Here is a 103,840-nt window from a genome sequence, read left to right as displayed (position 1 = left end):
CTCAGGAGAACCCCGCTGACGCGGCGGCGTGTTTGCCGTTGTTCCGTGTCAGTGGTGGCGCATTATAGGGAGTTATTCCGGCCTGACAAGAGGAAATTTAAAATAATTTTCCGACCGCGCATTTTTTATTCTTTATGCTTATTTCAGCGTCGGTTTGTCGGTTAAATGGGCGATTTCTCGGGCGAAATTCGCCACCTGCTCCCAATCGGTATAGACAACTTCTTTGCGCGTATCCGTTTCACCGCCTGACATCTTCATAATCAGTTTGATCATAAAGCGGTCGTACCAGCGATAACGTGGGTAACGCAGCGCCCCGGCAATGACCGCGCAGCGATCGGGACGCCATTGTGAACTCATCAGGAACTTCCGCGCGTAGCTGTTGGTCTGTGGAGTACGCTTCTCAGGTTTACGCGCCACCAGGTTTACGGAGTAAAAGGCGCTCGGCATCGAATTCAGTCGCGTCGCATGCTTTTTGACAAATTCCTGGAACGCAGAGTGGTAGTGACCATAGCGAATAGAAGCACCAATGACCACACGGTCGTAGTTTTCCCACTGTGGTTCTTCAATGCGGTGCACATTGGCGACATCCGCCTGGATCCCCAGTTCTTTCAGTTCCGAAGCCAGGTAGGAGGCAATCTCGCGCGTTTGTCCGTCCCTTGTTGAGAAAAGAATTAATGTTTTCACGTATTACTCCATCATTCACGCCAGAAAGTCGGGGTAAAGAGCACCAGCAATGTAAAGACCTCGAGACGACCAAACAGCATGTTGGCAATCAGGATCCATTTAGCCACCGGGTTCATACTGGTAAAGTTATCAGCAACCACACCAAGCCCTGGCCCCAGGTTATTCAATGTCGCAACAACCGAGGCAAAGGCAGAAAAGTCATCCACGCCCGTGGCGATAATCGCCAGCATACTGACAATAAACACCAATGCATAGGCGGAGAAAAATCCCCACACGGCTTCGAGGATACGTTCCGGCAGTGCGCGATTCCCCAGCTTAATGCTATAGACGGCGTTCGGATGCACCAGTCGTTTCAGCTCACGGTTCCCCTGCTTAAACAGCAGCAGGATGCGGATCACTTTCAGGCCACCGCCCGTTGACCCGGCACAACCGCCGATAAAAGCTGAACATAAGAGCAGTACCGGCAAAAAGAGCGGCCAGCGGGCAATGCTGTCAGTTGTAAACCCGGCGGTTGTCGCCATCGACACCACCTGGAAAAACGCCTGGTTAATTGTCATCAGCGCCGAACTGTAGACATTATGAAACCACAGTACGAGTGTACAAATAACCACCAGTGAAAACTGTACGCCGATAAACATGCGAAATTCCGGATCGCGCCAATAAACCTTCAGACTACGCCCACTTAACAGTGAAAAGTGCAGACCGTAGTTACAGCCAGAGATCAGCAGGAAGATAGCAATGATAGTGTTAATAGTCGGGCTGTCGAAATAACCGATACTGGCATCATGTGTCGAGAAGCCGCCAATAGCGATAGTCGCAAAGCTATGGCCGATGGCATCAAAGGCATCCATTCCAGCAAACCACAACGCCAGCGCACAGGCGACGGTCAGCAAGACATAAATCAACCACAGGGTTTTCGCCGTTTCCGCAATTCGCGGGCGCATTTTGTTATCTTTCAGCGGGCCGGGCATTTCTGCGCGATAGAGCTGCATCCCACCCACGCCGAGGATAGGCAGTATCGCAACCGCCAACACGATGATCCCCATCCCGCCAAACCATTGCAGCATCTGGCGATAAAAGAGGATGGCATGAGGGAGCGAATCCAGCCCCACCAGCGTAGTGGCTCCCGTGGTGGTCAGGCCAGAGAAAGATTCAAAAAACGCATCGGTAATCGTGAGGTTCGGGCTTTCCGAGAAGATAAAAGGGAGCGCACCGACACTACCCAGCACGGTCCAGAACAGCACCACTATCAGAAACCCCTCACGGGATTTCAGTTCGCCCTTCTCTTTGCGGTTCGGCCACCACAGCATAGAGCCAATGGCGAGGGCGACAAAAAAGGTCTGGGTAAAAGCGCGGCCCGCTCCATCCCGGTAGATGAGTGCTACCAGCCCAGGGATAATCATGGTCCCTGAAAATAAGATGACCAGTAGTCCAACGATTCGGGTAATGGCGCGAAAATGCATCTCTGCCGCTTCCTTAGTTCTGCAAAACGAAGTGGGGATTATTCTTCAATCGCTAACAATTGCAATGAACCACGGCTAAAATCCGCCAGCTTTGCGGAAAATTCAGCCACTTTCGCCGCCGGAAGCGCCACCCGCAGCAGAACGAATGCCTGATAATCACTGTTGATAATTTTGCCGTCACACTGCCCCAGCAACGCTTCAATGCCGGTTAACTGACTATATTCACATTGCAAAGTATATTCGGTTAATGGCGTCTTGCGTTGGGTCGTTAGCTGGCGCAGCGCCTGATTCACGCCGCCGCCATACGCTTTCACTAACCCACTGGTGCCAAGCAATATGCCGCCGTAGTAGCGCACCACCACGGCGGTAATTTCCCCGACGCCGCTGCCCATCAGTTGGGCGAGCATCGGTTTACCTGCCGTTCCCGCCGGTTCCCCGTCGTCAGAGAAACCCAACTGTTGTGAATCATCCGGCGCACCCGCCACCCACGCCACGCAATGGTGGCGGGCATCGGGGTGTTCTGCCCGCACCGATTCAACAAACGCTTTCGCCGCCTCAACGCCATCGGTATGCGCCAACATCGTTATAAAGCGGCTCTTTTTGATCTCTTCAACAACCGTGACCGGTGCCGCAGGAATTATCCAGCTTTCCATCACGCCAGTTTCAGATCCCGGGTCATGTTTTCCACGTTGTTTTCGTGGATCACCACGTTGTCTTCGATACGAATGCCGCCGAACGGTTTCAGTGCTTCAATTTTCTGCCAGTTGAAGTGTTTGCTGAACTGCCCTTCACGCCACGGCGCCAGCAGCGATTCGATGAAGTAGATACCCGGTTCGATGGTTAACACCATGCCTGGCTGGAGAATACGGGTGCAGCGCAGGTACGGATATTTTGCCGGTGCCGCGAGGTGCGTACCGCTATCATCTTGCATAAAGCCAGCTACGTCATGCACCTGCAGGCCCAGCGGATGACCGATACCGTGCGGCATAAACGGTCCGGTGAGATCGTTTTCGACCATCGCTTCTTCACTCATATCGGTGATGATTTGATGTTTACGCAGCAATTTGGCGATGCGCTGATGGAACTGGATGTGGTAATCCACATAGCTGACGCCAGCTTTCATGGTGGCGATCAGCGCAAGTTGTTCATCATTTACGTCTTTCACCAGCTGTGCGTAGTCGTTGTCGCTTTTTGCCGACCAGGTACGGGTCAGGTCAGCCGCATAGCCGTTATATTCGGCCCCGGCATCCAGCAGGAAGCTGCGCATCTCTTCCGGTGCCTGGTGGTCCAATTTGGTGTAATGCAGCACCGCAGCGTGTTCGTTAAGCGCCACAATGTTGCTGTAAGGTACGTCGGTATCACGATGACCGGTCGCGGTCAGATAGGCAATATTGATATCAAACTCGCTCATGCCAGAACGGAACGCTTCTTCTGCCGCGCGATGACCGTTGACCGCCATTTTCTGCGCTTCACGCATACAGGCCAGTTCGTACTCGGTTTTGAAGGAGCGGTAGTAATGCAGGTAGTCGATCACCCCTTTCGGATTGATGTTGCTGGCCTCAATACCCAGTTGCAGCGCACGTTCCGGCACCGGACCGATATAACCGATATTGCCGCGCGCAGCAGGCAGCAGGCTACCAATGCCATCGGCTTTCGGCAGCGCGATCACTTCCACATCTTCAGTCCAGAAGGAGTTCGGCAGCGGTTCGACGTTGTGCCAGTAATCAACCGGCAGATAAAACCACAGTTTCGGCTTGTTCACGCCATCCACCAGCAGCCAGCAGTTTGGCACCTGAGTTACCGGCACCCACGCTTTGAATTGCGGGTTCACTTTAAACGGATAGGGATGATCGTCGAGAAAAACGTTGAATTGTTCGCCGGAGTGAATAAGTAACGCATCCAGCTTGAAGCGCGCCAGCGCATCGCGAGTCCGTTCCTGTAAGGTAGCTATATGATTTTTATAGAGCGAGGCCAGTGATTCCATTTTTTACCCTTCTGTTTTTTTGACCTTAAGTCTCCGCATCTTAGCACATCGTTCATCCAGAGCGTGATTTCTGCCGAGCGTGATCAGATCGGCATTTCTTTAATCTTTTATTTGCATATTTTTAACACAAAATACACACTTCGATGCATCTGGTACGACCAGATCACCTTGCGGATTCAGGAGACTGACATGCTTTACAAAGGCGACACCCTGTACCTTGACTGGCTGGAAGATGGCATTGCCGAACTGGTATTTGATGCCCCAGGTTCAGTTAATAAACTCGACACTGCCACCGTCGCCAGCCTCGGCGAGGCCATCGGCGTGCTGGAACAGCAATCAGATCTAAAAGGGCTGCTGCTGCGTTCGAACAAAGCAGCCTTTATCGTCGGTGCTGATATCACCGAATTTTTGTCCCTGTTCCTCGTTCCTGAAGAACAGTTAAGTCAGTGGCTGCACTTTGCCAATAGCGTGTTTAATCGCCTGGAAGATCTGCCGGTGCCGACCATTGCTGCCGTCAACGGCTATGCGCTGGGCGGTGGCTGCGAATGCGTGCTGGCGACCGATTATCGTCTGGCGACGCCGGATCTGCGCATCGGTCTGCCGGAAACCAAACTGGGCATCATGCCGGGCTTTGGCGGTTCTGTACGTATGCCACGTATGCTGGGCGCTGACAGTGCGCTGGAAATCATTGCCGCCGGTAAAGATGTCGGCGCGGATCAGGCGCTGAAAATCGGTCTGGTGGATGGTGTAGTCAAAGCAGAAAAACTGATTGAAGGGGCGATGGCGATTTTACGCCAGGCCATTAACGGCGACCTCGACTGGAAAGCGAAACGTCAGCCGAAGCTGGAACCGCTAAAACTGAGCGAGATTGAAGCCACCATGAGCTTCACCATCGCTAAAGGGATGGTCGCACAAACGGCGGGGAAACATTATCCGGCCCCCATCACCGCAGTAAAAACCATTGAAGCTGCGGCCCGTTTTGGTCGTGAAGAAGCCCTAAACCTGGAAAACAAAAGTTTTGTCCCGCTGGCGCATACCAACGAAGCTCGCGCACTGGTCGGCATTTTCCTTAACGATCAATATGTAAAAGGCAAAGCGAAGAAACTCACCAAAGACGTTGAAACCCCGAAACAGGCCGCTGTGCTGGGCGCAGGCATTATGGGTGGCGGCATCGCTTACCAGTCTGCGTGGAAAGGCGTACCGGTTGTCATGAAAGATATCAACGACAAGTCGTTAACCCTCGGCATGACCGAAGCCGCGAAACTGCTGAACAAGCAGCTTGAGCGCGGCAAGATCGATGGTCTGAAACTGGCTGGCGTGATCTCCACAATTCACCCAACGCTCGACTACGCCGGGTTTGACCGCGTGGATGTTGTGGTAGAAGCGGTTGTTGAAAACCCGAAAGTGAAAAAAGCCGTACTGGCAGAAACCGAACAAAAAGTACGCCCGGATACCGTACTGGCGTCTAACACTTCAACCATTCCTATCAGCGAACTGGCCAACGCGCTGGAACGTCCGGAAAACTTCTGCGGGATGCACTTCTTTAACCCGGTCCACCGAATGCCGTTAGTAGAAATTATTCGCGGCGAGAAAAGCTCCGACGAAACCATCGCGAAAGTCGTCGCCTGGGCGAGCAAGATGGGCAAAACGCCGATTGTGGTTAACGACTGCCCCGGCTTCTTCGTCAACCGTGTACTGTTCCCCTATTTCGCCGGTTTCAGCCAGTTGCTGCGCGACGGCGCGGATTTCCGCAAGATCGACAAAGTGATGGAAAAACAGTTTGGCTGGCCGATGGGGCCGGCATATCTGCTGGACGTTGTGGGGATTGATACCGCGCATCACGCTCAGGCGGTGATGGCAGCAGGCTTCCCGCAGCGGATGCAGAAAGATTACCGCGATGCCATCGATGCGCTGTTTGATGCCAACCGTTTTGGTCAGAAGAACGGCCTCGGTTTCTGGCGTTATAAAGAAGACAGTAAAGGCAAGCCGAAGAAAGAAGAAGATGCCGTCGTTGACGACCTGCTGGCAGAAGTGAGCCAGCCGAAGCGCGATTTCAGCGAAGAAGAGATTATCGCCCGCATGATGATCCCGATGGTCAACGAAGTGGTGCGCTGTCTGGAAGAAGGCATTATCGCCACTCCAGCAGAAGCGGATATGGCGCTGGTCTACGGACTGGGGTTCCCTCCGTTCCACGGCGGCGCGTTCCGCTGGCTGGACACCCTCGGTAGCGCAAAATACCTCGATATGGCACAACAATATCAGCACCTCGGCCCGCTGTATGAAGTGCCGGAAGGTCTGCGTAATAAAGCGCGTCATAACGAACCGTACTATCCCCCGGTTGAGCCAGCCCGTCCGGTTGGCGACCTGAAAACGGCTTAAGGAGTCACAATGGAACAGGTTGTCATTGTCGATGCAATTCGCACCCCGATGGGCCGTTCGAAGGGCGGTGCTTTTCGTCACGTGCGTGCGGAAGATCTCTCCGCTCATTTAATGCGTAGCCTGCTGGCGCGTAACCCGGCGCTGGAAGCGGCGGCCCTCGACGATATTTACTGGGGCTGTGTACAGCAGACGCTGGAGCAAGGTTTTAATATCGCCCGTAACGCGGCGCTGTTGGCAGAAGTACCACACTCTGTCCCGGCGGTGACCGTCAATCGCCTGTGTGGTTCATCCATGCAAGCATTACATGACGCAGCGCGAATGATCATGACCGGCGATGCGCAGGCATGTCTGGTTGGCGGCGTGGAGCATATGGGCCATGTGCCGATGAGTCACGGCGTCGATTTTCACCCCGGCCTGAGCCGCAATGTCGCCAAAGCGGCGGGCATGATGGGCTTAACGGCAGAAATGCTGGCGCGTATGCACGGTATCAGCCGTGAAATGCAGGATGCCTTTGCCGCGCGGTCACACGCCCGCGCCTGGGCCGCCACGCAGTCGGGTGCATTTAAAAATGAAATTATCCCGACCGGTGGTCACGATGCCGACGGCGTCCTGAAGCAGTTTAATTACGACGAAGTGATTCGCCCGGAAACCACCGTGGAAGCCCTCGCCACGCTGCGCCCGGCGTTTGATCCCGTCAGCGGTACGGTGACGGCAGGTACATCTTCTGCGCTTTCCGATGGCGCAGCTGCCATGCTGGTGATGAGTGAAAGCCGCGCCCGAGAATTAGGTCTTAAGCCGCGCGCCCGCGTGCGTTCGATGGCGGTCGTTGGTTGTGACCCATCGATTATGGGTTACGGCCCGGTTCCGGCCTCGAAGCTGGCGCTGAAAAAAGCGGGGCTTTCTGCCAGCGATATCGGCGTATTCGAGATGAACGAAGCCTTTGCCGCGCAGATCCTGCCATGTATTAAAGATCTCGGGCTAATGGAGCAGATTGACGAGAAGATCAACCTCAACGGTGGCGCGATCGCGCTGGGTCATCCGCTGGGTTGTTCCGGTGCGCGTATCAGCACCACGCTGCTGAATCTGATGGAGCGCAAAGATGCCCAGTTTGGTCTGGCGACGATGTGTATCGGTCTGGGTCAGGGTATTGCGACGGTGTTTGAGCGGATTTAACCACTTGCCGGATGCGGCGTGAACGCCTTATCCGGTCTACCGATCCTGCACCAATATAGGCCTGATAAGACGCGCCAGCGTCGCATCAGGCATCGTGCACCGATTGCCGGATGCGACATAGATCTAAATGCCACTGTATAAAGTTTTAGTTGCCGTTCTTCCCGCCTGTCAGGGGCGGGTTTTTTATATCTCAGATAAATGCAAACGCATCGCCAAACAGGCGATCTTCCCGCGCATTACGCTCGCTGCAAAACAGGTCACGGGCAATTTTCGCCATCTCAAAACGTCCGGCAATATAGATATCATGCTCTGCCAGCGTACCATGATCCTGCAATACCGCCGTTAACACGGTGCCAGTACGCCCACGCCAGCCCGCTTCCGGTTGTTCAACCACCGGCACCACTTGCAGACCAGGATGCTTCAACGAAAGCGCCTCAAGCTCGGAGAGATCATAAAGATGCTGCTCTTCACGCCCGCCCCAGTAAATGGTGATATCACGGTTTGGGTTACGCGCCAGCGCCGTCAGCAAAATCGAGCGCGCATAAGAGAACCCGGTGCCACCCGCAATCAAAATCATCGGACGTTCTTCATCATCGCGCAGCCATGCCTCACCGTGCGGAATATCGACCACGATTTGATGATCTTTAAGAATGCGGTCCATGACTGCTTTCGCGTAAAGGTTGATTTCAGAAGCGCCAATATGCAGCTCGATGAACCCTTTTTCATCTGGCGTCGAAGCCATTGAGAACGGACGTTTGTCACGCTCATCCATCACTACCATCAAATACTGACCAGCACGAAAAGAAAAGGCCGCGTCTGGTACGATTCGGACACGGTATACGGTATCCGTGATAGCTTCTACCGAGGTCACTTTACAGCTTAAGGTTGTCATGCGCTTTCTCTGTCGGATCGATAAATAGGGCAAAACAAACGCGCATCAGGCGCTTTTACCGTTGTTAAAAATAGCCAGTTCATCCCAGATGGCGTCAATATGCGCGACAACATCCGGATCTTTTTTGATGGGACGTCCCCATTCACGCTGGGTTTCCCCTGGCCATTTATTCGTGGCATCCAGCCCCATTTTTGAACCCAGCCCGGACACAGGCGAGGCAAAATCCAGATAATCAATAGGCGTATTTTCGACCAACACCGTGTCCCGCGCCGGGTCCATACGGGTGGTAATCGCCCAAATCACATCGTTCCAGTCGCGTGCGTTGACGTCATCATCGCAAACGATCACAAATTTAGTGTACATAAACTGGCGTAAGAACGACCAGACGCCCATCATGACGCGCTTCGCGTGTCCGGCGTACTGTTTTTTGATCGTCACTACCGCCAGGCGATAAGAGCAGCCTTCCGGCGGCAGGTAAAAATCGACAATTTCCGGGAACTGTTTTTGCAGAATCGGCACAAACACTTCGTTCAGTGCGACACCCAGCACCGCAGGTTCATCCGGCGGACGCCCGGTATAGGTGGAATGATAAATCGCATCTTCACGCTGGGTAATATGCGTCACGGTAAATACCGGGAAACTATCGACTTCGTTATAGTAACCGGTGTGGTCGCCATACGGCCCTTCCGGCGCAGTTTCGCCTTGTTCGATATACCCTTCCAGCACAATCTCCGCACTGGCGGGCACTTCGAGATCATTGGAAATACACTTTACTACTTCGGTTTTGGTGCCGCGTAGCAATCCGGCAAACGCATACTCTGAAAGCGTATCCGGAACGGGGGTGACTGCACCGAGAATCGTGGCGGGATCGGCACCCAGCGCCACAGAAACCGGGAAACGTTCGCCCGGATGCGCCACACACCACTCCTGATAATCCAGCGCGCCGCCGCGATGCGACAGCCAGCGCATAATCAGTTTGTTTTTACCAATCAGCTGCTGGCGATAAATGCCCAGATTCTGCCGCTCTTTATGCGGGCCGCGCGTCACGGTCAGCCCCCAGGTAATCAGCGGCGCGGCATCTTCCGGCCAGCAGGTCATAATGGGAATGCGATTGAGATCGACGTCATCGCCAGAGACGATTTTTTGTTGGCAAGGCGCACCACGCAGCCGCTTTGTCGGCATGTTCAATACTTGCTTAAACTGCGGCAGTTTATCAAACAGGTCGCGGAAACCTTTTGGCGGCTCCGGCTCTTTCAGAAACGCCAATAATTTACCAACTTCACGCAGCGCCGAAACATCTTCCTGCCCCATGCCCATCGCCACGCGCTTTGGCGTACCGAACAGGTTGCACAGCACCGGCATTGAGTAGCCTTTAGGGTTTTCGAACAACAGCGCAGGCCCACCGGCACGCAAAGTGCGGTCAGCAATTTCAGTGATTTCCAGATGCGGATCCACCGGGAGCGTGATACGTTTTAGCTCACCCTGCTGTTCAAGCAGCGTCAAGAAGTCGCGTAAATCGTTATATTTCATGGCGTCCATTGTAGCCTCTTAATCTGCGCCCATTATACGGCGTTCATCTTTGCGATGCTGTAAATTTGTTAAATTAGCGTGAACTCTGACGGTATAACGCAAACCGGGGAATATAATTAACTTAGCGTAAAGCTTTTGCTATCCTTGCGCCCCGATTAAACGGATAAGAGTCATTATGCAATCCTGGTATTTACTGTACTGCAAGCGCGGGCAACTTCAACGTGCCCAGGAACACCTCGAAAGACAGGCTGTGAATTGCCTGGCACCGATGATCTCCCTGGAAAAAATCGTGCGTGGCAAACGTACTGCAGTCAGTGAGCCATTGTTCCCCAACTACTTGTTTGTGGAGTTCGATCCGGAAGTGATTCATACCACGACTATCAACGCGACCCGCGGTGTCAGCCACTTCGTGCGCTTTGGCGCGTCGCCAGCGATAGTCCCATCGGCGGTGATTCATCAGCTATCGGTATATAAACCGAAAGACATTGTCGATCCGGCAACCCCTTATCCGGGTGATAAGGTGATTATTACCGAAGGCGCGTTCGAAGGTTTTCAGGCCATTTTCACCGAACCCGACGGCGAGGCTCGCTCCATGCTGTTACTTAATCTTATCAATAAAGAGATTAAGCACAGTGTGAAGAACACCGAGTTCCGCAAACTCTAAAACGCAATCCCAAACAGTGTTTTAACATTGGCATCCGTGGTGGCAGCCAGCCATGCGGCATCTTCTCCACGCCAGTGCGCAATACGTTGCAAAATATGGGGCAGATGGGCTGGCTCGTTGCGCCGGGATGATGGTTTCGGCGTGAGATCGCGCGGGAGCAGATACGGCGCATCAGTTTCGATCAGCAATTTCTCCGCCGGAATCAACGGCAACAATTTCCGCAGCTCCAGCCCGCGTCGTTCATCGCAAACCCAACCGGTAATGCCGATATAAATTCCACGCGCCACGCACGCCTGCATCTCTTCGCGTGTGCCGGTAAAGCAATGAAGAACCGCACCAGGCAGTTTATCCAGCCACGGCTCCAGCAATGTCATAAACCGCTCGTGGGCATCGCGACAGTGCATAAATACCGGCATGTTTAATTCTGCGGCAATGCGTAGCTGGGCAACAAAAGCGCGTTCCTGCTCTTCCGGCGTCGAAAAGTTGCGGTTAAAGTCGAGACCACATTCACCAATCGCCACCACTTCTGGCTGCGCGGCCAGCTCAATAATCGCTTCTTCAGTCGCAGCTTGCCACTGGCTGCTGTCGTGAGGATGTACGCCCGCCGTTGACCAACAGGACGAATACTGACGCGCCAGCTTTTGCGCATGCTGGCTTTCACGCAGGTTAGTGCCGGTGATGAGTAGCCCATTAACTCCCGCGTCAAAAGCGCGCGCTACAACATCATCACGGTCTTTCGCAAATTGCGAACTGGTCAAATTAACGCCGATATCAAACATCCTGTACTCCATATGACAACCGCCCTGACGGGCGGTTGAATTTATTCTTCAGTTTTTTCGCTTTCTGCTTCAGCGTCGTTTTCCTCTTCCCGGTTTCGACCCTTACCAACGTAAAAGCGAGAGAAGAAGACACCGATTTCAAACAGGCAGTACATCGGGATCGCCAGCAGCGTTTGCGAGAAGACATCCGGCGGCGTCAGCAACATCCCGACAACGAATGCACCAACCAGCACATACGGGCGTTTTTTGCGTAAGTCTTCTGGCGAGGTAATCCCCATCCAGCACAGCAGCACAATTGCCACAGGCACTTCAAAGGAGACACCAAACGCCATAAACAACGCCATAACGAAGCTTAAATAGCTGGCGATGTCGGTGGATACCTGTACCCCTTCCGGCGCGGTATTGGCAAGGAAGCCAAATGCCAGCGGAAAGACCACAAAGTAGGCGAACGCCATGCCGATATAAAAAAGCAGAGAGCTGGAAACCAGCAGCGGCACCACCAGGCGACGTTCATGCTTATACAGCGCTGGGGCGATAAACGCCCACACCTGATAGAGAATCACCGGCGCTGACAGAATCAGCGACACCATAAAGGTCAGCTTGATCGGCGTAAAGAACGGCGAGGCCACGTCGGTGGCGATCATCGTTGAACCTTGCGGCAACTGCTTGATCAATGGCGCGGATACCAGGTGATAGATGTCATTGGCGAAATAGACCAGACACAGGAATATCACGATCACCGCGATAATGCAGTTCAGCAGACGCTTACGCAGCTCAATCAGATGCGTGATAAGCGGTTGAGTATCTTCTACAGACATGTTTACGGTTTATCACTCGACGAAGGGGAAGGTGCAGCGGTTTTCGGTTCAGCGTCCGCAGCAGGTTTTACCACCGGCTCTGGCGTGGTTTCTGGCTTCTGTTCCGGCGAACTGGCCTGCGTTTGTGCAGCGGCAGGCGTTACGCCTTCATGCGCAGCTTCATTGTCTTTCACCACCGGGTTATGGATGGTGTGCGCTTCATCGCTCGCCTTTTCAGGATCGTTTGCAACGTAGGAACGCTTCATCGACTCCGCGGCCTGGCGTAATTCATCCATCGACGCTTTCAGTTCGGGTGTCAGGTTAGTGAGGCTCGCCTTTTCAACCTTTTTCAGACTGTCCTGAAACTCCTGGAGTTTTAACTCCTGGGTCAGTTCGTTCTGCACCGTTGTCGCCAGTGAACGCAACGCGCGAATCCAGCCCGCGACCGTTTTTACCGCCACAGGCAGTCGTTGCGGCCCCAGAACGACGAGGCCGATGATGAATACCAATAGCAGTTCGCTAAAACCGATATCAAACACGGATTACACCTGCTCTTTATCGTGGCGCTTCGCGTCTTCTGTTTTAGCCTGTTCCTGATTCGTATCCGCCTGCTTATCGGCGATAGTTTTCGCAGTAAAATCAGCATCCTGACTGGTTTTATCCTGCTTTGGTTCATCATCGCTCATTGCTTTTTTAAAGCCTTTGATCGACGCACCAAGATCGGAACCGATGGAGCCGAGCTTTTTGGTGCCAAAAAGCAGTACAACGATGACGGCAATAATCAATAACTGCCAAATACTGATACCACCCATACATGTTCCTCTGTGGTAGATGATGATTAAACAAGGCCGCATTATACGTTACACAGCCCGCCTTGAGCGATGAAAAAATCAGCGTGTTTTGCGCCAACCGACAAACCAGGCGATCAGACCACCTGCCATTAACCAGACGGGCATCAGCCCCCATTCAGGTCGGCTGACCAACAAGAATGTGCCACTTAATACTAACGTAGCGCCAATTCCGAGAAAATAACGCGATTGTCCCTGACGTACATGATTTGACTGAAGCTCGCGGGCAATCTTATCAACACTGTGCTGTAAATACTTGCCCTGGCGCAAACTGTCGTAAACCAGTTCAGGCAGTTCTGGCATTTTTTCGACCCAGAACGGCGCTTTTTCTTTAAATGCTCTCACCAGCGCAGGAATACCGACCTGATCTTTAATCCACGACTCCAGGAAAGGCTTCGCCGTTTTCCATAAATCGAGTTGCGGATAAAGCTGGCGTCCTACCCCTTCGACGTAGAGCAGGGTTTTCTGGAGTAACACCAGTTGCGGCTGCACTTCCATATTGAAGCGACGCGCCGTATTAAACAGATTTAACAGTACATGTCCAAACGAAATTTCGGCCAGCGGTTTCTCAAAGATAGGTTCACAGACCGTACGAATGGCAAATTCGAACTCTTCAACGTTGGTATCTGGTGGCACCCAGCCAGAATCGACGTGTAGCTCTACCACTTTGCGATAGTCGCGATTAAAGAAGGCGATAAAGTTTTCTGCCAGATAGCGTTTATCTTCTTTGTTTAGCGAGCCAACAATCCCGCAATCAATGCCGATATATTTCGGGTTTTCCGGGTGTTCATAGCTTACGAAGATGTTGCCAGGGTGCATATCGGCATGGAAAAAGCTGTCGCGAAAGACCTGAGTGAAGAACACCTGCACGCCGCGTTCCGCCAGCAATTTCATGTTTGTGCCGTTTTTCTCCAGCGTCGCAACATCAGACACCGGAATGCCGTAAATACGCTCCATTACCATCATCCCTTCACTACAATAGTCAGGGTAAACTTCCGGGATGTAGAGCATCGGGCTGTCTTCAAAATTGCGTCGAAGCTGAATGGCGTTGGCAGATTCCCGCAGCAAATTCAGTTCATCAATCAAGGTCTTTTCGTACTCGCGCACCACTTCGGTTGGGCGCAGACGGCGACCATCCGGCAGCAAACGCGGCACCCAGCGAGCCAGCCGGTAGATAAGTTTCAGATCCGCTTTAATAACCGGCAAAATATCCGGGCGGATGACTTTAATCACCACCTCTTTACCATTCGATTTCAATCGCGCGGTATGAACCTGGGCGATAGAAGCAGAAGCCAGCGGCTTGATTTCAAAATCGTCAAACCACGCTTCTACCGGCAAGCCGCCCATTGCAGCTTCAATCTGCTGCTTCGCCAGCTTGCCATCAAACGGAGCGACTTTGTCCTGCAATAACGCCAGCTGATCGGCAATATGCGGCGGAAAAAGATCGCGGCGGGTTGATAACATCTGCCCGAACTTGATCCATACCGGTCCCAGTTCTTGCAGGGCCAGTCGTAGTCGCTCACCTAAAGGTTTGTCTTTATGCCGATTTGGCATCCAGAATAATGAGTATCGCCATAGCCGTAGCGGCAGGGTGATACGCATTTTGGGGATCAGTTCATCAAGTCCGTAGCTTAAAAAAGTGCGAATGATGAAATATAGGCGCCGTACTTCACCTGGCGTCATTTAGCCTCCAGTTTTTCCAGCCGTTTGGTCAGGGCATCAACAGCACGCTCGACGGCAGCCGTCTCTTCCGCAAACCAGGCCACTTCAAGCGGACCGGGTGCCATACGCCACTCTTCAGTAATGGCTTCCGCCACATAACGTTGCTGGCGCTTAATGCCGTGATGCAGGAACTTTGCGCCTCCGCGCAGGGCTTTGCTGATACCTTCAGCGGCGATATCACCGGTATAAGGGGCCAGCAGTTCCGCAGGGTCGAACTCTGCCAGATCTGCCAGCGCAACGAAGTTTTGCACCACCTGAATATCGCCCTGCACTTCCAGCTCACCACTGCGAATCAGTGCGGCAAGCTGCTGGCGATCGCGAAGTTTCGGCAACACACTGGCGTAGGCGATAACGGTGCAGTCAGCATCGCCTGCCCATTCGCCCAGTACATCAACCTGGCGTTCGCTGAACACCAGAATCAATGACGTCGAAAAGCCTTTTACCTCCACGCGCAGCACTTTGCCCAACAGACGCGAGCGGGCCGTTTTCAGCGCGGGTGAGCGATACAGGAAGGTGTTGAGCAGACTTTCAATTCCTGCCGTCACTAAAGGTTTAAAAGGCATTTCCGGTCTCCTGTCAGAACTTATAACCACGATGCAACGCCACAACCCCTGCCGTCAGATTGTAGTAGTCGACACTTTCGAATCCGGCATCCTGCATCATGGCTTTCAGGGTATCCTGATCGGGATGCATACGGATGGATTCTGCCAGATAACGGTAGCTGTCGGCGTCGTTCGCGACCAGTGAGCCAATACGCGGCAGCACATGGAAGGAGTATGCATCATAGGCTTTGCTCAGCGGCTCGATAATTGGCTTCGAGAACTCAAGCACCAGCAGGCGGCCGCCGGGTTTCAGCACGCGATACATTGAACGCAGTGCTTTATCTTTGTCGGTGACGTTACGCAGACCAAACGAAATGGTGATGCAATCAAAGGTGTTATCCGGGAACGGCAGCGCCTCAGCGTTCGCTTGAACATACTCAACGTTGCCAATCACACCGATATTACGCAGCTTCTCGCGTCCCATTTTGAGCATGGATTCATTGATATCAGCAAGGACCACTTTGCCAGTTTCTCCGACCAGGCGGGAGAATTTCGCTGTCAGGTCGCCGGTGCCACCAGCCAGATCCAGCACGGTCTGCCCACGGCGTACGCCGCTGCAATCAATCGTGAATCGCTTCCACAAACGATGAATACCGAATGACATCAAATCATTCATGACATCGTATTTTGATGCCACGGAATGGAAAACGTGAGCGACCATATCCGCTTTTTGTTCCTTCGCGACGGTCTGAAAACCAAAGTGCGTCGTTTCTTGTGACTTATCCACCATCTCAATGCCTGCTCATCAAAAAATTGTTCCAGAAGTGTAACAGATTGGGCGTCGATGCCCTAGATTTCTACCCGGCTTAACTACCCCCAATGGGCTAGCGCGACTGCTGATTATATTCATCATCGCGTTGATAAGCTTCATCATTCGGCTGCTCCGGAACCGACCGCAGTCGATACTCTTCATCCTGGCTCACCGCTTGTTCAGCCAAATCCGGATTAATCTCGCGTTTAATTTCTACCCCTAAACCGCGAAACGCTTCTGCCTGCGCCAGCACATTTCCGCGACCTGAAGAGAGTTTTTTCATTGCCTGGCGGTAGTTATCCTGCGCTTTGTCGAGACTTTGACCAATCGCTGACATGTCATCGACGAACAAACGCATCTTGTCGTACAGCTTGCTGGCACGATCGGCGATTTGCTGGGCGTTGCGGCTTTGATGCTCATAACGCCACAGGTTGGCGATAGTGCGCAGCGCCACCAGCAGCGTAGTCGGGCTAACCAGCATGATATTGTTTTTCAACGCTTCGGTGATCAGCTCCGGCTGGCGGTCAAGCGCCAGTAAAAAAGCGGGTTCAACGGGAATAAACATCAGAACGTAATCCAGGGTTCGCAGCCCCGGCAGCTGTTGATAATCTTTGCGTCCCAGCAAACGGATATGGTTACGCACCGACGCGATATGTTCCTGTAGCGCGCTTTCGCGGGTGTAGTCATCTTCGGCGTTGAAATAGCGTTCATAGGCGACCAGCGTCATTTTGGCGTCGATCACCACATCTTTTCCCTGCGGCAACCGCACGATGACATCCGGCTGCATCCGCGAGCGGGCGTCATTTTCGATGCTGACCTGGGTTTCATATTCATACCCTTCACGCAGACCGGAAGCCTCCAGCACCCGCGTCAATACTACCTCGCCCCAGTTGCCCTGGGTTTTATTGTCGCCTTTCAGCGCACGCGTCAGGTTGATCGCTTCCTGGGCCATCTGGGCGTTGAGTTGCTGGAGGTTGCGGATTTCGTGAGTCAGGGTATGACGTTCTTGGGCTTCTTTACCAAAGCTGTCCTGGACCTGACGGCGGAAACCGTCCAGTTGTTCACGTAGCGGCGACAACAGGCTGTTCAGGCTCTGACGGTTTTGCTCATCAACCCGGCGATTGCTGTGCTCAAAAATACGGTTGGCGAGGTTTTCAAACTGCTCACTGAGGCGCTGCTCGCTGTTAATCATCTGGCGAATTTTATCGTCAGCATGTTGCTGTGCAGCTTCCATCCGCGTGGTTACTTCACGCAGATCGGCCTCCAGAGAGGTGTTAATACTTTGCAGGCTGCGCACTTCGTTATTGAGTAACTCGCACTCAGCGCGCCAGTGCTCGCTTTGAGTAATTTGTTGTTTTGCCGCGCTTAACTCCGCGACCATCTCTTCACGTTCAGCTAATTGCTCGGCTTTTTGCTGCGCATGTTGATAACTGGCAAACAGCCAGCCAATTGCCACACCCACCAATGCAATAACTGCGTAAACCATGATTGAGAAATCCACAACGCCTCCTGACGCAACAACTTACCCGCACAAAATAGAATTGTGCTGTACAAACGTCCAGTTTGAAAGAAGTTTCCTGCGAGGCGCTACGCAAAACGATCGTTAATTTTCATTATTTTATCCCACAATATGAGATGGAGTTTATATTGTGGGATATATCACCTTTTCCCCACGTCATTATGTGGAACACTTCAGCAATATCATCAGGAGAAACGTATGGCAGAAACCTCTTCAACCACCGCAGGCGCACAAACGTTATTACGTGGACTGGCGGTTCTTAATGCTGTTTATAACGGCTGCCATGACCTAAAAAGTATCGGCGAGTTCACCGGCACGACCCGGAGCACAACCCATCGTTTAGTCACCGTTCTGGTGGAACAACGCTACCTGCGCCATGTCCCAACGCAGGGCTACCAACTGGGTGCCAAACTGATCGAATTCGGTGCCAGAGCACTGGAAAGCACCTCGCTGTACGAAATTGCCCAGCCCGTTTTGCAACGCCTTGCCCGTTACACCCTGGACACCGTGCATCTGGGGATCGTTGAAGGCGACGAAGTGCTGTATCTGGAGAAGATCAACAGTCAGCGCGGGCTGGAAATGCGCTCACGCCCAGGCCATCGCATGCCACTGGCAATCACCGGCATCGGCAAAGCATTGATACTCAACCGAACAGAAGAAGAGTGGCGCACGCTGTTTAAGACCTGTGGTGATGAAACAAAACTGGGCGCATTTATTCAGAACATGCGTCGTTATGCCGCCAGTGGTTTTGCTTTTGATCTGGAAGAGAACGAGCCGACTATCCGTTGCGTTGCAGCGCCGGTTTACAACGCCCGGGATGAAATTGTGGCGGCTATTTCTGTCGCCAGTACCACCACGTATATGTCGCTGGCGCGTCTGGAAGAACTGGCACCTTACGTCAAATCCTGTGCAGAAGAGATATCCGCTGAACTGGGCTGGGGTAAGCACGTCCGCAAAGATAAATAAACCATGATTAAAGGAAACGACTAATGCCGGGAGCACCCTCATTTATTGCCCTGGACTGGGGAACGTCATCGCTTCGGGCATGGCGTTTTGGCGAATCACCAAATCCACAAGAAAAACGTGAATTCCCCTGGGGGATCATGAAATTACCCTCCCAGGCAGCAACACGTGAGGACGCTTTCCACGATACGTTTTTACGTGTCTGCGGCGACTGGCTGGCACAAACCCCATGCCCGGTACTGGCTTGCGGCATGCTCGGCAGTGCGCAAGGGTGGCAACCAGCAGCTTATTTACCTTGCCCGGTCACTCTCGAGGGTCTGGCGAAGCAGTTGACGCCAGTTATCCACCAGCAGCAGACAATGCTGCACATCATTCCTGGCGTGATTAAAGAAGGTGAAATGCCCGAAGTGATGCGTGGCGAAGAGACACAAATCTTCGGTGCTATCTCGATGGAACCGGCCCTGCAAAACGCGATCCATCAGGGTATGCCAGTGCTGATAGGCTTACCCGGCACACATGCGAAATGGGCAGTAGTTGAAAACAACACCATTACCGATTTCCGAACCTTTATGACGGGCGAGTTATTTGATGTTTTATCCCGCCATTCGATTCTCGGTGCCACCATGCATCCTGGAGATGAACCGCACTGGGATGCCTTCACCCACGGGCTGACAGCAGCACAAGAGCATCATCAGACCGGATTATTATCGACGCTGTTTTCGACCCGTTCGCGCCTGCTGACCAGTAATCTTACGTCGTCCTCGCAGGGGGATTACCTTTCCGGATTACTGATAGGCCATGAATTATGCGGTCTGGCATCCAGTTTGCTACGTGATTTACCCGCCACAACACCGATCGCCTTAATCGGTAGCGCAAATCTGAACAGCCGCTATTCACAAGCATTCAGCCACGTTTTTCCCGACAGACAGATACACGCCATTCCTAATGCCACTGAACAGGGATTATGGCGAATCGCCCACGCTGCCGGGTTACTGTCCACCAACGCCAGGGAATGTACCCATGCCATTTAAGACGCTTTTGCAAAAAACCGGGTTAGTCGCCATTTTACGCGGCGTGAAACCGGATGAGATTGTCGCCATCGGTGAAAAACTGTACGCCGCCGGATTCCGCCTGATTGAGATTCCTATGAACTCGCCGGAGGCGTTGCAAAGTATCAGTTTACTGCGCGACGCCCTGCCTAAGGATTGCCTGGTCGGAGCCGGAACTGTGCTTTCGGTAGAGCAGGTGGTTGCGGTTAAAGAGGCTGGGGGCCAGATTATCGTGATGCCGCATTGCGATACTGCGGTGATCCGTCGCGCCCGTGCGCTGGGTATGTATTGTGCGCCTGGCGTCGCCACGCCCACCGAAGCCTTTGCTGCCATTGAACATGGTGCTAATGCCATCAAGCTGTTCCCGGCTGAACAAATTACGCCAGAAGTTACCAAAGCCTGGCGTGCGGTTATTCCACAATCCGTTCCGATGTTACCGGTTGGCGGTATCACACCGGAAACCATGGCGCGTTATCTGAGCCACGGCGCAAACGGCTTTGGCCTCGGTTCTGCGCTATATCACCCCGGCATGACGCCAGAGCAAGTCTATGAAAATGCAGTACTGTTTATGAACGCATGGAACAATTTAAATAGCAACTAACTGATAAATAAGGATATAAAAGCAATGATAAAACATCTTACCTTACCGAAAAAAATGGCTGCAATGGTACTTCTTGCAGGCGCTGCCCTCAGCATTGCGCCTGTACAGGCAGCCTCCTACCCAACCAAACAGATCGAGTTAGTCGTTCCCTACGCTGCCGGAGGCGGTACGGATCTGGTTGCCCGTGCCTTTGCTGATGCCGCCAAAAACCATTTACCCGTCAGCATCGGGGTTATCAATAAACCTGGCGGAGGCGGTGCTATCGGCCTGAGTGAAATCGCCGCTGCCCGCCCTGGCGGTTACAAAATTGGTTTAGGCACGGTTGAACTGACCACCCTTCCCAGCCTCGGAATGGTGCGTTTTAAAACCAGCGATTTTAAACCCATTGCCCGTCTAAACGCGGATCCGGCTGCTATCACCGTCCGTTCTGATGCGCCGTGGAATAGCTATGAAGAATTTATGACTTACGCCAAAGCGAATCCCGGAAAAGTACGCATTGGTAACTCAGGCACCGGAGCTATCTGGCATCTGGCGGCAGCTGCACTGGAAGACAAAACGGGTGCGAAGTTTTCTCATGTCCCGTATGACGGCGCAGCCCCTGCCATTACAGGCCTGTTAGGCGGGCATATTGAAGCGGTTTCCGTAAGCCCAGGAGAAGTTATCAACCATGTGAAAGGCGGCAAGCTGAAGACACTGGTAGTGATGGCGGATGAGCGAATGAAAACCATGCCTGACGTCCCGACGTTAAAAGAGAAAGGCGTTGATCTCTCCATCGGCACCTGGCGCGGCCTGATTGTGTCGCAAAAAACGCCGCAGGATGTGGTGGATGTTCTGGCAAAGGCAGCAAAAGAGACGGCTGAAGAGCCTGCATTCCAGGATGCACTGCAAAAGTTGAATCTCAACTATGCATGGCTTGACGCTGCCAGCTTCCAGACCCAAATCAGCGAACAGGAAAAGTACTTTGACGAGTTGCTGACTCGCCTGGGCCTGAAAAAATAAACCTGAGGTACGGTTGATGAACACAAAACAGTCTGTTGCTCAACTCGCCGTACCGCACCGCAAGCGCCTTTCATCAACGATGGTGGTGGCGCTGTTACTTTGTGTGGTTGCTGGCGCGGTGATGATTAATGCCGCTGATTTTCCAGCAACTGCCATTGAAACGGATCCCGGTGCAAGTGCCTTCCCTACCTTCTATGCCTGTGCCCTGATTGTGCTCGCTGTCTTGCTGGTGATACGCGATCTTTTGCAGGCAAAACCAGCCTCTTGCGCCAACGCACAGGAAAAACCGGCATTCAGGAAAACGGCAACAGGAATTGCGGCAACCGCGTTTTATATTGTGACGATGAGCTACTGCGGTTATCTCATTACTACTCCTGTTTTCCTCATCGTCATTATGACGTTGATGGGCTACAGGCGATGGGTACTCACACCGGGTATTGCGCTGCTGTTAACGGCAATCCTCTGGTTGCTGTTTGTCGAAGCGTTACAGGTGCCATTGCCTGTCGGCACATTTTTCGAATAACAGGGGCCAGCAATGTTTGAAAGTGAACTTTTAACTCAGGGTTTTTCGACATTACTCAATAATCCTCAGGCGCTGCTGTTTGCCACTTTTGGGGTGATGCTGGGTATTGTGATTGGCGCTTTGCCTGGTCTGACAGCGACCATGGGTGTGGCGATTTTGCTGCCTTTCACCTACGGCATGGAGCCTGTTTCTGGCTTGTTGATGATTTGCGGCGTCTTTTTTGGTGGCGTCTACGGTGGTTCTATCACCGCAATTTTGCTCAAAATTCCCGGAACGCCTGCCGCCGCAGCCACCGCTATTGATGGTTATGAGCTGACGAAACAGGGAAAAGCAGGGCTGGCATTGAGTGCCGCCACGTTCTCTTCCTTTAGTGGCGGAACGCTCAGCATTATCGTGCTGATGTTTCTCTCTCCGGTACTTGCCAGTTGGGCGCTGAAATTTAGTGCCTCGGAGTCCTTCGCCCTGGCAACCTTCGGACTGAGCATTATTGCCAGTATTTCCGGTGAGTCACTGATTAAAGGGCTGATTGCCGGGGTTGGCGGATTGCTGATCGCAACGATAGGCCTTGATCCAATGGGCGGTTTTCCACGGTTTACAGGTGGATTTGTGGAGCTGATGAATGTGCCATTTATCCCGGTGATGATTGGTTTATTTGCTGCTTCAGAAGCATTCCGCTCTATGGAGCAAAACCAGCAAATTCGTCAGGGGGCGAAGGTGGCTATCGGCAGTCTGTTACTGCCCTGGCAAACACTACGCCGCATTGCATTAACCATTTTGCGCTCATCAGGATTAGGGGTTTTTATCGGCATGATCCCCGGTGCGGGGGCGGATATTGCAGCTTTTGTTGCCTATAACGAAACTCGTCGTTTCAGTAAGACACCAGAAAACTTTGGTAAGGGTGAAATTAAAGCTGTGGCCTCCTGTGAGGCAGGCGCGAATGGCTGCACCGGTGGCGCATTGTTACCTATGCTGACGCTGGGGATCCCTGGCGATGCGGTAACCGCCATCATGCTGGGCGCGTTAACGTTACAGGGAATGCAACCAGGCCCGCTGATGTTTACCGACCACGGCGATATGGTTTATACACTGTTTGTCGGCATGATCTTCTGTTACTTCATGCTACTAGTTCTTGGACTGCTCTCTTTGAAAGTCATCGGTAATGTGGTGAAAATTCCCGGCAATATTCTCACACCGATGATCCTCGCACTTTGTGTGGTCGGGACTTATGCGTTGAACAATAGCCTGTTTGATGTTGGCATTATGCTGATTGCAGGCGTGGTGGGCTATTTCATGCAGAAAGGAGGATATCCGGCATCACCCGTAGTGCTGGCATTGATTATGGGGCCAATGGCGGAAAGTAATTTTCGCCGTGCGCTGTCGCTTTCTGGTGGGTCACTCGACTTTCTGTATACCCGACCGATAACTCTGGCATTGCTGACTCTGGCAGCCTTTACGCTACTGACGCCAATAATCCGCAAAATAATGCGTTTACGGCGTCAATAACTGATATCGCTCCCCGAAGTTGGGGAGCGTTTTTTATTTCAGCAGACGACGCGCCGCTTCCACCACGATTTTCACCGCATGGCTTTCGGTTTGTTTCATCGTCTCAGCATTCGGGATCTCTTGCTGGGTGCGGTTAACGATAACCCCCGCTACCATACCGGCACGCAGGCCCTGACTTGCACACATGGTCAGCAGGGTTGCAGATTCCATTTCATAGTTCATTACGCCCATCGCCTGCCACTCTTCCATAGAACCTTTAAAGTGACGAACTACGCGACCAGAGTAAGTATCGTAACGTTCCTGACCCGGGTAGAAGGTATCAGAAGAAGCCGTCACACCAACGTGAGTGGTGGCACCAATTGACTTCGCCGCTTCAACCAGCGCAGTCGTACATTCGAAATCAGCGACAGCCGGGAATTCCAGCGGTGCGAAGTGCAGGCTCGCACCATCCAGACGAACAGACGCCGTGGTAACCAGGACATCGCCAACATTAATATGCGGCTGAATAGCGCCTGTTGTGCCGATACGCAGGAAGGTGCGAATGCCCAGCTGTGCCAGCTCTTCAACAGCAATAGAGGTAGACGGGCCGCCGATACCGGTAGAGCAGACGATAACAGGTTTACCATCCAGCTCTGCACGCCAGGTGGTGAATTCGCGATGAGATGCCAGCTTAACCGGCTTATCCATCAGCGCGGCGATCTTTTCCACACGATCCGGGTCGCCAGGGACGATGGCAAGCGTAGCCCCTTGTAAATCGTTTTTAGTGAGGCCGAGATGAAAAACATCAGACTTGGACATATACAACTCCTCTGTGAATCGGTTTAGTCAGAAGAAGCAAAAAGACACTTTACCGAAGGGTTTAACATTTTTTCGTGATACTCATCACCATGACGAAAATGCGTTGCATAAATTTACCCGCCAAAAGTGATGCAAATCACATAAATCACTCTTCATTCTGCAGGACTGCATAAAAGATGAGCCGATTCAGGCAATGTGATTTGTTGCATGCTGACTATAGTTAACATTGCGCAACATTTTTATAAGGGTACGGAGAATACCATGGCAACAACACAACAATCTGGATTTGCACCTGCTGCATCGCCTCTCGCTTCGACCATCGTTCAGACTCCGGACGACGCGATTGTGGCGGGCTTCACCTCTATCCCTTCACAAGGGGATAACATGCCTGCTTACCATGCCAGACCAAGGCAAAGCGATGGCCCACTGCCAGTGGTCATTGTAGTGCAGGAAATTTTTGGCGTGCATGAACATATCCGCGATATTTGTCGCCGTCTGGCGCTGGAGGGGTATCTGGCTATCGCACCTGAACTTTACTTCCGCGAAGGCGATCCGAATGATTTTGCCGATATCCCTACGCTGCTTAGCGGTCTGGTAGCAAAAGTGCCTGACTCGCAGGTGCTGGCCGATCTCGATCATGTCGCCAGTTGGGCTTCCCGCAACGGCGGCGATGTTCATCGTTTAATGATCACCGGATTCTGCTGGGGTGGACGTATCACCTGGCTGTATGCCGCGCATAATCCACAACTGAAAGCAGCGGTGGCATGGTACGGCAAATTAACCGGCGATAAGACGCTGAATTCACCGAAACAACCTGTTGATATCGCAACCGATCTTAACGCGCCGGTTCTCGGCTTATATGGTGGTCAGGATAACAGCATTCCGCAAGAGAGTGTGGAAACGATGCGCCAGGCGCTGCGGGCAGCAAACGCGAAAGCAGAGATTATCGTGTACCCGGATGCAGGGCATGCGTTCAACGCCGATTATCGTCCGAGCTATCATGCCGAGTCTGCGAAAGACGGCTGGCAGCGAATGTTGGAATGGTTTACACAGTATGGTGTTAAAAAGTAACGCCATAGTCGCTAAATCTGATGATTAAGCTCACACAATTTCAACGATTTTTTTAATCTCAAAACCATACAGCATCAAAAAATTTGTTGCTGTATGCCACTCTTTGACTCCCTTCACATTCGTCATCACACCACCTGCTGAATGCAAAAATTTCGTTGCTGTGCGGCAAACTTTTTTCCTGTTTTGTGCCGCTTTTCTCCTGAATACTCGTTCTCAGAACAACTGGATCGTTTAAACATCAGACAGGAGATTTACCATGACGCAATCCATTTTTCAGGCTCAACCCTTTGAATTACCTTTTGATCCGCGCACAACTGCACTGGTCATGATCGACATGCAGCGTGACTTTGTCGAAGCAGGGGGCTTCGGTGAGGCACTGGGCAATGATGTTTCACTGGTACGCACGGCTATCGCACCATGTACAGAGGTGCTGGCAGCCGCACGTCAAAAAGGAATTATGGTTATTCATACTCGTGAAGGCCATCGTGCAGACTTAAGCGACTGCCCGCCAGCCAAACTGACGCGCGGCGGAAAAACCTTTATTGGTGAACCAGGACCGATGGGACGCATTCTGGTCAGAGGTGAAGCAGGTCATGACATCATTCCTGAACTGTACCCGGTGGCAGGCGAACCGGTGATTGATAAGCCTGGCAAAGGCGCGTTTTATCAAACCGACTTACATCTGATTTTGCAAAACCACGGTATCAAGACGCTGATAGTTTGTGGTGTTACAACCGAAGTTTGCGTAACCACCACCGTGCGCGAAGCAAATGATCGTGGCTATGAATGCATTATCCCGGAAGATTGTGTCGGCTCCTATTTCCCGGAATTCCAGAAATACGCCCTCGAGATGATCAAAGCACAAGGTGCCATTTTCGGTTGGGTTACTGATTCCAAAGCCATTATTGCAGGCCTGGAAGGCTAACACCGATGGTACAGGTTACGCTTTGCGCATCGTCGTTGGGATATCTTTTCCCGCAGAATGAAACGCAAGATTTACGTCTACATAGCGCTTTTAAACATGCGGTAAATCTGTATTCAGACGCGGGAACATTCATCACTCTGTTGTGTGCGCAAACGTATCTGAATCTCCCTGATGCAGCCAGAGTCTGGCTACCTGAATGTTGGGACTGGCGAAGAGAGATTGCCCATTCAGATCCCATTCAGTTAACCCCAGGCTTACTGCGGACACCTCGATTTTGTGTGGCGCTCGAAAACGCAACGCTCTGGCAGTCGCCATTTGTGGGGGGAATGCTGACACTTGAGGCATTCCCTTTGGTTTTCCAGCACTACCCAACGATGGCATCGCAACGGCTTTTATTTTGTCTGGAACATAACGTTCAAAGCACATTGCACCTGCCGGATAGTCTCACGCACCAGGGATTAGCGATTATGGAGCATCCAGATGCGCTGGAACGCCAGGTGCCACAACTGATCGGCTTTGGTAAAGGCTTAACGCCCGATGGAGATGACTATTTGTTGGGCTATCTGGCAGCACTCTGGTTATGGCAACTCCCTGCACCACTTGCCGATCATCAATACCGGTTGCAGCAGGTAATTGATCAACATGCGCACAACACCACGGATATCAGTCGTCATTATCTGGAGCGTGCGCTTCAGGGACATTTTTCAGAACCGATTTGCCAGTTACTCGCACAACTGGTTGGGAGTGCATCGGCAATGACAATCGCATCCTGTGCAGAACAGGTCATGCAATTTGGCGCAACGTCAGGAGTAGATTGCCTTGCAGGAATGCTGCATGGCTTTCGAACCCTGAACACCATAAATTGATTTCAACCTTTTCTCCCGTAGCCCGTTTATGGGGCTACACGGGGATGCTTTGCCCGAATTTTGCTATCGGGCGGAATGAAACAGGCGTAACAGCATGAAAGTTAAATATAAAGTTTTCAGTAATCTTTATCAGGACTCAGTTTCTCTGATGCAGATTTCCGCGCAAATCAGCAAGTTGCCCGGTATTCAACAGGCCTCGGTCGTCATGGGAACACCCAATAATCTCGAGCAATTGAGCGATGCGGGTCTGGGTAACGAAATCAACGCCAGTCCCAATGATTTAGTGATTGCAGTCATGGGTGAAGAAGATATTTGCAATGAAGCACTGGTACTGGCCCAGCAACGTCTGACCAGCAAACCCGATGATGAAACGGATAGTGGCATTAAAACACCGGAAAAGGTCAGCCTGGAAATGGCACTGGAAGCCGAGCCCGAAGCCAACCTGGCACTCATTTCTGTACCGGGAGACTACGCCGCCGCCGAAGCAATTAAAGCGTTAAACCTCGGAATGAACGTGATGATGTTCAGCGATAACGTCAGTATCGTGCAGGAAAAATCCATCAAAACGCTTGCCCGAGAACGTCAGCGCATCGTAATGGGACCTGACTGTGGAACCGCCATTGTTAACGGCATTCCGTTAGGCTTCGCTAATGTGGTGAAACGCGGAGCAATTGGTGTTATTGGCGCGTCAGGCACCGGGCTACAGGAAGTGACTTGCCGAATCGACCAGCTCGGAGCGGGTATTTCTCAGGCGTTGGGAACAGGCGGACATGATCTCAGTGAAGAGATTGGTGGAATATCGATGCTCTTCGCTTTAGATGCGCTGGCGCAAGACGATGAAACTCGCGTGATTGTGCTTATTTCAAAACCGCCTTCACCGATCGTTGCCCGGACTATTCTGGAGCGTGCCGAGGCTTGTGGAAAACCCGTGGTGGTGAATTTCCTCGGTGCGAATCCGCATGATCTGGCACGTCCCAATATCACCGCGGCCACCACACTTGCCAGCGCCGCAAATATCGCCGTGGCGTTACTGAATGATCAACCACTTCCGACTATCGAGACCGAAATTTCCTGCGACGATCTCACAATGTTACAAAACGCCTGCCAGCGCCTGCCAGCCCATCGCCAGGCGATACGCGGTGTTTTCGCCGGAGGAACCTTCTGCTACGAAGCGCAACTTATCTGCCAACAAAAGGGATTCAGCGCAGCCTCCAATACGCCAGTTGCGGGTAATCGTGCTCTGGCAAATATCTGGCAAAGCGAAGATCACACGTTGATCGATATGGGCGACGATGATTTCACCCGTGGCAAACCGCATCCAATGATCGACCCGACTCTGCGCAATCAACGTCTGCTCAACGAACTCAACGACTCACACACTGCCGTCGTGTTATTCGACCTGGTACTTGGTTATGGCGCTTCCACGACGCCTGCCAGCGAATTACTGGACCAACTTTCACACATCGACATGAATAACGCACCGTTGCTGATTGCGCACGTTTGCGGAACGGAAGCTGATCCGCAAATACGCAGTCAGCAGATAAGCGCACTACAAAATGCAGGGGTCATCATCGCCAGCAGCAATGCACAGGCGGCGTTATGGGCCAGCACCGTTGCACAGACTCAGTTGCAGAAAAAGGGGCTAAACGCATGAATACCTTATTTAATCAGCCTTTGAAGGTTGTGAACGCGGGACTACACAGTTTTGCTGACAATATTCAACATGCCGGGGGAAGCGCAATTGCACTCAACTGGCAGCCACCAGCACAAGGCGATATTGACGCTGGATTGGATCTGGCATCGTTGCTACGTCATCCCCTGGTAGAAAATGCCAACCAAATCGCCATGACACGTTATCTCGAAGCACAGCCCGTGCTGGTGGATGTCATGCTCGCTAAAGAGGCCATTCCAGCAATGGCTGAACAAAAACGTATTTTGCACTCTGGCCCGCCGATTGCCTGGGAAGAGATGTGTGGTCCGGTAAAAGGGGCGATTATTGGTGCCATGCTGTACGAAGGTTGGGCCACCAGCCAGCAAGACGCTGAAAACCAAATAAACGCAGGCGAAATCGACCTTGCCCCTTGTCATCATTATCACGCGGTTGGCCCAATGGCAGGCATCATCAGCCCGTCGATGCCGTTATGGGTGGTAGAAAACAAAACCAACGGCCACCGTACTTTTAGCAATTTCAATGAAGGTCTGGGTAAGGTTCTCCGTTTTGGCGCCAATAACGATGAAGTTCTCAATCGTCTGGCCTGGATGCGCGATGAACTGGCGCCGGCAATGAAAGCAGCAATCGCACAACACGGCGAGCTGGAACTCAAGCCATTAATGGCGCAGGCGCTGCATATGGGGGATGAAGTTCATAACCGCAATGCTGCCGCTACCGGTTTGCTGATTAAGCGCCTGCTCCCGGCATTGCTGGCCTGCTCTCTTCCACAGGAACATATCCAGCGCGTCGTGGCATTTATCACCGGTAACGATCACTTCTTCCTCAATCTTTCGATGGCCGCCTGTAAAGCAATGATGGATGCCGCCGCCAATGTACCGTTCAGTTCAATGGTTACGGTGATGGCGCGTAACGGGGTGAATTTTGGTATTCGGCTTTCCGGTACTGGCGATCGCTGGTTCCAGGCTCCTGCCAATGCCGTTGAAGGTCTGTTCTTCCCCGGATTTGGCGTCGACGATGCCGCTGCTGACCTGGGTGATAGCGCAATTACTGAAACCGCAGGTGTGGGTGGCTTCGCGATGGCGTCGTCTCCGGCGATCGTCAAATTTGTGGGAGGCACCCCTGCCGATGCCACCAATAACAGCCGTCGGATGCAAGCCGTCACCCTCGGCGGTAACCCCGCATTTACACTTCCAGCCCTCAATTTTGCCCCCACCGCAGCAGGGATTGATGCGCGTAAAGTGACCGATCGCGGCATTTTACCGGTCATCAATACGGGTATCGCCCACAAACAAGCGGGGGTCGGGCAAATTGGTGCCGGGATCACCACTGCGCCGATGGCCTGTTTTGTCGCCGCTGTACGTGCACTGGCGGAGATCGTCGCAAAGGAGAACCATCATGGTTAAGCCACTGGCTGTCGTCGCGGTTGGCGGCAATGCGCTCATTCAGGACGAGCAACGCAATAGTATTCCCGATCAATATGTTGCAGTGATGGAAAGCGTGCAGCATATCGTTGATATGGTTGAAGCCGGATGGGACCTGGTGCTAACCCACGGTAATGGCCCGCAGGTGGGCTTTATTCTGCGCCGCTCTGAACTCGCCAGTAACGAAGTTTCTCCGGTTCCACTTGATTACGCCGTGGGTGATACACAAGGTGCAATTGGCTACATGTTCCAGAAAGCACTGCATAACGAATTGGCTCGCCGTGGCATAAACAAACCGGTAATTGCCCTGGTGACACAAACGCGAGTCAGCCCACATGACGATGCTTTCGCCAGCCCCAGTAAACCAATTGGCGCGTTTCTCGATGAAGCAACGGCCCAACAACGCCAACAACAACTCGGCTGGACGCTGATGGAGGACGCCGGGCGTGGTTGGCGGCGTACAGTTCCCTCTCCTGCCCCACTGGAAGTTATTGAGCACGACACCATCGCTCACCTGGTGCGCCAGGGATATCTGGTTATTGCCTGCGGCGGCGGCGGTATTCCGGTGGTGCGAGACGGACAACAACTGAAAGGTGTAGAAGCCGTGATCGATAAAGATCTGGCCTCCGCGCTGCTCGCCAGTCAGTTAGGCGCAGATCTGCTGGTGATCCCCACCGGTGTAGAAAAAGTGGCGATTAACTTTGGTACACCACAACAACAGTGGCTCGACGCTATCAGCGTTGCCGAAGCGCAAACGCTGTTGCGGGAAGGTCAGTTTGGTGTCGGCAGTATGCAACCCAAAGTGGAAGCCATTGTTGATTTCATCAATGCCAGCCAGCAACAAGGCAAACAGGCCAGCGGCCTGATTACTTCACCGCAAACCATAAAAGCAGCCCTGGCGCATCAGAGCGGTACATGGATAACCCTTTAATTCTCTGGAGAACACAATGACTACAACGCTTTTAGCCGTTAACGGAACGCTGATGCGCGGCCTGGAACTCAACCCAAATATGCAAAAAGCGGGCGGTATTTTTGTCCGTGAAGACCGAACTGACGCCCATTACCGGTTGTGGAGTATTAATGATCGCCATCCGGGAATGATTCGCGTGAATGAAGGAGGAACACACGTCGACGTAGAAATTTGGCAATTACCGCTGGCCAGTTTTGCCGCTCTGTTAATGAGCGAACCCGCTGGGCTGGCAATTGGCAAAATCAAACTTGCCGATGGTAGCGAAGTGCTGGGCGTACTGGCAGAAAACTGGCTGACCGAAGGCCAACGGGAAATTACAGAACTGGGTAGCTGGCGCAAATACACCGGGCATTTTCATACTGTGTAACGCGCATTTATAAAGGGAACATACTATGCGTAAAAAAGAAGAGAATCTGAATACGGCATCAGGATTGCGTATTGCCATGATTTTGCTGGGTATTGCCGTCACACCTGTGCTGTTGTCATCCTCAAGCCTCGGCAATCAACTTTCCAGCGGCAGTTTAATTAGCGTCGTATTGTTAGGCGGCGTCATTCTGACCTTACTTTCAGCCATCACCATTAGCGTGGGAGAAAAAGCCCGCCTACCAACGTATGGCATTGTGAAATATTCGTTTGGCGAAAAAGGGGCCATCGCCATTAACATTTTGATGGCGATAAGTCTGTTCGGCTGGATTGCCGTTACCGCCAATATGTTTGGTCATTCGGTACATGACTTACTGGCTCAACATGGACTGGAAGTTCCACTGGCACTGTTAGTGGCGGCTGGCTGTGTCATTTTTGTCGCCTCTACGGCATTTGGCTTTGCCGTTCTGGGAAAAATTGCCCAGGTTGCCGTGCCGGTTATCGCGCTGGTGCTGTGTTACATCCTCTATGTGGCAACCCATACCGAAGTGGCAGTACCAGCGGCGATTGTGGAGATGAATACAGGTGTCGCCGTTTCCACCGTTGTTGGCACCATTATTGTGCTGGTTGCCACACTGCCTGATTTCGGTAGTTTTGTGCATAACCGCAAACATGCGCTGATTGCCGCAGGCGTGACGTTTCTGGTTGCCTACCCTCTGCTCTACTGGGCGGGTGCAACGCCGAGCGCCATTAGTGGTCAGGGATCTTTACTGGGTGCGATGGCGGTATTCGGTGCGGTTCTGCCTGCGGCGCTGTTGTTGATTTTCGCCTGCGTCACCGGTAACGCGGGCAATATGTTCCAGGGCACGCTGGTGGTTTCCACACTGCTTACCCGCTTTCCCAAATGGCAGATTACCGTGGCGCTGGGTATCCTTTCCGCCATCGTAGGCAGTATGGATATTATGGCGTGGTTTATTCCGTTTCTGCTGTTCCTGGGTATCGCCACGCCACCCGTTGCCGGAATTTATATCGCTGACTTTTTCTTTTATCGCCGTAATGGCTATCAAGAGTCAGTGTTAGCCCAGGAGTCACAGATTAAAGTGCTGACATTCGCAGCATGGATCATAGGCGCAGCGGTTGGCTTTATGACCGTAAAAGGCTTATTCACCCTGACGACGATCCCTTCGGTAGACTCGATTCTGGTGGCATGTATCGCTTATGCGATTCTCAGTCGGGCAAGTCAACACCGCTAATTCCTGGGTATACTCAGGCAATGATTACGGCTGAATCTGGAGAGATTCAGCCACTTTACCACTGACCAGGAAGCCTTATGTTCATCTCAGACGAAACGCTTCGTGTTATTCATCTGGTCGCCAGACACCAGAGCATTACCACCGCAGCCGAGCAGTTAAATAAAGTCCCTTCCGCCATCAGTTACACCATCAAGAAAGCGGAAGAGAGCCTGGGCGTTGAACTGTTCATTCGTAAGGGACGCTATATTGAATTATCGCCAGCGGGAAGTTACTTCATCGAACATAGCAAAACTATTCTTGGCGACCTGGAAGCATTAAAGCGCAACACAGTGCTGATTCACGATGGTATTGAGCGTGAACTGACAATTGCGGTAAACAATATTATTCCTGGTGATTTGCTGGTGGCATTTATTCGAGATTTTGAACGGCAATTCACATCAACAACACTGACGGTAGATCTTGAGGTATACAACGGCTGCTGGGATGCGCTGTACAGTAAGCGTGCCGATCTGGTCTACGGTGCTCCTCATGCAGTGCCAAGCAGTGAAGGCATCATTAGCGAACCGGTCGGACAAATGGAATGGGATTTTGTCGTCAGCCCACTCCACCCACTGGCAGCGAAGCGGCATCCATTAGAAAACAGTGAATTGCGTCATTATCCAGCGGTTTGTATCCGCGATACCTCCGTTAACTTCCCCCCGATGCAAGCCTGGTTGTTGGAAGGACAAAAACCCATTTTTGTTCCTGACTTCGCTACGGCAATCGCCTTAATAGAACAAAACGTCGGTATTGGTTATATTCCACATCATCTGGCATTGCCGTTATTGAACAGCGGTAAATTGCTTAAAAAGCCAATGCGCGAACATAAACACGCCACCAAGTTATTTCTTGCCGCTCGTTCCGATGGTATGGGCAAAGCCTGTCAGTGGTGCATAGAATATTTAAGAAATCCGCAATTAATTTTCTGTTCCTGAAGATCCACATCATACCTGGCATACATAGCAAAATGGCTTCCGGTGTTGGAAGCCATTATTGTGCTGCAATTTACAATGACTCGTTAATACTCATCATCCCCGACGCAAATTCTGCGCCGCCTGCACCATGTTCGCCAGTGCCGCGCGGGTTTCTGGCCAGCCGCGCGTTTTCAGGCCACAGTCCGGGTTGACCCACAGACGCTCTGCCGGAATGCGTTTTGCCGCTTTCTTCAGCAAGGCTTCAATCCATTCCACGCTCGGTACGTTTGGCGAGTGAATGTCATAGACGCCAGGACCGATTTCATTTGGATAATCAAACTCTTCGAACGACTCCAGCAACTCCATGTCGGAACGCGAGGTTTCGATGGTGATGACGTCTGCGTCCAGCGCCGCAATCGAATCCATGATGTCGTTGAACTCGCAGTAACACATGTGAGTGTGGATTTGTGTGTCATCTTTCGCCACAGCGGCGTTGATACGGAAAGCCTCCACGCCCCACTGGAGATAGGCATCCCAGTCGCTGCGACGCAGTGGTAAACCTTCGCGCAATGCCGGTTCGTCAATCTGAATGATGCCAATTCCAGCGGCTTCCAGGTCCGCGACTTCATCACGCAGCGCCAGCGCAATTTGTTTGGCGATGGTTTCACGGCTGACATCTTCACGCGGGAACGACCAGCAGAGAATAGTCACCGGGCCGGTCAACATCCCTTTCACCGGTTTATCAGTCAGGGATTGCGCATATTTTGCCCACTCCACGGTAATCGGTGCCGGGCGGCTAACGTCACCAATAACAATCGGTGGCTTCACGCAGCGGGAACCGTAGCTCTGTACCCAACCGTTTTGCGTAAAGACAAAGCCATCCAGATGCTCGCCAAAGTATTCCACCATGTCATTACGCTCGGCCTCGCCATGTACCAGCACATCCAGTCCCAAACGTTCCTGCTCAACAATGGCCTGCTTGATATGTTCCGCAATGCCTGTGCGGTAGTTGTTGGCGTCGAGATTACCCTTTTTGAAATCCAGACGCAGGGTACGAATCTCCGTGGTTTGCGGGAAAGAACCAATCGTGGTGGTCGGCCATGCTGGGAGTTTAAAACGCGCACGCTGGGCTTCAGCACGCACTTCATAGACATTCGCACGCTGACTGTCCTGAGCGGTGATCGCCGCCAGACGCTTTTCTACTGCCGGATTATGTACACGAGTAGAGTGACGACGCGCCTGAATCGGAGCGCTCCACGCTGCCAGAGCTGCCGTATCACCACTGTTCAACGCATCGCGCAGCAATGCCAGTTCATGACATTTTTGCAGGGCGAAGGCAAACCAGCTTTTCACTTCTGCATCAAGACGTGTTTCCACACTCAGGTCAATGGGACTGTGCAGCAGTGAGCAGGAAGATGCCACCCACAAATCACGTTTGCCGACAATGTCCTTAATTTGCGCATATTTCTCGGTAAGATCGGCGCGCCAGACGTTACGACCATTGATAAGACCCGCAGACAGCAGCCAGTCAGAAGGCAGACGCTTGTGCAGTTCAGCAACGTCATCTTTACCATGTACAAGATCGACATGCAGACCCTGAACAGGCAGCGCAGTAATCGTGTCGAGATTTGGTGTTACGCCTTCAAAATAGGTGGTCAGCAGCAGTTTCACCTGTCCCTGGAGCGCGTCGTAAGCGGGTTTGTATGCGTCCAGCCACGCCTGCGGCAGTTCCAGTACCAGCGCGGGTTCATCAATCTGTACCCACTCGATGCCGCGTTTCGCCAGTTCTGCCAGCACTTGCTGATAAACCGGCAGAATGTCGTTCAGCAGGCTCAGGCGATCAAACTGTTCACCTTTCACTTTACCCAGCCACAGGTAGGTAACTGGCCCCAGCAGCACAGGTTTCACCTTGTGGCCCAGCGCCAGCGCCTCGTCCACTTCCTCCAGCAGCTGCGTCCAGGTCAGTTTGAACTGTTGGCCTTTAACGAACTCCGGCACCATGTAGTGATAGTTGGTGTTAAACCATTTGGTCATTTCCGCTGCCGCCGCAGGTTCGCCAGTCGGTGCACGTCCACGACCAATACGGAACAGGGTGTCGATATCTACCGAACCATCGTTGTTCTGGTGACGCGCCGGAACATTACCCAGCAGCAGACTGGTGGTCAGTACATGATCGTACCAGGCAAAATCGCCCACCGGCAGCAGGTCGATACCCGCTTGCTTTTGTTGCTCCCAGTGACGAGCACGTAATTCACGCCCTACCGCCAGCAGTTCTTCACGCGTGGAGTTCCCCGCCCAATAACTCTCTTGCGCTTTTTTCAGCTCGCGACGCAGGCCAACGCGAGGGAAACCGAGGGTGTGATTAAGAATTGTCATTATATGCCCCTTATGGAATTTTTAGTATTTAGCCGTCCAGATGTTTACACATCCATAATTGGCGGTTACTGTATATTCCTCAAGCGCAAATTATTCATGCCGAAGTGAAGGACTTTCATGATCGAAGTAAAACACCTGAAAACGCTACAAGCGTTGCGGAACTGCGGCTCACTCGCAGCCGCTGCGGCGACGTTGCATCAAACGCAATCCGCCCTGTCTCACCAGTTTAGCGATCTGGAACAACGCCTTGGCTTCCGGCTATTTGTGCGTAAAAGCCAGCCGCTTCGCTTTACACCGCAGGGAGAAATCCTGTTGCAACTGGCAAATCAGGTGCTGCCGCAAATTAGCCAGGCACTGCAAGCCTGCAATGAACCGCAGCAGACGCGCCTGCGCATTGCCATAGAGTGCCATAGCTGTATTCAGTGGCTGACGCCCGCATTAGAAAATTTCCATAAGAACTGGCCGCAGGTGGAGATGGATTTTAAATCGGGCGTAACGTTTGATCCGCAGCCTGCGTTGCAACAGGGCGAGCTGGATCTGGTGATGACGTCCGATATTCTGCCGCGCAGTGGCCTGCATTATTCGCCGATGTTCGACTATGAAGTGCGTCTGGTGTTAGCACCTGACCATCCACTGGCGGCAAAAACGCGAATTACACCGGAAGATCTCGCCAGCGAGACGCTGTTGATTTATCCGGTGCAGCGTAGCCGACTGGATGTCTGGCGGCATTTTCTTCAGCCAGCAGGCGTCAGCCCGTCACTGAAAAGCGTCGATAACACCTTATTGTTGATTCAGATGGTTGCCGCACGGATGGGTATTGCCGCACTACCGCATTGGGTAGTGGAGAGTTTTGAACGCCAGGGTCTGGTGGTCACCAAAACCCTGGGCGAAGGCTTGTGGAGCCGACTGTACGCCGCCGTGCGCGATGGCGAGCAGCGTCAGCCGATTACAGAAGCGTTTATTCGTTCAGCGCGCAATCACGCCTGCGATCATCTGCCGTTTGTGAAGAGCGCGGAGCGACCCACTTACGATGCACCCACAGTGAGGCCAGGATCACCAGCGCGCCTGTAATAAACGTTGGCCAGTGCGGCTGTTGGTGCCAGATAGCCAGGTTTACCAGCAGCCCTGCCGGAACGTGCATATTATTCATAATGCCCAGCGTTCCGGCGTCCACCTGCGTCGCGCCGTAGTTCCACATAAAGTAGCCAATCCCGGAAGCCACCACGCCAAGAAACACCAGAATGCCCCATTGCAACGTGGTTTGCGGCATTTTCTGCGCATTTCCTAGCAAGAACCATGCAATCACTGCCACCAGGAACGCGCCAAGATAGAACCACGCAAAGGCGTTATGCTGCGGCATCGGGCGAGTTTCCATCAGACGTTTGTAACCCACCATGCCGATGGCAAAAGTGATATTGGAGAGTTGCACCAGCAATAAGCCAGTCCAGAAATGGTCGGTGACCTGATCATAGCGAATAATCCCGGCACCAATCACCGCCAGCAAGGCGCTAAAAGCATAGCCCCAGCGCAGACGGCGCTTACTCATGATGTCATAAATCAGCGTGATGTAGAGCGGCGTCAGTACGGTGAACAGCAACAGTTCGGAGACCGTCAGGTAGAGATAGGCGCGGAAACTCAGCATATACATCACACCGAGCTGCATCGCGCCCACCAGCATATACAGGCCGACCGTTTTCAGGCTATTGCCACGGGTACGCAGAAACGGCAGAAAAACGAGTGCCGCCAGGCCAACGCGCACCAGCACCGCAAAATAGCTATCGACGTGCCCCGCAAGGTACTCGCCATAAAAGCTAAAGGAGAAGGCCCACAGAATCGTGGTGATGATAAGTAGCGCCACAATGGAAAACTCTTTGATTAACGAGTATCCATTGTAGCGAAGTATCAGGTTGACAACTGACCAAATAAAGAACGATTACGATAAATAGAGCTTACGCAGATAATGCGGCACTGCGTCCTCGGCGTTAGTACCAATCACTTCCAGTTCCGGATGCAGATCTTTCAGACGCTGGTGCGCACTGCCCATAATGCAGCCTTTCCCCGCCATCGACAGCATTTCGGCGTCGTTCATGCCATCGCCAAAGGCAATACAATCTTGCAGGCTGTAGCCCAGTTTCTTCGCCACCGCTTCCAGCGCATGGCCTTTCGACACGCCGCCCGCCATCACTTCCAGACAGGTTAAGGTAGAGAAACTAACGTTGACGCGATCGCCCCAGCGAGCATTAATCGCCTGCTCCAGCGGCAGCAGTTGTTCATGGGAATCGCAGGTGAAGAACACTTTGCTGACGCCTTCCGGCTCCAGTAATCCCGGCTCATACAGCGCATATTTGAATACCGCTTCTTTAAAAAAGCGCATCTCTTCCGGGCGATGACGATTCATAAACCATTCGTCGTCGCGATAAACGTTAGTAATGATGTCCGGATTGTCGTTGACTACGCCAAACAGATCGCTGGCAATATCGCGATCCAGGTTATGAGCAAAAATCAGATTGCCATCCAGATCGTGAACGCGCGCGCCATTGGAGGTAATCATGTAAGACTTAATCTCCAGATTATCGCGAATTTGCCCCACATCAACGTGGTGACGACCGGTCGCAAATACAAAGTTGATGCCGCGCGCGGTGAGCAGCTTCAGAGTTTCTTTGGCGTAAGGGGATAACGTATGGTCGGGAGAAAGTAACGTGCCATCTAAATCAGACGCAACAACCTGGTACATAAGAAATTTAAACCTCTGTAGAGCGGTTTCCGCTGGGTGAGTTATGCCTGTTGAAAAAATCAACGATAGCGTGGAGCGCGACTGAGCGCATTGCGTCCTTTTCAAAAAGGATCTCATGGTACGCACCTTTAATTACCAACGGCCGTCCTCCTTCGACAGGATGGCCCGCAGCGGTGCGTAGTTCACAAAAACGGTCGTGCATGCGGTTATCCACCACGCGTTCCTCTTCAGCTTGTAAGAGAAGCGTTGGCGTGGCGTCATCACCCGCACCGGCTAACACCTGTTCGCCAGCCAGAATACTTTCGCGTACCCAATGGTAGGTCGGCCCACCGACGCGAATCGTTGGGTCATCAGCATAAAAGCGTAAGTTACGTCGATATCGCTGTCTGCTGTGGGTCAGTACGTTGATAGCAAACGGCAACGCGCGCCAGCGCCCGGTGCCTATTGCATAGCCATCACGGAAACGTGGATGCGCTTCGGCCCAGTTGAGGATCTGCCGTGCCATAAATGACGGCATACGAATCACGATCCCAAACATTGGCGCAGTTAGCGCAATGGCGTCACATACACTTGGATGGCGTTGCAGAAATAATGTGGAGATCGCACCGCCCATTGAATGTGCCAGTATATAGCGTTTACGCCACGGACCGGGCTGAACCTCCTGCTGCCAGAATGCCGCCAGATCATCAACATAATCATTAAAGCGATTAACATGCCCGAGATGCGGATCGGCTAACAGGCGACCGGAACGTCCCTGCCCGCGATGGTCGATGATTAAGACATCAAACCCCAAATGGAACAGGTCATAGGCCAGTTCCGCATATTTTACGTAGCTCTCAATACGCCCCGGGCAGATGACTACCACCCGGTCATGGTGCTGTGCGCGAAAACGGACAAAGCGCACCGGAATGTCATCCACACCAGTAAATTCTGCTTCATCACGCTGACGCCAGAAATCAGTCAGCGGTCCCATGGTAAAAGCAGCAAACGCGTTTTCTCTTGTTTCCCAGTCTTTTTGCTGCTGAAACATCGGGTAATCTGCCTCTTAAACCACGTAAAATCGTTTTTTTAAGCGTGCCTGACACAACGCTGCGACAGTAGCGTATTGTGGCACAAAAATAGACACACCGGGAGTTCATCATGACCTTAGAATGGTGGTTTGCCTACCTGCTGACATCGATCATTTTAAGCCTGTCGCCAGGCTCTGGCGCAATCAACACCATGACCACCTCGCTCAACCACGGTTATCGCGGCGCGGTGGCGTCTATTGCTGGGCTTCAGACCGGACTGGCGATTCATATTGTGCTGGTTGGCGTGGGGTTGGGGACGCTATTTTCCCGCTCAGTGATTGCGTTTGAAGTGTTGAAGTGGGCAGGCGCAGCTTACTTGATTTGGCTGGGAATACAGCAATGGCGCGCCGCTGGTGCAATTGACCTTAAATCGCCAGCCTCTACTCAATCGCGCCGACATTTGTTCCAGCGCGCAGTTTTTGTGAATCTTACCAATCCCAAAAGTATTGTGTTTCTGGCGGCGCTATTTCCGCAATTCATCATGCCGCAGCAGCCACAACTGATGCAGTATATCGTGCTCGGCGTCACCACTATTGTGGTCGATATTATTGTGATGATCGGTTACGCCACCCTTGCTCAACGGATTGCTCTATGGATTAAAGGACCAAAGCAGATGAAGGCGCTGAATAAGATTTTCGGCTCGTTGTTTATGCTGGTGGGAGCGCTGTTAGCATCGGCGAGGCATGCGTGAAAAATAATGTCGGATGCGGCGTAAACGCCTTATCCGACTTACTCTGATGACGCGTCTGGCATCAACGCGAAATAATCAAATGAATGCCAAATCCGGCAAATAACGCCCCGGCAAAACCATCAATCCACTTCGCCAGACGTTGATAACCACGGCGCATTTGCGGCAGGGCAAACAGGCTGGCAACGACGGTAAACCACGCCAGTGTTTCGATAATAATCAACGCGAAAATGCCCCAGCGCTCAGTGGTGCCGACGTTATCGCCGACAAACAGCGAGAATACCGAACCAAAGTAGATAATCGCTTTCGGATTGGCGAGATTGGTCAGTAAGCCTTTCAGGAAACTGCGCCCGCTTTTTGCCAGCTCAACCTGTGGTGCAGGCGCAGAAACCGCCTCTTTTTTCAGTGCACCGCGTAGCATCTGGTAACCCATCCAGCAGAGATACAGGCCACCGCCCACCATAATCAGCGTATGCAGCCAGGCCATTTTTTCGATAATCAAATGTAGGCCAAGCAACGCAATCCCAGCCCAAACCATTACGCCGCAGGTAATGCCCAGCACGCCCATCATCGCTTCTTTACGGGAACGACTGACAGCGGTCTGAGAGACAAAAAAGAAATCGGGACCGGGGCTCATAAGCGCCACAATGTGCACCATGGCGACGGTGAGGAATAACATCAACATACATTAGACTCGCGGGGGAAACGTTTACGGAGTCTTCATCCTGGCACTTTTTTATGCTGCTGACTACTCTTCGTCGTCACCATCGACATGCGCGCGGATAAGCGCCATAAACGGTTTACCAAAGCGTTCCAGCTTGCGCATCCCAACGCCGTTAACGCTGAGCATTTCGCTGGCGGTGATCGGCATCTGTTCAGCCATCTCAATCAAGGTTGCGTCGTTAAACACCACGTACGGCGGGACATTGCTTTCATCGGCAATCGATTTACGCAGTTTGCGTAATTTGGCGAACAGTTTGCGATCATAGTTGCCGCCGAAGGATTTCTGCATCGCTTTCGGTTTGAGCGCCACGATACGCGGCACGGCAAGTTGCAAAGAGGATTCGCCGCGCAGCACCGGACGCGCAGCCTCTGTCAGTTGTAGGGCAGAATGCTGGGCAATATTTTGCGTCACCAGGCCGAGGTGAATCAGCTGGCGGATCACGCTCACCCAATGTTCATGGCTTTTATCACGGCCCATGCCATAGACTTTCAGTTTGTCATGACCATAGTCGCGGATACGCTGATTATTAGCACCGCGAATAACTTCCACCACATAGCCCATCCCAAACCGCTGATTCACACGACCAATGGTGGAAAGGGCAATCTGAGCATCGGTTGAACCATCGTATTGTTTCGGCGGATCGAGGCAGATATCGCAGTTCCCGCACGGCTCCTGCCGCCCTTCGCCAAAGTAGTTCAGCAGCACCAGACGACGGCAAGTTTGCGCTTCGGCAAACGCGCCCATCGCATTGAGTTTATGGCGCTCGATATCCTGCAATTGCCCCTGCGGCTTCTCTTCCAGACAACGGCGTAGCCACGCCATATCGGCCGGATCGTAAAACAGCATCGCTTCCGCGGGCAGGCCATCACGCCCGGCGCGACCGGTTTCCTGATAATAGGATTCGATATTGCGCGGAATATCAAAGTGGACCACGAAGCGGACGTTAGGCTTGTTGATGCCCATGCCAAACGCCACGGTCGCCACCACAATTTGCAGGTCATCGCGCTGAAATTTTTCCTGCACGTCGGCGCGGACATTATTTTCCAGCCCGGCATGATAGGCCGCCGCGCTAATACCCTTGCTTTGCAGGCGCGCAGCGGTGTCTTCTACTTTCGCCCGGCTGTTGCAGTAGATAATGCCGGACTTACCGCGCTGTTCCTGCACGTAGCGCATCAACTGATCGAGCGGTTTGAACTTCTCCATCAGCATGTAGCGAATATTCGGACGATCAAAACTGCTGATTTGAATCAGCGGATCGTTCAGCCCCAGCAGGCGCACGATATCCTGGCGCGTGGTGTCATCGGCTGTGGCAGTCAGCGCCATAAACGGCAGCGTCGGAAAACGCTGACGCAGCTGACCGAGGGCAGCGTATTCCGGGCGGAAATCGTGACCCCATTGGGAGATACAGTGCGCTTCATCAACGGCTAATAACACCGGATTCCAGTGCGCCAGATGCTCAAGAAAGTTATCCAGCATCAGGCGTTCCGGCGCGATATAAAGCAGGCGGATTTGCCCGGTGCGACAGCCTGTCATCACTTCAAGTTGCTGCTCGCGGGTTTGCGTCGAGTTAAGGCACACCGCCGCCACGCCGTTGGCTTGCAGTTGATCCACCTGATCTTTCATCAACGAAATCAGCGGTGAAACAACCACGGTAAGGCCGTTTAGCAATAAGGCAGGGATTTGATAGCAAAGGGATTTTCCGCCACCAGTGGGCATGACAACGAGGCAATCGCGGCCGGAAAGCACAGTGTCGATAATTTCTTCCTGGCCGGGGCGAAACTGTTGGTAGCCAAAGGTTTCTTGTAAAACCTGTTTAGCCCCGGACTCCAGATTCAACACTTCCGCCTGCGCCACATTCACCCCGATTGCCTGAAATAAAAACAGGCGCTATTTTCAGCGCCTGCGCGAGAAACTGCAATGCTTTTAGTCTCTGAGAGGGTAATCCTGGATGCTGGATTCCAGATTTGCCAACCATTCATCAAAACAGGTCGTTTAGCATAACTCCCACACCAACGCGGGTCTGGTTGAAGTTATAGTCGATGAGCGATTCGCCATAGCCGCTGTAAACCTGAGTATAAAGGCGCACATGTTTGGTGATCGGGTAACTTAAGCCTAACTCCGCGCCGCCGTAGCCCGTGTTCCAGTTGTACTGTCCTTTCGCACTCAACACCGCATCACCGAGGTGATAGCCGATTTTAAGCTGGTAGTAACCCATATATTTGGTGATATCCGGGTTATCGTCAGTATTACCCACCACATACCACGGCTTCACCTCTACCAGCCAGTTACCGTTTTCTGCCATCAGGCGTGTATAAAGGCGGTTCCAGCTGCGGGAGGTCGGGTCTGAACGCCCGTTAGAGTCGTGGTTATAACCCATCTCCACATCGCGCAGCGTCCAACCTGCAAAACGGTAATCGGTGGCAAAACCGAGGAACAATTGCGGTTCGTAGTTGGTTTCACGAAACGGTGAAGACTCTTCGCTATTGGACAGTTGCCACCAGGATTTTTGCGTGTAAGACGCACCCAATACCGAGTTCGGGCCTAAAATCCCACGCCACAGCGGAAATGCCAGGCTCAACTGAAACTTTACTTCATCCTTACGCGCATTTTCCGCCCAGTCGTAACTGGCAATCGCTTCTTTATTCAGATCGCTGGTTTGGGTGTAGATGATGTAGTTGGTGTCATAAGGATAAAGGGTGAACGGATTGTCATGCTCCTGCAGCATATTGGCGATAATACTGCCACGCACCGCTGGCGCGTCATGCACCTCTTTCACCGTTGCCTCTTGTGCATATACTGCCATAGGCAACATAAACACCGGCAACAACCAGCCCTGCAGAGTCCGCATCGCTCGTGTTCTCCGTAACGAATTATTGATAAGGTGAATATTTTTCTGCGGGCTATTTTACATACTTAACTCCATAGCCGTTAGTTATCCCTTCCTAAAGTAGAAATCAACAATAAAGAAGCATAAAATCAACATTTCATTAACTAATGAAGTGTAAGGATGATATGTCTGCCGTACTGACCGCTGAACAAGCCCTGAAATTAGTGGGTGAGATGTTTGTTTATCACATGCCGTTTAACCGCGCATTGGGGATGGAACTGGAGCGTTACGAAAAAGAGTTCGCACAGCTGGCCTTTAAAAATCAGCCAATGATGGTGGGTAACTGGGCGCAAAGCATTTTGCACGGCGGGGTCATTGCGTCGGCGCTGGATGTCGCCGCCGGTCTGGTGTGCGTGGGAAGTACCTTAACCCGCCACGAAACCATCAGTGAAGATGAACTACGCCAGCGGCTATCGCGGATGGGGACCATTGATCTTCGCGTCGATTATCTGCGCCCAGGCAGAGGCGAGCGTTTTACTGCTACCAGTAGCCTGTTACGTGCAGGCAATAAAGTCGCCGTCGCCCGCGTTGAATTACACAATGAAGAACAGCTTTATATTGCCAGTGCCACCGCCACCTATATGGTAGGTTGAAGACATAAAAGCAGGTAAACTGCTGTTACCAATTAAAAATGAGTATTCCCGATGGATGCAAAACAAACGCGGCAGGGCGTATTACTCGCTCTTGCCGCTTATTTTATTTGGGGTATTGCGCCAGCGTACTTCAAGCTGATTTACTACGTGCCCGCCGATGAGATCCTGACGCATCGCGTGATCTGGTCGTTTTTCTTTATGGTGGTGCTGATGAGCATTTGCCGCCAGTGGTCCTATTTAAAAACGCTGATTCAGACGCCACAGAAAATTTTTATGCTGGCAGTCTCTGCCGTGCTGATTGGTGGCAACTGGCTACTGTTTATCTGGGCGGTGAACAATCACCATATGCTGGAAGCGAGCCTTGGTTACTTTATTAACCCACTGGTGAACATTGTGCTGGGGATGATTTTCCTCGGCGAGCGATTCCGCCGGATGCAATGGCTGGCGGTGATTCTGGCGATATGTGGCGTGTTGGTTCAGTTGTGGACTTTTGGTTCACTGCCGATTATCGCGCTGGGGCTGGCGTTTAGTTTTGCCTTCTACGGCCTGGTACGCAAGAAGATTGCTGTTGAAGCGCAAACCGGCATGTTAATCGAAACTATGTGGTTGCTGCCCGTGGCGGCGATTTACCTGTTTGCTATTGCCGACAGCTCAACCAGCCATATGGGGCAAAACCCGATGTCGCTGAATTTACTGCTGATCGCCGCCGGTATTGTCACTACCGTACCGCTGTTGTGTTTTACTGCGGCTGCGACACGCCTGCGTCTCTCAACGTTAGGCTTTTTTCAGTACATTGGCCCGACGCTGATGTTCCTGCTGGCTGTGACGTTTTATGGTGAAAAACCGGGTGCCGATAAGATGGTAACCTTCGCCTTTATTTGGGTGGCGCTGGCAATTTTTGTGATGGATGCGATTTATACGCAGCGTAGAACGTCCAAATAAAAAATAAATATATTCTGAAAAAATATGCCGACTCTTGCATGAGAGTGGGCATATTGCCATGCTGACAGGAGACTCACATAAGGAAAGGCAGAATTTCCAGACGTCGTTGTATATTTTCATTTGCTTTAATAAATTTCATTTTTGGTAAATTCAGCATTATGTTATTAGCGATGAGCAAGACCAATCATTAACCAAGTTCTCTTCAGAATGTAATGAAAAATGTGAAGTGCATTTCTTTTTTAAAATTTTTTACCCTATTATTTCTTATCAAATTAACATTGCCCTTAATTATAAGAAAGGAGAATATAAATGAACAACATATTAGGCTCATCAATTAATATGCCCTGTACACTTTTCGAAACTATTACTTTATTCGATGATTTTTCTGCTGATGATATGCAGTATGGGGATATGGAAGAACAAGATTTTCTCTCACTCGGCTTAAGCGACATCTCTGCAAAAGTTGATCCTTACCGCCTCATTAAATACCATTTTCCTGGGCCGAATTCTACTTATGGTGCTTTTAGTGTTCCAACTTCTGGAACAAAAATATCACAAAGTGAATGTATTGATATTTTATTTGCAGAAATGAAAGATCTGGCAAAAATGTTTTCCTTTTTTGGACAATACAAAACACTCATCCAGGATCTGATTGATCATTTTAGATATGGAAATGGCAACAGTTTCCATAGCCAGGAATTGAACTTATCTTTTCATGAACGAATAAACAAATATGATTATAATAGCCCAATACGTGTAATCAAAGAATGTATCGAAAATGATATTTCTTCAACACCTACGATAGGATACCGGCCTCTTCTCCTACAAAAGATTAAGACCGAATTACTTTCATCAAGACTAAATAAATTCAATGATTTTAAAGATAATTTTAATGGCATGGGAATCAGCATTCATGATATCTCAGCTCAAAAAATATCTCTTTTAAATTTTCAAAAATATCCTATGGGCTGGAGCGCTACCATTCATTTCATAGCACAAGACCACTTTGGTTTGGATGTGACTGATATAAAAAACAAGATTTACAACAAGTATAGATTTTTTCGCATATGGTTCTTTTTACAACGGCATAAAGACTTTGCTTTCAAACCTTTTTTCACCAATTTTAACACTATCGAAAGAATCGAAAATTATCTATGAAAAGAAAACTCCAGAAAATTATATTATATTTATTTCTTCTATGCTGCATCTATAATTTATGGACATTGCGTCCTGTACAGATTTTGTATACATACTCTGATGCTGGCAATTCAGTCTTTCTGGTCGTTGATCATCTGCCATGGACTGACAGCGATAAAATAAATTGGTATCTGAAGCATCAGAATGAAATTAAAAATCAACACCCCCTACCAGAAGGTAGTTGGCATACCTGGTATGTTATTGATATCGGTAATGGCTTCACTGACTATAAAAAATATATCGAAGGGCCGTATGAAGATCTCTACTGTTTCCCGACGATTAAGAGCAATGATAATTGCATCGTAAAAAACTATTTAATGGTTATTAATGAATATCCTTACCGTAATACTCATTTTTTTATTGCTGATAACAATGAGTATCAACTAACCCAGGAAAATAAGATAGAGCGAGTGTTCAACCCGCATGACTTTGAAAAAGACAATTTTCAGCAATAAGCCGGATAAAGAACAATCTTTACCCGGCATTTATATTACAACCAGTTCTTCCGCTTAAAGTACAGATACGGTGCCAGGCCCGCGAGGATCATAAAGATAATCGCGCCAGGGTAGCCGAAGCTCCACTTCAGTTCCGGCATAAACTCAAAGTTCATCCCGTAGCTGGAAGCGACCAGCGTCGGTGGCAGGAACACCACGGATACCACCGAGAAGATTTTGATGATGCGGTTCTGCTCGATATTGATAAAGCCCATCGCCGCCTGCATCAGGAAGTTCACCTTCTGGAACAGGGATTCGTTATGCGGCAGCAGGGATTCGATATCTCGCAGGATTTCACGCGCCTGCTCCAGTTGCCCACCCGGTAAGCGTGCTTTACGTACCAGGAAGTTGAGCGCGCGCTGGGTATCCATCAGACACAGGCGAACTTTCCAGCCGATATCTTCCAGTTCCGCCAGCGTGGAGAGCGCCTCGTCGTACTCATCGCCCTGATGCCCTTCCATAATTACCCGGCTCAACTGCTCCAGGTCACTGTAGATATTTTCAATTTCATCCGCCAACTGTTCGATTTTGGTTTCGAACAGATCCAGCAACAGCTCGTAGGCGTTACCGTCCACCATCGACTGGCTACGGGCACGCATACGATACAGACGAAAAGCGGGCAGTTCACGCTCACGCAGAGTAAACAGACGACCATCACGAATGGTAAATGCCACAGTGGAGTTACCGGCGTGATCTTCCGCATCTTCAAAGAAGAAGAAGGAGTGAATATGCAGGCCGTCATCGTCTTCAAAGAAACGTGCCGATGCTTCGATGTCTTCCAGTTCCGGGCGGGTTGCCAGGCTCTGGCCAAGTTCAGATTGTACGCGCAGTCGCTCGTCGTCGTCCGGTTCGACAAGATCAATCCATACTGCATTTACAAGGGGTTGTGACTCTTCGACTTCCAGCCGGGTCAGTCGGTTATTTTCCAGTTGAAATGCGCTCAGCATGACCGGGACTCCCAATGCTTAAAATATCGGACAGTTCGGTGGGCACACAGAAACAAATTGGGTTTCAGACCATTAAACAGCCTGACTCAGCGCGACGGGAAAAATTGAGGTCGCTGACAACCGCTAAGGCTATCAGCAAAAAGGGATAGCCTTAGGAGTTGATCCTGGATGACAGGATAGTGAGCCAGTATCTACTGGGTGTGTCCAAGGCGAATGTCCTCTTAGAGTGATCGTGCGCGCATGTTACGCCAGCAAAATTTTGCCGTCAACACGCAACAGAACACCACAGAACAATAGTTGAACTTCGCGCTTTTTGGTACTCGTCAAGGTCGCTAACAGGATAAAAAAATCCCACATCCAGGACCTATAATGGCGCATCGGCTACTCATTGGTAAAGGAATGATCACCTTGAATCTCAAACGGATTTTTCTCACCTTCACCTTACTTCCCTTGTTTGCTGTTGCCGCTGATGATTGCGCACTCTCAGATCCGACGCTGACCGTACAGGCGTATACCGTTAATCCTCAAACAGAGCGGGTGAAAATGTACTGGCAAAAAGCCAATGGCGAAGCGTGGGGAACGTTACATGCTCTGCTGGCGGATATGAATAGTCAGGGTCAGGTGCAGATGGCGATGAACGGCGGCATCTATGATGAAAGCTATGCGCCGCTCGGTTTGTACATCGAAAACGGTCAGCAGAAGGTGGCGTTAAATCTCGCTTCAGGTGAAGGGAATTTCTTTATTCGTCCTGGCGGCGTGTTTTATGTCGCGGGAGATAAAGTCGGCATCGTTCGTCTGGATGCCTTTAAAACCAGTAAAGAGATTCAGTTTGCAGTGCAGTCAGGGCCAATGTTATTAGAAAACGGCGTAATTAATCCACGCATTCACCCGAATGTTGCCTCGCGTAAAATTCGTAACGGTGTAGGGATTAATAAACAAGGGAACGCCGTGTTTTTGTTGAGCCAGCAGGCGACAAATTTTTATGATTTTGCCTGCTATGCCAAAGCGAAACTGAACGTTGAGCAGCTGCTTTATCTTGATGGCACAATTTCACATATGTATATGAAAGGCTGGGCAATCCCGTGGCAACACTATCCTTTTGTTACCATGATTTCCGTCGAGTGGAAAGGTTAAGCATTGTACACTCGAGGAGGCCAGACAAACTGGGACTGGCTACACAGCTGGAAAATCATCAGATAAATGAAGGGAAACAAAAATGAAAAAAACGCTCGCAACGTTATTTTTATTAACGTGTCTGGGATCATCATCCGCCTATGCGGATAACGCTTTGATTTTACAAACTGATTTTAGCCTGAAAGATGGTGCCGTCTCGGCGATGAAAGGGGTCGCATTCGGCGTTGACCATAATCTTAAAATCTTTGATTTAACACACGAAATTCCACCGTATAACATCTGGGAAGGCGCTTATCGCCTGTATCAGACTGCCAGTTACTGGCCGCAAGGTTCGGTGTTTGTTAGCGTGGTCGATCCGGGCGTAGGCACTGACCGTAAATCGGTAGTGCTGAAAACCAAAAACGGTCAATACTTCGTTTCACCAGATAACGGTACGCTCACTTTGGTGGCACAAACTCTGGGTATTGATAGCGTCCGAGAAATCGACGAAAAAGCTAACCGCCTGAAAGGTTCTGAAAAGTCATATACCTTCCACGGTCGTGACGTGTATGCCTACACCGGTGCGCGTCTGGCTTCCGGGGCGATTACGTTCGAACAGGTGGGGCCAGAGCTTCCTGCAAAAGTTGTCGAACTTTCTTATCAGAAAGCAAAAGCAACAAAAGGTGAAGTGAAGGGCAATATCCCGATTCTCGATATTCAGTACGGCAACGTCTGGAGCAATATCAGCGACGAGTTGCTGAATCAGGCAGGAATCAAACTCAACGACACGTTGTGTGTGACCATTTCCGAAGGTTCCCAGCAAAAATACGCAGGGAAAATGCCATATGTCGCAAGCTTCGGCGATGTGCCGGAAGGCCAGCCGATGGTGTATCTGAACAGCTTATTGAATGTTTCCGTGGCGCTGAATATGGATAATTTTGCGCAGAAACATCAGGTTGCGTCTGGTGCTGACTGGAATATTGATGTGAAGAAGTGCGCTAAGTAAGGTGCTGATGCCGAATGCGGTGTGGCGCACCGCATCCTGCAACGGAGTTGTAAATTACACCGTCTCCAGTCGGGCATAAGCCGCCACCAGCCATTTAATACCCTGGCCCTGGAATGCCACCTGCAAACGGCTATGCTCGCCGCTGCCTTCCATATTGACGATGGTGCCTTCACCAAACTTAGCGTGGCGTACGCGCTGGCCGAGCTTGTAGCCGCTGTCGTTCTCGACCATCGGCGTACCCATCCGTTGATGGCTGACCGGGCGGCTTACCGTAGCGCGCAGGCGCACCTCTTCCACACACTCTTCCGGCAACTCACCGATAAAGCGCGACGGGCGATGGTAAACCTCTTTGCCATACAGACGGCGAGTTTCCGCGTAGGTCAGCGTCAGTTTCTGCATCGCGCGGGTTACGCCAACGTAGGCCAGACGGCGTTCTTCTTCCAGACGTCCGCCTTCATCCAGCGACATCTGGCTTGGGAACATGCCCTCTTCCATACCAACGATAAACACCTGCGGGAACTCCAGGCCTTTCGCCGAGTGTAGCGTCATCAACTGCACCGCGTCCTGCCAGGTATCCGCCTGCCCCTCGCCCGCTTCCAGCGCCGCATGGGAGAGGAATGCCTGCAGCGGCATTAAATCTTCGTCTTCTTCGTTGTAGCTGAACTGGCGCGTTGCCGTCACCAGTTCCTCCAGGTTTTCGATACGCGTCTGACCTTTTTCGCCCTTCTCCTGCTCGTACATGGTGCGCAAGCCGGAGTCTTTAATTACCCGGTCAGTCTGTACATGCAGCGGCATATCGGCAGTTTCCTGCGCTAAGGCGTCGATCAGCTCCATAAACCGCTGTAAGGCACTGGCAGCACGTCCGGCGAGGGCTTTTTCCTGCAACAGTTCACGACATGCCTGCCAGAGTGTTAACTGGCGATCACGCGATGTCTGACGTACCACGTCCAGCGTCCGGTCACCAATACCCCGCGTTGGTGTATTCACCACGCGCTCAAAGGCCGCGTCGTCATTACGGTTGGCAATCAGGCGCAGATACGAGAGCGCATCTTTGATTTCCTGGCGTTCGAAGAATCGCATCCCGCCGTAAATACGGTACGGCATACTTGCCTGTAACAGTGCTTCTTCCAGCACACGCGACTGGGCGTTGCTGCGGTAGAGAATGGCGCACTCGGCAAGCGCCCCGCCGTTGTCCTGCCAGGTTTTGATACGGTTAACCACAAAACGCGCTTCATCGAGTTCGTTAAAAGCGCAATAGAGGGAAATAGGCTCACCATCCGCGCCATCGGTCCACAGTTTTTTACCCAAACGCCCGTTGTTGTTTTCAATCAGGGCGTTCGCGGCGCTCAGAATATTGCTGGTAGAGCGGTAGTTCTGCTCCAGACGGATAGTTTCAGCACCGGGGAAATCATTGAGGAAACGCTGAATATTCTCCACCTGCGCTCCGCGCCAGCCGTAGATTGACTGATCGTCATCGCCAACGATCATCACTTTGCCGGTATCGCCCGCCAGCAGGCGGATCCACGCATACTGAATGTTGTTGGTATCCTGGAATTCGTCCACCAGGATATTGGTAAACCGTTCGCGATAGTGCTGAAGGATATGCGGCTTGTTAAGCCACAACTCGTGAGCACGTAGCAGCAGCTCGGCGAAGTCCACCAGCCCCGCGCGGTCACACGCTTCCTGATACGCCTGATACACCTTCTGCCAGGTCTGCTCCACCGGATTACCGTAGCTTTGAATATGATGTGGACGCAGGCCTTCATCTTTCTGGCTGTTGATGTACCACATTGCCTGGCGCGGCGGCCACTGCTTCTCGTCGAGGTTCATCGCCTTGATTAGGCGTTTGAGCAGGCGTAGCTGGTCCTCGCTGTCGAGGATCTGAAAATCCTGCGGCAGATTGGCGTCCATATGGTGCGCACGCAGCAGACGGTGCGCCAGCCCGTGGAAGGTGCCGACCCACATGCCGCCCTGGCTGGTGCCCATCAGCTGCCCGATACGATGACGCATCTCCGCCGCCGCTTTGTTGGTAAACGTTACCGCCATAATCGAGTATGGCGAGCAGTTTTCCACGCTCATCAGCCAGGCGATACGATGCACCAGTACGCGCGTCTTACCACTGCCCGCGCCCGCCAGCACCAGAAGGTTGCTGCGTGGCGCGGCCACCGCTTCGCGCTGTTTGTCATTAAGGCTGTCGAGCAGGTAAGAAACGTCCATTGGCACCGCCGCGTAAAAATAGGTTGGGCGGAGAAGCGCAACGCCCTCCGCCAAAAAGCTGGGTATATATACAGATTTGCTGATTATATCAGCGAGGTCAGAGATGCCAACCGGGAAATTTCCAGATGCGGGAGTAAACGGCTGTCCCAGGTTTGCATCAGATCGCCATTTTCCGGTCTGATCCAACAGGCCTGCATTCCGCTGCGAATTGCCCCACCCACGTCAGTGGTGAGATCGTCCCCGACATGTAAGATCTCGCCGATCGGCACGTTGAGTTTTTCCGCCGCCAGGAAGTACATATCGCTGAACGGTTTTGAGCGCCCGTGCGGGCCAGCGCGCAACACAAACTCAAAATAATCCCCTAAACCAAACAGCTCCGGCTGGGCGTTACCGTTGGTGATCGCCACCAGCGGCCATTTCTTCGCCAGCTGTTTTAAGGTGTCGTGGGTTTGCTGCGGGACATCGATTCGGCTGCGCCATTTGGCAAAGTTGATCATTGCTGCGTGTGCGCCTGCACTGGCTTCTTCGGCACTCAGCCCGGCGTCGAGCATGGCTTGTTCAATCGAACGAAAACGCCAGCGCGTCACGTCGTGATAAATCTCGGGTTCCGCTTCCCGTACCGCCTGGCGCAGGCGTTGCAGATCTTCATTCTGGAAGCTGCGCAGCGCCGGATGATAATTTTGCACAAAGGTAAGCGCCTCTCGCTCGGTGCGCAAAATCACCGGACGGTTATCGTAAAGGGTATCATCCAGGTCAAAGGTGAGCGCCGAGATGCGCCCCAAAGGCCGGTAAAAACGCATTATTTCCCCCGTTTGGCGCGTGGATGCGCCGCATCGTACACCGAGGCAAGGTGTTGAAAATCAAGATGAGTATAGATTTGCGTGGTGGAGAGGTTGGCATGACCCAGCAGCTCCTGCACACCACGAAGATCGCCGCTCGACTCCAGCATATGCGTAGCGAACGAGTGACGTAATTTATGCGGGTGAACGTGATTATTCAGCCCCTGTTTTATTCCCCATTCGGCAAAGCGTTTTTGCACATTACGCGCGGAGATACGCTTGCCCAGTTTCGACAGGAAAAGCGCGTCGTCTTCGCTGCCAAACAGGTCGCGCAAATCAAGCCAGTGCTCAATCCACGCCACGGCGTTACGACCAATCGGCAGGCGGCGCTCTTTGCTGCCTTTCCCCATCACCCACACTTCGCCGGACTCCAGGTCGAGGTGTTTGATATCGAGCCCCACCAGTTCGGAAAGACGCAGCCCCGCGCCGTACATCACTTCCAGCATTGCCCGATCGCGCACGGCGAGGGGATCGTTGATATCAATATCCAGCAGCCGATTCATATCATCGACGTCGATGTTTTTCGGCAGATGACGCGGCGCTTTCGGTGCCGACACACCTTTCGCCGGGTTGGCTTTGAGTTCGTTCTGGCTGACCAGCCAGTCAAAAAAGCTACGTAGCGCAGAAAGCCGTAACGCCAGACTTGCAGCTCCCAGCCCTTTACGGCGGCTGCGTACAGCGAAATTGCGCACCATCGTCACATCACATTGCTGCCAGCTTTGCAGGCCGTTTTCACTGGCAAAATTGATGATCGCCTCAAGCTGACGCTGATAGTTAAGTAGGGTTATCGGGCTAAGCTGACGCTCCACGCTCAGATAACGTAGGTAGCGTTCTACATCGGTGTGTAAATCGGTCATACGCGTTCAATCCAACGCTCCAGAAGCTCCGGCAACATCAGCGCAATTTCATGAAGTAACTGCGTTCCCTGCCCTTGTTGATAGTGACTGGCATCGCGACTGGTAAACAGCACGACACCCAAATCAGCATCGCTTCCCAGCATCGACATCGCCACCGATCCCACCGCTTTCGCTTCCGGTAGCACCACCAGAAGCTCCGGTCCGTTAAGTGGCCCCAGATAGTGCTGTTCCTGCCCCAGACGCTGAATACGCAGCGGTTCGAAAGACTGACGGCTTAATGCCAGATGAGTGTGGTTCGACGGCGCACCTAAACGCCAGCGATCCGGGAACAGGCGTAGGCTCGCACCCGCCAGGCCGAGATCGCGCGCCCAGCGGTGAAAGCGCATCAGCATATCATCGAGACTGCTGGCGGCGGTGAGACTGCGCTGCAGGTAGAGTAGACGATAAAACAGGCCTTCGTTGGCAATAGCCTGTTCCATCAACAACGCCATGTTCTCTTCCAGAACATGAATGTGATTACGTGCGCGGGCCATGTGCCATTCGACCAACGAAACGGTGCCGCGTACCGGATGCGGCACACGTATCGCTTCAACTGCGCGCGCATTGCGGATAAAAAACTCAGGATTTTTAATCAGATAATCGACAACCGCCCGGTCATCAAGCTCCGTGAGTGTTTCCTGCAGTTCTTCCCCTGGTTGCTTCATAGATGAATAAATCCGTCGTAGACATGTACCGCCGGGCCAGTCATATATAACGGGTGACCCGGACCTTTCCAGGCGATATCAAGACGACCGCCGGGGAGTTCCACGCGTACTTCTTCGGCCAGCAAACCTTGCTGAATCCCTACCGCCACCGCCGCACATGCGCCGCTGCCGCAGGCCTGGGTTTCTCCTGCCCCACGCTCATAAACGCGTAAACGAATATGCTCGCGCTTAACCACTTGCATAAAACCGATATTGGCGCGCTCCGGGAAACGTTCGTGGCTTTCCAGAACAGGACCAAGCGTTTCTACCGCCGCGGTATCGACATCATCGACCTGAATCACGCAATGCGGATTTCCCATCGACACCACGCCGCATAAGATTGTCTGCTCGGCGGCGCGCATAATATAGGTCTTTTCCGCTTTGTTAGCGCGAAACGGCACGGCAGAAGGTTCGAAGTTGGGTTCGCCCATATTTACGCGGACCAGATCATCATCGGTGACGGTAAGAACCATCCGCCCGTTGGCGGTGCTGACGCGGATATCGCGCTTATTGGTCAGCCCTTTCAGACGCACAAAACGGGCAAAGCAGCGTGCTCCGTTGCCGCACTGCGCCACTTCACTGCCATCAGCATTGAAAATGCGATAGTGAAAATCCAGTTCAGGATCATACGGCGGCTCAACCACCAGCAGTTGGTCAAACCCTACCCCCAGGTGCCGATCAGCCAGGCGACGAATCAGCTCCGGTGAAAAAAAGACATTCTGCGTTACCGCGTCGACGACCATAAAATCGTTGCCAAGGCCATGCATTTTCGAGAACTGCATCATTTACTCCAATCACGCGGGTACAGAAACTGACTTTTAGTAATTCACCTGGGATGGACCATCGCCAGTGGCGCGGTCGTTTTTATCCGGCACCGTGGATTGCGTTTGCGTCTCTACCGGTTTGGTCGGTGGCGGTGCGTTTTTATCTGCAGGCGGGAAATAGAGCGGACCTTTCAGACCGCAGCCCGTCAGGCTGAAGAGAGTAAGTAATACAGTGAGTGCCTTAAACACGTTTTTCATTATGGATTGCCTGTAAAGTTCATCGCTTTCTGCTTTCTATCATCGCAGGAGAAGACGTAAAAGCAAGCGTTTAGCGACTCTTTATGAAGTCTGAAAAGTGAGGAAATGCTGCGAGTATAACGCTTACACGTGGCGATTTATGTTTTGCTGGCAGTTTCGTGATCGGCACCTCGCGCCAGGATGGCTTTATGCACTATCGCAACGTGGTTTGTTTGTTGTCTTGTTCGTTGTTCTTATCGTCGGCATGGGGATGTCGGCTTTCCGCGCCTGAACATAATATTTACCAGAAACAGGGAAAAGGCGTGGTGTACCTGCGTCCTTATGAAAAGACCAATCTTTCGCTATATAGAGATATTATTATTCCGTTGACGGATGAATCATGCCGTAACGCAGCCGCAGACGGGCAAACTTTGAAGCCCTGACCCCATACCGCTATACTGCCGCCATCACTTAAAAACAGGATACAACAATGAACGACAGTGAATTTCATCGCCTGGCTGATCAACTGTGGCTGACCATTGAAGAGCGTCTGGACGACTGGGATGGCGATAGCGATATCGACTGCGAAATCAACGGCGGCGTGCTGACCATTACCTTTGAAAACGGGAGCAAAATCATTATCAACCGCCAGGAACCGCTGCACCAGGTATGGCTGGCAACCAAACAGGGCGGCTACCATTTTGATATGAAAGGCGATGAGTGGATTTGCGATCGTAGCGGCGAAACCTTCTGGGATTTGCTGGAACAGGCGGCAACGCAGCAAGCGGGTGAAACAGTCAGTTTCCGCTAAGATTGCATGCCGGATAAGCCTCGCTTTCCGGCACGCTCATCACGAAAAATACTGCTGTAATAGCGGCGTGTCGTGATCCTGATTGGCAGGCGGCATGTTGCCAATCGATTTGGTGCGGAACGGAATCACCTGTTCACGACCATCAACCTTCACAATCTGATAGAACTGCGGCAGGTTGAAGTTGATGAAGCTTGAGCCGTAGGTAAAACGGTCGTGCGATGACGAGTAGAAGCGACTGACGTCACGCACCAGCTCCTCTTTGCTGCCTTCGCAGTGGTGATACACCTCAACCCGGTTGCTTTCGTCGAGAATGTAGATATTAAAGCCATTCTCGTCTTGCGTTTCTTCGAAGAAGAACTGGATGATCCCTTCGCTGGCAAAGCCGTCCACCACCGCCGGTAATTTGACGTGATTGGTTTCAACCTGCACTGACAGGCCGTGCAGTTTGTTATGCGAAATAGCGCCATAAAACTCGATGGCATTTTCTAGTTTCTGTACCGATACATTCAGGCGTTCGAAGAATAAGCCCCAGGTTTGACCAGAAACGCGCAGCGCCTTGAAACGTCCGGTTTCCTGGCGGGTGCTGGAAAGACGCAGTTCAATGCACTCAGAAACCAGTTGCTGCACGCGAGTACGGATTAATCCGCGCAGATGCTGGCTATAACAGAAGACTTCCACGCTATCTGGCGGTGCGGCGTCCTGATGCATTTTACCGAGAATGGTTTTCAGGGCTTCGATCATCGACTGCTCGCCGTTGAAGTGCAACGTACGCACTTCGTTCCACGAGTTGCGGTACAGCAGGTCCACGCTACCTACCAGGCAATTTTGATTCTCGCCAAAGCTGAAGACGTCCAGCTTACGGAAATCAAAATGCACCACCTGATTGCGGAACGCAGCTGTCGGGTCATATTCCAGGTTAACGATAATCGCCAGATGGCGAATCTCACATGGGCTGTAGAGCGCTTTTGGCGTCGGTGCAGGCAGGCGCAGCGGGAAATGGTGCGACACGTCGGCGACCATCTCCTGCAACTTAGGCAAATCGACAATGCCGTTGCCTTTAATATACAAGCGGGTGCGCGAGGTCAGCAGGCCGTTAAACCATGCCCACGCCACCAGTTTATTCAGGTAACGGTTATATTCCAGCGGCTGATGGCTGATGATCGACTCAATATTTGGCGCGCGGTTATACAGATACCAACCTGAACGGTTAGCCCGGCCCGGCGGCACATAAATAAAGGTCAGATTCGGTTCCGAGAGATCGGGCGAAATCTGCGGGTTTACCAGCGTCACTTTACCTGGCAATGCTTCAAACGCGGCGTACAGCTTACGTGTCAGCACGCCGATATCCTGCGGGCTGGCGGAGACGCTAAGGTTATTGCGGCGCGCAAAGCGGATCAGATTACGGTAGCTCTGCATCATCGCGTCGAGCAGCTCGTTGTGCGCCTCACGCACCTGATCAATCTTCCAGTTGGCGCGGTTATCGAGCATTGCCAGACGCGCATCGTCCCATTCCCACTCTTTCACTAACTGGGTTAGCACTTCACGACGCCAGCCTACGCAAGCGCGTTCGCGGCTGAGTTTTTCGCACACTTTTAAATAGAAGCAGCGGCGTACTAAATCCAGACGGGTGAAATCTTCAATCGCCGTCAGGTATTCCGTAACACGCTCCAGCATCATGCAGTATGGATCGAGGCCAAACGACACAATCTCGCCGTCGTGCAAACGCTGTTTGATATCTTTCGCCAGCAGGCGTGGGTTGGGATATTCCCAGGAATAGGCTTCCAATAGCAGTGTTTTCAGCACCGCTTTGTATGGGGAATCGATACTCTTGTAGAGCTGCCAAAGGCTGGCACCAAAGTACTCTTCAGCAGAAAGCGAGCTTAAGCCACCAAGATCCAGCCATTCATTAGGAGTAAGCACGCCCTGCGCGTAAAGCGTCATCACATAGTCGTCGTAATGCTCTTCTTCGTCGCACGGCACCATATTCCACAGAATACGCTTACCGGCGAGACGCACGGCGGTACGATAAAATTCGTCAAGCAGCAGTATATGCTGGGTGGAGCCACAATCTTCGCCCCCCAGGCTGCCGCTTTCATTATGACGGAAGCGATTTTCATCAATCAGGAAGAAGCTGACTTCCACACCCAGCGAGGCGGCCCAGCTTTCCAGCAGACTACATTTACGTTGTAGTAACTGGCGCTCTTCGCTATCGAGCCAGGATTGATGACAGACCCAGATATCCAGGTCAGAGGAACAACTTTGCCCTACGGACGAGGTGCTGCCCATGGTGTATACACCAGTAATTGGAAGCTCACCTTTCGGCGGATCCTGTACTGACATTCCACGATACAGTTCAAGCTCGTTCAGGTAGTGGCGTTGAGTTTCATCAGGCGTGTAAAGGCAAATGCCTTTGGGAACGTTACCATCAAGGTAACCCGGCATTAGCGGATGGTGATAGTGCAACAATGTCGGCAGTAGACTGTAGACCTGTTGGAATGCAGGCCCCATAGCAGCAAGCGCGCGATCCACACGCAATTGATTTATGGCATCCAGTCTCTGTTTCAGAGTCTCAATATAGAGGTACAAGACGTATCGCCTGATTTGCTACCCGTCATGACTGTGATTCCGCCAACATCAACGGTAACACGCGGCATTCGGGATATTTCGTATGTCAAAGGTAACCGTTACCACTTTTCGCGCCTGGTTTTTTTAGTTTCACGACGAAAAAATGGTCTAAAACGTGATCAATTTAACACCTTGCTGATTGACCGTAAAGAAAGATGCGCTACATACAAGTGTAGCACCGTTTATTCTCTGTAAATTCCTTATTACGACGGCGTGAAACGCCTGTCAGGATCCACTGCCAGACCTCATTTTACGGTTTGCGCAGGCGTCTACGTTTCACCACAACACTGACATCGCTCTGGCAAGGATGTTAGGATGGACCACGGATGATAATGACGGTAACAAGCATGTTAGACAATGTTTTAAGAATTGCCACACGCCAAAGCCCACTTGCACTCTGGCAGGCACACTATGTCAAAGACAAGTTGATGGCGAGCCATCCGGGCCTGGTCGTTGAACTGGTACCGATGGTGACGCGCGGCGATGTGATTCTTGATACGCCGCTGGCGAAAGTAGGCGGAAAAGGCTTATTTGTTAAAGAGCTGGAAGTCGCGCTCCTGGAGAATCGCGCCGATATCGCCGTACATTCAATGAAAGATGTGCCGGTTGAATTCCCGCAAGGTCTGGGGCTGGTCACCATTTGCGAGCGTGAAGATCCTCGCGATGCCTTTGTGTCCAATAACTATGAAAGTCTGGATGCGTTACCGGCAGGCAGTATCGTCGGGACGTCCAGTTTACGTCGCCAGTGCCAACTGGCTGAACGCCGCCCGGATCTGATTATCCGCTCCCTGCGCGGCAACGTCGGCACTCGCCTGAGTAAACTGGATAACGGCGAATACGATGCCATCATTCTTGCCGTAGCCGGACTAAAACGTTTAGGTCTGGAGTCCCGCATTCGCGCCGCATTGCCACCCGAGATTTCTCTTCCGGCGGTAGGACAAGGTGCGGTGGGTATTGAATGCCGCCTTGATGATTCTCGCACTCGCGAGCTGCTTGCCGCGCTGAATCACCACGAAACTGCACTGCGCGTTACCGCAGAACGCGCCATGAATACCCGTCTCGAAGGCGGATGTCAGGTGCCAATTGGTAGCTACGCCGAGCTTATTGATGGCGAAATCTGGCTGCGTGCGCTGGTCGGCGCGCCGGACGGTTCGCAGATTATTCGCGGTGAACGCCGCGGTGCGCCGCAAGATGCCGAACAAATGGGGATTTCGCTGGCAGAAGAGCTACTGAATAACGGCGCGCGCGAGATCCTCGCTGAAGTCTATAACGGAGACGCCCCGGCATGAGTATCCTGGTCACCCGCCCGTCTCCCGCTGGAGAAGAGTTAGTGAGCCGTCTGCGCACACTGGGGCAGGTGGCCTGGCATTTTCCGCTGATTGAGTTTTCTCCGGGTCGACAATTACCGCAACTTGCTGATCAACTGGCAGCGCTGGGGGAGAGCGATCTGTTGTTTGCCCTCTCGCAACACGCGGTTGCTTTTGCCCAATCACAGCTACATCAGCAAGATCGTAAATGGCCCCGATTACCTGATTATTTCGCCATTGGACGCACCACCGCACTGGCATTACATACCGTAAGCGGACAGAAGATTCTCTACCCGCAGGATCGGGAAATCAGCGAAGTCTTGCTACAATTACCTGAATTACAAAATATTGCGGGCAAACGTGCGCTGATATTACGTGGCAATGGCGGTCGTGAGCTAATTGGGGATTCCCTGACGGCGCGCGGTGCTGAGGTCACTTTTTGTGAATGTTATCAACGATGCGCAATCCATTACGATGGTGCAGAAGAAGCGATGCGCTGGCAATCCCGCGAGGTGACGACGGTCGTTGTTACCAGCGGTGAAATGTTGCAGCAACTCTGGTCGCTGATCCCACAATGGTATCGTGAGCACTGGTTACTACGCTGTCGACTATTGGTCGTCAGTGAGCGTTTGGCGAAACTCGCCCGGGAACTGGGCTGGCAAGACATTAAGGTCGCCGATAACGCTGACAACGATGCGCTTTTACGGGCATTACAATAACTCTCATAACAGGAAGCCATAATGACGGAACAAGAAAAAACCTCCGCCGTGGTTGAAGAGACCAGGGAGGCCGTGGACACCACGTCACAACCTGTCGCAACAGAAAAAAAGAGTAAGAACAATACCGCATTGATTCTCAGCGCGGTGGCTATCGCTATTGCTCTGGCGGCGGGCGTCGGTTTGTATGGCTGGGGTAAACAACAGGCCGTCAATCAGACTGCCACCAGCGATGCCCTGGCTAACCAACTTACTGCACTGCAAAAAGCCCAGGAGAGCCAAAAAGCCGAGCTGGAAGGCATTATCAAGCAACAAGCTGTACAGCTTGAGCAGGCGAATCGTCAGCAAGAAACGCTGGCAAAACAGCTGGATGAAGTCCAACAAAAGGTCGCCACCATTTCCGGCAGCGATGCTAAAACCTGGCTGCTGGCTCAGGCTGATTTCCTGGTGAAACTCGCCGGACGGAAGCTGTGGAGCGATCAGGACGTCACGACCGCTGCAGCGTTGCTGAAAAGTGCAGACGCCAGCCTGGCGGATATGAATGACCCGAGTCTGATTACCGTTCGCCGGGCAATTACCGATGATATCGCCAGCCTTTCTGCGGTATCGCAGGTGGATTATGACGGCATTATCCTTAAGCTTAATCAGCTTTCAAATCAGGTAGATAACCTGCGTCTTGCTGATAATGATAGCGATGGTTCGCCGATGGATTCCGACGGTGAAGAGCTTTCCAGTTCCATCAGCGAATGGCGTATCAATCTGCAAAAAAGCTGGCAGAACTTTATGGACAACTTCATTACGATTCGCCGTCGTGATGACACCGCCGTACCGCTGTTAGCGCCAAATCAGGATATCTATCTGCGCGAAAATATTCGCTCTCGCCTGCTGGTCGCAGCACAAGCTGTACCGCGTCACCAGGAAGAGACTTATCGCCAGGCGCTGGAGAACGTCTCCACCTGGGTACGTGCTTACTACGATACTGATGATGCCACCACCAAAGCGTTCCTCGACGAGGTGGACCAGTTAAGCCAGCAAAATATCTCGATGGATCTTCCGGAAACCCTGCAAAGCCAGGCGATGCTGGAAAAATTGATGCAGACCCGCGTGCGTAACCTGCTGGCACAACCGGCAGCAGGGACAACGGAAGCTAAACCTGCACCTGCACCTGCACCTGCACCTGCACCTGCACCGCAAGCTGATACTCCGGCAGCCGCGCCGCAAGGAGAATAACCATGCTAAAAGTGTTATTGCTCTTTGTTTTGCTGATTGCGGGGATCGTGGTTGGCCCGATGATTGCCGGTCATCAGGGGTACGTATTGATTCAGACCGACAACTACAATATCGAAACCAGCGTCACTGGCCTCGCGATTATTTTGATTCTGGCGATGGTAGTGCTGTTTGCCATTGAGTGGCTACTGCGGCGGATCTTCCGCACAGGCGCGCACACCCGTGGGTGGTTTGTCGGACGTAAGCGTCGCCGTGCCCGTAAGCAGACCGAACAGGCGCTGCTGAAACTAGCGGAAGGCGATTATCAGCAAGTTGAAAAGCTGATGGCGAAAAATGCCGATCACGCTGAACAACCGGTGGTGAACTATCTGCTGGCTGCCGAAGCCGCGCAACAACGCGGTGATGAAGCACGCGCCAACCAACATCTGGAACGCGCAGCGGAGCTGGCCGGCAACGACACAATTCCGGTAGAAATCACCCGTGTACGTCTGCAACTGGCCCGTAATGAAAACCATGCTGCACGCCACGGCGTGGATAAGCTGCTGGAAGTTACGCCACGCCATCCGGAAGTATTACGTCTGGCGGAACAGGCGTATATCCGCACTGGTGCATGGAGTTCGCTGCTGGATATCATCCCATCAATGGCGAAAGCCCACGTTGGCGATGAAGAACATCGTGCAATGCTGGAACAACAGGCATGGATTGGCCTGATGGATCAGGCGCGTGCCGATAACGGTAGCGAAGGTTTGCGTAACTGGTGGAAAAACCAAAGCCGGAAAACGCGTCATCAGGTGGCGTTACAGGTGGCAATGGCGGAACACCTTATTGAGTGTGATGACCATGACACCGCCCAGCAAATTATCATCGACGGCCTGAAACGCCAGTATGACGATCGCCTGCTGCTGCCGATCCCGCGTCTGAAAACCAATAACCCGGAACAGCTGGAAAAAGTGCTGCGCCAACAGATCAAAAACGTGGGCGATCGCCCGTTGTTGTGGAGCACACTGGGTCAGTCGCTGATGAAGCACGGCGAATGGCAGGAAGCATCGCTCGCCTTCCGCGCGGCGCTGAAACAACGTCCGGACGCCTACGATTACGCATGGCTTGCCGACGCGCTGGACAGACTGCACAAACCGGAAGAAGCCGCAGCGATGCGTCGCGATGGCTTGATGCTGACCTTACAGAATAACCCGTCACAGTAGTTCTTTCTCACCCGGAGGCAAGCACCTCCGGGACCTTTCTGATACATAAAAAAACGCCTGCTCTTATTACGGAGCAGGCGTTAAAACAGGTCTGTATGACAACAAGTGGGTGCTTCACTCAACGTTGTGTCCATGGTGTCTGATGAGGCATAAGCGACATCTGTCAGTGGACGATAAGCACCGTAAACGGCTCTGCGTCATTCCGGAGTTTATGAGGCACTAAGGCGAACATAAGAGATGGAATGAGCATCTACTCGTTTATTATGCCACAGAGAACCGGGAAATAACATCCCTTAACACTTGTTATGAGATAATTCTGTAATCCTCTTTGCTTCCTGAGTGAATATTTCTCCTGCGCACGATTCTACACATATATATAATGAATAATAAAATTCATTCAATTAATAACATATATATTAATTGCCGTTAAAACTAAAAACAGCATCAATAATCAACGCGATATAACATCACCGCCTTACATATCACCTGCGCCAGAGGTAGGATTGAAAACGCTCTCCTGATTTTCCAATTCATTTTCTGGATAAATAAATAATTTATTTTTATCACTATTATTTATGCAATCATCCTGTCAGGGAGAGGGATCTCAATTATCAATGCTTAATTACGTCAACATTTTGACGACATGAAACCGGAGCATTTTGCATGGAATTTTCGTTTTCACCCAAACTTCTTGTTGTAGCTGTCGCCGCCGCTCTTCCACTCATGGCCAACGCAGCAGATACCCCGTCAACCGCCACCGCACGCAAAGGCTTTGCCGGATACGATCACCCAAACCAGTATCTGGTTAAACCGGCGACCACTATTGCCGACAACATGATGCCGGTGATGCAGCATCCTGCACAAGACAAAGAAACCCAGCAGAAGCTGGCAGAACTTGAGAAAAAAACCGGTAAGAAACCGAACGTGGTTGTTTTCTTGCTGGATGATGTGGGCTGGATGGATGTTGGCTTTAACGGCGGCGGCGTGGCGGTGGGTAACCCTACACCAGATATCGACGCCGTTGCCAGCCAGGGGCTGATTTTAACTTCGGCGTATTCTCAACCGAGTTCTTCCCCAACCCGCGCCACGATTCTTACCGGACAATACTCCATCCACCACGGCATTCTGATGCCGCCAATGTACGGGCAACCGGGCGGTCTGCAAGGGTTAACCACTCTGCCGCAGTTGCTGCACGATCAGGGCTACGTCACTCAGGCCATCGGGAAATGGCATATGGGGGAAAACAAAGAGTCGCAGCCGCAGAACGTTGGCTTTGATGATTTCCGCGGCTTTAACTCGGTATCCGATATGTATACCGAATGGCGTGATGTTCACGTCAACCCGGAAGTCGCCCTGAGCCCGGATCGTTCTGAATACATCCAAAAACTGCCGTTCAGCAAAGATGACGTTCATGCCGTGCGCGGCGGTGAACAGGAAGCCATTGCCGACATTACGCCGAAATATATGGAAGACCTGGATCAACGCTGGATGGAATATGGCGTTAAGTTCCTCGACAAGATGGCGAAGAGCGATAAGCCTTTCTTCCTCTACTACGGCACTCGCGGCTGTCACTTCGATAACTACCCAAATGCGAAATATGCGGGTAGCTCTCCGGCGCGCACCTCTTACGGCGACTGCATGGTGGAGATGAACGATATCTTCGCCAATCTGTATAAAGCACTGGAGAAAAACGGTCAGCTTGATAACACGCTGATTGTGTTCACCTCTGATAACGGTCCGGAAGCCGAAGTTCCGCCGCACGGTCGCACGCCGTTCCGCGGTGCGAAAGGTTCTACATGGGAAGGCGGCGTTCGTGTGCCAACCTTCGTTTACTGGAAAGGCATGATCCAACCGCGTAAATCTGACGGCATTGTCGATCTGGCGGATCTCTTCCCTACGGCGCTGGATCTGGCGGGGCATCCTGGGGCGAAGGTAGCGAATTTAGTACCGAAAACCACCTTTATCGATGGTGTGGACCAGACATCTTTCTTCCTGGGAACAAATGGTCAGTCTAACCGTAAGGCCGAGCACTACTTCCTCAACGGTAAACTTTCTGCTGTGCGTATGGATGAGTTCAAGTATCACGTCCTGATCCAGCAACCGTACGCGTATACCCAGAGCGGGTATCAGGGTGGATTCACCGGCACAGTAATGCAAACGGCGGGATCGTCGGTGTTTAACCTGTACACCGATCCGCAGGAAAGCGACTCCATCGGCGTGCGCCATATTCCGATGGGTGTACCGCTACAGACCGAAATGCACGCGTATATGGAGATCCTGAAAAAATATCCACCACGCGCGCAGATTAAATCTGACTAAGCCGGCGCTATCGCTGAGATCTGCCTTTGCCGGATGCGATGCTGACGCATCTTATCCAGCCTACAGAACGCTGCAATTTATTGAATTTGCAAGGATTGTAGGCCGGATAAGGCGTTCACGCCGCATCCGGCAATCAACCGCAGGCGGCCGCCGATTTCTACTTATTCACCACCATCAAATGCGCCTGCATAATGTCGCTGGCCGGACGACCGTGCGCCAGCAAATCAGCCATTGCTTTAAGATATGGCGGTAGATGGCGGAAATAACGCTGATACCCGGCACACAAATAATTCAGCCCCGGTTTGCCGCTGGCATCGAGCATAAAGCGGTGTTTCGGGCAGCCTCCCCAACATGCTTTTAACACGTTACAACTGCGACACTGCGCTGGTAACTGCTTAAATTTATCTTCACCAAACACCTGCTGTTGCGGGGAATCTACCATTTCTGCAATTGTCTGCTGAAGCATATTCCCCAGTCGATATTGCGAATAAACATAGTGATCGCAGGCGTAAACGTCGCCGTTGTGTTCAACAATCACCGAGCGCCCACAGGTTGGCTGATGATGGCAAACCGCTCCTGGCGCACCGACAAAATTGGCAAACGCCCATTCGATATTCATCACGAAAATCTTGCCGACGTCGCGTTTGATCCAGTGGTCGAATATCGCCACCAAAAATTCACCGAACTCATCGGGGCGTACCGACCATTCCGTCAGTTCGCCCTGAATATCGCCGGGAGCATGTAGCTTAAGTCCAGCATGAACAGCCGTTTCATCAGCCAGGCGTTCGACCACAGGAATAAACTGGATAAACTCAACGCCTGCATCACACAGAAAATCATAGACTTGCAAAGGTTGTAACGCACTGGTGCGATTTACGCAGACCAGCACGTTATAGTTGACATGATGTTTTTGCAGGAGCGTCAGGGCACGCATCACCAGCTTATGCGTTGGTCTGCCGCCTTTGGTCACGCGATATTGATTGTGGATCTCAGCCGGACCATCCAGCGATAACCCAACAAGAAAATGATTTTCTGCCAGAAATGCACACCATTCGTCATCAAGCAGAACGCCGTTAGTCTGGAAGCTGTTACTTATCTTCCTGCCAGCACCATATTTCGCCTGTAGCGCCACGGCACGGCGGTAAAAATCCAGCCCGAGTAACGTTGGTTCGCCACCCTGCCAGGTAAAAGCCACTTCGTTTTGGGTTTCGCTGGCAGCGATATAGTGACGGACATACGCTTCCAGCGTGTCATCGTCCATATGCGTGACTGGCTTTTCGCGGTAAAGGGATTGTTTTTCGAGATAAAAACAGTAGTCACAGTTCAGATTACAATCGGAACCGCTCGGTTTCGCCATCACATGAAAAGCACGCGTTGGAACCTGTTGCAGCATGGTCGCTCCTTGCCTGAAGTCATCCTTCAATAAGTTAAGGGCGAAATCATACCGTGGCGCAATGCGTTATTACGGGCGTTTATTGCGAAGGGAAAGTGACGAAATGCACAGAAAACAAAAAACCCCGCCGAAGCGGGGTTCAAAATTGGTCGGCGAGAGAGGATTCGAACCTCCGACCCACTGGTCCCAAACCAGTTGCGCTACCAAGCTGCGCTACTCGCCGAAATACTGCTTTTTGAATTTTTAGTTCAATTCTTTAAAGTCGTGGTGCGAGGGGGGGGACTTGAACCCCCACGTCCGTAAGGACACTAACACCTGAAGCTAGCGCGTCTACCAATTCCGCCACCTTCGCATTGTCACAACTTCTAATAATGGGGTGGCTAATGGGATTCGAACCCACGACAACTGGAATCACAATCCAGGGCTCTACCAACTGAGCTATAGCCACCACTACAAATCTTGTTACGCGGTATTACTACCACCGCAGCTCAAGCGCCGGGACTAAATGGCGCGCCCGACAGGATTCGAACCTGAGACCTCTGCCTCCGGAGGGCAGCGCTCTATCCAGCTGAGCTACGGGCGCTTAGCGCCGTTGCGGGGGTGGATAATACGGACTTCCCACCCCTCTGTCTAGTCCCTTTTTAAATAAATTGCGCGTTTGGTTACGGTTTGTGCGTTTTGCTGCTTATTCCTCCAGTTTATGCGCTTTACCGTGGCGATTAAGCCCAAAAATTTTATAAATCGCCGTCACCGCCAGCATAAAGATGATGCCGACAAACAGCGACATACGCGTATCTTCATTAAAGTACATGCCGATCAAAACGCAAATCAGGAATGCCATTGTTACGTAGTTGGCCCACGGGAACAGGATTGAGCGGAACGGATGGCTGGCAATCGCCGCTTTATGCGCACGACGAAAACGCAGCTGGCTTATCAATATCACAAACCATGGCACCATCCCCGGAAGCACGCTGGCACTGTAGACGTAGACAAACACACGCTGCGGATTGGGAATGATGTAGTTCAGGCATGAGCCAATTAACAGGATAGCAATAGATACTGCCACACCCGCAACCGGTACGCCGTGACGGGAAACTTTCGCCATTGCCGCCGGTAACTGACGGTTTTTCGCCAGTGCGTAGAGCATACGTCCGCAACTGTACATGCCGCTGTTACAGCCAGAGAGCGCAGCCGTCAGCACCACAAAGTTGATAATACCCGCCGCTGCGGTAATGCCGATTTTGGCGAAAGTCAGTACGAACGGGCTGCCGTTGCTGCCTATTTCATTCCACGGGAAGATGGTGACGATAACGAAAATCGCGCCTACGTAGAAAATCAGGATTCGCCACAGCACCTTGCCTACGGCACTGCGCAGCGTCACCTGCGGATTCTTCGCTTCACCGGCAGTAATGCCAATCAGCTCCACGCCCTGGTAGGACGCCACCACAATACACAGCGCGGTCAGGAACCCTTTCCAGCCCCCCGCAAAGAAACCGCCATGCTCTGTGAGATTGCTAAAACCAATCGACTGCCCGCCATTGCCAAAGCCAAAGAAAATCACGCCCAGGCCAATGACAATCATCACGATAATCGTGGTGACTTTGATCATCGCAAACCAGAACTCGATTTCGCCGTACAACCGCACCGCCGCCAGATTCGCCAATGCTACCAGCGCCACCGCGATCAATGCCGGTATCCATTGCGCCATCTCCGGGAACCAGAACTGGACATAAACGCCAATGGCGGTGATTTCTGAGATCCCCACCGCCATCCACATAAACCAGTAAGACCAGGCGGTGAGATAGCCAAAAAACGGGCTCATATAACGATGCGCATAAACGGCGAACGAACCGGTAACAGGTTCGAGGAACAACATTTCGCCCATTGAACGCATGATGAAAAAGACGAATAGCCCGGCGATGATATAGGCCAACAATACGGATGGCCCGGCCCATTTCAGGGTACTGGCGGCCCCCATAAACAGGCCGACGCCAATGGTGCCCCCCAGGGCGATGAGTTCGATATGTCGAGCCTCCAGCCCACGCTGTAGCTCTGGTTTGTTATCTGCCATAAATCCTCGTGTTGTGTTTGCATGCTTTCCGGTGTTACCGGTTATCGTTATGGGTACATCGAGTGTTGCGAATGTTTTCGTAATTCAGGAGAAATGGCAAATAAAGCATTAAAAATTTGAATGCTTTGTGTAATAAAAAAGCAGGAAGGCGACGAAGTGACCACTCCGTCGCTTTACAAAGAGAGGAAAATCAGAGGTTGCCGGTGTAGTGCCAGCGTAAATAACGCAGCAAACGAAGCTGACGCTTAATGCGGCTCGGCTGCGAAAGCAGGCGGTAGAGCCACTCCAGCCCCAGCGTTTGCCAGATTTTCGGTGCGCGTTTTACGTGACCGGTGAAAACATCGTAAGTCCCGCCAACGCCCATATACAGCGCATCCGGATGCACCAGACGGCAGTCGCGCATGAAGATCTCCTGCTTTGGCGATCCCATCGCAACGGTGACGATTTGCGCTCCGCTGGCATGAATGCGTTCAAACAGCGCCTGACGCTGCTCGGGTTTAAAATAACCATCCTGACTGCCAACGATATTCACATTCCACTGGTTGCGCAGTTTAGCTTCAGTTTGCGCCAGCACTTCAGGTTTACCGCCCACAAGAAATACCGGCGTCCCTTCTTTGCCTGCGCGCGCCATCAGCTCTTCCCAGAGATCGGCCCCGGCAACGCGGGAAACCTGCGCCTGCGGGTACTTTTTACGTACTGAACGTACAACGCTGATGCCATCCGCATATTTAAATTCGGCAGCGTTAATTAACTCCCTGACCTCAGCATTATCTTCAATGGTCAGCATTTTTTCAGCATTAATGGCAACCAGCGTTCCCTGCTTAAGCTGCCCGTCAGCGAACAGATAATCGAGGGCGTGCTGCATATCACGCCAACCGATCAACTGTAAGCCACGCAGCGTATAGGTCGGTGCCGTGGTGTTGTTATTCATTGTTATCCTTCAACCTGCGTCCGGAGCGATGATTTTGTTCGTTTATGAATGAGTCCGGCGCTTTCAAAAAGCCAGTACAACAGTTTTGCGATCATCAGACATGCGCCGAAGACCACGATAAAAAAGACCACGCGTGAGACAAACGAATCCAGCCCTTCACGCGCCAGCACGATCATATTGAAGATCGCCCCGAAGCAGAAACTGTGCAATATCGCAGCCTTATAGCGATTAGTCTCGCGGTTGCCCAGCTCATACAGCCAGTCGAACCATTTGATGATCAGTCCAACAACAATCGCCCCGAGCGGGATGAACAACGCGCCGCCCATCACCACCAGTGAGCCTATAAGCGTAGGCGAGATCGCCAGTCCGGAGTGGTTATTCAGCACTTCCCAGGTAAAGTAGTTGGCGGAGTTCAGTACCATACTCGGGCGACCCGGCCACAGCCAGGAAGGGATAAAGACATAGAAATCGCGGACAATGGGAGCCAGGCCCTGGAAGTCGATGTTGTCGTAGTTCTGCAGCAGCAATGCCAGATTCTCCCACGGCGAAAAGGTATCGCGGGTGAGATAGAGAAACGTATAGAACGCTTCATCACCGCTCACATTCATTCCATAGCGTTTTAGCGCCAGCCAGAACATGCCCACAATCCCCAGCACGCCCGCCGCCGCCAGCATCCACAACGAAATCCAGCCGCGAATAATGCCAATAAACAGGAAGATAGCGAATGCGATGATGATATTGGCGCGAGTGCCGCCGACAATCATATAAGTCAGCAAGCCAAAAGCGACCGTGCTGACGAGGAAAAACAGCCACGCTTTGCTGTCCTGGCGCAGAAAGTAGACCACCAGCATCGCCGGGATGAAAAAGTAAAAGAAGCGTTTTAATGCCACGCCGGAGACTTCGCTGGAAAAGATCTGACTGTAAGAATTAAGCCGGAACAGCAAAAAGCCGTTGTGCATGAAGAAGATGCCGACGCTCACCAGCGCGATGCCCATCAGGATCACCCACGTGAGATTGGTCTCCACGCGGTTCATGGTAAACAGCGGACGGCGCGGTGCATCAGCAACGCGTTTGCGTAGACGGGTTTTGTAGGTGACATAGTAAACCGCGTAGAAGCAGCCTGCAGAAAGCAACGCCTGCAACAAGATTTCTGGCGGCGCGACACCAACATCAAAGCGAAATACCAGCACGCTGGTCAGCGGAAAGCCGAAGAAAAAGGTGAGCAAAAACAGCAATGAAAAGAAGACATTGAAGTTAAAGCGCACACGGCGAAACTCAAACCAGGTCAGCGTGGCAATAAACAGCGTGCAGAGCAGCCAGACAACAAAAAGGCCACTGAATTGCAGCAGACTCATGCGACCTCCCCGGTGGCAATCGCCAACGCCCGCTGCCAGCCTTGTAGATAGTTAGGGCTAAAGAAGGCAATGGTGTTTTTATCCACCGACGCCAGCTGGCGCTGCGCTTCACGCACAATATCCTCGTTGAGATCGTCGGTAGTAAACAGCACCGGCAAATGTTGTTCCGTCATATCCTGCCAGAACGGATTTTCCCGGTTAAGCACACAAGGAATGCCCGCCTGAATCAGTAAGCACAGCGTACCAATGCCCTGCTGGCGGGCAAAAATAAAGTAACCAAGATCGCACTGACGAAGTAGCGTCAGATAGGCGTCAAATTCCAGTTTTTCGCTCAGAACTTGCAGATTTTCTTCGCTGAATAACTCCAGCCCCGCCTGACGAACTTCCTCGATGTACGCTTCGTTATTAGGCGGATATCCCATCGGCACCACCACTTTTACCGTATCGCCAAATTGCTGATGAACGGCGCGCAAGGCAGCAATATGCTCATTGCTGCGGTCGCCGGAGTTGCCCACCAGAATGGTCATTTTTCCTTCACGTTGCCGATCGTTCGCCATCGTATTGAGAGAAGGATCCATCCGCGTCGGGAAGTACAGCAGTTCGCCCCGCACCTTTGGGTGCGTTTTGGCAAAAAAGCTCAAATCACCGCGGGTGGCAAATACACAGCCGACTCGCTTTTGCGCCAGGCGACGTAGTGGGTAAAAAAGCTTATATCTCAAGCCACTGGAAAGCTCGTACAGGTCTGCCCCCCAGATATGCCAGTAAAACTGGCTGGGCTTAATACCACCACTCAGCAGAGCCAGCCACAGTGTGGGATTGAACTGACCGTGGAAAAAAAAACGCTGCTGACGGTTAGCTTTTGCTTTCGCGATGACCGCTTCCGCCAGCGATTTTTTCCCAGGGAAAAATTGCACAGAAAGCGTCGGACAGCTATCACTTAAACCGTCGTCCTTGCCAACAACCATAAACTCGCGCGCGTGCTCGCTCGTCGCGGCCAGCGCGTCATTGAAAAACCGCAAAACGGTTCGGTTATGGTGAGGGATATCCGATCCCAGTACGTGAATCAGTACAGTCATGCCCGCCTACGCCAGAGTAAAAACACGCCACAACAAAGAGAAAAATAGACGATATAGGTTGCCATATAGGCCTGCGCCGCGCCCAGTGCACCATGCGCAGGGATTAGCCAGTGGGAAAATACCATCAATAAAGTGAACTGGCTGACTTCCGCCAGAATATAAAACCGCAGTGACGCTTTGGCGATCACCAGATAACCAAAGACATAAGCGCCCACTTTTAACACATCACCTACCAACTGCCAGGCAAAGAGATCGCGCATAGCGGTAAATTTATTCGACAACAGCAGCCAGATAGCAAAATCACGCAGCAACCAGACGGAAAAACTCGCCGCCGCCACTGCCGGTAAGACGAATTTCAGCGATTTAACCACTTCCCGGGTGATATCGCGCTTTTCCGTTAGCCGCGACAACGTGGGCAGCAAATATACGCTGAACGATGCCGTAATAAATTGCAGGTAGGCATCGGAAATACTGCTCACCCCTTGCCAGATCCCCACTTCATCCCAGCTATACTGCGCCGCCAGCAGTTTACGCATCATGATGTAAGCAACAGGCAAGGTTACCGACGTAATCAACGCCATGAGCGTAAATTTGCTCAACTGCCCTGCCAGGCCGTTATCCCAGCTGGGTTTCAGATAGCTTAACGGGATTGCACCACGCTTAATTAGCATGATGACGGCAGGAATCACCACCAGCGCGGGAATCAACGCCAGCCCCAGCAACGCCCCTTCATAACCGCCCAAACGGTAACTGACGTAGTACGCAAGAACGCCAATCAGGCTGCCGACAATCAGGGATAACGCATTACCTGCGGCATCGCGAAAGCCTTTCATCAACGCCAGTAACAGGTTGCCCCAGGCGATCCCCATTTGCACCAACGCCACTAAACGCACCAGCCCCTGATAGTCGGTATTACCGAACAATCCCTGGCTGATTGGCGCAGCTGCCAGCACAAAAACCAGCGCCATTAGCATAGAGAAGCCAAGTACCATCGCTGATGAAGTGCCGACCACGCGGCGCAATTGTTGGGGATTATCATGGTACTGGGCAACGTATTTGGTTACGCCGTTAAAGATGCCTGCCCCGGCAAGCACGCCGAGCACGGTAATCAACTGGCGGAAATTTGCCGCCAGCCCAAGCCCCGCCGGACCAAATGACACTGCCAGCAACTTACCGACCAGTAACCCGGCACCAATCTTGACCAGTGTACTGGCCGCCGTCCACAAGGACGCTTTTGCCAACGACATATCAGGAGAAGTAGTTCAACAAGGTCGCAATTACCGTACGCTGATTGACGGGCGACAGGTTGTAGAACAACGGCAGGCGCAGCAGGCGCTCGCTCTCTTTGGTGGTGTAGCGATCTTCACCGTGGAACTCACCAAAGCGCTCCCCCGCAGGGCAACCGTGCAGCGGAATGTAATGGAACACCGCCATGATTTCCGCTTCTTTCAGAAAGTTAATCAACGCGCTCCGGTCATCAATATCCCGCAGTTTAATGTAGAACATATGCGCGTTCTGCACGCAGCCATCGGGAATCGACGGCAGCTCGATACGCCCGGCTTTCGCCAGAGGCGCTAACGCATCGTAGTAGTTTTGCCACAGCGCCAGACGCTGCTGATTGATACGTTCAGCGGCTTCCAGTTGCGCCCAAAGGTACGCTGCTTGCAGATCGGACATCAAATAGCTGGAGCCAATATCGCGCCAGGTATATTTATCGACCTGACCACGGAAGAACTGGCTGCGGTTTGTGCCTTTTTCACGGATGATCTCGGCTCGTTCGATCAACGCTTTATCGTTAATCAGCGTCGCGCCGCCTTCACCGCCCGCCGTGTAGTTTTTGGTTTCATGGAAGCTAAAGCAGCCAATATGACCAATGGTTCCCAGTGCACGCCCTTTGTAAGTGGACATCACGCCCTGAGCGGCATCTTCCACCACAAATAGATTATGCTTCTTCGCCAACGCCATAATAGTGTCCATTTCGCAGGCCACACCCGCGTAATGAACCGGCACGATAACGCGCGTTTTGTCGGTGATCGCCGCTTCAATCAGCGTTTCGTCGATGTTCATGGTGTCCGGGCGAACATCCACAAAAACGATTTTTGCGCCACGCAGCACAAAGGCATTGGCGGTGGAGACAAAGGTGTAGCTCGGCATGATCACTTCATCGCCAGGCTGGATATCGAGCAGCAGCGCCGCCATCTCCAGCGAAGCGGTGCAGGATGGCGTCAGTAACACTTTGGCGCTGCCAAAACGTTGCTCCAGCCACTGCTGGCAGCGACGGGTAAAACCACCATCGCCGCACAGTTTGCCGCTACCCATTGCCGACTGCATATAGTCGAGTTCGGTTCCCACCACCGGCGGTGCGTTAAATGGAATCATGTGATCACCTGTATAACCAGTACGTGGTGCTTTCTACATTCGCACCACTTTGTATGTATCGTTTAAGCGCGGCGGTGTTGCCCATCTGGGTCGCCACCCGCAAAGTTGTTTTACCGCGAGCATACGCCCAGTTTAGCGCCGTTTGCATTAGCTCAGCACCTGCACCGCGTCCAGCCAGCAGGCCAATTCGCGCATCTGTCGCATTGAGTTCCCGTAAAGAGACATAACCGCGAATATCGCCGGACGCCGCACGTAAAATCAGACATTGATGATCAAAGGTGCCGCGCACGGCATTTTCAATCCACTGTGCATAAAAGCGACCGCTGGCGTCAGGCGCATACCACGGCGCACGAAAACGGCTTTGCGCAAATGCGGCGCTGGCTAACTGACGTAATGCGGGAATATCGGTCTCTTGTGCCACTACTGCACCGCTATCACTGACATTGTTCACGGGTAGTGCCAAATCAACTTCACCTTCTACCAGGGAGAATCCCAGCTGTTGCAGGGCATCCAGTTCACCCGTATTTGATGCCGCAATTTTGGCCTGCACCCGTGACCACGGCGCTAACGCGTCTGGCGTCAGGAGCGGTGCTTCAGACGTAATGCGCACGATGGCGCTGTTAACACCAAAGAAGGCGTTTTCCCAGGTTAGTGGCTCAATACTGGCGCGGACGGGCACGAAGTAACTCCAGCAGATATTGGCCGTAGCCAGTTTTCGCTAATGAACTGGCAGCACGCTTCACACCCTCGTCATCGAGCCAGCCGTTACGCCAGGCAATCTCTTCCAGGCAGGCAATCTTAAAGCCCTGGCGTTTTTCCACCGTCTGTACAAAGGTGCTGGCTTCAATCAGGCTGTCGTGAGTGCCAGTGTCCAGCCAGGCAAATCCGCGCCCAAGCAGTTCAACGGTCAGGTTGCCCGCCTCGAGGTACATCTGGTTGATGGAGGTAATCTCCAGCTCACCCCGCTCCGACGGCTTCACCTGCTTTGCGTACTCCACGACTTTACTGTCGTAGAAATAAAGCCCGGTCACCGCCCAGTTTGATTTCGGCTGTTTTGGTTTTTCTTCCAGCGAGATAGCGCGGAAATTGTCGTCAAACTCCACGACGCCAAAGCGTTCCGGGTCCATCACCTGATAGCCAAATACCGTCGCCCCTTCCGTGCGCGCCGCAACATGACGCAGCTTCGGACTGAAGCCCTGTCCGAAGAAAATGTTATCGCCCAGCACCAGACAAGAAGGTTCACCGTTGAGGAAAGTTTCACCGATGATAAAGGCCTGCGCCAGACCGTCCGGGCTGGGCTGTTCGGCATATTCCAGCTGGATACCGAACTCACTACCATCGCCCAGCAGGCGCTGGAAATAACCTTTATCTTCCGGCGTAGTGATGATGAGAATTTCGCGGATACCGGCCAACATCAGCACCGACAGCGGATAGTAAATCATTGGCTTATCGTAAATCGGCAACAGTTGCTTCGATACGCCGCGCGTAATCGGATGCAATCGGGTGCCGGAACCGCCCGCCAGGATAATACCTTTCATGTTTGCCTCCGCTGAAAATTAGCCTTTCAGACCTAAACGCTCGCCCTGATAGCTGCCGTCCTGCACCTGCTTCCACCAGCTTTCATTAGCCAGATACCACTGCACCGTTTTACGCATTCCACTTTCAAAGGTTTCCTGCGGCAGCCAGCCAAGTTCACGGGCAATTTTCGAAGCATCAATGGCATAACGCAGATCATGCCCCGGACGGTCAGCGACAAAGGTGATCAGGTCACGATAGTGCGCCACGCCGTGCGGCTTGTTCGGAGCCAGTTCTTCCAGCAGCTCGCAAATGGTTTCCACAACATCGAGATTCTTACGCTCGTTGTGACCACCAATATTATAGGTTTCACCGACTTTCCCGGTGGTCGCCACGCAATACAGCGCGCGGGCGTGATCTTCAACATACAGCCAGTCACGGATTTGCTGCCCGTTGCCATATACCGGCAGCGGTTTACCCGCCAGCGCGTTGAGGATCATCAGCGGGATCAGTTTTTCCGGAAAGTGGTAAGGGCCGTAGTTATTCGAGCAGTTGGTGATAAGCGTCGGCAGACCATAGGTCCGCAGCCAGGCGCGTACCAGATGGTCACTGCTGGCTTTTGAAGCGGAATAAGGGCTGCTCGGCGCATACGGCGTGGTTTCGGTGAAGAAATCATCCGTCGAGTGCAGGTCACCATATACTTCGTCGGTGGAGATATGATGAAAACGGAACGCTGATTTTTTATCTTCCGTCAGCGCATTCCAGTAAGTCCGCGCCGCTTCAAGCAATGTATAAGTCCCGACAATGTTGGTTTCAATAAACGCTGCCGGGCCGTCAATAGAACGGTCAACATGGCTTTCGGCTGCCAGATGCATGACACAGTCTGGCTGATGCTCAGTGAATACGCGCGCCAGTTCTGCCCGATCGCAGATATCAACTTTCTCAAAGGCAAAGCGCTCGCTTTGCGCGACCGGTGCCAGCGACATCAGATTTCCGGCGTAGGTCAGCTTATCGACCACTACCACCGCGTCGCTCGTTTCGTTGATGATATAACGCACCAGCGCCGAGCCAATAAACCCGGCACCACCTGTTATCAGAATCTTTCTCATCAGCGCCAAACTCCTTTGGCATCGACGACATACTGCTGATGGACATTGTCGCCATTGATAACTTTGAACTGACTATGATCGACCAGCATCACCAGCACGTCTGCCGTTGCCAGCGCCTCGTCAAGCTGCGCCAGAGTACAAAGCCCGGTCAGTTTTTTCGGCAACTGGTGGATGTTAGGCTCAACAACCAGCGTTTCGCCGCTATGCCACTGGGCGAGCAGTTCAGCGATTTCCATCGCCGGGCTTTCGCGCAGGTCATCAATATTCGGTTTAAACGCCAGACCAAAGCAGGCGATTTTCAGTTCACTGGCGCGTTTATCGGTAGCAGCAAGGCAGTCGGCAACCGCCGCTTTCACCTGATCGATAACCCAGAACGGTTTGTGATCGTTCACTTCGCGCGCGGTACGGATAAGCCGCGCCTGCTGCGGGTTCTGTGCCACGATAAACCACGGATCAACAGCAATGCAGTGACCGCCCACGCCAGGACCAGGCTGAAGAATATTAACGCGAGGGTGACGATTCGCCAGGCGAATCAGTTCCCAGACGTTAATTCCCTGATCGGCACAAATCAGCGACAGTTCGTTAGCAAAAGCGATATTCACATCGCGGAAGCTGTTTTCGGTGAGCTTACACATTTCCGCCGTCCGCGAGTTAGTGACGACACACTCACCTTCGAGGAAAATTTTGTACAGTTCGCTGGCGCGGGCCGAACAAACCGGCGTCATACCACCAATCACGCGATCGTTTTTAATCAGCTCGACCATAACCTGGCCCGGTAACACGCGTTCCGGACAGTAAGCAATGTTGACGTCCGCCAACTCGCCCACCTGCTGTGGGAAAGTGAGATCTGGACGCATCTCTGCTAACCATTCTGCCATCTTCTCGGTTGACCCCACCGGCGAGGTGGATTCAAGGATCACCAGCGCGCCTTTTTTCAGCACTGGCGCAATGGAGCGAGCAGCCGATTCAACGTAGGTCATATCTGGCTCATGATCGCCTTTAAACGGCGTGGGTACAGCAATCAGCCAGGCATCCGCTTCAACTGGCGTCGTGCTCGCTCGTAAAAAACCGCCTTCTACGGCAGTTTTTACTACGCTCGCCAAATCAGGTTCGACGATATGGATTTCGCCACGATTGATGGTATCAACCGCGTGTTGGTTGATATCGACACCAATCACCTGTTTTTGCCTTGAGGCAAACGCAGCTGCTGTAGGCAGCCCGATGTAACCCAGTCCGATAACAGAAATGGTCGCAAAACTCATAGTGATATCCGATTATTTTTTAACGCTTCCAGAATGCGAGAGCATGCCTGACCATCACCATACGGGTTATGGGCGCGGCTCATAGCTTGATATTCGTTTTCGTCTTTTAAAAGACGCGTCACTTCCTCGACAATTCGCTGCTTATCCGTGCCGACCAGACGCACCGTCCCCGCTGTCACCGCTTCCGGACGCTCAGTGGTATCGCGCATCACCAGCACCGGTTTCCCCAGCGAAGGCGCTTCTTCCTGAATGCCGCCTGAGTCGGTCAAAATCAGCCAGGCGTGGTTCATCAGCCAGACAAACGGTAAATACTCCTGGGGATCGATCAGAATGACATTTTTCACATGCCCCAGAATGCGATTGACCGGCTCTCTGACGTTCGGGTTGAGATGCACCGGATAGACAATCTGGATGTCCTGGTGCGTGGTGGCGATGTCTGCCAGCGCCTGGCAGATTTCTTCAAAGCCACGACCGAAGCTCTCACGCCTGTGACCGGTCACCAGAATCATCTTTTTATCGGGGTCGATAAACGGGTAATTTGCCGCCAGTTCTGAACGCAGCGTGTCGCTGCTCATCACCTGGTCACGCACCCATAACAGTGCATCGATGACAGTATTACCGGTAATGAAGATTCGGCTGTCAGCAACGTTTTCACGCAGCAAGTTTTGCCGGGAAGTTTCGGTTGGAGAGAAGTGATACATCGCCAGATGCCCGGTCAATGTACGGTTAGCCTCTTCCGGCCACGGCGAATAGAGATCGCCCGTGCGCAGACCTGCCTCAACGTGACCAACTGGAATACGCTGATAAAACGCCGCCAGGCTGGTTGCCAGCGTCGTCGTAGTATCGCCGTGAACCAGCACGACATCTGGTTTGAACTCGGCAAGAATTGGTTTTAGCCCTTCCAGAATCCGACAGGTTATCTCTGTCAGGCCCTGTCCTGGCTGCATTATGTTGAGATCGTAGTCAGGTACAATGGAAAAGAGTTTCAGCACCTGATCGAGCATCTCCCGATGCTGCGCAGTGACGCAAACTTTAGCCTCAAAAAAAGGATCTTTTGCCAACGCATGCACCAACGGAGCCATCTTGATGGCTTCCGGGCGCGTACCAAATACAGTCAGTACTTTCACATCGATTCTCTTCGAATAAGCGGCGAGCGCCTTTGCGCTCACCACAGCAGTGTTGCTATTTCGAGCAACGGCGGGTTAATGCGACACCAGCCCCGATCAGTCCCCCGACAATGCCCCACATAATCATCAGGAAGGCACGACGTGGGCTATCGCGTTTTACCGGTTCTTCCGGCGTACGCAAATAGCGATAGGTCTGAAAACGCGGATCCAGGGTTGGACCAACATTCAGGGTGTTTAACATGGCCCGATTCTGATCATAGTCGAGATCAAAGGCCGGACCGACGGCCTGTAAATTTTCCAGTCGAGCCTGGAGCATTGGACGCCCAAGCAGGAACATTTCTGAATCAGGTAGTTCCTCGGCAGGCACATCTGTCGCACTGCGCGAAATATTATGCTGCTCAGCAATTTTCAGCGCCTGTTCAATACTGTTCATCCGGCGATCGTAGATAGCTTTCGCCACCTCTTCCTGACGCTTCACCTGAGCTTTCATCTGGATGGTGCGTGCCGCCCATGCGCCTTTCAGCTCATCATTCAGATGGCTGGCTGCACGCTGGCTGGCAAAAGCAACATACTGACGTAACAGGTTATTAGCGTCAGGCGCAGTTTCGGCAATCAGCTTCACGCTGTCATTGACCGCGCGGGTGAAGTCACCGGGAATAAACACGATGTTGTTGATCATTTCATCCAGCAACGCCGCATCGGCTTTGCTATTGCCCACCATCCGCTGTTTGTAATAGTCGGTTTGCAGCCAGAACTCTCTGCGGGTATCCCACGAGGCCAGTTGCATAACAAACTCTTTATAGGCTTCGTCCATGACCGATGGTTGGTCGGCAGAAGCCATGTTTGAACGGACATCGAGGTTACGCAAAAATTGCTGCTGCGAGTAATATCCCCCCAGCATATTCACCGTTGGACGATCGGTAATCGCCGTTGCGCTCCACTCCTGTCGAGCAAAAAAAGTATACGCCAGCGCGATTAACGCAAACGCCAGCCCCATGCCAATAATCCACAGCTTCCCAGCCCACAAGGTACGAAACAACCCACGAATATCCAGTTCATTTTCAGCGTCTTCGGCCGGTTTCCCAGGCATTGGTTGTGTCATCACATCCTCATTTATTTGGTTAAATTGGGGCTGCCACCACGATTTCTACGCAGTCTGCGTTTTACGCGCTTAATAAAGCGAGCAACTTTCCAGGCACGCTTGATGCAATATCCATAGAGGAAGAATGCTAGCAAAAAGAGCACCAGCATGACCCACTCCGGGACAAAATGAGAATATTCTGCCAGCACGCCAATGGAAGCGAGCAGTGCTGCGGCAAGGGTAATCAGCACAAACGCCTGGCGGGAAGTAAACCCGGCACGCATGATCAAATGGTGAATATGCTGACGGTCAGGAGAGAATGGGCTCATGCCTTTACGCAGGCGACGGTACATAATCGCCACCATATCCATTAGTGGAATGGCGATTATCCATAATGCAGTAACCGGGCTTATTGGGTGCGTTTTTCCCTGAGTCGTTTCGAGCAGGATCCAGATAACGGTAAAACCAATCAGCGTACTGCCCGCATCCCCCATAAAGACTTTGTAGCGGCGACCCAGGATACCAAGGTTAAGCATGATGTATGGCAGGATAGCGGCGATCATCGCAAAGCACCAGATTGCGAGACTGGTTTGCCCGTCGAACCACAAAATCATACCGATTGCTGCAAACGAGACGCAGGACAACCCGCCCAGCAAGCCATCAATGCCATCAACCATGTTGAACGCATTAATGGCCGCCCAGACGGCAAATAGCGTCAGGAAGTAACCAAACGGTCCGAGCACCATCTCCCAGGAGCCAAAGATATAACCCAGGCTACTGAGATAAAGTTTGCCGAACACCATCATAACAATGCCAACAGCGGCCTGTATGGTGGCACGGATTTTTACGCTGATATCAAAACGGTCATCCAGCGCGCCAATGAAAACAAGCACACCAGCACAAGCGAGATAGAGAGATGCATGCGGAATATAGTAATCGACAATTCCGAACGTGAAGCAAATCCCTGCGTAAACCGAAATCCCCCCAACGAGAGGTATCAATCCCTGGTGACGTTTGCGGAAGTTTGGTTTATCCACTAAACCGACTTTTTTTGCCACCTTACGGGCAAAAAACAGAAACAGTGTCGTGAATAAAAAAATACTGATGAGATCAGTACTCACTGTCAGTAAATTCACAATGCATGCTCTCAGAGAAAATTATTAGCAGAAGTATAACCACGAAGACCTTTATTCAGAAGGGAAAGTCCGTTCCGAACCCACCAGCCCTGTGCAAAAATTAACCATTTGATATGCAAATTGCATAACACACCAGCAAATTCCAGGAATTTTCCTAGCATCGCCAGCGCGGCATTAAGATTACAGATATAAAAGCAAAACGCCACGTAAACACGTGGCGTTTTTGGCATAAAACAAATTTATGAGCGTTTCATCATTTCGAAGAAATCGTCATTGGTCTTGGTCATTGCCAGTTTATTAATGAGGAATTCCATTGCATCGATTTCGCCCATCGGGTGAATGATTTTGCGCAGGATCCACATTTTCTGCAGTTCTTCCTGAGTCGTGAGCAGCTCTTCTTTACGGGTACCGGAACGGTTGTAGTCGATAGCCGGGAAGACGCGTTTTTCAGCGATCTTACGAGAGAGGTGCAGTTCCATGTTGCCTGTACCTTTAAACTCTTCGTAGATAACTTCGTCCATCTTGGAACCGGTATCGATAAGCGCGGTAGCGATGATGGTCAGGCTGCCGCCCTCTTCCACGTTACGCGCCGCACCAAAGAAGCGTTTCGGACGATGCAGAGCATTGGCATCCACACCACCGGTCAACACTTTACCTGACGCCGGAACAACGGTGTTGTAAGCGCGCGCCAGACGAGTGATGGAGTCGAGCAGAATGATAACGTCTTTCTTGTGCTCAACCAGGCGTTTGGCCTTCTCGATCACCATTTCCGCAACCTGAACGTGGCGAGATGCGGGTTCGTCAAAGGTAGAAGCAACAACTTCACCTTTAACCAGACGCTGCATCTCGGTGACTTCTTCCGGACGTTCGTCGATCAGCAGAACCATCAGTACGCAATCCGGGTGGTTGTAAGCAATGCTCTGAGCAATGTTCTGCAGCAGCATGGTTTTACCGGCTTTCGGCGGTGCCACAATCAGACCACGCTGACCACGACCGATAGGTGATGCCAGATCCAGTACGCGAGCGGTTAAATCTTCCGTAGAACCGTTACCACGTTCCATACGCAGACGAGAGTTTGCGTGCAGCGGGGTTAAGTTCTCAAAGAGGATTTTGTTGCGGGCGTTTTCAGGTTTGTCGAAGTTAACTTCGTTAACTTTCAGCAGCGCAAAATAGCGTTCACCTTCTTTCGGCGGGCGAATCTTACCAGAGATGGTATCACCAGTGCGGAGGTTGAAACGGCGGATTTGGCTAGGGGAAACGTAGATGTCATCAGGACCGGCGAGGTAGGAGCTGTCTGCGGAACGGAGGAAACCAAATCCATCCTGCAATATCTCCAGTACGCCATCACCAAAGATATCTTCGCCACTCTTTGCGTGCTGCTTCAGGATGGCAAAAATAATGTCCTGCTTACGCATACGAGCCAGGTTTTCCAGCCCCATATTTTCGCCGAGAGTGATCAGCTCAGAAACCGGCGTATTCTTTAATTCGGTAAGATTCATAGTGGTGTGAGTTCTTAAACTTGGGGTAAATCTCGAACTTAATGTTGTGAATGGTATGGCAGGATCATCCATGCCTGTTTACGGTCATCGACTCATGTCTTTTCGCTGTCTGGTCACAGGAGAGTACGCAGAACTGAAACGACAAGACGGATTGAGTGACGAGCCAGAAATCTGTTCACTTCGCATTTAAGATAAAACGGGAAGCGTTGGAAATTACAAGATTCAAACTTAATAAGGTATGTTTAATACGAAGTCAACACTAAGTTAGCATGACTCACGCCGGGCGTCCAGTTTTTAGCGACGGGGCACCCGAACATGAAATTCCCTTACGCCAGGTTAGCGTCGAGGAACTCTTTCAACTGACCTTTAGACAGTGCGCCCACTTTGGTTGCCGCCACTTCACCGTTTTTGAACAGCAGCAGAGTCGGGATACCACGGATGCCATATTTCGGCGCAGTGCCAGGGTTTTGATCGATGTTCAGTTTTGCAACGGTCAGTTTGCCCTGATATTCGTCAGCGATTTCATCCAGAATCGGGGCGATCATTTTGCACGGACCGCACCACTCTGCCCAGAAATCAACGAGGATCGCCCCGTCCGCTTTGAGTACATCCGTGTCAAAACTGTCGTCAGTCAGGTGAATAATTTTATCGCTCATATATAACTCCACAGGAATAAGCCTGGCGTGTTGGTTTCGTTGTTGGTGTAACATTAACCAACTAAAGGTTGACTTTATTTCACCGGATACGCTTTCGTAAAGCAATAGTAAGCTGATATTCTACCACACTATGAGCAAAACACATTTAACAGAACAGAAGTTTTCCGACTTCGCCCTGCATCCGAAGGTTGTAGAAGCCCTTGAAAAAAAAGGGTTTCATAACTGTACGCCCATTCAGGCACTGGCCCTTCCGCTGACGCTGGCGGGTCGTGACGTAGCCGGGCAGGCGCAAACCGGTACCGGGAAAACGATGGCGTTTCTTACGTCAACGTTTCATTATCTTCTCTCTCATCCTGCGATAGCCGATCGCAAGGTGAATCAACCGCGTGCCTTAATTATGGCACCGACGCGTGAACTTGCCGTGCAGATCCACGCCGACGCGGAGCCACTTGCGCAAGCTACCGGCCTGAAGCTGGGTCTGGCTTACGGTGGTGATGGCTACGACAAACAGCTGAAAGTGCTGGAAAGCGGCGTTGACATTCTGATTGGCACCACGGGGCGTTTAATTGACTACGCCAAGCAGAACCACATTAACCTCGGTGCCATTCAGGTAGTGGTACTGGACGAAGCCGATCGTATGTACGATCTGGGCTTTATTAAAGATATCCGCTGGCTGTTCCGCCGTATGCCGCCTGCAAACCAGCGCCTCAACATGCTGTTCTCCGCCACGCTTTCGTACCGGGTACGTGAACTAGCGTTCGAGCAGATGAACAATGCCGAATATATTGAAGTGGAACCGGAACAGAAAACGGGCCACCGTATTAAAGAAGAGCTTTTCTACCCTTCTAACGAAGAAAAAATGCGTTTGCTGCAAACGCTGATCGAAGAAGAGTGGCCAGACAGAGCGATTATTTTCGCCAACACCAAACACCGTTGTGAAGAGATCTGGGGCCACCTGGCGGCAGATGGTCATCGTGTCGGTTTGTTGACAGGCGATGTCGCGCAGAAAAAACGTCTGCGTATTCTTGATGAATTTACCCGTGGGGATCTGGATATTCTGGTTGCCACCGACGTTGCCGCGCGTGGTTTGCATATTCCGGCAGTGACGCACGTCTTTAACTACGATTTACCCGATGACTGTGAAGATTACGTTCACCGTATTGGTCGTACAGGTCGCGCAGGCGCAAGCGGTCACTCTATCAGCCTGGCCTGTGAAGAGTATGCATTGAATTTGCCTGCTATTGAGACCTATATTGGTCACTCAATTCCGGTAAGTAAATACAATCCGGACGCATTGATGACCGATCTGCCAAAACCGCTGCGCCTCACGCGCCCGCGCACAGGCAATGGTCCGCGTCGTACTGGCGCTCCGCGTAATCGTCGTCGTTCAGGTTAAATAAAAAATGTCATACTCCAAATCATTCAAGCTGTATCAAGATGGCAAGAGAATGAATCCCGATGAGTTTACTGTAGTAAGTGATTCAGGTGAAAGAATGCAGCCAACACAGAGACAGATTGAAGGATGAAGAGTATGGGTTCCACCTCGTCGCTGTATGCAGCCATTGATCTCGGTTCGAATAGTTTTCATATGCTGGTTGTGCGCGAGGTGGCTGGAAGCATCCAGACGCTGACGCGAATTAAACGCAAAGTGCGTCTGGCTGCTGGCCTGAATAGCGAAAATGCCCTGTCTAATGAAGCAATGGAGCGCGGTTGGCAATGTCTGCGCCTGTTTGCTGAACGTCTGCAAGATATCCCTCCCTCGCAAATTCGCGTTGTCGCTACGGCGACATTACGACTAGCCGTCAATGCGGGTGATTTTATCGCCAAAGCACAGGAAATCCTCGGTTGTCCGGTACAGGTGATCAGCGGTGAAGAGGAAGCACGTCTGATTTATCAGGGCGTTGCTCACACAACTGGCGGTGCCGATCAGCGCCTGGTGGTGGATATAGGCGGTGCCAGTACGGAACTGGTAACCGGCACGGGTGCACAAACCACCTCGTTGTTCAGCCTGTCGATGGGCTGCGTCACCTGGCTGGAACGCTATTTTGCCGATCGTAATCTGGGGCAGGAAAATTTTGATGCTGCAGAAAAAGCGGCACGCGAAGTGTTACGTCCGGTTGCCGATGAATTACGGTATCACGGCTGGAAAGTGTGCGTTGGCGCTTCCGGCACCGTGCAGGCGTTACAGGAAATCATGATGGCACAGGGGATGGATGAACGCATTACCCTGGAAAAGTTGCAGCAACTGAAACAACGCGCCATTCATTGCGGTCGGCTGGAAGAGCTAGAGATTGACGGGCTGACGCTGGAACGTGCGTTAGTGTTCCCGAGTGGTCTGGCGATCCTGATAGCCATTTTTACCGAACTGAATATTCAGTGTATGACCCTGGCGGGCGGTGCGCTGCGTGAAGGCCTGGTCTACGGTATGTTACATCTTACCGTCGAGCAGGATATTCGCAGCCGTACGCTGCGTAATATTCAGCGCCGCTTTATGATCGATATTGATCAGGCACAGCGCGTAGCCAAAGTTGCGGCTAACTTCTTCGATCAGGTGGAAAATGAATGGCATCTTGAAGCAATAAGCCGCGATTTGCTCATCAGCGCCTGCCAGCTTCATGAAATCGGCCTGAGCGTTGACTTCAAACAAGCGCCGCAACACGCTGCTTATCTGGTACGTAATCTGGATCTTCCCGGTTTTACCCCCGCACAGAAAAAACTGCTGGCGACGCTACTGCTCAACCAGACTAATCCGGTCGATCTCTCATCGCTGCATCAGCAAAATGCCGTACCACCGCGCGTCGCAGAACAACTCTGCCGTTTACTCCGCCTGGCTATCATTTTTGCCAGCCGTCGCCGTGACGATCTCGTGCCAGAGATGACATTACAGGCTAACCATGAACTGTTGACCTTGACGCTTCCGCAAGGTTGGCTAACCCAACATCCGCTGGGTAAAGAGATTATTGATCAGGAAAGCCAGTGGCAGAGCTATGTCCACTGGCCGCTGGAAGTGCATTAATGAGTAAGTGCCGGATGCGATGCTGACACATCTTTTCCGGCCTTGATTATTTCCCTCGTTTTGCCGCCATCATCGCTTTCAGATTCGCCAGATGGCTTTGCCCTTTCTGCATCCGTTCTTCGGCGCTGACCACTTTGCGCTCCTGTTCCCAAATCAGATCATCCTGCGGCAGCTCCAGCAAAAAGCGGCTCGGCTCCGGGCGCACCAGTTCGCCGTACTGACGGCGTTCTTTACACAGCGTAAAGGTCAATTCCTTCTGGGCGCGGGTAATGCCGACATAGGCCAGCCGCCGCTCCTCATCGATATTATCTTCATCGATGCTGCTCTGGTGCGGCAAAAACCCTTCTTCCATACCGACCATGTAGACATAAGGAAACTCCAGCCCTTTCGACGCGTGGAGAGTCATCAGTTGCACCTGATCCAGCTCTTCTTCACTCTCACCACGCTCCATCATGTCGCGCAAAGTAAAGCGCGTCACCACCTGGGTTAACGTCATCGGCTCATCCAGTTCACTGCCTTCGAGCATCTCCGTCATCCAGCTAAACAGTTGGTTGACGTTCTTCATGCGCATTTCGGCGGCTTTCGGGCTGGGCGATGTTTCGTACAGCCAGGATTCATAATCCATGCCGTGAATCAGATCACGCACCGCGGCAATCGGCTCTCGCTCCGCCAGGCGCTGGATTTCTGCCAACCAGTGAGTGAAGCGGGTCAATGCTTCATAACCACGTCCGCTAAGCGTCTGACTCAGGCCCATATCAAAGCTGGCGGTAAACATGCTTTTATTGCGCGTCATCGCCCACTCACCCAGCTTTTTCAGCGTAGCCGGGCCAATCTCTCGCTTCGGCGTGTTAACGATACGCAGGAATGCGCTGTCATCGTCCGGGTTAGTCAGCACGCGCAGATAAGCCAGCAAATCCTTGATTTCAGGGCGAGAGAAAAACGACGTACCACCAGAAATTTTGTACGGGATGCGGTTTTGCATCAGGAATTTTTCAAACACCCGCGACTGATGGTTGCCGCGATAAAGAATGGCGTAATCTTTGTACTGCGTTTTATTGACGAAGTGATGCGCGATCAGCTCGCCGGTGACTCTCTCGGCTTCATGTTCTTCGTTATTCGCGCTTAAAACTTTTAGCTCCGCGCCATAGCCCAGTTCGGAGAACAGACGCTTTTCAAAGACGTGCGGGTTATTGGCGATCAGGATGTTCGCCGCTTTCAGAATACGTCCGGAAGAGCGGTAGTTCTGCTCAAGCTTAATCACCTTCAGTGCCGGGAAATCCTGACTCAACAGCACCAGGTTTTGCGGACGTGCACCGCGCCAGGAGTAGATCGACTGATCGTCATCGCCAACTACGGTAAAGCGCGCGCGGCTGCCCACCAGCAGTTTCACCAGTTCATACTGGCTGGTGTTGGTGTCCTGATACTCATCCACCAGCAGGTAGCGAATTTTGTTCTGCCAGCGCTCGCGGACTTCTTCATTGCGTTGCAGCAGTAACGTCGGCAATAAAATCAGATCATCGAAGTCGAGAACGTTACAGGCTTTCAGGTGTGCATCATACAGCCCATAACAATGGGCAAAAATACGGTCCCGCTCGCCAATCGCACTGGCTGCCGCCTGGGACGGTGTTTTGAGATCGTTCTTCCAGTTAGAGATGGTCGAAATCAGCTGTTGCAGGAGGACTTTGTCATCTTCAATCAGCCCCTCGGTCAGCTCTTTAAGCAACGCCAGCTGATCGGTGTCATCAAACAGCGAAAAGTTCGCTTTCATCCCCAACGCCGCATACTCACGCTTGATGATATCCAGCCCCAGCGTGTGGAAGGTGGAAATCATCAGCCCGCGCGCCTCTTTGCGCCCCAGCGTCTGCCCGACACGCTCTTTCATCTCGCGCGCCGCCTTATTGGTAAAGGTCACCGCCGCGATATGTCGCGCCTGATAACCGCAACCGCGGATCAGATGGGCGATTTTATTGGTGATGACACGAGTTTTACCGGAACCCGCGCCTGCCAGCACCAGGCAGGGGCCGGTAACGAATTCGACAGCTTGTTGTTGGCCGGGGTTTAGACGCATAGGTATATTGCTCAATCTTCGAACGGGGGGGAGGATTGTAGCAGAATCGCATTTGAATGTGACCGAGTGAAAACCGCTAACCGGATGGCTGCGGATGTTTAAATCAGAGAGGGAAGGCCGAAACCGGAGTTCATCATGAATCCATTAGACTTAGAAAATATCGGGTCGTAACGTTGTGTTATTACTTTTTCAGAGTTTACTAAGGAGAGGTTTACTCGTGGCGATTAATTTCAGCCCCAAGGTTGGTGAAATACTGGAATGCAACTTTGGTAACTATCCTGTTAGCCAGAATGGACAGTTCAGCACGACGTATTACGATGGCCGCATTCCACCTGAGATGATAAAAAATAGGTTGGTTGTCGTGCTCAACGGAAAAATTAATGGCAACGCATGTATCGTCGTTCCATTATCAACCACTCGCGACCATGACAAGTTAAATCGTGGAATGCATGTTGAAATAGCCAGTAATGTTATCAATGACCTGCAATTCTTTGATCAGCAGATACGTTGGGCTAAAGCCGACCTGGTACAACAAGTCAGTCGAAATCGATTAAACAGAGCAAGGACTTATCGGGGGTATCTTAATCAATGTTTGCCACATGAGTTGGTTGCAGACATACAGAGGGCAGTCATCAAGTCAATCAATGCCATATCGCTCATAAATTGACAATAAAATCACCATCCCCGATAATGACTCTGTAGCCCATAGAGGCCCTAAGTTTTCTCCCCTTGAGGGACCTGCGAAGCCCGGATTTTCCGGGCTTTTGCCATATATGTCCCCCCCTCCCTGACTGACAATTTTTAATTCAAGGCACGATCATGGCAAAAACAGCAGCAGCACTGCATATCCTTGTAAAAGAAGAGAAACTGGCTCTGGAACTTCTCGAGCAGATTAAGAACGGTGCCGATTTCGGCAAGCTGGCGAAGAAACACTCCATTTGCCCGTCAGGTAAACGCGGTGGTGATTTAGGTGAATTCCGCCAGGGCCAGATGGTTCCGGCGTTCGATAAAGTGGTTTTCTCTTGTCCGGTACTGGAGCCAACCGGTCCGCTGCATACCCAGTTCGGGTATCACATCATTAAGGTGCTTTACCGTAACTAACAGCAAGGCCTTCTCCGGGAGAAGGCCTTGAACTCTGAATCGCACTTAACCTGCAACAGCAATACGTTTCATATCCGTCATATAGCCGCGCAGTTTCTTACCTACCTGCTCAATCGCATGGCTGCGAATCGCTTCGTTCACATCACGCAACTGCGCGTTATCTACCGCACCTTCCGGAATAGCTTTACCCAAGTCGCCCGGTTGCAGCTCTGCCATAAACGGTTTCAGCAGCGGCACACAAGCGTAAGAGAACAGATAGTTACCGTACTCGGCGGTATCAGAGATAACCACGTTCATTTCGTACAGACGCTTACGAGCGATAGTGTTGGCAATCAGCGGCAGTTCGTGCAGTGATTCATAGTAAGCAGACTCTTCGATGATGCCGGAATCAACCATGGTTTCAAACGCCAACTCAACGCCTGCTTTTACCATCGCGATCATCAGTACGCCTTTATCGAAGTACTCCTGCTCGCCGATTTTGCCTTCATACTGCGGCGCGGTTTCGAACGCGGTTTTGCCGGTCTCTTCACGCCAGGTCAGCAGTTTCTTATCGTCGTTGGCCCAGTCTGCCATCATGCCGGAAGAGAATTCGCCGGAGATGATGTCATCCATGTGTTTCTGGAACAGCGGCGCCATGATCTCTTTCAGCTGTTCAGACAGCGCGTAAGCACGCAGTTTCGCCGGGTTAGAGAGACGGTCCATCATCAGCGTGATGCCGCCCTGTTTCAGCGCTTCGGTGATGGTTTCCCAGCCGAACTGAATCAGTTTTTCTGCGTATGCCGGATCGGTGCCTTCTTCCACCAGTTTGTCGAAGCACAGCAGAGAGCCAGCCTGCAACATACCGCACAGGATGGTTTGCTCGCCCATCAGGTCAGATTTCACTTCCGCAACGAAAGAGGATTCCAGCACGCCCGCACGATGACCACCGGTTGCCGCCGCCCACGCTTTAGCGATCGCCATGCCTTCGCCTTTCGGATCGTTTTCCGGGTGAACGGCAATCAGCGTCGGTACGCCGAATCCACGTTTGTACTCTTCACGCACTTCGGTGCCAGGGCATTTCGGCGCAACCATTACTACGGTGATGTCTTTACGGATCTGCTCGCCTACTTCCACGATGTTGAAACCATGCGAGTAACCCAGCGCCGCGCCGTCCTTCATCAGTGGCTGTACGGTGCGCACTACATCAGAGTGCTGCTTGTCCGGCGTCAGGTTAACCACCAGATCCGCCTGTGGGATCAGTTCTTCGTAAGTACCCACTTTAAAACCATTTTCGGTTGCTTTACGCCAGGATGCGCGCTTTTCGGCAATCGCTTCTTTACGCAGAGCGTAGGAGATATCGAGACCAGAATCACGCATGTTCAGGCCCTGGTTCAGACCCTGTGCGCCACAGCCGACGATGACTACTTTTTTACCCTGAAGGTAGCTCGCGCCATCGGCGAATTCATCGCGCCCCATAAAGCGACATTTGCCCAGCTGTGCCAGCTGCTGGCGCAGATTCAGTGTATTGAAGTAGTTAGCCATGGTGATTCCTCGTGATGTTGTGCTTCTTATTGTTCGGTTCGCGTTTGCGAGATTGAATTCACTATATGACAGGAAATTTATTGCGGAAATTGATATATTCACAACGTCACATTGCAATTTTTGCAACGTCAACATTGAGGGCTGCGCCATTGGATTTACGCGATCTGAAAACCTTCCTGCATCTGGCGGAAAGCCGCCATTTTGGGCGCAGCGCGCGGGCAATGCACGTTAGCCCGTCTACGCTTTCGCGACAAATACAGCGCCTGGAAGAAGATCTCGGTCAGCCGCTGTTTGTGCGTGATAACCGCACGGTAACGCTGACGGAAGCGGGCGAAGAACTGCGCGTTTTCGCCCAGCAAACGCTGTTGCAATATCAGCAATTGCGCCACACCATCGACCAGCAAGGGCCGTCGCTCTCTGGTGAATTACATATCTTCTGCTCGGTGACCGCTGCCTACAGCCATCTTCCACCGATTCTCGACCGCTTCCGCGCGGAACATCCGTCAGTGGAGATCAAACTCACTACCGGTGATGCAGCCGATGCGATGGAAAAGGTGGTCACTGGCGAAGCGGATCTGGCGATTGCCGGGAAACCGGAAACCTTGCCGGGCGCAGTGGCGTTTTCGATGCTGGAGAATCTGGCGGTGGTGCTGATTGCTCCCGCGCTGCCCTGCCCGGTGCGTAATCAGGTCTCTGTCGAAAAGCCCGACTGGTCTACAGTGCCGTTTATCATGGCCGATCAGGGACCGGTACGCCGCCGCATTGAACTGTGGTTTCGGCGTAACAAAATCAGCAACCCAATGATTTACGCCACGGTTGGCGGGCATGAAGCGATGGTATCGATGGTGGCGCTCGGCTGTGGCGTGGCGCTGTTGCCGGAAGTGGTGCTGGATAACAGCCCGGAACCGGTGCGTAACCGCGTGATGATTTTAGAGCGCAGTGATGAAAAAACGCCGTTTGAGCTGGGCGTGTGCGTACAAAAAAAGCGGCTTCATGAGCCGCTGATTGAGGCGTTCTGGAAGATTTTGCCGAACCACTAACCCGCCAAAAAGAACCTGAACGCCGGGTTATTGGTTTCGTCGTGGCAATCGTAACCCAGTTCATTCAGCCGGGTTTCAAAATCCGGTTCATGATCGCCAAGCTCGAACGCCGCCAGTACGCGCCCATAGTCGGTACCGTGGCTGCGATAATGGAACAAAGAAATGTTCCAGTGCGTACCCAGCGTGTTGAGGAAGCGCAGCAGCGCGCCCGGTGATTCCGGGAATTCGAAACTGTAGAGGCGTTCCTGCAACGGATGCGATGGACGCCCGCCAACCATATAGCGCACATGCAGCTTCGCCATTTCGTCGTCGGAGAGATCAACCACGCTGTAGCCACCGTCGTTGAGCATCTGCAAAATTTCTTTGCGCTCTTCGAGGCCACGGCTTAAGCGCACGCCGACAAAGATGCAGGCGTTTTTGGCATCGGCAAAACGGTAGTTGAACTCGGTGACCGAACGCCCGCCAAGCAGTTGGCAGAATTTGAGGAAGCTGCCTTTTTCTTCCGGAATGGTCACCGCCAGTAACGCTTCACGCTGTTCGCCCAGTTCGCAGCGTTCCGAGACGTAGCGCAGACCGTGAAAGTTCACGTTAGCACCGGAAAGAATATGCGCCAGCCGCTCACCGCGAATGTTGTGCTGGGCGATATATTTTTTCATTCCCGCCAGTGCCAGCGCGCCAGAGGGTTCCGCCACCGCGCGCACATCTTCGAACAGATCTTTCATCGCCGCACAGATGGCATCGCTATCGACGGTGATGATGTCGTCGAGATACTCCTGGCATAAACGGAAGGTTTCGTCGCCGATGCGTTTCACCGCAACACCTTCGGCAAACAGCCCCACGCGTGGCAGATCAACCGGATGACCTGCATTCAGCGCCGCTTTCAGGCAGGCGGAATCTTCCGCTTCCACGGCGATCACTTTGATTTGCGGCATCAGTTGTTTGATCAGTACCGCGACGCCCGCCGCCAGACCGCCGCCGCCGACCGGTACAAATACGCGGTCGAGATGGGCGTCCTGCTGGAGCAGTTCCAGCGCCAGCGTGCCTTGCCCGGCGATCACCATCGGATGGTCGAACGGCGGCACCCAGGTGAAGCCCTGCTGCTGTGACAGTTCGATTGCTTTCGCTTTCGCTTCGTCAAAGTTCGCGCCATGAAGCAGCACTTCGCCGCCAAAGCCGCGCACCGCATCAACTTTGATATCGGCGGTGGCGGTTGGCATGACGATCAGCGCCTTCACGCCTAACCGTGCGGAAGAAAACGCGACGCCCTGCGCGTGGTTACCCGCAGAAGCGGTGATCACGCCGTGCGCTTTTTGTTCTTCCGTCAGGCCCGCCATCATGGCGTATGCGCCGCGCAGCTTAAAGCTGTGTACTGGCTGGCGATCTTCGCGCTTCACCAGAATCACGTTATCAAGACGCGACGACAGTTTTTCCATTTTCTGTAGCGGCGTGACCTGCGCCGCTTCGTAGACCGGCGCGCGCAGCACCGCTCTTAAATATTCGGCACCTTCAGGGGCACCGGACAGGGGTTGTGAGTCTGCCATCATTAACCCCCCAGTTTCGATTTATCGCGCACCGCACCTTTGTCGGCGCTGGTTGCCAGGCTGGCGTAGGCACGCAGCGCAAAGGAAACCTGGCGTTCACGGTTTTTCGGCGTCCAGGCTTTGTCGCCACGAGCTTCCTGCGCTTCACGACGCGCCGCCAGTTCGGCATCGCTTACCTGTAACTGAATACCACGGTTCGGAATGTCGATGGCGATCAGGTCGCCGTCTTCAATCAGGCCAATGCTGCCGCCGCTTGCCGCTTCCGGTGAGACGTGGCCGATAGAAAGGCCAGAGGTGCCGCCGGAGAAGCGTCCGTCGGTGATCAGCGCGCAGGCTTTACCGAGACCCATTGATTTCAGGAAGCTGGTTGGGTAGAGCATTTCCTGCATCCCCGGACCGCCTTTCGGGCCTTCATAGCGGATCACCACTACATCGCCAGCGACAACTTTGCCGCCGAGAATCGCTTCTACCGCGTCATCCTGGCTTTCGTACACTTTCGCCGGGCCGGTGAATTTGAGGATGCTGTCATCGACGCCCGCGGTTTTAACGATGCAGCCGTTTTCTGCGAAATTACCGTACAGCACCGCCAGACCACCTTCTTTGCTGTAGGCGTGTTCCAGCGAGCGGATACAGCCATTGGCGCGATCGTCATCGAGAGAATCCCAACGGCAATCCTGCGAGAATGCCTGTGTAGTACGAATGCCCGCAGGGCCAGCGCGGAACATATTTTTTACCGAGTCATCCTGGGTCAGCATAACGTCGTATTGTTCCAGCGTTTGTGGCAACGTCAGGCCAAGCACGTTTTTCACATCACGGTTCAGTAACCCCGCGCGATCCAGTTCGCCGAGAATACCGATAACACCACCAGCACGATGAACATCTTCCATATGGTATTTCTGGGTGCTCGGCGCAACTTTGCATAACTGCGGGACTTTACGCGAAAGTTTGTCGATATCACTCATGGTGAAGTCGATTTCCGCTTCCTGCGCCGCCGCCAGCAGGTGAAGTACAGTGTTAGTCGATCCACCCATCGCGATATCCAGCGTCATGGCGTTTTCAAACGCCGCCTTACTGGCGATATTACGCGGCAGTGCACTTTCGTCATTTTGCTCGTAGTAACGTTTGGTCAATTCAACAATGCGTTTACCGGCATTGAGGAACAGCTGCTTACGGTCGGCGTGAGTTGCCAGCAGCGAGCCGTTGCCCGGCTGCGACAGGCCCAGCGCTTCGGTCAGGCAGTTCATTGAGTTAGCGGTAAACATCCCGGAGCAGGAACCGCAGGTTGGGCATGCGGAACGTTCAACCTGATCGCTTTGGGAGTCAGAAACTTTCGGGTCTGCCCCCTGGATCATCGCATCAACCAGATCGAGCTTGATGATCTGATCGGACAGTTTGGTTTTCCCGGCCTCCATCGGGCCGCCGGAAACAAAGATCACCGGAATATTCAGGCGCAGGGAAGCCATCAGCATCCCCGGGGTGATTTTGTCGCAGTTAGAGATGCAGACCATGGCGTCGGCGCAGTGAGCATTGACCATATACTCAACGGAATCAGCGATCAGTTCGCGAGATGGCAGCGAATAAAGCATCCCCCCGTGGCCCATGGCAATCCCATCATCCACCGCAATGGTGTTGAACTCTTTGGCAACGCCGCCAGCCGCTTCAATTTGTTCGGCGACCAGTTTACCGAGATCGCGCAGATGGACGTGACCCGGTACAAATTGGGTGAACGAGTTCACAACCGCGATAATCGGCTTACCGAAATCGGCGTCGGTCATTCCGGTGGCGCGCCACAGCGCACGAGCACCCGCCATATTACGACCATGAGTGGTGGTGGCGGAACGGTACTTAGGCATACTTTATTTACTCCCAGTGTCTGTCTCGTAAATGGGACGGTGCGTGCCGTCCCATTTTTTGTATTTATTGATTAACTTGATCTAACCAGCCCCATTTATCTTCGGTTTCGCCAGTGAAGAGGCCGAAGAAGGCTTGCTGAATGCGTTTGGTAACCGGGCCACAACGGCCTTCGCCAACCTGAATACCGTCTACGCTGCGCACTGGCGTGATTTCTGCCGCCGTACCGGACATAAACACTTCATCCGCCAGGTACAGGGATTCGCGCGACAGCACCTGCTCACGCACTTCAATTCCCAGCTCTTTTGCCAGTTTGATGATGGCATCACGGGTAATACCCGGCAGCGCGGATGAGGTGAACGGTGGGGTGAACAGCACGCCGTCTTTCACTTCAAACAGGTTTTCGCCTGCGCCTTCAGAGATGTAACCATTCACATCCAACGCGATACCTTCCTGATAACCGTGGCGGCGCGCTTCGCTACCCACCAGCAGGGAAGAGAGGTAGTTACCACCGGCTTTTGCCGCCGTCGGGATGGTGTTTGGTGCTGCGCGGTTCCAGGAGGAAACCATCGCATCGATCCCCTGCTCCAGTGCTTCTGCGCCCAGATACGCCCCCCACGGGAAAGCGGCGATAATCACATCGGTTGAGTATCCCGCTGGCGGGTTTACGCCCATGCCAACATCACCGACGAAAATCAGCGGACGGATATAGGCGCTGGTGAGATTGTTTTTGCGGATCACGTCGCGACAAGCTTCCATCAGCTCATCAATGCTCTGTGAAACCGGGAAGCGATAGATTTTGGCGGAGTCATGCAGACGCTGCATATGCTCACGATGGCGGAATACAACCGGTCCTTTGTGCGAGTCGTAGCAACGGATGCCTTCAAAAACCGAGGTGCCATAGTGCAGCGCGTGCGACATCACATGCACCTTCGCGTCTTCCCAGCGAACCATCTCCCCATTGAACCAAATGTAATCAGCTTTCTTCGTGGTCATTTTTATATTCCTTTTGCGCTCAGGCGCGGATTTGTTGTGATGTGGTTGTGCTCTGGCAGATGGCAACGTGTGCGACGTCCACCAGTTTATTTAACTGACTAAACAGTAAGTCGACCGACCGTGGGCTGGCAACGGTCAATTCGATATTTATATTTTGTGCATCGCTGGCGGCGGCCATATTCATTGAGCAGACGTGGAAACCACGATGACGCACCACGCGTAAAACACGTTCTAAGGTTTCCGGATTGAAGCGAGCCGATACATTGACCTGATGTTGCATCATGATAATTTCTCCAACATTTCTGAATTACTGGCACCTGGCGGCACCAGCGGCCAGACGTTCTCAAGTTCGTCGATTGAGACATGAAGCAGGTATGGCCCATCACTGTTCAGCATGGTGTCGAGTGCCGCTTCAACCTGGTCTTTACGGGTGATGTGTTGGCCAGGGATGCCGAAGGCGCTGGCTAACATGAGGAAATCGGGATTATCGGTAAGGGTGGTTTCGCTATATCGTTCCTGGAAAAACAGTTGCTGCCATTGTCGAACCATCCCTAACCGTTGGTTATCGAGTAAGACGATTTTCAACGGTAACTGCTTGCGTTTTACGGTGCCCAGCTCTTGCACATTCATCATGAAAGAGCCGTCACCGGAGATACAGACGACGGTATCGTTCGGTCGCGCGACTTGTGCGCCAACCGCCGCCGGTAAACCAAAACCCATGGTGCCTAAGCCGCTGGAGGTGATGAAATTTTCCGGGCGAGTGTGGACGATGTGCTGGGCAGACCACATCTGGTGCTGCCCCACATCTGTGGTCACGATGCAATCCGCAGGTTTACGATCCGACAGTTGTTTTAATAACAACGGCGCGTAGATAGCGTCACCAGGATGGTCGTAACGCCAGGCATGTTCATCACGCAGTTGTGCGCAGTGTTGCTGCCAGTCATCGATATTTAACGGCTGCTGTAATGCTGGTAACAGAGCATTTAAATCACCCTGTAATGCCGCATGTGCCTGACGCAGCTTGTTCATTTCTGCCGGATCGATATCCATATGGATAACGCTGGCGTGTGGTGCGAAGGTGTTCAGTTTGCCGGTCACCCGGTCATCAAAACGTGCGCCCACGGCTATCAGTAGATCGCACTCCTGAACCGCGAAGTTCGCCGCTTTGGTGCCGTGCATTCCCAGCATGCCCAGATAGTACGGATAATCTGCTTCAACTGCGCCCAGCCCTTTCAGCGTGCAGGTGGCAGGCATTTTTGTGGTAGCGAGAAATTCACGCAAAGCCGGAACTGCCTGCGCCATGCCAACGCCACCGCCAACGTACAGCATCGGTTTTTGCGCTTTTGCCAGCATCTGGCGCGCTTGCTCGACTTCGGCATGGGGGAAAGTCACTTCGTTTTCAACGGTGGTGAACCACGGTTCCAGATCGCCGCTGGCTAACTGGATATCTTTTGGAATATCGACCAAAACCGGACCAGGACGACCAGAGCTGGCGACGTCAAACGCTTCGGCCATGATACGCGGTAACTCTTCCAGTGATTGCACCAGGAAACTGTGCTTGGTGCAGGCTAACGACAACCCCAGAATATCCACCTCCTGAAATGCGTCAGTGCCGATAAACGGTGCGGATACCTGACCGGTGATAGCAACAACGGGGATGGAATCTAACAGTGCGTCCGCAAGCCCGGTTATCAGGTTGGTTGCGCCCGGACCAGACGTGGCGATACATACGCCAGTTTTGCCAGTAGCACGGGCATAACCGATAGCCGCCATTGCCGCACCCTGTTCATGTCGGCACAGCAAGTGCTCCATGCCGCCGTCATACAATGCATCGTAAACCGGCATAATTGCGCCACCCGGATAACCGAAAACGGTATTCACACCCTGTGCCCGCAACGCATGTACCACCCACTGTGCGCCATTCATAGTTAGTTCCCCGTCCTGAATCTTGAGAAACAGAATTTTGTGCTGTTATTCATTGTCTGCTCCTCGGTTATGTTTTTAAGGTCAAAAAAAACCCCCGGACCTTTCGGTGCGGGGGTCTTAGTTCGTTAAGGCTTGATCTCTAAGCCTTTCCTCGTCCAAGTGCAGCCCCGCACGGTGGGATAATAATCACCACCACGCTAATCACGACCAGGCTAATCACTCGTAGAAGGGCTGTCATTTTGTCTTTTCTTGAATCTTGTTCGAAGGAATGCCTAAAGAGTTACCATAGATTTTGCGAATAGCACAAGATATTTTTTGGCCGATTTTTATGATGTCTTTAATAATTTCAAGAGAAATTGTTGTTTTTTAAAAAGAAAATAGTGAGTGAAAAAAATTCAATTTCAGTATGAATGTTGTTCCCTTCCTCGTAGTTCATCCTTTGCCCGCTGCATTTTTGCGAGCATCATTCCACCGCCAGAACAACTCAACTTCACTTGCACAAATAAACAGGAATCAGCCACTAAAATTCACGAATTAGCGGGCTACAGCAGCGATATCTTATGCACATAATGGTGACTCAAGGAGGGCTTATGTCACTGTCAATTGTTCATACCCGCGCAGCCCTGGGAGTAAATGCGCCCCCAATCACTGTTGAGGTACATATCAGTAAAGGTCTACCCGGCTTAACGATGGTGGGCTTACCAGAAACAACGGTAAAAGAAGCCCGCGATCGCGTGCGCAGCGCCATTATCAATAGCGGATATGAATATCCGGCGAAAAAAATCACCATCAACCTTGCTCCAGCCGATCTGCCAAAAGAAGGGGGACGATATGATTTACCTATCGCCATTGCGTTGCTGGCAGCCTCAGAACAGCTTACAGCCAATAAGTTAGATGAATATGAATTAGTCGGAGAACTGGCGCTTACAGGCGCTCTGCGTGGCGTTCCCGGCGCAATCTCCAGTGCAACTGAAGCCATTAAGTCGGGCAGAAAAATTATCGTCACGAAAGATAACGAGGATGAAGTGGGGCTAATTAACGGTGAAGGATGCCTGATAGCCGATCATCTGCAGGCTGTCTGTGCGTTTCTGGAGGGTAAGCACGCTCTCGAACGCCCGAAACCAACTGATGCAGTATCCCGGGCGCTACAACATGATCTCAGTGATGTTGTCGGTCAGGAGCAAGGAAAGCGAGGACTGGAAATTACCGCCGCTGGCGGGCACAACCTTTTACTGATTGGACCGCCGGGAACAGGTAAAACAATGCTCGCCAGCCGTATTAATGGCCTTTTGCCAGATTTAAGCAATGAAGAGGCACTGGAGAGCGCTGCGATATTAAGTCTGGTAAATGCTGAATCAGTACAAAAACAATGGCGGCAGCGCCCGTTCCGCTCACCTCATCACAGTGCGTCGTTAACTGCGATGGTGGGCGGTGGTGCAATTCCAGGGCCAGGTGAAATTTCGCTGGCGCATAACGGCGTGCTTTTTCTTGATGAGCTACCTGAATTTGAACGGCGTACACTGGATGCCTTGCGAGAGCCGATTGAATCCGGGCAGATCCATCTTTCACGCACACGAGCAAAAATAACCTATCCAGCCCGTTTCCAGCTTGTCGCGGCGATGAATCCCAGCCCTACCGGACATTATCAGGGAAACCATAACCGCTGCACACCAGAACAGACATTACGTTATCTCAACCGGCTCTCGGGGCCCTTTCTCGACCGCTTCGATCTCTCACTAGAGATCCCATTACCGCCCCCCGGCATTTTGAGTAAAACGGTAGTGCAGGGAGAAAACAGCACCACCGTTAAACAACGTGTAATGGCCGCCAGAGAGCGCCAATTTAAGCGGCAGAATAAACTGAACGCCTGGCTGGATAATCCGGAAATACGCCAATTCTGCAAGCTTGAGAGCGAAGATGCGCAGTGGCTGGAAGAAACGCTGATCCATCTGGGGTTATCGATTCGTGCCTGGCAGCGGTTATTGAAAGTTGCACGAACCATTGCTGATATTGATCAGTCTGACATTATCACACGTCAGCATTTGCAGGAGGCAGTTAGCTATCGTGCGATTGACCGTTTGCTCATCCATCTGCAAAAACTACTGACATAAAAAAAGGGCATTTCGCCCTTTTTATTAATCGTCAGAATCGGTGTAGTCTTCAGCACCTTCAACCTGCGGTTTACCGCCGGAAAGGGTGTGAAAACGTTTTGGACGCTTGATACGCGTCATATACTTGGACCACACGCGTTCTGCTTCTGTCACTGGCTCACGTTCGCCACGGCATACTGCTACGAAGAGTTTCTCTTCCTCGGTAACCGGCTCGCGTTTGCCAAGATCCAACTCATTGAAGGCATAACCATGACGCTCAAGCAGTTGTGCCTCTTTGATGGTGAAGTCACCATGACGAGAGAATCCACGTGGATAATGTTTATTGTCGAAATATCGATTAGTCGTCGTAAAGCTTTCCGCCATCCTGCACGCTCCTAATTCTTTGACCGAGCTAGTTATGGCGCGGAGTATTAGTTACGCTTGACAGAGTGTAAAACAAAACATTTAAATCATAACGACAAATAATTTTGCGGAGAGCACTGTGGATACGGAATTGTTAAAAACTTTCCTGGAAGTTAGCCGAACGCGTCACTTTGGTCGAGCGGCTGAATCGCTCTATCTGACCCAATCAGCCGTGAGCTTTCGAATCAGACAACTGGAAAATCAACTGGGTGTGAATCTTTTCACCCGCCACAGAAACAATATCCGTTTAACCGCTGCCGGTGAAAAACTACTGCCTTATGCAGAAACGCTCATGAGCACCTGGCAGGCCGCCCGTAAGGAGGTGGCGCATACCTCACGACATAACGAGTTTTCTATCGGTGCCAGCGCCTCATTGTGGGAATGTATGCTTAATCAGTGGCTGGGACGCTTGTATCAAAATCAAGATGCCCATACAGGCTTACAGTTCGAAGCGCGAATTGCCCAACGACAGTCTCTGGTAAAACAGCTGCATGAACGCCAGCTTGATCTTCTTATTACCACTGAAGCGCCCAAAATGGACGAATTTAGTAGTCAGTTGCTGGGGTATTTCACTTTAGCGCTTTATACCAGTGCCCCTTCTAAACTAAAGGGAGATCTTAACTATCTGCGACTGGAGTGGGGGCCAGATTTTCAACAGCATGAGGCAGGTTTGATCGGTGCTGACGAAGTTCCCATTCTGACAACCAGTTCTGCTGAACTGGCACAGCAACAGATTGCGATGCTTAATGGTTGCACCTGGCTACCCGTCAGTTGGGCGCGTAAAAAGGGCGGCCTGCATACCGTTGTCGATAGCACAACACTTTCACGGCCGCTTTATGCCATATGGCTGCAAAATAGCGATAAAAATGCGTTGATTCGCGATCTATTGAAAATTAACGTGCTGGATGAAGTGTATTAATCTGAATGGCTGGCAAGGATGCTGGTAGAAGGATTTACTTCGGAGAGGTTATTTCAGATAAAAAAAATCCTTAGCTTTCGCTAAGGATGATTTCTGGCAGGGGCGGAGAGACTCGAACTCCCAACACCCGGTTTTGGAGACCGGTGCTCTACCAATTGAACTACGCCCCTAATTAGGGTGGCGGAACGGACGGGACTCGAACCCGCGACCCCCTGCGTGACAGGCAGGTATTCTAACCGACTGAACTACCGCTCCACCGAATTCTTTTACAACCACCGGTTTTATGACCGGCTTACTGCTTAATTTGATGCCTGGCAGTTCCCTACTCTCGCATGGGGAGACCCCACACTACCATCGGCGCTACGGCGTTTCACTTCTGAGTTCGGCATGGGGTCAGGTGGGACCA

Annotated in this window: 97 protein-coding genes, 6 tRNA genes, 1 rRNA gene and 1 pseudogene; 40 read left to right on the top strand and 65 right to left on the bottom strand. The window is 52.2% G+C overall.

Annotated features, from left to right (window positions below):
• Nucleotides 1-138: 138 nt before the first annotated feature.
• From hemG to pepQ, 4 genes are read right to left on the bottom strand one after another with little or no spacing between them, the layout of a single operon-like run.
• A complete protein-coding gene (gene hemG, locus ACJHWR_RS19670) occupies nt 139-684 on the bottom strand; it encodes a menaquinone-dependent protoporphyrinogen IX dehydrogenase (RefSeq protein ID WP_000853963.1) in 546 nt (181 codons plus the stop codon).
• A gap of 11 nt (nt 685-695) precedes the next feature.
• The gene (gene trkH, locus ACJHWR_RS19665; protein ID WP_000545665.1) at nt 696-2,147 is read right to left on the bottom strand and encodes a Trk system potassium transporter TrkH; all 1,452 of its coding nucleotides are present in this window, start codon (nt 2,145-2,147) and stop codon (nt 696-698) included.
• Between the two features lie 38 nt (nt 2,148-2,185).
• Nucleotides 2,186-2,800: an IMPACT family protein gene (locus ACJHWR_RS19660; RefSeq protein WP_012311704.1), complete on the bottom strand. Its 615-nt coding sequence runs from the start codon at nt 2,798-2,800 to the stop codon at nt 2,186-2,188.
• On the bottom strand, nt 2,800-4,131 hold the full coding sequence (pepQ, locus tag ACJHWR_RS19655) for a Xaa-Pro dipeptidase (RefSeq protein ID WP_410226711.1): 1,332 nt from the start codon (nt 4,129-4,131) through the stop codon (nt 2,800-2,802). Before pepQ ends, ACJHWR_RS19660 begins: the two co-directional genes overlap by 1 nt.
• 189 nt (nt 4,132-4,320) lie before the next feature.
• Here pepQ and fadB point away from each other — a divergent pair, with 189 nt between their 5' ends.
• Both fadB and fadA read left to right on the top strand, forming a co-directional pair.
• Nucleotides 4,321-6,510 (top strand): fatty acid oxidation complex subunit alpha FadB, encoded by a 2,190-nt coding sequence (gene fadB, locus ACJHWR_RS19650; RefSeq protein WP_000965900.1) that lies wholly within the window; start codon nt 4,321-4,323, stop codon nt 6,508-6,510.
• A gap of 9 nt (nt 6,511-6,519) precedes the next feature.
• The gene (gene fadA / locus ACJHWR_RS19645) at nt 6,520-7,683 is read left to right on the top strand and encodes an acetyl-CoA C-acyltransferase FadA (RefSeq protein WP_000438709.1); all 1,164 of its coding nucleotides are present in this window, start codon (nt 6,520-6,522) and stop codon (nt 7,681-7,683) included.
• A gap of 190 nt (nt 7,684-7,873) precedes the next feature.
• Here the strand turns inward: fadA and fre are convergent, their stop codons facing one another.
• A complete protein-coding gene (gene fre, locus ACJHWR_RS19640) occupies nt 7,874-8,575 on the bottom strand; it encodes an NAD(P)H-flavin reductase (protein ID WP_001306785.1) in 702 nt (233 codons plus the stop codon).
• A 45-nt stretch (nt 8,576-8,620) separates the two neighbouring features.
• A complete protein-coding gene (ubiD, locus tag ACJHWR_RS19635; protein WP_000339811.1) occupies nt 8,621-10,114 on the bottom strand; it encodes a 4-hydroxy-3-polyprenylbenzoate decarboxylase in 1,494 nt (497 codons plus the stop codon).
• Between the two features lie 166 nt (nt 10,115-10,280).
• Here ubiD and rfaH point away from each other — a divergent pair, with 166 nt between their 5' ends.
• A complete protein-coding gene (gene rfaH, locus ACJHWR_RS19630) occupies nt 10,281-10,769 on the top strand; it encodes a transcription/translation regulatory transformer protein RfaH (RefSeq protein ID WP_001192387.1) in 489 nt (162 codons plus the stop codon).
• Here rfaH and tatD read toward each other — a convergent pair.
• The 8 genes from tatD to rmuC form a co-directional block, all read right to left on the bottom strand.
• Nucleotides 10,766-11,548, bottom strand: a complete 783-nt coding sequence (gene tatD / locus ACJHWR_RS19625) for a 3'-5' ssDNA/RNA exonuclease TatD (protein WP_012311986.1) — start codon at nt 11,546-11,548, stop codon at nt 10,766-10,768. The genes rfaH and tatD overlap by 4 nt on opposite strands.
• 41 nt (nt 11,549-11,589) lie before the next feature.
• On the bottom strand, nt 11,590-12,366 hold the full coding sequence (tatC, locus tag ACJHWR_RS19620; RefSeq protein WP_000109943.1) for a Sec-independent protein translocase subunit TatC: 777 nt from the start codon (nt 12,364-12,366) through the stop codon (nt 11,590-11,592).
• Nucleotides 12,367-12,368: 2 nt separating this feature from the next.
• Nucleotides 12,369-12,884, bottom strand: coding sequence for a Sec-independent protein translocase protein TatB (tatB, locus tag ACJHWR_RS19615; RefSeq protein ID WP_000459594.1), 516 nt, complete (start codon nt 12,882-12,884; stop codon nt 12,369-12,371).
• Nucleotides 12,885-12,887: 3 nt separating this feature from the next.
• Complete coding sequence (gene tatA, locus ACJHWR_RS19610; protein ID WP_001295260.1) at nt 12,888-13,157, bottom strand: Sec-independent protein translocase subunit TatA; 270 nt, start codon at nt 13,155-13,157, stop codon at nt 12,888-12,890.
• A gap of 78 nt (nt 13,158-13,235) precedes the next feature.
• Nucleotides 13,236-14,876, bottom strand: a complete 1,641-nt coding sequence (ubiB, locus tag ACJHWR_RS19605; RefSeq protein WP_233336662.1) for a ubiquinone biosynthesis regulatory protein kinase UbiB — start codon at nt 14,874-14,876, stop codon at nt 13,236-13,238.
• Nucleotides 14,873-15,478, bottom strand: a complete 606-nt coding sequence (gene ubiJ, locus ACJHWR_RS19600) for a ubiquinone biosynthesis protein UbiJ (RefSeq protein WP_001296603.1) — start codon at nt 15,476-15,478, stop codon at nt 14,873-14,875. The genes ubiB and ubiJ overlap by 4 nt, the downstream gene beginning before the upstream one ends.
• A gap of 13 nt (nt 15,479-15,491) precedes the next feature.
• Nucleotides 15,492-16,247, bottom strand: coding sequence for a bifunctional demethylmenaquinone methyltransferase/2-methoxy-6-polyprenyl-1,4-benzoquinol methylase UbiE (gene ubiE, locus ACJHWR_RS19595; protein WP_000227958.1), 756 nt, complete (start codon nt 16,245-16,247; stop codon nt 15,492-15,494).
• 94 nt (nt 16,248-16,341) lie between these two features.
• Nucleotides 16,342-17,769: a DNA recombination protein RmuC gene (gene rmuC / locus ACJHWR_RS19590; protein ID WP_000347717.1), complete on the bottom strand. Its 1,428-nt coding sequence runs from the start codon at nt 17,767-17,769 to the stop codon at nt 16,342-16,344.
• 216 nt (nt 17,770-17,985) lie between these two features.
• Here rmuC and ACJHWR_RS19585 point away from each other — a divergent pair, with 216 nt between their 5' ends.
• The 6 genes from ACJHWR_RS19585 to ACJHWR_RS19560 are packed head-to-tail and all read left to right on the top strand — an operon-like array spanning nt 17,986 to nt 23,425.
• Entirely contained in the window at nt 17,986-18,753 is a 768-nt protein-coding gene (locus ACJHWR_RS19585; RefSeq protein WP_000852398.1) for an IclR family transcriptional regulator, read from the top strand.
• Between the two features lie 23 nt (nt 18,754-18,776).
• Nucleotides 18,777-19,781, top strand: a complete 1,005-nt coding sequence (locus ACJHWR_RS19580) for a 2-dehydro-3-deoxygalactonokinase (RefSeq protein ID WP_001117529.1) — start codon at nt 18,777-18,779, stop codon at nt 19,779-19,781.
• Nucleotides 19,771-20,400 carry a 2-dehydro-3-deoxy-6-phosphogalactonate aldolase gene (locus ACJHWR_RS19575; protein WP_001116112.1) on the top strand — a complete coding sequence of 210 codons (630 nt, stop codon included), beginning with the start codon at nt 19,771-19,773 and terminating at the stop codon, nt 20,398-20,400. Before ACJHWR_RS19580 ends, ACJHWR_RS19575 begins: the two co-directional genes overlap by 11 nt.
• A 24-nt stretch (nt 20,401-20,424) precedes the next feature.
• Nucleotides 20,425-21,399 carry a Bug family tripartite tricarboxylate transporter substrate binding protein gene (locus tag ACJHWR_RS19570; RefSeq protein WP_000589803.1) on the top strand — a complete coding sequence of 325 codons (975 nt, stop codon included), beginning with the start codon at nt 20,425-20,427 and terminating at the stop codon, nt 21,397-21,399.
• 16 nt (nt 21,400-21,415) lie between these two features.
• On the top strand, nt 21,416-21,922 hold the full coding sequence (locus ACJHWR_RS19565) for a tripartite tricarboxylate transporter TctB family protein (protein ID WP_001093395.1): 507 nt from the start codon (nt 21,416-21,418) through the stop codon (nt 21,920-21,922).
• A gap of 12 nt (nt 21,923-21,934) precedes the next feature.
• The gene (locus tag ACJHWR_RS19560) at nt 21,935-23,425 is read left to right on the top strand and encodes a tripartite tricarboxylate transporter permease (RefSeq protein WP_000463026.1); all 1,491 of its coding nucleotides are present in this window, start codon (nt 21,935-21,937) and stop codon (nt 23,423-23,425) included.
• A 33-nt stretch (nt 23,426-23,458) separates the two neighbouring features.
• On the opposite strand, the gene udp is transcribed toward ACJHWR_RS19560, so the two are convergent.
• Nucleotides 23,459-24,223 (bottom strand): uridine phosphorylase, encoded by a 765-nt coding sequence (gene udp, locus ACJHWR_RS19555; protein WP_000045178.1) that lies wholly within the window; start codon nt 24,221-24,223, stop codon nt 23,459-23,461.
• 261 nt (nt 24,224-24,484) lie between these two features.
• Here udp and ACJHWR_RS19550 point away from each other — a divergent pair, with 261 nt between their 5' ends.
• The 9 genes from ACJHWR_RS19550 to ACJHWR_RS19510 all read left to right on the top strand — a co-directional run bounded on the left by ACJHWR_RS19550 (nt 24,485) and on the right by ACJHWR_RS19510 (nt 33,738).
• Complete coding sequence (locus ACJHWR_RS19550; RefSeq protein WP_012311629.1) at nt 24,485-25,294, top strand: dienelactone hydrolase family protein; 810 nt, start codon at nt 24,485-24,487, stop codon at nt 25,292-25,294.
• Nucleotides 25,295-25,550: 256 nt separating this feature from the next.
• On the top strand, nt 25,551-26,219 hold the full coding sequence (locus tag ACJHWR_RS19545) for a cysteine hydrolase family protein (protein ID WP_000194414.1): 669 nt from the start codon (nt 25,551-25,553) through the stop codon (nt 26,217-26,219).
• Nucleotides 26,220-26,224: 5 nt separating this feature from the next.
• Complete coding sequence (locus tag ACJHWR_RS19540) at nt 26,225-27,085, top strand: DUF2877 domain-containing protein (protein ID WP_001361787.1); 861 nt, start codon at nt 26,225-26,227, stop codon at nt 27,083-27,085.
• Between the two features lie 94 nt (nt 27,086-27,179).
• Complete coding sequence (gene fdrA / locus ACJHWR_RS19535) at nt 27,180-28,739, top strand: acyl-CoA synthetase FdrA (protein WP_000865650.1); 1,560 nt, start codon at nt 27,180-27,182, stop codon at nt 28,737-28,739.
• Nucleotides 28,736-30,160 carry a DUF1116 domain-containing protein gene (locus ACJHWR_RS19530; RefSeq protein WP_001093945.1) on the top strand — a complete coding sequence of 475 codons (1,425 nt, stop codon included), beginning with the start codon at nt 28,736-28,738 and terminating at the stop codon, nt 30,158-30,160. Before fdrA ends, ACJHWR_RS19530 begins: the two co-directional genes overlap by 4 nt.
• Nucleotides 30,153-31,109, top strand: coding sequence for a carbamate kinase (gene arcC, locus ACJHWR_RS19525; RefSeq protein ID WP_000240549.1), 957 nt, complete (start codon nt 30,153-30,155; stop codon nt 31,107-31,109). Before ACJHWR_RS19530 ends, arcC begins: the two co-directional genes overlap by 8 nt.
• A gap of 16 nt (nt 31,110-31,125) precedes the next feature.
• Nucleotides 31,126-31,515, top strand: a complete 390-nt coding sequence (locus ACJHWR_RS19520; RefSeq protein ID WP_000214035.1) for a glutamyl-tRNA amidotransferase — start codon at nt 31,126-31,128, stop codon at nt 31,513-31,515.
• A gap of 25 nt (nt 31,516-31,540) precedes the next feature.
• Nucleotides 31,541-32,764, top strand: coding sequence for a cytosine permease (locus tag ACJHWR_RS19515; protein ID WP_001227354.1), 1,224 nt, complete (start codon nt 31,541-31,543; stop codon nt 32,762-32,764).
• 77 nt (nt 32,765-32,841) lie between these two features.
• Nucleotides 32,842-33,738, top strand: coding sequence for a LysR substrate-binding domain-containing protein (locus ACJHWR_RS19510; protein ID WP_000470717.1), 897 nt, complete (start codon nt 32,842-32,844; stop codon nt 33,736-33,738).
• Between the two features lie 93 nt (nt 33,739-33,831).
• On the opposite strand, the gene metE is transcribed toward ACJHWR_RS19510, so the two are convergent.
• Nucleotides 33,832-36,093 carry a 5-methyltetrahydropteroyltriglutamate--homocysteine S-methyltransferase gene (metE, locus tag ACJHWR_RS19505; protein WP_000153958.1) on the bottom strand — a complete coding sequence of 754 codons (2,262 nt, stop codon included), beginning with the start codon at nt 36,091-36,093 and terminating at the stop codon, nt 33,832-33,834.
• 117 nt (nt 36,094-36,210) lie between these two features.
• On the opposite strand from metE, the gene metR reads away from it, so the two are divergent.
• Nucleotides 36,211-37,164 (top strand): HTH-type transcriptional regulator MetR, encoded by a 954-nt coding sequence (metR, locus tag ACJHWR_RS19500; protein WP_000573618.1) that lies wholly within the window; start codon nt 36,211-36,213, stop codon nt 37,162-37,164.
• On the opposite strand, the gene bioP is transcribed toward metR, so the two are convergent.
• From bioP to pldB, 3 genes are all read right to left on the bottom strand, one after another.
• Nucleotides 37,052-37,951: a biotin transporter gene (bioP, locus tag ACJHWR_RS19495; protein ID WP_001196237.1), complete on the bottom strand. Its 900-nt coding sequence runs from the start codon at nt 37,949-37,951 to the stop codon at nt 37,052-37,054. The genes metR and bioP overlap by 113 nt on opposite strands.
• A 75-nt stretch (nt 37,952-38,026) precedes the next feature.
• Nucleotides 38,027-38,827, bottom strand: a complete 801-nt coding sequence (yigL, locus tag ACJHWR_RS19490; protein ID WP_000285355.1) for a sugar/pyridoxal phosphate phosphatase YigL — start codon at nt 38,825-38,827, stop codon at nt 38,027-38,029.
• A gap of 7 nt (nt 38,828-38,834) precedes the next feature.
• The gene (gene pldB / locus ACJHWR_RS19485; RefSeq protein WP_053287770.1) at nt 38,835-39,857 is read right to left on the bottom strand and encodes a lysophospholipase L2; all 1,023 of its coding nucleotides are present in this window, start codon (nt 39,855-39,857) and stop codon (nt 38,835-38,837) included.
• A gap of 110 nt (nt 39,858-39,967) precedes the next feature.
• On the opposite strand from pldB, the gene rhtB reads away from it, so the two are divergent.
• Nucleotides 39,968-40,588: a homoserine/homoserine lactone efflux protein gene (rhtB, locus tag ACJHWR_RS19480; RefSeq protein ID WP_000171717.1), complete on the top strand. Its 621-nt coding sequence runs from the start codon at nt 39,968-39,970 to the stop codon at nt 40,586-40,588.
• 61 nt (nt 40,589-40,649) lie between these two features.
• Here the strand turns inward: rhtB and rhtC are convergent, their stop codons facing one another.
• The 3 genes from rhtC to pldA form a co-directional block, all read right to left on the bottom strand.
• A complete protein-coding gene (gene rhtC / locus ACJHWR_RS19475) occupies nt 40,650-41,270 on the bottom strand; it encodes a threonine export protein RhtC (RefSeq protein ID WP_000928828.1) in 621 nt (206 codons plus the stop codon).
• 63 nt (nt 41,271-41,333) lie between these two features.
• Entirely contained in the window at nt 41,334-43,163 is a 1,830-nt protein-coding gene (gene recQ, locus ACJHWR_RS19470) for an ATP-dependent DNA helicase RecQ (RefSeq protein ID WP_024175814.1), read from the bottom strand.
• 124 nt (nt 43,164-43,287) lie between these two features.
• On the bottom strand, nt 43,288-44,157 hold the full coding sequence (gene pldA, locus ACJHWR_RS19465) for a phospholipase A (protein WP_001259694.1): 870 nt from the start codon (nt 44,155-44,157) through the stop codon (nt 43,288-43,290).
• A gap of 164 nt (nt 44,158-44,321) precedes the next feature.
• Here pldA and yigI point away from each other — a divergent pair, with 164 nt between their 5' ends.
• The 4 genes from yigI to ACJHWR_RS19445 all read left to right on the top strand — a co-directional run bounded on the left by yigI (nt 44,322) and on the right by ACJHWR_RS19445 (nt 47,383).
• The gene (yigI, locus tag ACJHWR_RS19460) at nt 44,322-44,789 is read left to right on the top strand and encodes an acyl-CoA thioesterase YigI (protein WP_001277142.1); all 468 of its coding nucleotides are present in this window, start codon (nt 44,322-44,324) and stop codon (nt 44,787-44,789) included.
• A gap of 51 nt (nt 44,790-44,840) precedes the next feature.
• Nucleotides 44,841-45,731: an EamA family transporter RarD gene (gene rarD / locus ACJHWR_RS19455; protein WP_000339104.1), complete on the top strand. Its 891-nt coding sequence runs from the start codon at nt 44,841-44,843 to the stop codon at nt 45,729-45,731.
• Between the two features lie 309 nt (nt 45,732-46,040).
• Complete coding sequence (locus ACJHWR_RS19450) at nt 46,041-46,889, top strand: YPO3983 family protein (RefSeq protein WP_001059678.1); 849 nt, start codon at nt 46,041-46,043, stop codon at nt 46,887-46,889.
• Complete coding sequence (locus ACJHWR_RS19445) at nt 46,886-47,383, top strand: DUF943 family protein (protein WP_000823792.1); 498 nt, start codon at nt 46,886-46,888, stop codon at nt 47,381-47,383. Before ACJHWR_RS19450 ends, ACJHWR_RS19445 begins: the two co-directional genes overlap by 4 nt.
• A 35-nt stretch (nt 47,384-47,418) precedes the next feature.
• On the opposite strand, the gene corA is transcribed toward ACJHWR_RS19445, so the two are convergent.
• Together corA and ysgD are read right to left on the bottom strand one after the other, a co-directional pair.
• Entirely contained in the window at nt 47,419-48,369 is a 951-nt protein-coding gene (gene corA, locus ACJHWR_RS19440; RefSeq protein ID WP_000947159.1) for a magnesium/cobalt transporter CorA, read from the bottom strand.
• 151 nt (nt 48,370-48,520) lie between these two features.
• A complete protein-coding gene (ysgD, locus tag ACJHWR_RS19435; RefSeq protein WP_211180520.1) occupies nt 48,521-48,577 on the bottom strand; it encodes a protein YsgD in 57 nt (18 codons plus the stop codon).
• A gap of 161 nt (nt 48,578-48,738) precedes the next feature.
• Here ysgD and ACJHWR_RS19430 point away from each other — a divergent pair, with 161 nt between their 5' ends.
• Both ACJHWR_RS19430 and ACJHWR_RS19425 read left to right on the top strand, forming a co-directional pair.
• The gene (locus tag ACJHWR_RS19430) at nt 48,739-49,503 is read left to right on the top strand and encodes a phosphodiester glycosidase family protein (RefSeq protein WP_000951170.1); all 765 of its coding nucleotides are present in this window, start codon (nt 48,739-48,741) and stop codon (nt 49,501-49,503) included.
• A gap of 82 nt (nt 49,504-49,585) precedes the next feature.
• A complete protein-coding gene (locus ACJHWR_RS19425) occupies nt 49,586-50,488 on the top strand; it encodes an S-adenosyl-l-methionine hydroxide adenosyltransferase family protein (protein ID WP_000751627.1) in 903 nt (300 codons plus the stop codon).
• Between the two features lie 54 nt (nt 50,489-50,542).
• On the opposite strand, the gene uvrD is transcribed toward ACJHWR_RS19425, so the two are convergent.
• The 6 genes from uvrD to lptM form a co-directional block, all read right to left on the bottom strand.
• Nucleotides 50,543-52,705, bottom strand: coding sequence for a DNA helicase II (uvrD, locus tag ACJHWR_RS19420; protein WP_000383407.1), 2,163 nt, complete (start codon nt 52,703-52,705; stop codon nt 50,543-50,545).
• 83 nt (nt 52,706-52,788) lie between these two features.
• Nucleotides 52,789-53,505, bottom strand: a complete 717-nt coding sequence (gene yigB / locus ACJHWR_RS19415; protein ID WP_001213584.1) for a 5-amino-6-(5-phospho-D-ribitylamino)uracil phosphatase YigB — start codon at nt 53,503-53,505, stop codon at nt 52,789-52,791.
• On the bottom strand, nt 53,505-54,401 hold the full coding sequence (xerC, locus tag ACJHWR_RS19410) for a tyrosine recombinase XerC (protein WP_000130691.1): 897 nt from the start codon (nt 54,399-54,401) through the stop codon (nt 53,505-53,507). Before xerC ends, yigB begins: the two co-directional genes overlap by 1 nt.
• Nucleotides 54,398-55,105, bottom strand: a complete 708-nt coding sequence (locus ACJHWR_RS19405) for a DUF484 domain-containing protein (protein ID WP_000812796.1) — start codon at nt 55,103-55,105, stop codon at nt 54,398-54,400. Before ACJHWR_RS19405 ends, xerC begins: the two co-directional genes overlap by 4 nt.
• Nucleotides 55,102-55,926: a diaminopimelate epimerase gene (gene dapF, locus ACJHWR_RS19400; RefSeq protein ID WP_001160654.1), complete on the bottom strand. Its 825-nt coding sequence runs from the start codon at nt 55,924-55,926 to the stop codon at nt 55,102-55,104. Before dapF ends, ACJHWR_RS19405 begins: the two co-directional genes overlap by 4 nt.
• A 36-nt stretch (nt 55,927-55,962) precedes the next feature.
• Complete coding sequence (lptM, locus tag ACJHWR_RS19395; RefSeq protein WP_000799889.1) at nt 55,963-56,166, bottom strand: LPS translocon maturation chaperone LptM; 204 nt, start codon at nt 56,164-56,166, stop codon at nt 55,963-55,965.
• A 158-nt stretch (nt 56,167-56,324) separates the two neighbouring features.
• On the opposite strand from lptM, the pseudogene ACJHWR_RS19390 reads away from it, so the two are divergent.
• Both ACJHWR_RS19390 and cyaY read left to right on the top strand, forming a co-directional pair.
• Nucleotides 56,325-56,510 (top strand): annotated as a pseudogene (locus ACJHWR_RS19390) (DKNYY family protein); the annotation flags it as partial.
• A gap of 125 nt (nt 56,511-56,635) precedes the next feature.
• Entirely contained in the window at nt 56,636-56,956 is a 321-nt protein-coding gene (cyaY, locus tag ACJHWR_RS19385; protein WP_000999950.1) for an iron donor protein CyaY, read from the top strand.
• A gap of 39 nt (nt 56,957-56,995) precedes the next feature.
• Here the strand turns inward: cyaY and cyaA are convergent, their stop codons facing one another.
• Nucleotides 56,996-59,542 (bottom strand): class I adenylate cyclase, encoded by a 2,547-nt coding sequence (gene cyaA, locus ACJHWR_RS19380; RefSeq protein WP_000281696.1) that lies wholly within the window; start codon nt 59,540-59,542, stop codon nt 56,996-56,998.
• Between the two features lie 386 nt (nt 59,543-59,928).
• Between cyaA and hemC the strand changes: the two genes are divergently transcribed.
• The 5 genes from hemC to aslA all read left to right on the top strand — a co-directional run bounded on the left by hemC (nt 59,929) and on the right by aslA (nt 66,352).
• A complete protein-coding gene (gene hemC / locus ACJHWR_RS19375) occupies nt 59,929-60,870 on the top strand; it encodes a hydroxymethylbilane synthase (RefSeq protein ID WP_032188510.1) in 942 nt (313 codons plus the stop codon).
• Nucleotides 60,867-61,607, top strand: coding sequence for a uroporphyrinogen-III synthase (gene hemD / locus ACJHWR_RS19370; RefSeq protein ID WP_000026059.1), 741 nt, complete (start codon nt 60,867-60,869; stop codon nt 61,605-61,607). The genes hemC and hemD overlap by 4 nt, the downstream gene beginning before the upstream one ends.
• Nucleotides 61,608-61,628: 21 nt before the next feature.
• The gene (hemX, locus tag ACJHWR_RS19365) at nt 61,629-62,834 is read left to right on the top strand and encodes a uroporphyrinogen-III C-methyltransferase (protein ID WP_001599344.1); all 1,206 of its coding nucleotides are present in this window, start codon (nt 61,629-61,631) and stop codon (nt 62,832-62,834) included.
• Nucleotides 62,835-62,836: 2 nt separating this feature from the next.
• A complete protein-coding gene (hemY, locus tag ACJHWR_RS19360; protein WP_000921792.1) occupies nt 62,837-64,033 on the top strand; it encodes a protoheme IX biogenesis protein HemY in 1,197 nt (398 codons plus the stop codon).
• 663 nt (nt 64,034-64,696) lie between these two features.
• Nucleotides 64,697-66,352 (top strand): arylsulfatase AslA, encoded by a 1,656-nt coding sequence (gene aslA, locus ACJHWR_RS19355; protein WP_000395844.1) that lies wholly within the window; start codon nt 64,697-64,699, stop codon nt 66,350-66,352.
• A 157-nt stretch (nt 66,353-66,509) separates the two neighbouring features.
• Here the strand turns inward: aslA and ACJHWR_RS19350 are convergent, their stop codons facing one another.
• The 21 genes from ACJHWR_RS19350 to trxA all read right to left on the bottom strand — a co-directional run bounded on the left by ACJHWR_RS19350 (nt 66,510) and on the right by trxA (nt 84,942).
• A complete protein-coding gene (locus tag ACJHWR_RS19350; protein ID WP_000941557.1) occupies nt 66,510-67,745 on the bottom strand; it encodes an anaerobic sulfatase maturase in 1,236 nt (411 codons plus the stop codon).
• A gap of 146 nt (nt 67,746-67,891) precedes the next feature.
• Nucleotides 67,892-67,968 (bottom strand) — tRNA-Pro (locus ACJHWR_RS19345).
• Between the two features lie 42 nt (nt 67,969-68,010).
• Nucleotides 68,011-68,097 (bottom strand) — tRNA-Leu (locus ACJHWR_RS19340).
• Nucleotides 68,098-68,117: 20 nt separating this feature from the next.
• A tRNA-His gene (locus ACJHWR_RS19335) sits at nt 68,118-68,193 on the bottom strand.
• Between the two features lie 58 nt (nt 68,194-68,251).
• A tRNA-Arg gene (locus tag ACJHWR_RS19330) sits at nt 68,252-68,328 on the bottom strand.
• A gap of 102 nt (nt 68,329-68,430) precedes the next feature.
• Nucleotides 68,431-69,816, bottom strand: a complete 1,386-nt coding sequence (gene thrP / locus ACJHWR_RS19325) for a bifunctional threonine/serine APC transporter ThrP (protein ID WP_000774729.1) — start codon at nt 69,814-69,816, stop codon at nt 68,431-68,433.
• A gap of 190 nt (nt 69,817-70,006) precedes the next feature.
• The gene (gene wecG / locus ACJHWR_RS19320) at nt 70,007-70,747 is read right to left on the bottom strand and encodes a lipopolysaccharide N-acetylmannosaminouronosyltransferase (protein ID WP_001064038.1); all 741 of its coding nucleotides are present in this window, start codon (nt 70,745-70,747) and stop codon (nt 70,007-70,009) included.
• Between the two features lie 2 nt (nt 70,748-70,749).
• Entirely contained in the window at nt 70,750-72,102 is a 1,353-nt protein-coding gene (wzyE, locus tag ACJHWR_RS19315; RefSeq protein ID WP_000055119.1) for an ECA oligosaccharide polymerase, read from the bottom strand.
• Nucleotides 72,099-73,178 (bottom strand): TDP-N-acetylfucosamine:lipid II N-acetylfucosaminyltransferase, encoded by a 1,080-nt coding sequence (gene rffT, locus ACJHWR_RS19310; RefSeq protein WP_000217271.1) that lies wholly within the window; start codon nt 73,176-73,178, stop codon nt 72,099-72,101. The genes wzyE and rffT overlap by 4 nt, the downstream gene beginning before the upstream one ends.
• On the bottom strand, nt 73,175-74,425 hold the full coding sequence (gene wzxE, locus ACJHWR_RS19305; protein ID WP_000050240.1) for a lipid III flippase WzxE: 1,251 nt from the start codon (nt 74,423-74,425) through the stop codon (nt 73,175-73,177). Before wzxE ends, rffT begins: the two co-directional genes overlap by 4 nt.
• 1 nt (nt 74,426) lies before the next feature.
• Complete coding sequence (gene rffA, locus ACJHWR_RS19300) at nt 74,427-75,557, bottom strand: dTDP-4-amino-4,6-dideoxygalactose transaminase (protein ID WP_000612055.1); 1,131 nt, start codon at nt 75,555-75,557, stop codon at nt 74,427-74,429.
• 4 nt (nt 75,558-75,561) lie between these two features.
• Nucleotides 75,562-76,236, bottom strand: coding sequence for a dTDP-4-amino-4,6-dideoxy-D-galactose acyltransferase (gene rffC / locus ACJHWR_RS19295; protein ID WP_001145190.1), 675 nt, complete (start codon nt 76,234-76,236; stop codon nt 75,562-75,564).
• The gene (gene rfbA, locus ACJHWR_RS19290; RefSeq protein WP_000676056.1) at nt 76,214-77,095 is read right to left on the bottom strand and encodes a glucose-1-phosphate thymidylyltransferase RfbA; all 882 of its coding nucleotides are present in this window, start codon (nt 77,093-77,095) and stop codon (nt 76,214-76,216) included. Before rfbA ends, rffC begins: the two co-directional genes overlap by 23 nt.
• Before the next feature lie 18 nt (nt 77,096-77,113).
• Nucleotides 77,114-78,181 (bottom strand): dTDP-glucose 4,6-dehydratase, encoded by a 1,068-nt coding sequence (rffG, locus tag ACJHWR_RS19285; RefSeq protein WP_001226612.1) that lies wholly within the window; start codon nt 78,179-78,181, stop codon nt 77,114-77,116.
• Complete coding sequence (gene wecC / locus ACJHWR_RS19280; RefSeq protein ID WP_000006613.1) at nt 78,181-79,443, bottom strand: UDP-N-acetyl-D-mannosamine dehydrogenase; 1,263 nt, start codon at nt 79,441-79,443, stop codon at nt 78,181-78,183. The genes rffG and wecC overlap by 1 nt, the downstream gene beginning before the upstream one ends.
• Nucleotides 79,440-80,570, bottom strand: a complete 1,131-nt coding sequence (wecB, locus tag ACJHWR_RS19275; RefSeq protein WP_000866674.1) for a non-hydrolyzing UDP-N-acetylglucosamine 2-epimerase — start codon at nt 80,568-80,570, stop codon at nt 79,440-79,442. The genes wecC and wecB overlap by 4 nt, the downstream gene beginning before the upstream one ends.
• A gap of 55 nt (nt 80,571-80,625) precedes the next feature.
• Nucleotides 80,626-81,672 (bottom strand): ECA polysaccharide chain length modulation protein, encoded by a 1,047-nt coding sequence (wzzE, locus tag ACJHWR_RS19270; protein ID WP_001296591.1) that lies wholly within the window; start codon nt 81,670-81,672, stop codon nt 80,626-80,628.
• Between the two features lie 11 nt (nt 81,673-81,683).
• A complete protein-coding gene (gene wecA / locus ACJHWR_RS19265) occupies nt 81,684-82,787 on the bottom strand; it encodes a UDP-N-acetylglucosamine--undecaprenyl-phosphate N-acetylglucosaminephosphotransferase (RefSeq protein ID WP_001050960.1) in 1,104 nt (367 codons plus the stop codon).
• Nucleotides 82,788-83,026: 239 nt separating this feature from the next.
• Nucleotides 83,027-84,286 (bottom strand): transcription termination factor Rho, encoded by a 1,260-nt coding sequence (gene rho / locus ACJHWR_RS19260; RefSeq protein ID WP_001054527.1) that lies wholly within the window; start codon nt 84,284-84,286, stop codon nt 83,027-83,029.
• 84 nt (nt 84,287-84,370) lie between these two features.
• Nucleotides 84,371-84,472: a rho operon leader peptide RhoL gene (gene rhoL / locus ACJHWR_RS19255; protein ID WP_001295255.1), complete on the bottom strand. Its 102-nt coding sequence runs from the start codon at nt 84,470-84,472 to the stop codon at nt 84,371-84,373.
• A gap of 140 nt (nt 84,473-84,612) precedes the next feature.
• Nucleotides 84,613-84,942 carry a thioredoxin TrxA gene (trxA, locus tag ACJHWR_RS19250; RefSeq protein WP_001280776.1) on the bottom strand — a complete coding sequence of 110 codons (330 nt, stop codon included), beginning with the start codon at nt 84,940-84,942 and terminating at the stop codon, nt 84,613-84,615.
• A gap of 130 nt (nt 84,943-85,072) precedes the next feature.
• Here trxA and rhlB point away from each other — a divergent pair, with 130 nt between their 5' ends.
• Together rhlB and gppA are read left to right on the top strand one after the other, a co-directional pair.
• Entirely contained in the window at nt 85,073-86,338 is a 1,266-nt protein-coding gene (gene rhlB, locus ACJHWR_RS19245) for an ATP-dependent RNA helicase RhlB (RefSeq protein ID WP_000047508.1), read from the top strand.
• A 135-nt stretch (nt 86,339-86,473) separates the two neighbouring features.
• Nucleotides 86,474-87,958, top strand: a complete 1,485-nt coding sequence (gene gppA, locus ACJHWR_RS19240) for a guanosine-5'-triphosphate,3'-diphosphate diphosphatase (protein WP_001314257.1) — start codon at nt 86,474-86,476, stop codon at nt 87,956-87,958.
• A 46-nt stretch (nt 87,959-88,004) separates the two neighbouring features.
• On the opposite strand, the gene rep is transcribed toward gppA, so the two are convergent.
• Nucleotides 88,005-90,026, bottom strand: a complete 2,022-nt coding sequence (gene rep / locus ACJHWR_RS19235; RefSeq protein WP_001238886.1) for a DNA helicase Rep — start codon at nt 90,024-90,026, stop codon at nt 88,005-88,007.
• A gap of 217 nt (nt 90,027-90,243) precedes the next feature.
• Here rep and ACJHWR_RS19230 point away from each other — a divergent pair, with 217 nt between their 5' ends.
• Both ACJHWR_RS19230 and ppiC read left to right on the top strand, forming a co-directional pair.
• Nucleotides 90,244-90,693 (top strand): type II toxin-antitoxin system PemK/MazF family toxin, encoded by a 450-nt coding sequence (locus tag ACJHWR_RS19230; RefSeq protein WP_000996698.1) that lies wholly within the window; start codon nt 90,244-90,246, stop codon nt 90,691-90,693.
• A gap of 152 nt (nt 90,694-90,845) precedes the next feature.
• A complete protein-coding gene (gene ppiC / locus ACJHWR_RS19225; protein ID WP_001140258.1) occupies nt 90,846-91,127 on the top strand; it encodes a peptidylprolyl isomerase PpiC in 282 nt (93 codons plus the stop codon).
• A 45-nt stretch (nt 91,128-91,172) separates the two neighbouring features.
• Here ppiC and ilvC read toward each other — a convergent pair whose 3' ends face one another.
• The gene (ilvC, locus tag ACJHWR_RS19220) at nt 91,173-92,648 is read right to left on the bottom strand and encodes a ketol-acid reductoisomerase (RefSeq protein WP_000024951.1); all 1,476 of its coding nucleotides are present in this window, start codon (nt 92,646-92,648) and stop codon (nt 91,173-91,175) included.
• Between the two features lie 149 nt (nt 92,649-92,797).
• On the opposite strand from ilvC, the gene ilvY reads away from it, so the two are divergent.
• Complete coding sequence (ilvY, locus tag ACJHWR_RS19215; protein ID WP_000365784.1) at nt 92,798-93,688, top strand: HTH-type transcriptional activator IlvY; 891 nt, start codon at nt 92,798-92,800, stop codon at nt 93,686-93,688.
• On the opposite strand, the gene ilvA is transcribed toward ilvY, so the two are convergent.
• The 7 genes from ilvA to ilvL all read right to left on the bottom strand — a co-directional run bounded on the left by ilvA (nt 93,685) and on the right by ilvL (nt 100,240).
• Nucleotides 93,685-95,229, bottom strand: a complete 1,545-nt coding sequence (gene ilvA / locus ACJHWR_RS19210) for a threonine ammonia-lyase, biosynthetic (RefSeq protein WP_001442067.1) — start codon at nt 95,227-95,229, stop codon at nt 93,685-93,687. The two genes, ilvY and ilvA, sit on opposite strands and share 4 nt — an antisense overlap.
• A gap of 2 nt (nt 95,230-95,231) precedes the next feature.
• Nucleotides 95,232-97,082 carry a dihydroxy-acid dehydratase gene (gene ilvD / locus ACJHWR_RS19205; protein ID WP_001127406.1) on the bottom strand — a complete coding sequence of 617 codons (1,851 nt, stop codon included), beginning with the start codon at nt 97,080-97,082 and terminating at the stop codon, nt 95,232-95,234.
• Nucleotides 97,083-97,146: 64 nt separating this feature from the next.
• Nucleotides 97,147-98,076 (bottom strand): branched-chain-amino-acid transaminase, encoded by a 930-nt coding sequence (ilvE, locus tag ACJHWR_RS19200; protein ID WP_000208520.1) that lies wholly within the window; start codon nt 98,074-98,076, stop codon nt 97,147-97,149.
• A gap of 19 nt (nt 98,077-98,095) precedes the next feature.
• Entirely contained in the window at nt 98,096-98,359 is a 264-nt protein-coding gene (gene ilvM, locus ACJHWR_RS19195) for an acetolactate synthase 2 small subunit (RefSeq protein WP_000983255.1), read from the bottom strand.
• Nucleotides 98,356-100,002, bottom strand: a complete 1,647-nt coding sequence (ilvG, locus tag ACJHWR_RS19190) for an acetolactate synthase 2 catalytic subunit (protein ID WP_001012577.1) — start codon at nt 100,000-100,002, stop codon at nt 98,356-98,358. The genes ilvM and ilvG overlap by 4 nt, the downstream gene beginning before the upstream one ends.
• A gap of 2 nt (nt 100,003-100,004) precedes the next feature.
• The gene (gene ilvX, locus ACJHWR_RS19185; protein ID WP_001387183.1) at nt 100,005-100,055 is read right to left on the bottom strand and encodes a peptide IlvX; all 51 of its coding nucleotides are present in this window, start codon (nt 100,053-100,055) and stop codon (nt 100,005-100,007) included.
• A gap of 86 nt (nt 100,056-100,141) precedes the next feature.
• The gene (gene ilvL / locus ACJHWR_RS19180; protein WP_001311244.1) at nt 100,142-100,240 is read right to left on the bottom strand and encodes an ilv operon leader peptide; all 99 of its coding nucleotides are present in this window, start codon (nt 100,238-100,240) and stop codon (nt 100,142-100,144) included.
• 352 nt (nt 100,241-100,592) lie between these two features.
• Between ilvL and ACJHWR_RS19175 the strand changes: the two genes are divergently transcribed.
• A complete protein-coding gene (locus ACJHWR_RS19175; protein WP_410226710.1) occupies nt 100,593-102,113 on the top strand; it encodes a YifB family Mg chelatase-like AAA ATPase in 1,521 nt (506 codons plus the stop codon).
• Between the two features lie 24 nt (nt 102,114-102,137).
• On the opposite strand, the gene maoP is transcribed toward ACJHWR_RS19175, so the two are convergent.
• A complete protein-coding gene (maoP, locus tag ACJHWR_RS19170) occupies nt 102,138-102,476 on the bottom strand; it encodes a macrodomain Ori organization protein MaoP (protein WP_000841001.1) in 339 nt (112 codons plus the stop codon).
• A gap of 118 nt (nt 102,477-102,594) precedes the next feature.
• Here maoP and hdfR point away from each other — a divergent pair, with 118 nt between their 5' ends.
• Nucleotides 102,595-103,434 (top strand): HTH-type transcriptional regulator HdfR, encoded by an 840-nt coding sequence (gene hdfR / locus ACJHWR_RS19165; RefSeq protein ID WP_000379245.1) that lies wholly within the window; start codon nt 102,595-102,597, stop codon nt 103,432-103,434.
• Nucleotides 103,435-103,528: 94 nt separating this feature from the next.
• Here the strand turns inward: hdfR and ACJHWR_RS19160 are convergent.
• The 3 genes from ACJHWR_RS19160 to rrf all read right to left on the bottom strand — a co-directional run.
• Nucleotides 103,529-103,604 (bottom strand) — tRNA-Trp (locus tag ACJHWR_RS19160).
• Between the two features lie 8 nt (nt 103,605-103,612).
• Nucleotides 103,613-103,689 (bottom strand) — tRNA-Asp (locus tag ACJHWR_RS19155).
• Between the two features lie 54 nt (nt 103,690-103,743).
• A 5S ribosomal RNA gene (gene rrf / locus ACJHWR_RS19150) occupies nt 103,744-103,840 on the bottom strand; the annotation flags it as partial.

The sequence above is a fragment of the Escherichia sp. WS568 genome (assembly GCF_046486085.1).
Classification (GTDB): Bacteria; Pseudomonadota; Gammaproteobacteria; order Enterobacterales; family Enterobacteriaceae; genus Escherichia; species Escherichia coli.
This window is presented reverse-complemented; position numbering and strand designations above follow the sequence as displayed.

Excerpts from the sequence above, each read along its gene's own strand:
- ubiB (WP_233336662.1), bottom strand. The coding sequence starts at position 14,876 with ATGACGCCAGGTGAAGTACGGCGCCTATATTTCATCATTCGCACTTTT.
- ilvE (WP_000208520.1), bottom strand. The coding sequence starts at position 98,076 with ATGACCACGAAGAAAGCTGATTACATTTGGTTCAATGGGGAGATGGTT.
- yigB (WP_001213584.1), bottom strand. The coding sequence starts at position 53,505 with ATGCGTTTTTACCGGCCTTTGGGGCGCATCTCGGCGCTCACCTTTGAC.
- hemX (WP_001599344.1), top strand. The coding sequence starts at position 61,629 with ATGACGGAACAAGAAAAAACCTCCGCCGTGGTTGAAGAGACCAGGGAG.
- fadB (WP_000965900.1), top strand. The coding sequence starts at position 4,321 with ATGCTTTACAAAGGCGACACCCTGTACCTTGACTGGCTGGAAGATGGC.
- yigL (WP_000285355.1), bottom strand. The coding sequence starts at position 38,827 with ATGTACCAGGTTGTTGCGTCTGATTTAGATGGCACGTTACTTTCTCCC.
- ACJHWR_RS19175 (WP_410226710.1), top strand. The coding sequence starts at position 100,593 with ATGTCACTGTCAATTGTTCATACCCGCGCAGCCCTGGGAGTAAATGCG.
- rfaH (WP_001192387.1), top strand. The coding sequence starts at position 10,281 with ATGCAATCCTGGTATTTACTGTACTGCAAGCGCGGGCAACTTCAACGT.
- wzzE (WP_001296591.1), bottom strand. The coding sequence starts at position 81,672 with ATGACACAACCAATGCCTGGGAAACCGGCCGAAGACGCTGAAAATGAA.
- corA (WP_000947159.1), bottom strand. The coding sequence starts at position 48,369 with ATGCTGAGCGCATTTCAACTGGAAAATAACCGACTGACCCGGCTGGAA.
- ilvL (WP_001311244.1), bottom strand. The coding sequence starts at position 100,240 with ATGACAGCCCTTCTACGAGTGATTAGCCTGGTCGTGATTAGCGTGGTG.
- rho (WP_001054527.1), bottom strand. The coding sequence starts at position 84,286 with ATGAATCTTACCGAATTAAAGAATACGCCGGTTTCTGAGCTGATCACT.
- metE (WP_000153958.1), bottom strand. The coding sequence starts at position 36,093 with ATGACAATTCTTAATCACACCCTCGGTTTCCCTCGCGTTGGCCTGCGT.
- ACJHWR_RS19510 (WP_000470717.1), top strand. The coding sequence starts at position 32,842 with ATGTTCATCTCAGACGAAACGCTTCGTGTTATTCATCTGGTCGCCAGA.
- dapF (WP_001160654.1), bottom strand. The coding sequence starts at position 55,926 with ATGCAGTTCTCGAAAATGCATGGCCTTGGCAACGATTTTATGGTCGTC.
- ACJHWR_RS19550 (WP_012311629.1), top strand. The coding sequence starts at position 24,485 with ATGGCAACAACACAACAATCTGGATTTGCACCTGCTGCATCGCCTCTC.
- tatA (WP_001295260.1), bottom strand. The coding sequence starts at position 13,157 with ATGGGTGGTATCAGTATTTGGCAGTTATTGATTATTGCCGTCATCGTT.
- xerC (WP_000130691.1), bottom strand. The coding sequence starts at position 54,401 with ATGACCGATTTACACACCGATGTAGAACGCTACCTACGTTATCTGAGC.
- ACJHWR_RS19445 (WP_000823792.1), top strand. The coding sequence starts at position 46,886 with ATGAAAAGAAAACTCCAGAAAATTATATTATATTTATTTCTTCTATGC.
- pldB (WP_053287770.1), bottom strand. The coding sequence starts at position 39,857 with ATGTTTCAGCAGCAAAAAGACTGGGAAACAAGAGAAAACGCGTTTGCT.
- ACJHWR_RS19530 (WP_001093945.1), top strand. The coding sequence starts at position 28,736 with ATGAATACCTTATTTAATCAGCCTTTGAAGGTTGTGAACGCGGGACTA.
- maoP (WP_000841001.1), bottom strand. The coding sequence starts at position 102,476 with ATGGCGGAAAGCTTTACGACGACTAATCGATATTTCGACAATAAACAT.
- rhlB (WP_000047508.1), top strand. The coding sequence starts at position 85,073 with ATGAGCAAAACACATTTAACAGAACAGAAGTTTTCCGACTTCGCCCTG.
- ACJHWR_RS19575 (WP_001116112.1), top strand. The coding sequence starts at position 19,771 with ATGCCATTTAAGACGCTTTTGCAAAAAACCGGGTTAGTCGCCATTTTA.
- gppA (WP_001314257.1), top strand. The coding sequence starts at position 86,474 with ATGGGTTCCACCTCGTCGCTGTATGCAGCCATTGATCTCGGTTCGAAT.
- ppiC (WP_001140258.1), top strand. The coding sequence starts at position 90,846 with ATGGCAAAAACAGCAGCAGCACTGCATATCCTTGTAAAAGAAGAGAAA.
- ubiE (WP_000227958.1), bottom strand. The coding sequence starts at position 16,247 with ATGGTGGATAAGTCACAAGAAACGACGCACTTTGGTTTTCAGACCGTC.
- hemC (WP_032188510.1), top strand. The coding sequence starts at position 59,929 with ATGTTAGACAATGTTTTAAGAATTGCCACACGCCAAAGCCCACTTGCA.
- ACJHWR_RS19350 (WP_000941557.1), bottom strand. The coding sequence starts at position 67,745 with ATGCTGCAACAGGTTCCAACGCGTGCTTTTCATGTGATGGCGAAACCG.
- rffA (WP_000612055.1), bottom strand. The coding sequence starts at position 75,557 with ATGATTCCATTTAACGCACCGCCGGTGGTGGGAACCGAACTCGACTAT.
- tatC (WP_000109943.1), bottom strand. The coding sequence starts at position 12,366 with ATGTCTGTAGAAGATACTCAACCGCTTATCACGCATCTGATTGAGCTG.
- ubiJ (WP_001296603.1), bottom strand. The coding sequence starts at position 15,478 with ATGCCTTTTAAACCTTTAGTGACGGCAGGAATTGAAAGTCTGCTCAAC.
- ACJHWR_RS19580 (WP_001117529.1), top strand. The coding sequence starts at position 18,777 with ATGCCGGGAGCACCCTCATTTATTGCCCTGGACTGGGGAACGTCATCG.
- rep (WP_001238886.1), bottom strand. The coding sequence starts at position 90,026 with ATGCGTCTAAACCCCGGCCAACAACAAGCTGTCGAATTCGTTACCGGC.
- fdrA (WP_000865650.1), top strand. The coding sequence starts at position 27,180 with ATGAAAGTTAAATATAAAGTTTTCAGTAATCTTTATCAGGACTCAGTT.
- cyaY (WP_000999950.1), top strand. The coding sequence starts at position 56,636 with ATGAACGACAGTGAATTTCATCGCCTGGCTGATCAACTGTGGCTGACC.
- ACJHWR_RS19585 (WP_000852398.1), top strand. The coding sequence starts at position 17,986 with ATGGCAGAAACCTCTTCAACCACCGCAGGCGCACAAACGTTATTACGT.
- pldA (WP_001259694.1), bottom strand. The coding sequence starts at position 44,157 with ATGCGGACTCTGCAGGGCTGGTTGTTGCCGGTGTTTATGTTGCCTATG.
- ACJHWR_RS19515 (WP_001227354.1), top strand. The coding sequence starts at position 31,541 with ATGCGTAAAAAAGAAGAGAATCTGAATACGGCATCAGGATTGCGTATT.
- ACJHWR_RS19560 (WP_000463026.1), top strand. The coding sequence starts at position 21,935 with ATGTTTGAAAGTGAACTTTTAACTCAGGGTTTTTCGACATTACTCAAT.
- ACJHWR_RS19425 (WP_000751627.1), top strand. The coding sequence starts at position 49,586 with ATGAAAAAAACGCTCGCAACGTTATTTTTATTAACGTGTCTGGGATCA.
- rhoL (WP_001295255.1), bottom strand. The coding sequence starts at position 84,472 with ATGCGAAGTGAACAGATTTCTGGCTCGTCACTCAATCCGTCTTGTCGT.
- rhtC (WP_000928828.1), bottom strand. The coding sequence starts at position 41,270 with ATGTTGATGTTATTCCTCACCGTCGCCATGGTGCACATTGTGGCGCTT.
- rarD (WP_000339104.1), top strand. The coding sequence starts at position 44,841 with ATGGATGCAAAACAAACGCGGCAGGGCGTATTACTCGCTCTTGCCGCT.
- trkH (WP_000545665.1), bottom strand. The coding sequence starts at position 2,147 with ATGCATTTTCGCGCCATTACCCGAATCGTTGGACTACTGGTCATCTTA.
- lptM (WP_000799889.1), bottom strand. The coding sequence starts at position 56,166 with ATGAAAAACGTGTTTAAGGCACTCACTGTATTACTTACTCTCTTCAGC.
- ilvM (WP_000983255.1), bottom strand. The coding sequence starts at position 98,359 with ATGATGCAACATCAGGTCAATGTATCGGCTCGCTTCAATCCGGAAACC.
- fadA (WP_000438709.1), top strand. The coding sequence starts at position 6,520 with ATGGAACAGGTTGTCATTGTCGATGCAATTCGCACCCCGATGGGCCGT.
- ilvG (WP_001012577.1), bottom strand. The coding sequence starts at position 100,002 with ATGAATGGCGCACAGTGGGTGGTACATGCGTTGCGGGCACAGGGTGTG.
- pepQ (WP_410226711.1), bottom strand. The coding sequence starts at position 4,131 with ATGGAATCACTGGCCTCGCTCTATAAAAATCATATAGCTACCTTACAG.
- rfbA (WP_000676056.1), bottom strand. The coding sequence starts at position 77,095 with ATGAAAGGTATTATCCTGGCGGGCGGTTCCGGCACCCGATTGCATCCG.
- ubiD (WP_000339811.1), bottom strand. The coding sequence starts at position 10,114 with ATGGACGCCATGAAATATAACGATTTACGCGACTTCTTGACGCTGCTT.
- aslA (WP_000395844.1), top strand. The coding sequence starts at position 64,697 with ATGGAATTTTCGTTTTCACCCAAACTTCTTGTTGTAGCTGTCGCCGCC.
- rffT (WP_000217271.1), bottom strand. The coding sequence starts at position 73,178 with ATGACTGTACTGATTCACGTACTGGGATCGGATATCCCTCACCATAAC.
- rhtB (WP_000171717.1), top strand. The coding sequence starts at position 39,968 with ATGACCTTAGAATGGTGGTTTGCCTACCTGCTGACATCGATCATTTTA.
- hemY (WP_000921792.1), top strand. The coding sequence starts at position 62,837 with ATGCTAAAAGTGTTATTGCTCTTTGTTTTGCTGATTGCGGGGATCGTG.
- uvrD (WP_000383407.1), bottom strand. The coding sequence starts at position 52,705 with ATGGACGTTTCTTACCTGCTCGACAGCCTTAATGACAAACAGCGCGAA.
- ilvC (WP_000024951.1), bottom strand. The coding sequence starts at position 92,648 with ATGGCTAACTACTTCAATACACTGAATCTGCGCCAGCAGCTGGCACAG.
- ACJHWR_RS19545 (WP_000194414.1), top strand. The coding sequence starts at position 25,551 with ATGACGCAATCCATTTTTCAGGCTCAACCCTTTGAATTACCTTTTGAT.
- udp (WP_000045178.1), bottom strand. The coding sequence starts at position 24,223 with ATGTCCAAGTCTGATGTTTTTCATCTCGGCCTCACTAAAAACGATTTA.
- wzyE (WP_000055119.1), bottom strand. The coding sequence starts at position 72,102 with ATGAGTCTGCTGCAATTCAGTGGCCTTTTTGTTGTCTGGCTGCTCTGC.
- ACJHWR_RS19565 (WP_001093395.1), top strand. The coding sequence starts at position 21,416 with ATGAACACAAAACAGTCTGTTGCTCAACTCGCCGTACCGCACCGCAAG.
- ACJHWR_RS19540 (WP_001361787.1), top strand. The coding sequence starts at position 26,225 with ATGGTACAGGTTACGCTTTGCGCATCGTCGTTGGGATATCTTTTCCCG.
- ACJHWR_RS19405 (WP_000812796.1), bottom strand. The coding sequence starts at position 55,105 with ATGAAGCAACCAGGGGAAGAACTGCAGGAAACACTCACGGAGCTTGAT.
- rffG (WP_001226612.1), bottom strand. The coding sequence starts at position 78,181 with ATGAGAAAGATTCTGATAACAGGTGGTGCCGGGTTTATTGGCTCGGCG.
- tatD (WP_012311986.1), bottom strand. The coding sequence starts at position 11,548 with ATGTTTGATATCGGCGTTAATTTGACCAGTTCGCAATTTGCGAAAGAC.
- hemD (WP_000026059.1), top strand. The coding sequence starts at position 60,867 with ATGAGTATCCTGGTCACCCGCCCGTCTCCCGCTGGAGAAGAGTTAGTG.
- ACJHWR_RS19450 (WP_001059678.1), top strand. The coding sequence starts at position 46,041 with ATGAACAACATATTAGGCTCATCAATTAATATGCCCTGTACACTTTTC.
- trxA (WP_001280776.1), bottom strand. The coding sequence starts at position 84,942 with ATGAGCGATAAAATTATTCACCTGACTGACGACAGTTTTGACACGGAT.
- ilvD (WP_001127406.1), bottom strand. The coding sequence starts at position 97,082 with ATGCCTAAGTACCGTTCCGCCACCACCACTCATGGTCGTAATATGGCG.
- metR (WP_000573618.1), top strand. The coding sequence starts at position 36,211 with ATGATCGAAGTAAAACACCTGAAAACGCTACAAGCGTTGCGGAACTGC.
- yigI (WP_001277142.1), top strand. The coding sequence starts at position 44,322 with ATGTCTGCCGTACTGACCGCTGAACAAGCCCTGAAATTAGTGGGTGAG.
- arcC (WP_000240549.1), top strand. The coding sequence starts at position 30,153 with ATGGTTAAGCCACTGGCTGTCGTCGCGGTTGGCGGCAATGCGCTCATT.
- wecG (WP_001064038.1), bottom strand. The coding sequence starts at position 70,747 with ATGAATAACAACACCACGGCACCGACCTATACGCTGCGTGGCTTACAG.
- ACJHWR_RS19430 (WP_000951170.1), top strand. The coding sequence starts at position 48,739 with ATGGCGCATCGGCTACTCATTGGTAAAGGAATGATCACCTTGAATCTC.
- ACJHWR_RS19570 (WP_000589803.1), top strand. The coding sequence starts at position 20,425 with ATGATAAAACATCTTACCTTACCGAAAAAAATGGCTGCAATGGTACTT.
- ACJHWR_RS19520 (WP_000214035.1), top strand. The coding sequence starts at position 31,126 with ATGACTACAACGCTTTTAGCCGTTAACGGAACGCTGATGCGCGGCCTG.
- thrP (WP_000774729.1), bottom strand. The coding sequence starts at position 69,816 with ATGGCAGATAACAAACCAGAGCTACAGCGTGGGCTGGAGGCTCGACAT.
- wecC (WP_000006613.1), bottom strand. The coding sequence starts at position 79,443 with ATGAGTTTTGCGACCATTTCTGTTATCGGACTGGGTTACATCGGGCTG.
- ACJHWR_RS19660 (WP_012311704.1), bottom strand. The coding sequence starts at position 2,800 with ATGGAAAGCTGGATAATTCCTGCGGCACCGGTCACGGTTGTTGAAGAG.
- wzxE (WP_000050240.1), bottom strand. The coding sequence starts at position 74,425 with ATGTCGTTGGCAAAAGCGTCCTTGTGGACGGCGGCCAGTACACTGGTC.
- ilvA (WP_001442067.1), bottom strand. The coding sequence starts at position 95,229 with ATGGCAGACTCACAACCCCTGTCCGGTGCCCCTGAAGGTGCCGAATAT.
- fre (WP_001306785.1), bottom strand. The coding sequence starts at position 8,575 with ATGACAACCTTAAGCTGTAAAGTGACCTCGGTAGAAGCTATCACGGAT.